The 115,343-nt window shown below is 70.5% G+C and carries 99 protein-coding genes (2 of these 99 cut by a window edge); 49 read left to right on the top strand and 50 right to left on the bottom strand.

Going from position 1 to position 115,343, the window contains the following annotated elements:
- On the top strand, positions 1-323 hold the 3' end of the coding sequence (locus tag H6726_21510; protein MCB9660237.1) for a hypothetical protein. 772 nt of this gene lie to the left of the window's left edge; 323 of the gene's 1,095 nt are visible here — the last part of the coding sequence; its start codon lies off the left edge, out of view; the stop codon is at positions 321-323.
- A gap of 68 nt (positions 324-391) precedes the next feature.
- On the opposite strand, the gene H6726_21505 is transcribed toward H6726_21510, so the two are convergent.
- Positions 392-2,188, bottom strand: coding sequence for a tryptophan 7-halogenase (locus tag H6726_21505; protein MCB9660236.1), 1,797 nt, complete (start codon positions 2,186-2,188; stop codon positions 392-394).
- 69 nt (positions 2,189-2,257) lie between these two features.
- Between H6726_21505 and H6726_21500 the strand changes: the two genes are divergently transcribed.
- From H6726_21500 to H6726_21470, 7 genes are all read left to right on the top strand, one after another.
- Entirely contained in the window at positions 2,258-4,117 is a 1,860-nt protein-coding gene (locus H6726_21500; GenBank protein ID MCB9660235.1) for a cation:proton antiporter, read from the top strand.
- A 118-nt stretch (positions 4,118-4,235) separates the two neighbouring features.
- Entirely contained in the window at positions 4,236-4,604 is a 369-nt protein-coding gene (locus H6726_21495) for a helix-turn-helix domain-containing protein (GenBank protein ID MCB9660234.1), read from the top strand.
- Positions 4,605-4,663: 59 nt separating this feature from the next.
- Entirely contained in the window at positions 4,664-5,695 is a 1,032-nt protein-coding gene (locus H6726_21490) for a HipA domain-containing protein (protein ID MCB9660233.1), read from the top strand.
- Positions 5,676-6,029: a hypothetical protein gene (locus H6726_21485; GenBank protein ID MCB9660232.1), complete on the top strand. Its 354-nt coding sequence runs from the start codon at positions 5,676-5,678 to the stop codon at positions 6,027-6,029. The genes H6726_21490 and H6726_21485 overlap by 20 nt, the downstream gene beginning before the upstream one ends.
- Positions 6,026-6,382: an IS66 family insertion sequence element accessory protein TnpB gene (tnpB, locus tag H6726_21480; GenBank protein ID MCB9660231.1), complete on the top strand. Its 357-nt coding sequence runs from the start codon at positions 6,026-6,028 to the stop codon at positions 6,380-6,382. Before H6726_21485 ends, tnpB begins: the two co-directional genes overlap by 4 nt.
- A gap of 82 nt (positions 6,383-6,464) precedes the next feature.
- Entirely contained in the window at positions 6,465-8,312 is a 1,848-nt protein-coding gene (locus H6726_21475; GenBank protein MCB9660230.1) for an IS66 family transposase, read from the top strand.
- Positions 8,313-8,384: 72 nt separating this feature from the next.
- Positions 8,385-8,681, top strand: a complete 297-nt coding sequence (locus tag H6726_21470; GenBank protein ID MCB9660229.1) for a hypothetical protein — start codon at positions 8,385-8,387, stop codon at positions 8,679-8,681.
- Between the two features lie 9 nt (positions 8,682-8,690).
- On the opposite strand, the gene H6726_21465 is transcribed toward H6726_21470, so the two are convergent.
- From H6726_21465 to H6726_21455, 3 genes are all read right to left on the bottom strand, one after another.
- Positions 8,691-9,104 carry a hypothetical protein gene (locus H6726_21465; GenBank protein MCB9660228.1) on the bottom strand — a complete coding sequence of 138 codons (414 nt, stop codon included), beginning with the start codon at positions 9,102-9,104 and terminating at the stop codon, positions 8,691-8,693.
- A gap of 203 nt (positions 9,105-9,307) precedes the next feature.
- Positions 9,308-9,877, bottom strand: coding sequence for a hypothetical protein (locus H6726_21460; protein MCB9660227.1), 570 nt, complete (start codon positions 9,875-9,877; stop codon positions 9,308-9,310).
- Positions 9,864-11,090 (bottom strand): ATP-binding protein, encoded by a 1,227-nt coding sequence (locus H6726_21455; protein ID MCB9660226.1) that lies wholly within the window; start codon positions 11,088-11,090, stop codon positions 9,864-9,866. Before H6726_21455 ends, H6726_21460 begins: the two co-directional genes overlap by 14 nt.
- Before the next feature lie 615 nt (positions 11,091-11,705).
- On the opposite strand from H6726_21455, the gene H6726_21450 reads away from it, so the two are divergent.
- From H6726_21450 to H6726_21430, 5 genes are all read left to right on the top strand, one after another.
- Complete coding sequence (locus H6726_21450) at positions 11,706-13,304, top strand: tryptophan 7-halogenase (GenBank protein ID MCB9660225.1); 1,599 nt, start codon at positions 11,706-11,708, stop codon at positions 13,302-13,304.
- Complete coding sequence (locus H6726_21445; protein MCB9660224.1) at positions 13,301-14,569, top strand: beta-ketoacyl-ACP synthase; 1,269 nt, start codon at positions 13,301-13,303, stop codon at positions 14,567-14,569. Before H6726_21450 ends, H6726_21445 begins: the two co-directional genes overlap by 4 nt.
- On the top strand, positions 14,566-15,534 hold the full coding sequence (locus H6726_21440; GenBank protein ID MCB9660223.1) for a 1-acyl-sn-glycerol-3-phosphate acyltransferase: 969 nt from the start codon (positions 14,566-14,568) through the stop codon (positions 15,532-15,534). The genes H6726_21445 and H6726_21440 overlap by 4 nt, the downstream gene beginning before the upstream one ends.
- A 16-nt stretch (positions 15,535-15,550) precedes the next feature.
- Complete coding sequence (locus H6726_21435; protein ID MCB9660222.1) at positions 15,551-16,465, top strand: hypothetical protein; 915 nt, start codon at positions 15,551-15,553, stop codon at positions 16,463-16,465.
- Positions 16,466-16,540: 75 nt separating this feature from the next.
- Entirely contained in the window at positions 16,541-17,416 is an 876-nt protein-coding gene (locus tag H6726_21430) for a hypothetical protein (protein ID MCB9660221.1), read from the top strand.
- A gap of 90 nt (positions 17,417-17,506) precedes the next feature.
- Here the strand turns inward: H6726_21430 and H6726_21425 are convergent, their stop codons facing one another.
- From H6726_21425 to H6726_21410, 4 genes are all read right to left on the bottom strand, one after another.
- On the bottom strand, positions 17,507-18,679 hold the full coding sequence (locus tag H6726_21425; GenBank protein MCB9660220.1) for a hypothetical protein: 1,173 nt from the start codon (positions 18,677-18,679) through the stop codon (positions 17,507-17,509).
- 44 nt (positions 18,680-18,723) lie between these two features.
- On the bottom strand, positions 18,724-19,389 hold the full coding sequence (locus H6726_21420; protein ID MCB9660219.1) for a hypothetical protein: 666 nt from the start codon (positions 19,387-19,389) through the stop codon (positions 18,724-18,726).
- An 8-nt stretch (positions 19,390-19,397) separates the two neighbouring features.
- Positions 19,398-20,132 (bottom strand): DUF4331 family protein, encoded by a 735-nt coding sequence (locus H6726_21415; GenBank protein ID MCB9660218.1) that lies wholly within the window; start codon positions 20,130-20,132, stop codon positions 19,398-19,400.
- A 293-nt stretch (positions 20,133-20,425) separates the two neighbouring features.
- Positions 20,426-20,782 carry a hypothetical protein gene (locus H6726_21410; protein ID MCB9660217.1) on the bottom strand — a complete coding sequence of 119 codons (357 nt, stop codon included), beginning with the start codon at positions 20,780-20,782 and terminating at the stop codon, positions 20,426-20,428.
- Between the two features lie 109 nt (positions 20,783-20,891).
- Between H6726_21410 and H6726_21405 the strand changes: the two genes are divergently transcribed.
- The gene (locus tag H6726_21405) at positions 20,892-21,587 is read left to right on the top strand and encodes a DUF3261 domain-containing protein (protein MCB9660216.1); all 696 of its coding nucleotides are present in this window, start codon (positions 20,892-20,894) and stop codon (positions 21,585-21,587) included.
- Between the two features lie 10 nt (positions 21,588-21,597).
- On the opposite strand, the gene H6726_21400 is transcribed toward H6726_21405, so the two are convergent.
- On the bottom strand, positions 21,598-22,107 hold the full coding sequence (locus H6726_21400; protein ID MCB9660215.1) for an endonuclease V: 510 nt from the start codon (positions 22,105-22,107) through the stop codon (positions 21,598-21,600).
- 345 nt (positions 22,108-22,452) lie between these two features.
- Here H6726_21400 and H6726_21395 point away from each other — a divergent pair, with 345 nt between their 5' ends.
- Positions 22,453-23,493: an NAD-dependent epimerase/dehydratase family protein gene (locus H6726_21395; GenBank protein ID MCB9660214.1), complete on the top strand. Its 1,041-nt coding sequence runs from the start codon at positions 22,453-22,455 to the stop codon at positions 23,491-23,493.
- A gap of 87 nt (positions 23,494-23,580) precedes the next feature.
- Here H6726_21395 and H6726_21390 read toward each other — a convergent pair whose 3' ends face one another.
- Positions 23,581-24,894 (bottom strand): HlyC/CorC family transporter, encoded by a 1,314-nt coding sequence (locus H6726_21390; GenBank protein ID MCB9660213.1) that lies wholly within the window; start codon positions 24,892-24,894, stop codon positions 23,581-23,583.
- Positions 24,895-24,990: 96 nt separating this feature from the next.
- Positions 24,991-26,037, bottom strand: coding sequence for a biotin synthase BioB (gene bioB / locus H6726_21385; protein MCB9660212.1), 1,047 nt, complete (start codon positions 26,035-26,037; stop codon positions 24,991-24,993).
- A gap of 2,781 nt (positions 26,038-28,818) precedes the next feature.
- On the opposite strand from bioB, the gene H6726_21380 reads away from it, so the two are divergent.
- Entirely contained in the window at positions 28,819-29,832 is a 1,014-nt protein-coding gene (locus H6726_21380; GenBank protein MCB9660211.1) for a hypothetical protein, read from the top strand.
- On the opposite strand, the gene H6726_21375 is transcribed toward H6726_21380, so the two are convergent.
- The 3 genes from H6726_21375 to H6726_21365 all read right to left on the bottom strand — a co-directional run bounded on the left by H6726_21375 (position 29,801) and on the right by H6726_21365 (position 32,941).
- Positions 29,801-30,637, bottom strand: a complete 837-nt coding sequence (locus H6726_21375) for a PaaX family transcriptional regulator (GenBank protein MCB9660210.1) — start codon at positions 30,635-30,637, stop codon at positions 29,801-29,803. The genes H6726_21380 and H6726_21375 overlap by 32 nt on opposite strands.
- Entirely contained in the window at positions 30,634-32,400 is a 1,767-nt protein-coding gene (locus H6726_21370) for an acyl-CoA dehydrogenase family protein (GenBank protein MCB9660209.1), read from the bottom strand. The genes H6726_21375 and H6726_21370 overlap by 4 nt, the downstream gene beginning before the upstream one ends.
- Before the next feature lie 88 nt (positions 32,401-32,488).
- Positions 32,489-32,941, bottom strand: a complete 453-nt coding sequence (locus H6726_21365; protein MCB9660208.1) for a DUF2062 domain-containing protein — start codon at positions 32,939-32,941, stop codon at positions 32,489-32,491.
- Between the two features lie 79 nt (positions 32,942-33,020).
- Here H6726_21365 and H6726_21360 point away from each other — a divergent pair, with 79 nt between their 5' ends.
- Positions 33,021-34,544, top strand: a complete 1,524-nt coding sequence (locus tag H6726_21360) for a hypothetical protein (GenBank protein MCB9660207.1) — start codon at positions 33,021-33,023, stop codon at positions 34,542-34,544.
- Positions 34,545-34,623: 79 nt separating this feature from the next.
- On the opposite strand, the gene H6726_21355 is transcribed toward H6726_21360, so the two are convergent.
- From H6726_21355 to H6726_21345, 3 genes are all read right to left on the bottom strand, one after another.
- Complete coding sequence (locus H6726_21355; GenBank protein ID MCB9660206.1) at positions 34,624-35,181, bottom strand: hypothetical protein; 558 nt, start codon at positions 35,179-35,181, stop codon at positions 34,624-34,626.
- A gap of 33 nt (positions 35,182-35,214) precedes the next feature.
- The gene (locus tag H6726_21350; GenBank protein MCB9660205.1) at positions 35,215-36,414 is read right to left on the bottom strand and encodes a pyridoxal phosphate-dependent aminotransferase; all 1,200 of its coding nucleotides are present in this window, start codon (positions 36,412-36,414) and stop codon (positions 35,215-35,217) included.
- Between the two features lie 961 nt (positions 36,415-37,375).
- Entirely contained in the window at positions 37,376-38,266 is an 891-nt protein-coding gene (locus tag H6726_21345) for a LysR family transcriptional regulator (GenBank protein MCB9660204.1), read from the bottom strand.
- A 90-nt stretch (positions 38,267-38,356) separates the two neighbouring features.
- Here H6726_21345 and H6726_21340 point away from each other — a divergent pair, with 90 nt between their 5' ends.
- The 4 genes from H6726_21340 (at position 38,357) to H6726_21325 (ending at position 42,996) form a co-directional block, all read left to right on the top strand.
- Positions 38,357-39,703, top strand: coding sequence for an FAD-binding oxidoreductase (locus H6726_21340; protein ID MCB9660203.1), 1,347 nt, complete (start codon positions 38,357-38,359; stop codon positions 39,701-39,703).
- Positions 39,700-40,536, top strand: a complete 837-nt coding sequence (locus H6726_21335; GenBank protein ID MCB9660202.1) for a hypothetical protein — start codon at positions 39,700-39,702, stop codon at positions 40,534-40,536. Before H6726_21340 ends, H6726_21335 begins: the two co-directional genes overlap by 4 nt.
- Positions 40,537-40,544: 8 nt before the next feature.
- Positions 40,545-41,786 carry a DUF1566 domain-containing protein gene (locus tag H6726_21330; protein ID MCB9660201.1) on the top strand — a complete coding sequence of 414 codons (1,242 nt, stop codon included), beginning with the start codon at positions 40,545-40,547 and terminating at the stop codon, positions 41,784-41,786.
- Between the two features lie 79 nt (positions 41,787-41,865).
- Positions 41,866-42,996, top strand: coding sequence for an NAD-dependent epimerase/dehydratase family protein (locus H6726_21325; GenBank protein ID MCB9660200.1), 1,131 nt, complete (start codon positions 41,866-41,868; stop codon positions 42,994-42,996).
- A 40-nt stretch (positions 42,997-43,036) separates the two neighbouring features.
- On the opposite strand, the gene H6726_21320 is transcribed toward H6726_21325, so the two are convergent.
- Positions 43,037-43,855 carry a hypothetical protein gene (locus tag H6726_21320; GenBank protein MCB9660199.1) on the bottom strand — a complete coding sequence of 273 codons (819 nt, stop codon included), beginning with the start codon at positions 43,853-43,855 and terminating at the stop codon, positions 43,037-43,039.
- Between the two features lie 107 nt (positions 43,856-43,962).
- The gene (locus tag H6726_21315; protein ID MCB9660198.1) at positions 43,963-44,742 is read right to left on the bottom strand and encodes a hypothetical protein; all 780 of its coding nucleotides are present in this window, start codon (positions 44,740-44,742) and stop codon (positions 43,963-43,965) included.
- Between the two features lie 239 nt (positions 44,743-44,981).
- Between H6726_21315 and H6726_21310 the strand changes: the two genes are divergently transcribed.
- Positions 44,982-46,127 carry a hypothetical protein gene (locus H6726_21310; GenBank protein ID MCB9660197.1) on the top strand — a complete coding sequence of 382 codons (1,146 nt, stop codon included), beginning with the start codon at positions 44,982-44,984 and terminating at the stop codon, positions 46,125-46,127.
- A gap of 25 nt (positions 46,128-46,152) precedes the next feature.
- Here the strand turns inward: H6726_21310 and H6726_21305 are convergent, their stop codons facing one another.
- Positions 46,153-46,518, bottom strand: coding sequence for a hypothetical protein (locus H6726_21305; protein ID MCB9660196.1), 366 nt, complete (start codon positions 46,516-46,518; stop codon positions 46,153-46,155).
- Between H6726_21305 and H6726_21300 the strand changes: the two genes are divergently transcribed.
- Both H6726_21300 and H6726_21295 read left to right on the top strand, forming a co-directional pair.
- On the top strand, positions 46,492-47,127 hold the full coding sequence (locus H6726_21300; protein ID MCB9660195.1) for a hypothetical protein: 636 nt from the start codon (positions 46,492-46,494) through the stop codon (positions 47,125-47,127). The genes H6726_21305 and H6726_21300 overlap by 27 nt on opposite strands.
- Positions 47,128-47,519: 392 nt before the next feature.
- On the top strand, positions 47,520-49,409 hold the full coding sequence (locus H6726_21295; protein ID MCB9660194.1) for an AgmX/PglI C-terminal domain-containing protein: 1,890 nt from the start codon (positions 47,520-47,522) through the stop codon (positions 49,407-49,409).
- A 213-nt stretch (positions 49,410-49,622) separates the two neighbouring features.
- Here the strand turns inward: H6726_21295 and H6726_21290 are convergent, their stop codons facing one another.
- The 8 genes from H6726_21290 to H6726_21255 form a co-directional block, all read right to left on the bottom strand.
- A complete protein-coding gene (locus tag H6726_21290) occupies positions 49,623-51,623 on the bottom strand; it encodes a hypothetical protein (protein ID MCB9660193.1) in 2,001 nt (666 codons plus the stop codon).
- Positions 51,624-51,711: 88 nt separating this feature from the next.
- Positions 51,712-52,083: a DUF4259 domain-containing protein gene (locus tag H6726_21285; GenBank protein ID MCB9660192.1), complete on the bottom strand. Its 372-nt coding sequence runs from the start codon at positions 52,081-52,083 to the stop codon at positions 51,712-51,714.
- Positions 52,084-52,154: 71 nt separating this feature from the next.
- Positions 52,155-52,832, bottom strand: a complete 678-nt coding sequence (locus H6726_21280; GenBank protein MCB9660191.1) for an SCO family protein — start codon at positions 52,830-52,832, stop codon at positions 52,155-52,157.
- A 17-nt stretch (positions 52,833-52,849) separates the two neighbouring features.
- Complete coding sequence (gene cyoE, locus H6726_21275) at positions 52,850-53,731, bottom strand: protoheme IX farnesyltransferase (GenBank protein MCB9660190.1); 882 nt, start codon at positions 53,729-53,731, stop codon at positions 52,850-52,852.
- 168 nt (positions 53,732-53,899) lie between these two features.
- Entirely contained in the window at positions 53,900-54,454 is a 555-nt protein-coding gene (gene ssb, locus H6726_21270; GenBank protein MCB9660189.1) for a single-stranded DNA-binding protein, read from the bottom strand.
- A 174-nt stretch (positions 54,455-54,628) separates the two neighbouring features.
- A complete protein-coding gene (locus H6726_21265; protein MCB9660188.1) occupies positions 54,629-55,120 on the bottom strand; it encodes an SRPBCC family protein in 492 nt (163 codons plus the stop codon).
- Positions 55,117-55,626, bottom strand: a complete 510-nt coding sequence (locus H6726_21260) for a hypothetical protein (GenBank protein ID MCB9660187.1) — start codon at positions 55,624-55,626, stop codon at positions 55,117-55,119. Before H6726_21260 ends, H6726_21265 begins: the two co-directional genes overlap by 4 nt.
- Positions 55,626-56,669 (bottom strand): hypothetical protein, encoded by a 1,044-nt coding sequence (locus H6726_21255; protein MCB9660186.1) that lies wholly within the window; start codon positions 56,667-56,669, stop codon positions 55,626-55,628. Before H6726_21255 ends, H6726_21260 begins: the two co-directional genes overlap by 1 nt.
- Before the next feature lie 202 nt (positions 56,670-56,871).
- Here H6726_21255 and H6726_21250 point away from each other — a divergent pair, with 202 nt between their 5' ends.
- From H6726_21250 to H6726_21240, 3 genes are all read left to right on the top strand, one after another.
- On the top strand, positions 56,872-57,807 hold the full coding sequence (locus H6726_21250) for a hypothetical protein (protein MCB9660185.1): 936 nt from the start codon (positions 56,872-56,874) through the stop codon (positions 57,805-57,807).
- A gap of 176 nt (positions 57,808-57,983) precedes the next feature.
- Complete coding sequence (locus H6726_21245) at positions 57,984-59,771, top strand: lipoxygenase (GenBank protein MCB9660184.1); 1,788 nt, start codon at positions 57,984-57,986, stop codon at positions 59,769-59,771.
- Between the two features lie 20 nt (positions 59,772-59,791).
- A complete protein-coding gene (locus H6726_21240; GenBank protein MCB9660183.1) occupies positions 59,792-61,633 on the top strand; it encodes a hypothetical protein in 1,842 nt (613 codons plus the stop codon).
- A 31-nt stretch (positions 61,634-61,664) separates the two neighbouring features.
- Here H6726_21240 and H6726_21235 read toward each other — a convergent pair whose 3' ends face one another.
- Together H6726_21235 and H6726_21230 are read right to left on the bottom strand one after the other, a co-directional pair.
- Positions 61,665-67,124, bottom strand: coding sequence for an AAA family ATPase (locus H6726_21235; protein MCB9660182.1), 5,460 nt, complete (start codon positions 67,122-67,124; stop codon positions 61,665-61,667).
- A 155-nt stretch (positions 67,125-67,279) separates the two neighbouring features.
- Positions 67,280-68,530, bottom strand: coding sequence for an ammonium transporter (locus H6726_21230; GenBank protein MCB9660181.1), 1,251 nt, complete (start codon positions 68,528-68,530; stop codon positions 67,280-67,282).
- A gap of 142 nt (positions 68,531-68,672) precedes the next feature.
- Between H6726_21230 and H6726_21225 the strand changes: the two genes are divergently transcribed.
- Positions 68,673-68,966 carry a hypothetical protein gene (locus H6726_21225; GenBank protein MCB9660180.1) on the top strand — a complete coding sequence of 98 codons (294 nt, stop codon included), beginning with the start codon at positions 68,673-68,675 and terminating at the stop codon, positions 68,964-68,966.
- Positions 68,967-69,094: 128 nt separating this feature from the next.
- Here the strand turns inward: H6726_21225 and H6726_21220 are convergent, their stop codons facing one another.
- Entirely contained in the window at positions 69,095-70,279 is a 1,185-nt protein-coding gene (locus H6726_21220; protein MCB9660179.1) for a hypothetical protein, read from the bottom strand.
- 103 nt (positions 70,280-70,382) lie between these two features.
- Between H6726_21220 and H6726_21215 the strand changes: the two genes are divergently transcribed.
- From H6726_21215 to H6726_21205, 3 genes are read left to right on the top strand one after another with little or no spacing between them, the layout of a single operon-like run.
- Positions 70,383-70,958, top strand: a complete 576-nt coding sequence (locus tag H6726_21215; protein MCB9660178.1) for a Crp/Fnr family transcriptional regulator — start codon at positions 70,383-70,385, stop codon at positions 70,956-70,958.
- 45 nt (positions 70,959-71,003) lie between these two features.
- Positions 71,004-71,942 carry an alpha/beta fold hydrolase gene (locus H6726_21210; protein MCB9660177.1) on the top strand — a complete coding sequence of 313 codons (939 nt, stop codon included), beginning with the start codon at positions 71,004-71,006 and terminating at the stop codon, positions 71,940-71,942.
- On the top strand, positions 71,939-72,739 hold the full coding sequence (locus H6726_21205; GenBank protein MCB9660176.1) for a glutathione S-transferase: 801 nt from the start codon (positions 71,939-71,941) through the stop codon (positions 72,737-72,739). The genes H6726_21210 and H6726_21205 overlap by 4 nt, the downstream gene beginning before the upstream one ends.
- Here the strand turns inward: H6726_21205 and H6726_21200 are convergent.
- Positions 72,714-73,634 (bottom strand): hypothetical protein, encoded by a 921-nt coding sequence (locus H6726_21200; protein MCB9660175.1) that lies wholly within the window; start codon positions 73,632-73,634, stop codon positions 72,714-72,716. The genes H6726_21205 and H6726_21200 overlap by 26 nt on opposite strands.
- On the bottom strand, positions 73,631-76,111 hold the full coding sequence (locus H6726_21195) for a TonB-dependent receptor (protein MCB9660174.1): 2,481 nt from the start codon (positions 76,109-76,111) through the stop codon (positions 73,631-73,633). Before H6726_21195 ends, H6726_21200 begins: the two co-directional genes overlap by 4 nt.
- A 115-nt stretch (positions 76,112-76,226) precedes the next feature.
- Here H6726_21195 and H6726_21190 point away from each other — a divergent pair, with 115 nt between their 5' ends.
- From H6726_21190 to H6726_21165, 6 genes are all read left to right on the top strand, one after another.
- Complete coding sequence (locus H6726_21190) at positions 76,227-76,970, top strand: MotA/TolQ/ExbB proton channel family protein (protein ID MCB9660173.1); 744 nt, start codon at positions 76,227-76,229, stop codon at positions 76,968-76,970.
- Complete coding sequence (locus H6726_21185; GenBank protein MCB9660172.1) at positions 76,970-77,377, top strand: biopolymer transporter ExbD; 408 nt, start codon at positions 76,970-76,972, stop codon at positions 77,375-77,377. Before H6726_21190 ends, H6726_21185 begins: the two co-directional genes overlap by 1 nt.
- On the top strand, positions 77,374-78,222 hold the full coding sequence (locus H6726_21180) for an energy transducer TonB (GenBank protein ID MCB9660171.1): 849 nt from the start codon (positions 77,374-77,376) through the stop codon (positions 78,220-78,222). The genes H6726_21185 and H6726_21180 overlap by 4 nt, the downstream gene beginning before the upstream one ends.
- Before the next feature lie 83 nt (positions 78,223-78,305).
- Positions 78,306-78,905 (top strand): RNA polymerase sigma factor, encoded by a 600-nt coding sequence (locus tag H6726_21175; protein MCB9660170.1) that lies wholly within the window; start codon positions 78,306-78,308, stop codon positions 78,903-78,905.
- A complete protein-coding gene (locus tag H6726_21170; GenBank protein MCB9660169.1) occupies positions 78,902-79,966 on the top strand; it encodes a hypothetical protein in 1,065 nt (354 codons plus the stop codon). The genes H6726_21175 and H6726_21170 overlap by 4 nt, the downstream gene beginning before the upstream one ends.
- A gap of 45 nt (positions 79,967-80,011) precedes the next feature.
- Positions 80,012-81,505 carry a hypothetical protein gene (locus tag H6726_21165; GenBank protein ID MCB9660168.1) on the top strand — a complete coding sequence of 498 codons (1,494 nt, stop codon included), beginning with the start codon at positions 80,012-80,014 and terminating at the stop codon, positions 81,503-81,505.
- A 21-nt stretch (positions 81,506-81,526) separates the two neighbouring features.
- Here H6726_21165 and H6726_21160 read toward each other — a convergent pair whose 3' ends face one another.
- The 3 genes from H6726_21160 to H6726_21150 form a co-directional block, all read right to left on the bottom strand.
- Positions 81,527-82,156, bottom strand: a complete 630-nt coding sequence (locus tag H6726_21160) for a hemerythrin domain-containing protein (protein ID MCB9660167.1) — start codon at positions 82,154-82,156, stop codon at positions 81,527-81,529.
- A 147-nt stretch (positions 82,157-82,303) separates the two neighbouring features.
- Positions 82,304-83,665 carry a GAF domain-containing protein gene (locus H6726_21155; GenBank protein ID MCB9660166.1) on the bottom strand — a complete coding sequence of 454 codons (1,362 nt, stop codon included), beginning with the start codon at positions 83,663-83,665 and terminating at the stop codon, positions 82,304-82,306.
- Positions 83,662-84,132, bottom strand: a complete 471-nt coding sequence (locus H6726_21150; protein MCB9660165.1) for a pyridoxamine 5'-phosphate oxidase family protein — start codon at positions 84,130-84,132, stop codon at positions 83,662-83,664. The genes H6726_21155 and H6726_21150 overlap by 4 nt, the downstream gene beginning before the upstream one ends.
- A gap of 80 nt (positions 84,133-84,212) precedes the next feature.
- On the opposite strand from H6726_21150, the gene maiA reads away from it, so the two are divergent.
- Both maiA and H6726_21140 read left to right on the top strand, forming a co-directional pair.
- On the top strand, positions 84,213-84,851 hold the full coding sequence (gene maiA, locus H6726_21145; GenBank protein MCB9660164.1) for a maleylacetoacetate isomerase: 639 nt from the start codon (positions 84,213-84,215) through the stop codon (positions 84,849-84,851).
- Positions 84,852-84,895: 44 nt separating this feature from the next.
- Positions 84,896-86,689 (top strand): long-chain-acyl-CoA synthetase, encoded by a 1,794-nt coding sequence (locus H6726_21140; protein ID MCB9660163.1) that lies wholly within the window; start codon positions 84,896-84,898, stop codon positions 86,687-86,689.
- A 92-nt stretch (positions 86,690-86,781) separates the two neighbouring features.
- Here the strand turns inward: H6726_21140 and H6726_21135 are convergent, their stop codons facing one another.
- Positions 86,782-87,477 carry an SDR family NAD(P)-dependent oxidoreductase gene (locus H6726_21135; GenBank protein ID MCB9660162.1) on the bottom strand — a complete coding sequence of 232 codons (696 nt, stop codon included), beginning with the start codon at positions 87,475-87,477 and terminating at the stop codon, positions 86,782-86,784.
- A gap of 32 nt (positions 87,478-87,509) precedes the next feature.
- The gene (locus H6726_21130; protein MCB9660161.1) at positions 87,510-88,448 is read right to left on the bottom strand and encodes a hypothetical protein; all 939 of its coding nucleotides are present in this window, start codon (positions 88,446-88,448) and stop codon (positions 87,510-87,512) included.
- A gap of 96 nt (positions 88,449-88,544) precedes the next feature.
- Here H6726_21130 and H6726_21125 point away from each other — a divergent pair, with 96 nt between their 5' ends.
- A complete protein-coding gene (locus H6726_21125) occupies positions 88,545-89,522 on the top strand; it encodes a hypothetical protein (GenBank protein MCB9660160.1) in 978 nt (325 codons plus the stop codon).
- A 47-nt stretch (positions 89,523-89,569) separates the two neighbouring features.
- Here the strand turns inward: H6726_21125 and H6726_21120 are convergent, their stop codons facing one another.
- Positions 89,570-90,460, bottom strand: coding sequence for an SUMF1/EgtB/PvdO family nonheme iron enzyme (locus H6726_21120; protein MCB9660159.1), 891 nt, complete (start codon positions 90,458-90,460; stop codon positions 89,570-89,572).
- A gap of 181 nt (positions 90,461-90,641) precedes the next feature.
- Between H6726_21120 and H6726_21115 the strand changes: the two genes are divergently transcribed.
- On the top strand, positions 90,642-91,256 hold the full coding sequence (locus H6726_21115) for a hypothetical protein (protein ID MCB9660158.1): 615 nt from the start codon (positions 90,642-90,644) through the stop codon (positions 91,254-91,256).
- On the opposite strand, the gene H6726_21110 is transcribed toward H6726_21115, so the two are convergent.
- Positions 91,223-91,873 carry an NAD(P)H-dependent oxidoreductase gene (locus H6726_21110; GenBank protein ID MCB9660157.1) on the bottom strand — a complete coding sequence of 217 codons (651 nt, stop codon included), beginning with the start codon at positions 91,871-91,873 and terminating at the stop codon, positions 91,223-91,225. The two genes, H6726_21115 and H6726_21110, sit on opposite strands and share 34 nt — an antisense overlap.
- Before the next feature lie 135 nt (positions 91,874-92,008).
- Here H6726_21110 and H6726_21105 point away from each other — a divergent pair, with 135 nt between their 5' ends.
- Entirely contained in the window at positions 92,009-92,365 is a 357-nt protein-coding gene (locus H6726_21105; protein ID MCB9660156.1) for a hypothetical protein, read from the top strand.
- Complete coding sequence (locus tag H6726_21100; protein MCB9660155.1) at positions 92,362-93,168, top strand: hypothetical protein; 807 nt, start codon at positions 92,362-92,364, stop codon at positions 93,166-93,168. Before H6726_21105 ends, H6726_21100 begins: the two co-directional genes overlap by 4 nt.
- Positions 93,169-93,229: 61 nt before the next feature.
- Here H6726_21100 and H6726_21095 read toward each other — a convergent pair whose 3' ends face one another.
- Entirely contained in the window at positions 93,230-94,363 is a 1,134-nt protein-coding gene (locus H6726_21095) for a hypothetical protein (GenBank protein MCB9660154.1), read from the bottom strand.
- A gap of 108 nt (positions 94,364-94,471) precedes the next feature.
- On the opposite strand from H6726_21095, the gene H6726_21090 reads away from it, so the two are divergent.
- Positions 94,472-95,614: a hypothetical protein gene (locus H6726_21090; GenBank protein MCB9660153.1), complete on the top strand. Its 1,143-nt coding sequence runs from the start codon at positions 94,472-94,474 to the stop codon at positions 95,612-95,614.
- Between the two features lie 13 nt (positions 95,615-95,627).
- On the opposite strand, the gene H6726_21085 is transcribed toward H6726_21090, so the two are convergent.
- The 3 genes from H6726_21085 to H6726_21075 all read right to left on the bottom strand — a co-directional run bounded on the left by H6726_21085 (position 95,628) and on the right by H6726_21075 (position 100,686).
- The gene (locus H6726_21085; GenBank protein ID MCB9660152.1) at positions 95,628-97,313 is read right to left on the bottom strand and encodes a hypothetical protein; all 1,686 of its coding nucleotides are present in this window, start codon (positions 97,311-97,313) and stop codon (positions 95,628-95,630) included.
- A 399-nt stretch (positions 97,314-97,712) separates the two neighbouring features.
- Entirely contained in the window at positions 97,713-99,014 is a 1,302-nt protein-coding gene (locus H6726_21080) for a hypothetical protein (GenBank protein MCB9660151.1), read from the bottom strand.
- Between the two features lie 55 nt (positions 99,015-99,069).
- Complete coding sequence (locus tag H6726_21075) at positions 99,070-100,686, bottom strand: FHA domain-containing protein (GenBank protein ID MCB9660150.1); 1,617 nt, start codon at positions 100,684-100,686, stop codon at positions 99,070-99,072.
- A gap of 100 nt (positions 100,687-100,786) precedes the next feature.
- Between H6726_21075 and H6726_21070 the strand changes: the two genes are divergently transcribed.
- Positions 100,787-102,382 carry a right-handed parallel beta-helix repeat-containing protein gene (locus H6726_21070; GenBank protein MCB9660149.1) on the top strand — a complete coding sequence of 532 codons (1,596 nt, stop codon included), beginning with the start codon at positions 100,787-100,789 and terminating at the stop codon, positions 102,380-102,382.
- A 54-nt stretch (positions 102,383-102,436) separates the two neighbouring features.
- Here H6726_21070 and H6726_21065 read toward each other — a convergent pair whose 3' ends face one another.
- From H6726_21065 to H6726_21055, 3 genes are all read right to left on the bottom strand, one after another.
- The gene (locus tag H6726_21065) at positions 102,437-103,261 is read right to left on the bottom strand and encodes a hypothetical protein (GenBank protein MCB9660148.1); all 825 of its coding nucleotides are present in this window, start codon (positions 103,259-103,261) and stop codon (positions 102,437-102,439) included.
- Positions 103,262-103,425: 164 nt separating this feature from the next.
- Positions 103,426-105,999, bottom strand: coding sequence for a hypothetical protein (locus tag H6726_21060; GenBank protein MCB9660147.1), 2,574 nt, complete (start codon positions 105,997-105,999; stop codon positions 103,426-103,428).
- Positions 106,000-106,110: 111 nt separating this feature from the next.
- Complete coding sequence (locus tag H6726_21055) at positions 106,111-107,649, bottom strand: HTTM domain-containing protein (GenBank protein MCB9660146.1); 1,539 nt, start codon at positions 107,647-107,649, stop codon at positions 106,111-106,113.
- 177 nt (positions 107,650-107,826) lie between these two features.
- On the opposite strand from H6726_21055, the gene H6726_21050 reads away from it, so the two are divergent.
- The 3 genes from H6726_21050 (at position 107,827) to H6726_21040 (ending at position 110,999) form a co-directional block, all read left to right on the top strand.
- Positions 107,827-108,600 (top strand): sterol desaturase family protein, encoded by a 774-nt coding sequence (locus tag H6726_21050; protein ID MCB9660145.1) that lies wholly within the window; start codon positions 107,827-107,829, stop codon positions 108,598-108,600.
- 172 nt (positions 108,601-108,772) lie between these two features.
- The gene (locus tag H6726_21045; protein ID MCB9660144.1) at positions 108,773-109,927 is read left to right on the top strand and encodes a hypothetical protein; all 1,155 of its coding nucleotides are present in this window, start codon (positions 108,773-108,775) and stop codon (positions 109,925-109,927) included.
- A gap of 130 nt (positions 109,928-110,057) precedes the next feature.
- Complete coding sequence (locus H6726_21040; protein MCB9660143.1) at positions 110,058-110,999, top strand: LysR family transcriptional regulator; 942 nt, start codon at positions 110,058-110,060, stop codon at positions 110,997-110,999.
- Positions 111,000-111,005: 6 nt separating this feature from the next.
- On the opposite strand, the gene H6726_21035 is transcribed toward H6726_21040, so the two are convergent.
- Together H6726_21035 and H6726_21030 are read right to left on the bottom strand one after the other, a co-directional pair.
- The gene (locus H6726_21035) at positions 111,006-111,908 is read right to left on the bottom strand and encodes a hypothetical protein (protein MCB9660142.1); all 903 of its coding nucleotides are present in this window, start codon (positions 111,906-111,908) and stop codon (positions 111,006-111,008) included.
- Between the two features lie 99 nt (positions 111,909-112,007).
- Positions 112,008-113,255, bottom strand: coding sequence for a beta-lactamase family protein (locus H6726_21030; protein MCB9660141.1), 1,248 nt, complete (start codon positions 113,253-113,255; stop codon positions 112,008-112,010).
- A gap of 125 nt (positions 113,256-113,380) precedes the next feature.
- Between H6726_21030 and H6726_21025 the strand changes: the two genes are divergently transcribed.
- Positions 113,381-115,183: a peptidylprolyl isomerase gene (locus H6726_21025; protein MCB9660140.1), complete on the top strand. Its 1,803-nt coding sequence runs from the start codon at positions 113,381-113,383 to the stop codon at positions 115,181-115,183.
- Positions 115,184-115,228: 45 nt separating this feature from the next.
- Here H6726_21025 and H6726_21020 read toward each other — a convergent pair whose 3' ends face one another.
- A protein-coding gene (locus H6726_21020; protein ID MCB9660139.1) for a TlpA family protein disulfide reductase crosses the window boundary here: on the bottom strand, positions 115,229-115,343 show its 3' portion. It continues 434 nt past the right edge of the window; 115 of the gene's 549 nt are visible here — the last part of the coding sequence; the start codon falls outside the window, past its right edge; it ends in the stop codon at positions 115,229-115,231.

Here is a 115,343-nt window from a genome sequence, read left to right as displayed (position 1 = left end):
CCTTCCGCCAGCGCCTCGGCCGACTCGATCTCGCCATCCCCTACAACACGGGGACCGCATCCACGCACATCGCCGTGTCCATGTCGAACGTCGTCATCGAAGGCACGCTGCGGTCGGACGGCGTCGACTTCGTGGTGGGCGGCGTGCTGTCGCGGGAGGCGCTCGAGTCGAGCGTGTCGCAGCTGCTCGCGTTGCGCGGCGGTGACGTCGCCTTCGAAGACGTGAGCCCGATCCTCGAGGGCCTGTACGACGTACAGCTCGACGAGGAGTGTTCGGCGTTGTCCGTGGGCTTCACTGGGTCGGGCACGCGCTACGACCTGTGACAGCGTGTGGAAGCGCGAGGAAGATCGGAGCCCGCACTCGCGCTCGACCAAAAGCTTGCGCTCACCCCTCAGCTCGCGCTGCGCAGCTCCGACGCGCCCGGGAACGCGACCGAGTACAGCTCCTCCAGCGTCGCTTCCCCCGCCTCGCGGCCCAGCGCGCGCTCGAGGTCGCGGCCGATCTGCGGCATGGCAGCATTCCGCTCCCGACGCGGCAGCGAGTCCGCCTGCGCCCGAGCCAACGTGAGCTCCAGCCCGTGCTCCAGGTCGGGCCCGCTGCCCACGCGCTCGCCGAACTCACGCGCCTTGTCGGGCCCCAGCGAGCGCAGCGCGTGCGCGATGAGCTCGCCCACCAGGTCGCGGCCCATGGTGAGGTTGCTCTCCATGCGGGCCAGGCTCTCCTCGCGGGTGTGCGCGTGCTGCAGCTCGAGGTGCAGGTCCACCAGCACGGAGGGGTACATGGGCAGGGGGATGTGCGCGGGCCCGTTGCTGTGCTCGGTGGGCATCAGCGCGGCCCAGGTCTCGAGCACGTGCTGCGCGCGCCGGTTCAGTGCGGCCCAGTGCCCGCGCATGGCGTGGAAGCGCTTGTGCTCGGCGAGCGGCGCCTGGTGCGCCTTGTCGAAGTAGTAGGGGCAGTGGAACGACCAGTAGATGGCGAAGTCCCACCACAGCTTCGCGCCGAAGATGCGGGAGTGCGGGAAGACCAGGCTGTTGCCGGACAGGGTGCGGTCCATGTCCTTGGCCCAGTGCAGGTAGAAGGCCTGCAGCTCCTCCACCAGCTCGGCCGTCAGCGTGCCGGCGCGCTGCTCGGCCAGCATGCGCGTGGTGAGCGTGTTGCCGAGGCCAATGAAGTCGTTGCCCATGCTGTACAGCGGGTCGATGAAGAGGCTGGCCTCGCCGACGCTGCTCCACCCCTCGAGCGAGAAGCTCTCGCGTGAGCGGTAGGGGTAGTCGCTGTACATGCGGAAGTCCTCGAACTCGCGGTCGGCCACGGCTCTGGCCACGGCGGGCTCGAAGCGCTCGAGCCACGCGCGCATGCGCGGCTCCTTGTTGTAGTCGGTCAGCTCGTGGTGCAGCGCGTCGGTCACCACGCCCACGCTGGTGTAGCCGGTGGCGAGCGGGATGAGCCACACCCAGTAGCCCTTGCCCATGAGGTGGCTGGTGGACAGCCAGCGGTTGTCGTCCACGTCGCGCGCGTGCCAGGCCTCTTCGCTCTTGGGCACCAGGTCGCCGGGCCCCAGCCGGCCCTTCACGCGGAACCAGGCCGAGCTGGCGTGCTTGTCCGCGGGGATGCGCGCATCGCGCAGCTTCTGGATGCGGCGCCCGCGCCCGCTGGCGTCGGTCACCCAGTGGCAGCTGAACTCGGCCGGGGTGCCGTCCGCACGCTTGAAGGCCACGCGGTTGAGCTCGCCCGGCGGCGTGAGCGTGATGTCGCCCACCACGGCGCCCTCGATGAGCGTGGCGCCGGCGTCTTCCACCATGGCGCGCAGGTCGTTCTCGAAGCGCCCGCGGTCGATCTGGTAGCTGTGCAGCACCGGGAACTCGGTGGGCCCGATCTCGGTGCGCGTGTGGAGCGGCTCGCGCCCGCTGCCGCCGAAGAAGCGCAGCCCGTTCTTGAACAGGTGGTTCTTCTCCAGGTAGTCGGCCAGGCCGAGCACCTGCGCGTAGTAGTGCGAGCCCAGCTCCACGGCGCTCTCGCCCACCTTGTGGCAGGCCAGGGGCAGCGGGCGCGCTTGGCGCTCCAGCACGGCCACGGAGGCGTCCGGCAGGGCGGCGCGCACTTGCAGCGCCAGGGCGAGGCCAGCGAGGCCTCCACCGCAGATGACGAGGTCGAAGTCGGCTTGGGAGGGGCGCGCGGAGGCGTTCATAACGGGACTACACGTTAGGCTGCCCGTGGGGACGCTGCAACGAGTCCCGTGGGCTATGCTGCGCGGCTCGTGTCCTTCTTCGAATTCCACCAGTCCGCGCCCCTGACCGTCGCGTTCGCCCTCGCCGCCGGGATGCTGGGGCAGACCGTGGCCCACCACCTGCGCCTGCCGGGCATCGTGGCGCTCCTGGTGCTGGGGGTGGCCTTCGGGCCCGACGGAGCCAACTTGGTGCAGCCCGCCCTGCTGGGCGATGGCCTGGCGTCCCTGGTGGGCTTCGCGGTCGCCGTGATCCTGTTCGAGGGGGGCATGAGCCTCGACCTGCGGCGCCTCAAGCGCTCTGGGCGGGCGATTCGGCGCCTGGTCACGGTGGGCGCGCTGGTCAGCATGGTGCTGGGCATGATCTTGGTGGCCGTCGTGCTGGGCTGGGGCTGGCAGCGCTCGCTGCTGTTCGGGACGCTGGTGATCGTGACGGGGCCGACCGTAGTCACGCCCCTGTTGCGACGCCTGAAGGTCAAGAAGCCCGTCTCCACGGTGCTCGAGGCCGAGGGCGTGCTGATCGACGCGGTGGGCGCCATCACCGCGGCCGTCGCGCTCGAGGTGGTGCTCTCGCCGTCGGACCAGGGGGTGCTGCTGGCGGGCCCGGTCATCGTGGGGCGGCTCTTCTTCGGGGTGGCCGTGGGCATGCTGGGCGGCGCCCTCATCGCGCTGCTGCTGCGCTTCCGCGGGCTGGTGCCTGAGGGGCTCGAGACGGTCATGACGCTGAGCCTCGCCGTGCTGGTGTTCGAGGCGTCCAACGCCGTGGTGCACGAGAGCGGCATCGCCGCGGTGACCGTGGCCGGGCTGGTGGTGGGCAACTCACGCACGCACGTGGCGCGCGAGCTGCGCGAGTTCAAAGAGCAGCTGACGGCGCTCTTCATCGGGATGCTGTTCGTGCTCTTGGTGGCCGACGTGCGCCTGGCCGACATCTTCGCGCTGGGCACGGGCGGCGTGCTGGTAGCCGTGGGCACCATCGCCGTGGTCCGCCCCGTGAGCGTGGCGCTCAGCACCATGGGCACCGACCTCACCGCCCGCGAGCGCGCGTTCGTGGCCTGGCTCGGGCCGCGCGGCATCGTCGCGGCCGCGGTGGCGTCGCTCTTCGCCTACGCGCTGGACGCGGCCGAGATCCCGGGCGGGCGCGAGCTGTCGTCGCTGGTGTTCCTCGTCATCGCGGTGACCGTGGGTTGGGCGGCGCTCACCGGGGGCCTCGCCGCGCACGTGCTGGGCCTGCGCCGCAAGAGCGGCGACGGCTGGGTCGTCGTGGGCGGCAGCACGCTGGCGCGCGAGCTATGCAAGCTGCTGGCCCGTGAGGGGGGCGAGGTCATGGCGCTGGACAACGACCCCAACAACATCCGCGCGCTCGAGGCCGACAACGTGCGCTCCATGCAGGGCAACGCGCTGGAGGAGAACACGCACCTGCGCGCGCAGCTGAGCACGCGTACGGGGGCCATCGCGGTCACGGCCAACGAGGAGGTCAACTACCTCTTCGGCGAGAAGACCCGCCTGCACTACCGCGACATCCGCTTCGCCATCGGGCTCAGCAAGTGGGAGCACGGCGTGTCGCCCGAGATGATCGACGACTTCGGCGGCGAGGTGCTCTTCGCGGGCGCAGTGGACGTGCCGCTGTGGAGCGGCCGGCTGGACGCCAAGAGCTGCTCCGTCGCGTGGTACCGCTTCACGGGCAACCGCAAGAGCCCGCCGCTGGGCACGGGCGGCGAGTCCAACCCGCCCTACGTCCCGCTCGTGCTGGTGCACCGCAAGACCGTCGAGCCCATCACCAGCCGCTCCCGCTTCCGCCGCGGCACCACCATCGCCATCCTGGTGGACGGCGCGCGCGCCGAGGCCGCCGACGTGGAGCTGGCCAAGCGCGGGTGGACGCCTGTGGAAGGCTGACGTCCTCTGAGGAACCGGAACCTGGCGTCCGGGTTCATCCACCCCCTCGCGTCGTGCACGCAATAAAGGAAAATACTGTTTCCACAAACGAGCGATTTCGGATACGTTACTTCCTGTTATGGGAAGACAGAGTCCAACCCCACACCCCATGGTCGCTCGCTTGATGCGCGAACTCGGCGAGAACATCCGGTTGGCCCGGCTCCGACGCGGGTTCTCGATGGCGTTGGTGGCGGAGCGGGCCGGCATGTCGCGCCCGACCCTACGCGCGGTGGAGAACGGTGAGCCGGGGGTCTCGCTTGGGTCCTACGCCAACGTGCTCCACAGCCTTGGACTCCACGAGGACCTTGCGCTCATTGCGAGAGACGACGAGCTCGGTCGCAAGCTGCAGGACGCCGGCCTGCCCACGCGACGCCGCGCTCGGAAGCGCGTCGCCGCCTCGGAGGTCGACGTGGGCGGGGGCCCAACGAAGGGCAGTGACGGCGGATGAGCGAGCAACGGTCGATCGAGGTGGTCGCTGACTGGGTGGGGCTCGACGGGCCGACGTGCATGGGACTGCTGACCGCTACGCCGGCGCGCGGCAAGGAGGTGTTCGCGTTCTCGTACGACGAGGACTGGTTGAAGAGTGCCCCGAGGCAGCAGCTGGATCCCTCGTTGGCCCTCTATGGCGGTCCGCAATACCCGGCCAAGAGCCGGAGCAGCTTCGGGCTCTTCTTGGACTCGTCGCCCGAGCGTTGGGGACGCCTCCTGATGCGGCGACGGGAAGCCCAGCTGGCGCGCGCCGAAGCACGAGAGGAGCGCCGCCTCGTCGAGTCTGACTACCTCCTCGGCGTGCACGACGGGCACCGCATGGGCGCCCTGCGGTTCTGCGTCGACGGAAGGTTCATGGACGACAACGATGAGCTTGCGTCCCCTCCCTGGACCTCGCTGCGAGAGTTGGAGCACGCGAGCCTTCAGCTCGAGCGAGAGGGAGTCGAAGCGGACCCCGACTACGGTCACTGGCTCAGGATGCTGATTGCGCCTGGTGGATCTCTCGGAGGAGCCCGTCCCAAGGCGAGTGTCCGCGATGAACGTGGGCAACTGTGGATCGCCAAGTTCCCGAGTCGGAGGGACGACGTGGACATCGGCGCATGGGAAATGACGACGCGCCGGCTGGCCGAGCTCGCGGGTGTGAGCGTGCCCGAGGCGCAGGTGCGCCGCTTCGGAACGCAGCGAGAGCCCTCACGAGGGCACCACACCTTTCTCAGCCGGCGGTTCGACCGCGGCCCTGGGGGACAGCGGCTGCACTTTGCTTCCGCGATGACGTTGACAGACCACGTCGACGGACAAGGTGCGGACGAGGGCGCGAGCTACCTCGAGCTCGTGGACCTGATGGCGAGGCTCGGCGCCCAGCCAGCTGTCGACCTCGCTCAGCTCTTCCGCCGCATCGTGTTCTCCATCTGTGTTTCCAACACGGACGATCACCTGAGGAACCATGGCTTCATGCTGAGCCCCACTGGGTGGGTAACCGCTGCATGGACCCGCTCTTCACGAGATGCGGAGCGAGCCCCACGCTCGGGGGATGAAGAGACTTCAGGGTGAGTGGCCCGATCACGTGCGTGCGTGGCGAGCGAGCGGGGAGACGGCGCGGACGTACTGCGAGGCGCGCGGCCTGAATGTGACCCGGCTCTGGTCGTGGTCGGCGCGGATGCAGGACGAGAAGAAGGCGGCGCGAAAGATCGCGAAGTCAGGCGCGGAGATTCGGATGGCTCTGGTGCGTCCGACGCGGCCGACGGTGACGGCCACGTCCGTGACGCGCGGCACCGGGGTGCGGCTGTCGGTTGGGGCGGTGCGCGTGGAGGTGGAGCGCGGGTTTGACGAGGAGACGCTGTCGCGCGTGCTCGCGGTGCTCGAGCGCCCGGAGGTGGTGCGATGATCCCGGCCGATATCGAGGTGTTCGTCGCGCTCGACCCGGTGAGCCTGCACAAGAGCTTCGACACCCTTGCAGGCGAGGTGCAGGAACGCGTCGGCCGCTCGCCGCGCACCGGTGGACTCTTCATCTTCTTCAACCGTCGGCGCACCGCCCTCAAGGCGATTTTCGCGGACGGCACGGGCCTTTGCATCTTCTACAAGCGCCTCGACCGTGGACGCTTCCAGCTCCCCGAGCCCATCGACGAAGGACGCGTGGTGGAGCTGAGCGAGGACCAGCTGGACGTGCTGCTAGACGGCATAGAGCTGCCTCCTCCGCGCGCGCGTGCGAAGCGCAACACCACTCCGTCGGTGCATTGATCCGATAGCGTGCGCGTGCGTGAAGAATCTCGGATCTGGCTATGGACAAGCGGGATCCTAGATCCTATGAGTCGACCCAGCGATGGCGACGAAGGCAGACCTCGAGTCGTTGACCGGAGAGCGCGGCGAGCTCGTGGACAAGCTCGTGGCCGCGCTCGCGGAGCGCAACGCCGAACTCGCCGCACGCGACGCTGAGCTTGCCGCACGCGACGCGGCACTTGCTGCGCGCGAGGCCAAGCTCGATGCCGCAGCGGCGCAGATTGCCAAGCAGGCGGCGCAGTACGAGGCGCTGCGCGAGGCGTACATGCAGCTGCAGCTGGAGCTGAAGCTACTCAAGCGCAAGATCTTCATCGCGTCCGCAGAGCGTGCAGACACCACGCAGCTGCAGCTCGAGTTCGAGACGCTGACGCAGAAGTTGGACGCGCTCGCGGGTGCCATGGGCAACCCGTCCGAGAGCGACGATGACCCGAGCGATGAGAGCGGTGACAGCAACGACCCGGAGGCGAAGAAGAAGCGCCGGTCGAAGTCCACCGGGCGTCGTCGGGTAGAGGAGATGGGGCTGCGCAAGGAGACCGTGTCGCTGACGGATCCACACATGGAGAAGCTCGTTGACGACGGGCTAGCCCGTCGCCTGCCGGAGCCAGAGGCCAGCCACAAGCTCGGACGCAAGCCCGCCGAGTACATCCACGTCGAGATCCTCCGTACGACCTACGCCACGCTCCCTGACGAGAACGGGCGCACCGAGTTGTTCACGGCGGACATGCCGCCCGAGCTGCTGCCGCGCTGCCTCGCGGCGCCGTCGGTGCTGGCGGAGGTCATCACCGACAAGTTCAGCAAAGGCCTCCCGCTCTACCGTCAGGAGCAGGAGCTGCTCTTCGAGAGCGTCTCGCTCGACCGGGGCACGATGAGCCGCTGGCTCGACCAACTCGGCTCGCGCTTCAACGAGACCATCGTCGCCGCCATGGAGCGGGACGCGTTGATGAGCGCGTTCTGCATCGCCACCGACGCCACGGGCTTCGCGGTGCAACCGGGCAAGCTCGACGACGGCCCACGGCGGCCCTGTCGCAAGGGCCACTACTTCGTGCGCATCGCGGACCGCGACCACATCCTGTTCAACTTCACGGAGCGCCAGCGCAGCGAAGACGTCGTCACGCTGTTCAAAGGCTACGGCGGTCACATCCAGGCCGACGCGTGTAGCGTGTACAACGCGCTCTTTCGCCCGGCGGATCCCGACGCGCCCGACGACGAGTTGCCCACCGAGGTGGGGTGTTGGTCGCATGCGCGGAGAAAGTTCTTCGAAGCCGCGTTCGCAAAGCTGGCGATAGGGCGCGAGGGGCTTGTGTACCTGCACAAGATCTTCGAGGTCGAGCGGCGTTGCCGTGCCGGCAAGCCTCCCCCGTCCACAGTCAAGGCGCGGCGCCTGCAGCACCTCGCGCCCTTGATCGACGAGTTCGTCGACTTCGCGAAGCAGCACTACGAGCGCGAGAAGAAGCGCCGCGGCCCCGCCCGCGCTGCGCTGGGGTACGTCGTCCGTCAGGAGGGTCCTCTCCGTGCAGTGCTCGCTGACGGACGGCTGCGCATCGACAACAACTGGAGCGAACGCGAGCTGCGGAAGGTGGTCCGCATCCGCGACGCAGCCCTGTTCGCCGGGAGCACCAAGCACGCCGAGAACGCCGGGGCGCACCTCACGCTCATCGCCTCCGCCAAGCTCCACCACCTGAACCCCCGCGAGTACATCCGTGACCTGATCCGCGTCCTCCCCTGCTGGCCCGAGGACCGCTACCTCGAGCTCGCGCCGCTCTTCTGGAACCAGACGCGCGCCCGACTGGATCCCGCCGAGCTCGCGGCCGAGGTCGGATGGATCACCGTGCCCGACCCGATTCCGCTGCGCCGCCCGGGCGAAGAGTCGCCCGCGGAGGACCGCGCCTGAGCGCGTCGAGCTGGTCGCCGGAAGCATGAGCCCAGTGTGAGGCGGTCCTCCACGCTCGACGAGAGCGGGTTTATGCAGCGGTTACCTGGGTGGGTTCTCTCGCCGGCGTATGACATCAACCCGAACCCGCACGGAGCAGGCCTCGCGCTGAACATCTCCGAGACGGACAACGCGCTGGACCTCGACTTGGCCCTGTCGGTCGCGAACGTGTTTCGCATCCAGCAGCGGCAAGCGCAGCAAGTGGTGCGCGAGGTGGTCGCGGCCGTTCGAACCTGGCGGAGCGCCGCCGGCGAGGCCGGACTCAGCCCGACGGCGCAGGACGGAATGCAGCGAGCGTTCCGCGTCGCCGACACGTGGCGGGACCGGTAACGGCTCGCGTCACGCTTGCGGCGACGACGGGAACAGCTTGTTCTGCTTGTGCACGTAGCGCTTGGGCTTCCAGAACGCGAGCCACATCACCCGCGTGACGCCGTCGTCCTGCCACGCGTCGCCCACGCGCTCCTGCACCGTCCAGGTGGTCGGCGTTCCGCCGCGGTACGTGATCTGCAGCCGGTACTCGGGCCCCAGACCCTTCGTGACAGCACGCAGCGCCTCGTCCGGGGACGCGAACAGCTCGTGCCAGCCGTCGAACCACACCATGTACTCGCCGTCCACGCACGAAATGCCAACCTCGAACCCGTCCGGACTGACCGGGTCCACGATGATCCCCGCGTCGGTGCGCCGCCAGCTGGCACCGGGCACGGTGCAGAGCGTTTCCTCGAGGCGGTCCAACATGGGCGCGAGCCGGAGCATCGCGGGAGCATGACACACGATGTGGGCGTGGCACGGGCGCTGGTGCGGGCTCTCAGAGGCAGGGGTCCACAGGGTCGCTCGTGAGGGCGCGCCCCGCGAACACCAGGAGGCGCGCGAGGCCGGCCTCCTCCGCCCTGGGAACCGACCTCAAAGTTCTAACGGAGCCACGCGAGGCTCAGACTGCATGCGCTTCGCCACCGGGATCAGCCGGCGCGACGGCGCCGAACTGCGTCAGCGATGAGCGGCGCCACATCCGCCAGCCCGTCGAGCGTGAGCTTTCCTTCTTCGTACATCTTCAGCCATCCGCGACGCTGACGAATGACACGCTCATCGTGTCCCAAGTGCAGTCGCACCAGCATGTGTTCAGCACGCGCGCGAAGCTCCTCGGGTACCTTGTCGGTCAGTACGAGTTGCAGCGACGGAAGGATGACTTCGAACCAACCATCCATCACCTGGAAGGGGTCAAGTAGCTCCTCGGATCGAAGGTTCTGTTTGGATGCGTTGAGCCAATCTGCCGCGAGGCGATAGTTCGACCAGTCGTACGCCCTCGTGCGGTCCTCCGAACAGCTCACGAAATGGTCCACAGTACCTTTCGGCAAGTACATCGCCGAGTACGCACAGAGATCCTTGAATGCCTCTTGCAGCGCTGGCGCGAACTCACTCCAGTAGTCTGGAGGGCGACCCTGTGGATGCCCCTCCAGCCATCGCCGCCCGCGCACACCGACACGCTCTTCGAACCCCTCCGGAGGAGGTGTCGGCTCAAACCGAATCATGGACGTCTTCAGACTTGAGCTGGACCACCCACCGCGGCCAGAAGGGGTCGTGTCCGGCCAGGACTCGGAGCAACTCGGAGTGGATGGCGTCTTTCGTCGCGAGGTTGGCAGGCAGCTGGGAGAACTCGCTCCGCATGTAGGCCTCGGCCGCTTCGATGGCCCGCTCGGCTTCGATGGACCGCCCCTGTCGCAGGCCGAAACTCTCCGACACGAGCCAATTCGCGACGTCCCCTTGTTTGCTCCAAACCTGCTCGCGCAACGCCACGCCGCGGTCGACGAGTTCCAGCGTGAAGAGCTTGTCGCGAGCCGAGTCGAAATACGGCTCGACCGACGCAAGCACAAGTGGGGAGTGAGTGGTGATGAGGCACTGGGCGTCGGGCAAGCCCGCGCCGACAAGACCGCTGACGATCTCGCGCTGCCAGCGCGGATGCAGGTGAGCCTCGACTTCATCGACGAGGAGCACCATGGACTGGGCCGGTTGAACCTTCCTGAGTTCCGCCGCGATGCGGTGCTCGCGCAGCGTCCACACGAGGATGTACGCAAGGCCGAGAATTCGGCGGATGCCAGCGGCGGCATGAATGACCGGCACCTCACCGCCAGGGCCCGCGAGCATGGGATAATCGCGCGCTTCGTCCACGAACACGCGCTTCACACGACGCTGCAGTGAAAGCCCCTCCCCGCGACCGAGCTTCGTGACCAGCGCCGCCAGGACGTCGAAGTCCGGCTCGGTGGAGTCGAGGGCCCAAACCGCGACGTCTCGGACGAGACCTTCACACACTCGGCTGGTCACCTGATTGCGAACGATGCTGAGACCGTCCCAGATCTCGTTCTCACGGAACTGGAACACGTTCGATGTGTCCCACGCCTTCGCGCCAAAGGGGAGTCGGAAGTCCTCACCACTTCGAAGCGGGTCGTAGACAGAAACGCCCCCATCGACGCGCAGGTAGACCACCAGGTCCGAACGTCCCCACGAGCCGCTCGGGCCGGTCCAGCGCGCGTCCGCGAAATCGTAGGAGCACGCGGCCGAACTCGACGTCGTTCCAGCACCCTCGCTCCACACGATGGAGGCGCCCGCCTGCGTGGGGACGAGCCCGCGTCCAGACCACGTCGCGGGCCACGTACCCGTCAGAGCGAACCAGGCGGCATCGAGGAGCAACGACTTCCCGAGCCCGTTGTCTCCCGTGATCAGGTTCAACCGGGACGCGAGCTCCATGTGCATGTAAGGCGCGGGGCCAACGTTTGATGTGTGAAGGGACGCGAGCATCGACGTGGTTTTCGCTTCGATTCCTACCACAGTCCAACACACGTGCGGCAACGGACGTATCGCCTCGCGTGAGGGGGCCCCGCGCCGGAAACCACCCGAACCACCGGCTGCACGACCTCCTGAAAAGGCCGTCCATCGCGGGCCACCCGACTCCACGTGCCCACCCGCCGAACCCGCCGGCCCCACCACCACCTCCAGCGCCATCCAAGTCCATCGGGTTCAACCCACCGAGCCCCACCCGCCCCCACCTCCCAGCGCCAAGACCGTCCATCGGGTTCAACCCACCGAGCCCTGCGCGCCCCGACCACACGCGACCGCCGGGCGGGGCGAGCCCCAGCAAGGGGGTTGGGGGGACCGAGAAAGCAAACGAAGTGCAGCTTTCTCCGGGGGCCCCGCAGGGAGCGCCTGCGCGACCGGCCCCTTGCTGGGGCTCGCCCCGCCCCGCCACGCCCGCGCCACCGTCTCGCCCGCAAACAGCCCGGAGGACAGGCCCCACCCAATGGACGGTCGCCACGGCGCACGCTAAGACTCCCCTCGTCCCCTACTCCTCAGGAGAGAACGCTCATGCCCAAGGTCGACGTCGCCATCCTCGGTGGTGGCCTGGCTGGTAATTTGCTCGCTCTGCAGCTGCGCAAGCACACCCCCTCTGTCTCGGTCGCCGTGTTCGAGAAGAACATCGAGCGGGGCTACAAGGTGGGGGAGTCCACGGTCGAGGTAGCCACCCACTATCTCATCCGGCGCATGGGTTTGTCTACCTACACCTACAAGGAGCACCTGCCCAAGAACGGCCTGCGCTTCTTCTTCGACACGCCCGAGCGGGACTCACAGCTCACGGACATGAGCGAGATCGGCGTGGACGCGCTCCCGCCCTACCCCAGCTTCCAGCTGGACCGCGCCCGGCTCGAGCGCGACCTGATCGAGATGAACCGCGCCGCCGGCGTGGACATGCACCTGCCCGCCGAGGTCAGCGACCTGCAGCTCTCGAGCGACGGCGGGCTGCACCGCTTCCAGGTGAAGGAAGACCGCGCCGGTGTCCCCGAGTCGAGCACGTGGGAGGCGCGCTGGGTGGTCGACACCACCGGTCGGCCGGGCCTCGTGGCCAAGGCGCGCGACCTGCGCATCCCCGAGCCCAGTCACCACATCGCGGCCAGCTGGGCGCGCATGACGGGCGTGCTCGACATGGACGCCATCCACGCGCCCGAGTGGCAGCGCCGCGCGCGCTGGACCAGCCGCATGCTGTCCACCACGCACTTCATGTACGAGGGCTACTGGATCTGGTTCATCCCATTGCGGGAGGGCATCACCTCGGTCGGCATCGTCACCGACAAGAGCCAGTGGGACCGCGGCATGGCGCGCGAGGAGGGCTTCCGCGCCTTTATCAACAAGCACGCGGCCCCGGGCGCCATGATCGCGGACGCGAAGATGATCGACATCGGCGCGTACAACCAGCTCGCGTTCCGCACCAAGCGCTTCTTCTCCGGTGAGGAGCGCTGGGCCTGCGTGGGCGACTCGGCGGCCTTCACCGACCCGTTCTACAGCCCCGGCAGCGACTTCATCGCCATCGAGAACGACTTCGTCGCGGACCTCATCACGCGCGACCACGCGGGCGAGAGCGGCGAGGCCGTCAGCACGCGCGCGGACCTCTACGACGCGTTCATCAAGTACCGCTTCGAGACGACCATGGCCATCTACGACGGTCTCTACGAGACCTTCGGCAGCTACGAGCTGTTCCGCGCCAAGATCTTCTTCGACACGGCGCTCTACTACAACCTCATCTTCGACGCGTACACCTGCGACCTGCACCTGGACGAGAAGTGGCTGCGCGGGGAGCTGCGCCGCAAGGAGTGGGGCCTGCAGACCATGCAGAACTTCCGCGCCCTGTTCCGCCGCTGCGCCCAGGAGCTGCGTGAGCGCGGGCAGTACCACGCCGGCAACCAGGGCAAGTACTCGCTCGACGGGCGCAGCACCTTCGGCGTGCTCGAGCCGGTGGGCTACCCGCGCAAGCGCCGCCAGGTCAACGCGCGCAGTGAAGAGGTGTTCGGGCGCACGCAGAAGATGCTGCGCGAGATCTTCGCGGAGGACACCGCGTTCTTGGACGAGGTGCTGAAGGGCGAGCGCGACATGTTCGACGCGTGGACCCAGCTCGGGACGGACGAAGAATGAGCGCACGCGCGGACGCACAGCGGGTGGTGGTGACGGGCATGGGCGTCACCTCGCCCATCGGGCACTCGGTGGACGAGTCGGTGGCGTCGCTGCGCGCGCTGCGCGGCGGCATCCGTTTCATGCCCGAGTGGGACAAGGTCACCGACATGCTGGGCCGCCTCGGCGCCACGGTGGAAGGGCTCGACTTCGAGGCGCTGTACTCGCGCAAGAAGCGCCGCACCATGGGCCGCGTCGCCATGCTGGCGGTGCACGCCGCCGAACAGGCCGTTTCGCAGGCAGGCCTCGGCCCTGACGTGCTGCGCACCCCGCGCGTGGGCGTGGCCTTCGGCAGCACCAGCGGGTCGGGCGCGGAGACCGAGGCGTTCAGCATGCCGCTGGTCACCAACAACAACATGAAGGGGCTCGAGTCCAACTCGTACTTCCGCCTCATGACGCACACCTGCGCGGTGAATGTGGGGCACGCCTTCCGCGTCCAGGGCCGCGTGGAGTCCACCTGCAGCGCGTGCACCAGCAGCTCCCAGGCCATCGGCCGGGGCTACGAGCTCATCCGCGCCGGCGTCCAGGACGTCATGATCTGCGGCGGCGCCGAGGAGATGCACTACATGAGCGCGGTCACCTTCGACCTGCTCATGGCCACCAGCCACAAGTACAACGACCGCCCCGAGCTCTCGCCGCGCCCGTTCGACAAGGCGCGCGATGGCCTGGTCATCGGCGAAGGCGGCGGCGCGCTGGTGCTCGAGTCGCTGGCGAGCGCCAAGGCGCGCGGCGCGCACGTGCTGGCCGAGGTGCTGGGCTACGCGAGCAACTGCGACGGCGCGCACCTCACGGCCCCCGACAAGCGCGGCATGCAGCGCGTGATGGAGCTCGCGCTGGCCGACGCGGGCGTGGACCCGGCCGACGTGGACTACGTCTGTGCGCATGGCACGGGCACCGACATCGGCGACGTGGCGGAGAGCCAGGCCACCTTCGAGGTGTTCCAGCGGGCCGTGCCTTTCGCGTCGCTCAAGGGCTACGTGGGGCACACGCTGGGCGCGTGCGGCGCCATCGAGGCGGCCTGGTGCTTGGCGATGATGCGCGACGGCTTCATGGCGGCGAACCGCAACCTCACGGAGCTGGACCCAGCCTGCGCGCAGGGCCTCGACTACGTGACCGAGGTGCGCGAGCAGCGCCCGCGCATCGTGATGACCAACAACTTCGCGTTCGGCGGCATCAACACGTCCATCCTGCTGGGGCCCGCGCCCGGAGGCGACGCGAGCCAGGCATGAGCGAGAGCGTGGGAGACGCGCTCGCGACCCCCAGCGGCGAGACCTCGCTCGGACCCGTTCGGCGAGAGCCCGGGCCTCAGGACCTCGTGGAGCGCGACGACGGTCCGCGCACGGACTCGCGCCTCTCGCAGGGGCTGCGCACTCTGGCAACCTTCGCGTCGTTTGCGATGTTCTTCACGGGCAGCGTGCTGCTCGGGCTGCTGTTCGTCCCCCTCTTCCTGCCCTTCGCGCTCTTCAACCTGAAGCGCTACCGCGCGCTGTGCACGCGCTTCGTGGGACGCGGGCTGGGGACGTTCCTGTACTGGATGAAGGTGGTGCGCCTGATCACGTACGAGATGCCGGTGCCCCCCGAAGGGCTGGAGGGTCGCCCCTATGTTGTGGTGGCGAACCACCCGACCCTCATCGACGTACCCTTCCTGCTGCACTCGTTCCCGCGCCTCACCAGCATCGTGAAGTGGAACTGGTACAACTTCGGTCCGTTCGCGCTGGTGCTGCGCTCGCTGAACTACATCCCAGCGGACGGAGCGCCCACGAAGGGCGCCGCCGAGGACAGCGACACCCCCGCGCTGGACCGCATGGTGGCGCACGTCGAGGCGGGGCACCCGCTGGTGTGCTTCCCCGAGGGCTCGCGCTCGCTGCGCACGGGGCTCCGTCGGTTTCGTCGCGGGCCCTTCGAGACCGCCGTGCGCGCGAAGGTGCCCATCGTGTCCGTGTTCATCGACGTGAACCGCCCGATGCTCGATCGCAGCCATCACTTCTGGCAGGTACCGGAGGGCACCACGCACTTCCGCTTCGAGGTGCGCGAGGTGATCGAGACCGACCCCACGCGTGGTGGCGAGCGCGACGCCGAGGCCATCCGCAAGCGTGTGCGCGACGATCTCGCCGCTTGCTACGCCGGCTGCCTCGAGCGTCGTGCCGCGCTCCGCGCGCTGGAGACGAAGGGTATCGCGACGAACGCCACTTAGGCTATCGTCGAAGGCGATGCAGCACACGCCACCTCCCCGCCCCTCCCTCGTCACCGTCGGGGCGCTCGCCTTGGCGTTCGCCTGGCTGCCGGCCAGGGCTGCAGAAGCGCAGAGCGTCAACCTCTGCGTGGAGGACATGAGCGACGAGGAGATCGAGCGGCACACGGCGCGCATCGTCGGGGAGCTGCGCTCACATCGCACGCGAGCGCGCGTTTGGCGCTTCGGCTGGCTGACGGCCTACACGGGCATCGCCGTGGTCGCGCTGGGGGTGCTGGCCCCCAACATCGGTCCCAGCTCGGACAACCGCGACGACCGGGCCCGCTGGCTGGGCTACATCGGGGCTGGCGTCGGGGCATCGGTGGCGGCCGCGCGCCTCGCGTTCTACCCGATGCCCGACGTGTGGGGGGTACGACGCATCGAGCGCATGCCGACGTCCACGCGCCGCGAGCGCATTGCCCAGACGCAGTATGCGGAGTCGGTGCTGACCTCGGCGGGCGCCTGGCAAGGCCTGATGACGGGGTCCACCTCCTATGTACTCGCGCTCGGGTGGGGCATCGGCTGGGGCACCTCGCTCTCGCGCCGCTACAGCAACCCCACCACGGCCGCGCTGGCGTTCTTCGGCAGCCCCATCCTGGGCATTGCCACCGCGCTGACGGCGCCCAACTGGGCGGCCCTCTCCGCGACGCGCATTCGTGGCGGCATCTGCGGCCACGCCTACGTGCAGGACCCGGAGCCCGACCCACTGGGAGACGAGGGCTACGACGACGACGCTAGCGCGGGTGAAGAGGATCTCGATGACGCACCGAGCGAGGCAGACGACCTCGAGGCGAGCGCGTACGATCCGCTCGACGGAGCCATCGCGACGCGCCGGAGCCCGAGCGTGATGGTGTACCCGACCCTCGGCGGCGCGGGCCTGTTGGTCTCGTTCTGAGCTCCGCCCTCGACCGGTGTGGGCACGGCCGCTCGCCTCTGATATGGTGAGCGCGGACCACGAAGGAGGTGGCTGGTGAAGTCGATCGGAGCTTGGTGGATGGTAGGCGTGCTCGCGCTATCCGGGTGCTACGAGCATCGGACCCTAGGGTTCGTCGCCCCGGGACGAGACGGCGGCGCGCCACCGCCGCCGGACGGCGGACCGTTCGACGACCTCGACTTCGGGCTGGGGCCGGACGTCGAGTTCGGCGCCTGCGGAGATCGCACGACGGTCCACCGCTTCGACGACCTGCGGATCCCCACACAGGAGGAGGCGACCGCGGGCGACCCGGTCGGCCACGACCTCGACGGGACGAGCATCGCGTGTGGCGTCCCCGACTACGCGCGCGGTGTGGACAACGCCTTCATCGACTTTGCCGCGGCGGTCCCTCAGGTCTCCCCCGACAACCCCATTGACCTTCAGATGGCGCTCGGACGCGCGGTCCAGTGCGAGCCTGGGCGCGCGGATTGCGCGACGCTACCGCTGGACCTGCAGCTGAACCGGGCTACCACGTCGGGCTGCGCTCAGATCGTGTTCACGGACGGCATGGGCAACCAAGTGTCCAGCGTGGGAAACGGCAGCGTCTTGGCCACGGGCGCCCTACGGGTGGAGCTCGATTCGCTGCAGCTCACCATTCCCTACCCGACGGTCAACGGTCACGTCGACATTCCGCTCCGTCTGCGCGACGTGATCGTGACGGCCACCGTCGGCGACGCGGGCCTCGAGAACATCATCGTCGGAGGGAGCCTGCAGAAGGGTGAGTTCGAGGCGACGGTGCGCGCCATCCTCCCGCTCCTGAACACCGACGTCGCGTTCGAAGACGTCGCGGCCATCCTGCAGGCGTTGTATGACGTCGAGGTTGGGGGCGGATGCACGGGGCTGTCAGTTGGTCTGCGCGGACGCGCTCGCTGAGCCGACACTCCGCCCTGGCCCAGACGAGGCCCCACGACTCTTGAACCGCGCGTTGGCATCGACGCCTCTCGGTGCGGTGACCCCACGACGTCACGGGCAGCGACGCGAGAGCTCGGCTGCGCGCTCCTCCAGCACCACGTGCTGGCCGCGCCACCGCGCAGACTGCGCGACCAACGCGCAGGCCGTGTCGAGCGCGTCGGCTTCGAGCGCCGCGCCGATGGCCACGACGTACGCACGCGGCACGGGCCGCAGCGCGACGTTCTCGAGCGCGAGCGCCAGCGCACGCTGTGGGTCACCGCCGACGCCGGCGAAGAACTCGGCGCCGTGGTCGAGGAACGCCTCGCGATGGCGCGCCAGCAGCTCGTCGTAGCGCTCCGTCCCACGCTGACGCAGATCGGCAGCGCGGTCTGGGTCGCTGTCTTCGAGGCGCTGCGCGAGACGCCCGGCGGGCTCCGGGTCGCCCGCCACGTACGCGATCCCTTCGAGGCGCGGGATGGCCGCCGCGCTGTCCTCGAGCTCCGAGAGGTGAACGTTGGCGACGACGTACTGCGGCAGCCGCGCGACGGCGTCCCGATAGAGGACCCGCGCGATGTCGGGCCGACCCGCCGCTTCGCCCCACATCACGCCGCGCGTGAAGGAAACCCACGCCAACGCGAAGGGCGAGACATCCCGGTAGCGCTCGAGCGCGCGCAGGTAGGTGGCGTCCGCCTCGTCGTAGTGGCCCCCCGCCGCCTGCACAGTGCCGAGGACGGTCAGCCGCGCGTAGGTATCGCTCTCTGCGACCAACGCCTCCGCACGCGGGAGGAGCAGCGCGGGCGCGGTCCCTGTGGCGACGCCGATGACGATGCGCGCCCGCTCCACCTCGCCAGCCTCTGCGCCGTGCCGTTCGGCCAGGTCGATCAGCTCACTCGCCTCGACGAAGCGGTGGACGGCGCTCAGGTAGCCCGCGCGCTGCATGATCACGCTCGGCGTGGTCTCCGAATGCGCGTAGGCGCGCGCGGTGAGCTCGTCCACCTCGCGGAAGTCGTCGTAGCTACCCAGGTACGCAGCGCGCGCGAGCAGCTGGTCGGCCAACGCCGCGCTCAGCGTCGTGTCGTCCGGGGTGAGAGCCAGCCGGGCGCGCAGGCTGTCGATGGCAGCGTGCAGGTTGTTCACCGCGACGTCCGGGTTGGTGGTTCGACGGGTGTCGAGCTGCACCACCGGGGCCTCACGTCCGGGTCCCCCGGCGTGCTGACACCCCGCGAGCCCACACAGGAACACCATCGACAGCGTACGAAGACGCGCCCGACCAGCTCTCGGACCCATGGCTAGGGCGCCGCCAGGAAGGGGAAGGTGGTGACGCTGTGCGTCGCGCTGTCGGCCGCGATGGCGTCGTTGAAGTCGCCGAGCGACCCGTTGATCAGGACCGAGTAGCTGCGGTCGATCACGTCGTGGTTCGGGGTGCGGCCACCACAGCCGCCCTCGCCCACCACGCCCAGCACCTCGGCTTCGTAGCCCAGGTACTCGGGGCACGTCCCGCTGCCGCTGTCGATGACCAGGCGATCGTCGGCGAGGACACCCGCGAGGAAGTCGTAGGCGCTCGCCACACCGTTGCTGGCGTCGTAGCCCAGCTGGTTGCCGCACACCGTGTCCGCGCCGTCGTAGATGGCGATCATGTCCGCGATGCCGGCGGCGTACATGGCGCCCCACGTGCTGGGGTTGTCGTTAGCGTTATAGTCGTCCTTGAGGTCGCTGCGGGGCGTCCCATTGGGCATGAAGGTGCCCACCGTGGCGGTGGAGATGGCGGGGCGCCCCATGCGGTCGATCTGGTCGCCCAGCGTCGGCGGGTTCTCGCGACCGCGGGGCGCGTTGGCCTGTCCCTGGTCGGCGGTCATGCCCATGTCGTCGGGGTTGTCGTTGCCATCGCTGCAGGCGAGGAGGGTTGCGGCGCAGAGGGCCGCGGCGAACAGGGGTGCTGTGTGTTGCGTGTTCATGATGCGCCTCAGTTCGCCATGTGGGTGCTGCCCCAAGCGGCCAGGACGGGTCCGCCAGAGGTCACGAGGGACTTGTCGACCTGCACGACCAACGCGAGCACGTTCGCGCTGCCGAAGTCGTCGGTCGCCGCGCTGTCGTCGGCGTCGGTGGTCAGCTGAGCGACGAGCAGGCCGCTGGTGCCGGAGTCGACGGTGGGGCAATTCCCTTCGTCGGTCGGGAGCCCCGCGCCGCGCACGGTGTCGACCACCCGCAGGTAGCCGTCGAGGTTGAAGAAGAAGGGGTCATTGCGCAGCCCCGCATAGACGCGCAGGTCGCCGCTGCTGCTGACCAGACCCGCGGGGTTGCTCGGATCGCCCTGCACGTAGTCGGCGACGGTGCCGTTGTCGGCGAGGACCCAGCACTCGATGGCGTCGGTGTCATGGAACTGGCAGACCACGCGCGTGTCGTCCTCGGTGGTCGCGCCGAAGTCTGCGCGGCTGCCCACGTGGAACACGTACTGCGTCGCGTCCCCGAAGGCCGTCGTCGCCCCCGCGAAGGGGTTGACCGTCATGATGAGGTTGAGGTCCGCCGCATCTGCGCTCATCCACGCGTAGAGGTCGGCGATGTCGGCGAGTGGCTCCGCGGTGGCTGCCGGAGAGTCCGTGTGGTCGGCGCCATGCGCGAGGTTGGGGCCAGCGAGCGCGAGTCCGAGCAACGCGCCTCCCCCCAGCACACGTGCGATCCAAGGGCTATCGTGTTTCATGCGTACCTCTCTCGTCCCGCCATGCGGGCACGCCGAGAGCACCGCGCTCTCGGCAACGTCCCCCAGCGCCTCGCGCCCCACCTGGCGCGGCTGTTCAGCGGCTGGCCCAAGCGGTACGAAGCTCGGGCGCGGACGGATCAGAAAAAGTTCGGAGACTCACACACGCGAGCAGAGGCCACCCTAAGTTGAGCGCCGAGACGCCCGCGTTCGGCGAGGTCGCGCGACGCAACGGGGCCTGGTCGAGGGAGCGAGGTCGCGAGACGCGACGGTTGCTCGAAGCGGACCGCGACGCGTCAGGTGGACGCCGCGAACACGAGGGTCCCGCGCGTGCACTCGAGCTCGCCCTTGTGCAGGACGAAGGTGACCTTGTCCCCGGCGCGCTTGAGCGTGAGCGCGAGCGTGTCGTCCGGGCGCAGGGCCTGCATGAACTTCAGCCGCTTGACGGACAGCAGCGCGCCCAGGTCGGGCCATGCGCGGCGCGTCTGACGCTCGGCCAGCGGGCCCAGCTGCGCCACGCCGGGGACGATGGGGTCACCCGGGAAGTGCCCGTCGAAATAGCGCAGCGCCGCGGGCACACCCACGCTCACCCGCACCTCGGTCGCCGGCGCGGACCAGTTCAGGTCTCCGAACACGAACTCGCTGTCGAACATCGGGCGCCATGCTGATCTGCGCCGCACGGCGCGGCAAGCGGAGTCTCCGTGCGGGCGCGGCGAGCGGAGTCTCAGTGCAGGCGACACGCGCGACTGCTAGGTCTTCGGCATGACGGTCGCCCCGCACGCACGCCCCACCCTCGTCGCCCACGCGGGCCTCGCGTGTTTGTCCCTCGTGGTCGCCGCGTCCGTGCTCACGGGCTGCGGGCCGCGCACCGTGGCCACGGCCACGCCCGAACAGCTCGCCAACGCGTACCCTACGGTGCTGGCCGCGCCATCCGCGCTGGGCCCCGACTTCATGATGGAGCAAGAGGTCACCATGACCCATGCCCAGGGGGCCCACACCTTCCGCGCCATCCTGCAGAAGCGAGGCGACGAGCTGCTGCTGCTGGGCCTGGCGCCGCACGGAGGTCGCGCCTTTGTGCTCACGCAGCGCGGGGAGCACGACATCACCTTCGAGAGCTTCATGCCGGAGGAGCTGCCCTTCCCTCCGCGCTACATCCTGCACGACATCCACCGCACCTGGTTCCAGGGCGCGGGTAGCGCCGCCCCAGACGCCGACGGTTGGCGCGAGGTCGAGCGCGACGGTGAGCGCGTGCGTGAGCACGTGGGCCCAGAGGGGATCACGGAGCGCACGTTCGAGCGCCTGGACGGCACCCCCGCGGGCGCGATCACCGTGCGCTTCGCGACCCCGCTCGGCGCCGGCGCCCCGAACACCGCGCGCCCCCCCGACGAGACCACGTTCGAGAACGGCTGGTTCGGCTACACGGGCACGGTGCGCACGCTCAGCTGGGAAGCGCTCTAGACTAGAGCGCTCACCGCTGACGACACGCCTGGTCCACCCAGCGGAGCAGCGTCGGCACCCGGTGCGGCCCGTGCATGTCCGCTACCAGCCGACGCGCCTCGGCAGGGTCCATGCCCACAGCCGTGACGAACAGCGGCTTCTGGCTCTCGCCGCGCAGCAGGGGGAGCGCCACGTCGTTGTCGGCGAACGCGTTCTTGGCGACGCCGATGACGGGGACGCGGCGCTGCATGGCCTCGTACAGGTAGTGCCCCATCCCGGGGCGCTCGCGCGCGAGCCAGACGTAGCCGTCCACCACCAGCGCGTCGAGGGCGTCCACCCCGAAGGGCAGCTTGTCCAGGACGGCCAGCAGCGCGGGCAGCTCCCGCTCGTAGAACGCGCCCGGCACGTACCCTGCAGCCTCCTGGGGGTCGAGCCGCGCGCACAGCTCGGCCGTGGGCTTCGCGCTGTCCCAGCGCGCAAAGAGCACGCACGCCGCGCACGTGCGGGTGGGGCTGTAGTCGACGTCGAGGCAGGCGAACACGGCTCATCCTACGCGAGCACCGCGCGCACAGGTGAGCTCCGTCGCTCGAGCCGAGCCGAGCCGAGCCGAGCCGAGCCGAGCCGAGCCGAGCCGCGCCCCTCGCGCCCCTCGCGCCCGAAGGCGGTTCGCACGCGTCCCTCCCGGTCCCGTCGCGCACGACGAGCCGCGTCACCAAGGGAGAGGGGAGCTCCGGGCACGGGTGTTGGGGGGGCCCTATTGCAAGCGCCTTGGCGCGCCGCAATGGGGGAGGCACCGCAGGGAGCGCCTGCGCGACCGGGCCCGTGCCCGGAGCTCCCCTCTCCCGCCCCCTTGGCGTTTCGGGCGTCGCCGTGTATGCCCACGGCGATGCCCAGCAGCCCAGCACCTTCCCCTGTCCTCGTCATCGGCGGCGCCGGCTACCTCGGCCGCAACCTCGCGCTCGCCCTGCTGAAGCGCGGCGACACGGTGCGCGTGTTCGACCGACACGTGCCGAAGGACGAGCTCGCCACGCACCCGGGCGTCCAGTGCATCACGGGGGACCTGCGTAACCCCTACGACGTGTCGCGCGCGGTCGAGGGCTGCCAGACGGTGTTCCACGCGGCGTCCATGATCTGCGCGCTCACCCTCGCCCCGCGTGCGCTGCGGGAGCAGGTGGAAGCGGTCAACGTCAAGGGCACGCGGCACGTCCTGGACGCGTGCCTGGCGCACGGGGTCACGCGGCTGGTCTACACCAGCAGCATCAACGTGGTGCCCGTGCCCACGGACGGCGGCGACGAGACGCGCCGCTACCACCTCAGCCCGCTGGCCGACCTCTACTCGCGCACCAAGGCGCAGGCCGAGCGCATGGTGCTGGCCTCCGACACCGAGGGGGGCCTACGCACGTGCGCGCTGCGCCCAGGCGGCATCTACGGCCCTGGCGAGGAGCACCACTTCCCACGCTTCATCAAGGAGCTCAAGGCCGGCAAGATGATCGTCGGGCTGGGCGACGGAAAGACGCGCGCCGACAACGTCTACATCGACGACCTGGTGAGCGCGCACATCCACGCCGCGGACCGGCTGGGCCCGGACACGCGCATCGGGGGGCAGGCCTACTTCATCACCGACGGCGAGCCGCAGCACTACTTCCAGTTCTTCCGCCCCGCGGTCGAGGGCCTCGGCCACAAGATGCCGCGTGTGAACCTGCCGGGGCCCGTGCTGATCGGCCTCGCCTGGGTGTCCGAAGTGGTCCACTACGCGGGTGGCCCCTGGCCCTTCACGACCGTCATGGAGGCGGGCAAACTGGTGAAGGAGAACTGGGTACACATCGACCGCGCGCGACGCGACCTCGAGTGGTCCCCGGAGGTCAGCCACGCCGAGGGCATGCGCCGCTCCATGCCCTACATCCAGGCGCTGTACGACGCGTCCTGAGAGGCCCGCGACGCACGCGGCCAGGCGCCACGATGCGCCTTTCCGGCGGCAGGCTCTGGCAGCAGGCGCCCGGCACGCGTCCGGCGCTCAGTGCGCGGGAGGGTCGCTCTTCGGGTGCTCGCTCTTGGACCGCGCCGACGCCGCCTCCGCCGCCAGCTCGTCTTCTTCGTCGGGCTCCACCACCGCCGAGCTGGTCACGCTCACCCGCGTCACGCGCCGCTTGTCCATCGCCAGGACGCGCACCGTGCCGCCCGGGAACGGCACCTCGTCGCCGATCCCCGGCAGGCGCTTGAGCTCGCCGAACACGTAGCCCCCGAGGGTGTCGTACAGGTCCACCGGCAGCTCCACGTCGAAGCGCTGGGCCACGTCCGAGAGCGCCGCCGAGCCGGCCACCAGCACCTCGTTGGGCCCCACGCGCTCGAAGGGCACCGGGTCCACCTCGTGCTCGTCGTGGATCTCGCCGACGATCTCCTCGACCAAGTCCTCGAGCGTCACCAGCCCCGAGGTGCCCCCGTACTCGTCCAGCACGAAGGCCATCTTGATGCGCCGCTTGCGCATCTCGCTGATGAGGTCGTCCACGGGCGTCGTCTCGGGCACGAACAGCGGGTCACGCATGATGGCGCTCAGGTCGCTGCCGCCGCTGCGCGTGGCGCGCCACAGATCACGCGCCAGCAGCACGCCGACGATGTTGTCGATGCCCTCGCCGTAGACGGGCATGCGCAGGAAGCCGGTGTCCAGCATGCGCTGCTGAGCGTCCGCCAGGCTGGCGGTGACGGGGATGGACACCATCGCGGTGCGGGGCGTCATCACCTCGGACACGTGGGTGCCGCGCAGGCTCATGACGTTCGAGACCACGCGCCACTCGGTCTCCTCGATCTGCCCCTCACGCCGGCCCATCTCGGCCAGGATCGCGAGCTCGGCGCGGCTGATGGTGCTGCCGCCGTGACCCTTGGCGCCGATCAGCTTGTTCAGGAGCGAGAGTGGCGCGAGCACGAGCCACATGACCTTGATCATCACCTGGAGGATGCGCGCCGTGGCGGGCGCCAGGGCCTGCCAGTGGCGAGCGCCGAGGGTCTTGGGGATGATCTCCGACAGCACCAGGATGGCCAGCGTCAGCGCGGCCGAGAAGGCGGCCATCCACTCACTGCCCAGCACCTCGAGCGCCATCGCGCCGCTGACCGCCGCGCCGATCGTGTGCGCGATGGTGTTCAGCGTCAGGATCGCCGCGATGGGCTCGTCCAAGTTGCGGCGCAGCTTGGCGAGGATGGGGCCGCTGGGGTCGCCGTCCTTCTCGAGCAGCGCCACGTAGCCGTGCGTGACCGACAGCAGCACCGCCTCGAGCACCGAGCACAGTGAGGAGATCGCGAGGGACACCGCGATGACCATCAACAAGGTCGTCATGCGCTTCTCCGTAGGTACATCGCGCGCGAGCCTACCAACCCGACGCGCGCGTCACCACCTTCGCCGCACCGCCACGAGGGCGCACGGACTGCCTGCTCACGCAACGGGCTGCGCAGCCTGGGTCGCGGGGAGCTTCTCGCTGCTCGCCTCGGGGCGGCCCGCCTCGCGGTCGGCCGGCACCAGCGCGCGCATGCCCGCCTTCTTCAGCAGGGCCAGGTCTTCCTCGTGCGCGGGGTTGCCCGTGGTCAACAGCTGGTCGCCGTAGAAGATGCTGTTGGCGCCGGCCATGAAGGCCAGCATCTGCGCCTCGCGCCCCATCTCGCCGCGACCGGCCGAGAGGCGCACCATGGCCCCGGGCATCATGATGCGGGCCACCGCGCACACGCGCACGATGTCGAGCGGGTCCACGGGCGGCTGGTCCTCGAGGGGCGTGCCCTTGATGGCCACCAGCGCGTTGATGGGCACGCTCTCCGGGTGCGGCGTGAGCGTGGCCAGGGTGACCAGCATGCTGACGCGGTCGGACTCACCCTCGCCCAGGCCCAGGATGCCGCCGCTGCACACGTGGATGCCCGCGTCCGCCACGTGCTTGATGGTGTCCAGGCGGTCGTCGAACGTGCGCGTGGTGATGACCTTGTCGTAGTGCTCGCGCGAGGTGTCGATGTTGTGGTTGTACGCCGTGAGCCCGGCCTGCTTGAGCTGGTCCGCCTGCTCCCGGTCCAGCATGCCGGCGGTCACGCACGCCTCCATGCCCAGCGCGCGCACGCCGCGCACCATCTCGAGCACCTGCTCGAACTGGCGGCTGTCCTTCTTGGGGCTGCGCCAGGCGGCGCCCATGCAGAAGCGTGAGGCGCCCAGCTCCTTGGCCTGCCGCGCCTTCTCCAGCACCGTGTCCACGCTCAGCAGCGCCTCGGACTCGAGCTTGGTCTTGTGGCGCGCGCTCTGCGAGCAGTAGCCGCAGTCCTCGGGGCACGAGCCCGTCTTGATGGACAGCAACGTCGACAGCTGCACGGCGTCGGGCGGCTGGTGCCGGCGGTGGACGGCCTGGGCACGGAACACCAGGTCCGTCAGGGGCAAGTCGAAGAGGGCCTGCGCCTCGGCCTGAGTCCAGTCGTGGCGGATGTCGGGGGTGCTCTGCTCGTCCATCGTCGAATACCTCGTGAGGGGTAGCAGGATGTACGCTTCGGGGAGGAGCGCAAACCGGCGGAGGCGGGGCGCGGTGTCACGGTTCCCGATGTCCCGGTGTCCCGATCCCCGTGTCCCGGTGTCCCCGGTCCCGGTTCCCGATCCCCGTGTCCCGTGTCCCGGTTCCCGAACCCCGTGTCCCGGTGTCCCCGGTTCCCGAACCCCGTGTCCCGTGTCCCGGTGTCCCCGGTCCCCGTGTCCCGGTCCCCGTGTCCCGTTTCCCGATTCCCGTTCCCCGTTTCCCGTGGCCCGGGTGGCTCGCCTGAGCGCTCTTTGGGTTGGTGGCGTCTTGGCTCGGGGTGAGGTTTGGGACGCTTTGGGGCGGGCCGCGCGGAGAGGTCGGGGTAGCACGGTGCTCGCCCGGTGGGCTCGGCCTCGCGCGCCTCGGGCTCGGGAACCCGGAAACGGGGATCGGGAACTGCGAAACGGGATCGGGAACCGGGACTCGGGGATCGGGAACCGGGGCTCGGGGACACCGGGACCAGGGACGTGCGACTCGGGGACACCGGAACTCGGGAGTCCGAGCCCTGGATTCCTCGCCTTCAATCACGCGCAGGCGCGCCCCCGCCGCCCCACGTCGCGCTCAGCCGAGCCTTCTCCGCGCCCAAGCGGACCTCGCGAGTCCCCCGCACCGCCGCGCCCGTCGAGCCCCGAGACGTGACCGAGGGAGGGGGGAGCTCCGCGCCCGGGTGTCGGTCGGTGGCCCGGATCACTCCGGGCTCCGTCCGACGTGCAGGACTACTGCATCCGGCTCTTCAGCGGCGTGGATTCGCTGGGCGACCAAGCGCTGAGTGCACGATGCGGGGCGGTGGCAGGGGGTGGTGCTTTAGGAGCGCCGCGAAGCGCTCCCAGGTCATCTCCCTTCTGCCGCCACGCCGGTCGAGCCATCGGCGCCATGCTCGCGTGACCTCAAAAGTAGGTCGCGAGCGCTCGGCTGTTGTTCGTGATCCCGTAGGCGTAGCCCGCGCAGCTTCGAAGCGAGGGTGACGCGTTGCCGTCGACCGGTTCGCGGTGTCGACACCATTCCCAGATCGCGCGGATTGCCCTCCGCATCCGAGTCGCCATCGTCTTCGCTTCACGAGCGGTACTTTTCGCGACTTCCCCAGTAGTGGTGAAGCCGAGAAACGAAGTCTCGGTCGTTCCCGCGCCACGCCCGTCGGGCCGCCGAAGCGGACCAGGCGCGTCTTGTCGGATGAAGCCGCAGGCCGTACTCCGAATCGCTTCGGGAGCACGGCGGCACCGCCTCGCGTCGAGCTCATGCTCGCAAACGACGAAGTCATCCGCGAAGCGAATGAGCTCGGGCGCCCGCGGAGCGCGGTTGCACCTCCCGACGAACCACGTGTCGAGACGTTGTGCAGGAACACGTTCGCGAGCAGGTGATCCTCCTGCGGCGTGCCAGAGTCCGTGCGGCTGTGCTGCCCGTCCTCCATCACGCCGGCGTTCAGCCACTTGGAGCACGCGACGGACAGTCCGTCGTCACCGTTGGTCGAGATGTCGCGCAGATGACCGGGTCGATCGAGTCGAAGAACGACTGATGTCACCTCGATCCACCACGCCGACATCGCGCTCTGCCACGGACCGCAGGCATCGGTGAGCGCCCGGCAAGCCGTAGGCAGTCAGAGTCCTCCTGCACGGCCTCCAGCAGCATCTTGACCGCCGTCTGAAGCACCGCTTCGAACGTCGGATGCCAGTGGCCGCTCTTCCTCCATCCTTCGGGATGTAGGTCCGTCACCGGTGGCGCCCGGTAGGCTCCCGACGAGGCGGTCGGCAGACTCTGGAGTTCGCCTCCGTCCTGCGCGTAGTCGCCGTCTGAACGCAACAGCCCGTCTTTGCGGGTCCGTTGGTGCGCCTCTTCAGCCATTCCAGATCGATGGCGGGTGATCGACCGGAGTGCTGACCCCGGTGTGTCCTCGCCATTCCGCTATTCGATCGGTCTCGTGAGATGTCCCTGAGTTCAGTGTCTCAGCCATCTTCCTTCTTCGATTCCGCCTGGCCGCCTTCTCCACCAGCTCCTCCGGGCTTTCGTTGCTGGCTTCTCCGGTACTACGGGCGACCCGACTTCTCGGAATCCGCCTCGCCGTTTGCCTGCTCGGCGGTACCGCGGCGCGCACTGTTCGCTCCTCGGACACTGCAGCGCGCGGACTGTCCGAGCCTGGTTTGGTCTCCGGTCCCCGTGACCGGTGATTGCCGAGAGACCTGGGATCTCCAGGTTCCTGGGGCCTTGCGTGCGTGCCCGCTCTTCGACCCCGATGCCGCCTCCACTCGGCTGGCACTCCGAGCGGCGGTGTTGCCTTCCGCTGGACCCACAACGTCGGCCGGCACCACTAAGCAATATTTCGAGGCTCTGTCACACAGCCCACACGCTCGCTGTCTACGCTTCGCAGCGCCGGTTGCCCGACCACCACGCAAGACTCGCTTCCGGCTGGCTGCCCGCCTTGCCGGGCGGGACTCTCACCCGCTGGGCTCCATTGGAGTTTCGATGTGTTGGTGATCCGTCAGCTCATCTTCTTCTCCTCCAGGCTTGGCCTGGCGCACGGGCCCCATTGCAAGCGCCTTGGCGCGCCGCAATGGGGGAGGCACCGCAGGGAGCGCCTGCGCGACCGAGCCCGGGCGCGGAGCTCCCCCCTCCCGCGCGCAACCCCCTCGCAACCCACCACCGCATGGAGCCAGCCGGACTCCCGAGTTCCGCGCTCCACCGCGGGTGTGGACAGCCCGGGCGCAACGACGTAGCGTCACCGCCTCGTGCGTGACGACCCGAGCCAGGAGCCCCAGAACGCTGCAACGAGCGCCACGCCGGGGCCCATCATCCGCGTGCCGGTGTTTGTCGGACTCACGCTCGTGGGCGTGCTGTTCGACCTCCTGCTGGGGCGCGCCGCGCTGCTGACCCTGGGAGACAGCATCCCGCAGGAGACGCGCTCGCTATGGCTGCGCATGTCCACCTTTGGCTTCAACCTGGCCACGCTCAGTGCGTCCGTGGCGCTGATGGTGATGGTCTCGCGCATCGCGCGGAGGGGTGATGCCGTGCCCCTGGTGGGCCGGCTCTCCCTGGCCATCTTCGGCGGCGTCTTCCTGGCCACCCTGACGCTGGCGCTGACCGAGGAGCCCAGCGTCCAGCTACAGCGACAGCTCATGCTTGGGCGCGCCGGGGGCTACATGCTCATGTCGCTGCTCGCGGTGGTCGGCCTCCGCGCGCGGCACCGCGGCATGCAGCTCGGTCTCACGCTGTGGGCCGCCATGGTCTTCTCGTCCCTGGCGGTCCTGGTGCTCGAGATAGGTCAGGCCCCTCGGCTGGCGGGTCAGATCAAGGTCGCCAACGAGGCCCTGTGGCTGCTCATCCCCGTCGCCTTCGGTCCCGCCTTCGGCGCCTTCGACGCCCGGGGCCGCTACCGCACGCTGGCGTTCGGCCTGGTGGTGATGGTCGCGCTCGCCGTGTGGCGTTGGGTGCTGGACGAAGACTTCACGCCGGTGTTCTTCGGCGTGTTCCAGCTGGACGCGCTGCGGCACGCAGTGGCCCTCTACGTGCCCATCCTGGGCATCGTCGCGGGCGTCAGCCTGTCCGCGGCGACGAGCCGTGACGCGGGGCAGCGCGTGGGCGGGGTCGCGCTGCTGTTGTTGATCGGCGCGGGCCATCTGCCGCGCTCGGTCGGCATGATGGTGGTTCAGGCGCTGTCGCTTGCGCTCACCGTCTGGCACGCGCTCGGCCGGCGCGCGTTCGGGCGCACGGTCAGTGGGTCCGCGGGCGAAGTTCCCCTTTGACGGTGGGCACGGGCATCCTCGCGTGCCCCTCGCCGAACGCCTCCCAGATGGCCTTGCCAGCCTGGTCGAAGGTCTTCACGGTGGCCACGAACCGCGCCCGCGCCGCCGTATCCACCAGCGGCTCGGGCAGCCAGGGGTCGAACACCACCTGGCGGATGGCGGCGCCGCCCAGCAGGTAGCACTCCCGCGCCGCCACCTCGGGCTCGAGCTCCGCGCCGCGCGCAAGCCACGTGGTGAGCCGCTCGTGCTCGGCGTGGTACGCCGCCGTCAGCGCAGGCCCGTCCCACAGCGCCGTGATGCGCGCCTCACGCACATCGTCGAAGCCGCCCGCGTCGAACACCGCGGCGTCGGGCTCGAGCCCCACGGCCACGAGGCGCTGACGCAGCGCAGCGGCCCCGCCCGCGAGGTTGTCGGGGCGCACGAACAGGCCCCGCTCCAGCTCGCGCAACCCGTAGAGCGCGAGGGCACGCTCACGTCGCTGCACCACCCGCCGGTCGCCGCGTGGCAGGGGCCCCGTGTGCACCATCACGTAGCGCCCCTCCCACGGGCGCACGCGCTCCTCGGCACGACGCCACTCGGACACCGCCGCGTTCAGCCGCGCGCCCGCGTGGCCGATGACGTATGCGCCGCGACCGCTGGCCTCGATCAGCCCCTCCGCCGACAGGCGCGCGAGGGTCACGCGCACGTTGTTCTCGGTGATGCCGAACAGGGCACACGCCGCGATGGCGTAGCGCACGGCGAGCGGCGCCCCGTCCTTGGCGAGGAGCAGGCCCAGCACCACGCGCCGCGCCGTAGGAGTGCTCACGGGCGCGCCGGCGCCCCGCTCGGCGCATGGCTGGTCAGGACCGACGCGTCACCCGCCGCGGCCACGGCCGACGCAAAGCGCGAGACGTCCGCGCTCACGGCGGGATCGGCGCGCTCGAGGATGGTCTGCACGTCGGTGCCCACGGGCAGCGCGCCGTACTGATGGTGTCCGCCCGCGAGCCGCGAGCTGCAGAACGCCTCGCTCACCGCGCTGGGCGCGTGCTGCACCAGGAGGGCCCCTTGGAACGCGAGGGCCAGCTGGTCCACCACGTGCCGCGACGCGAACTCCACGCTCCGCATGTCCGTGAAGTCGAGCGCGCCCAGCTGCTGCTCGAGCCCCGCGACGAACGCATCCAGGCGCGCGTTGCCGCCCTGGGCCAGCTTCACCTCGGCGAGGAAGCTACGCATCACCTCGGGGTTCTTCATGACCGCGCGCAGCACGTCCAGGCACTGCACGTTGCCGCTGCCCTCCCAGATGGGGTTGATGACCGACTCACGGAACAGGCGCGGGTACACGGAGTTTTCCATGACGCCGCTGCCGCCGATGCACTCCATGATCTCGTAGGTGTGCTGCGGCGTGCGCTTGCACACCCAGTACTTGCCCACGGCCGTGGCCACGCGCAGCAGGTGGCCTTCGTGGGCGTCGTGCTCGCGCGTGTCGAGGGCGCGCGCCATGCGCATCGAGAACGCAATGGCCGCCTCGTACTCGAGCGCCAGGTCCGAAAGCACGTTCTGCATGAGCGGCTGGTCGCGCAGCCGGGCCCCGAAGGCGCTGCGCTCGCCGCAGTGGTGCAGCGCGTTGGCCAATCCAGCGCGCATGAGCGCCGCGCTCCCCACCATGCAGTCGAAGCGCGTGAGCCCCACCATCTCGATGATGGTCGGCACGCCGCGGCCTTCCTGGCCGATGAGCCAGCCCTGCGCGCCGCGCAGCTCCACCTCGCTCGACGCGTTCGAGCGGTTGGCCATCTTGTCCTTCAGGCGGATGACGTTCAGCGCGTTCTTGCGCCCGTCCGGGAGCCAGCGTGGCACCAGGAAGCACGCGAGCCCCGGCTCGGTCTGCGCCAGGACCAGGAACGCGTCGCACATGGGCGCGGACAGGAACCACTTGTGCCCCGTGAGCTCGTACAGCTGGCCAGGCCCCGGCTGACCCACCGGCGTGGCGCGCGTGCTGTTGGCGCGCACGTCCGAGCCGCCCTGCTTCTCGGTCATGCCCATGCCCACCGTGATGGCGCTCTTCTCCGCCATGGGGACGTTGCGGGGGTCGTAGCCGCGCGCGAGGATCTTGCCCTCCAGCTGGGCCGCCAGCTCGGGCTGCATGCGGATGCTGGGGATGGACGCGAAGGTCATGGTGACCGGGCAGCCGTGCCCCGCCTCGACCTGCCCCTGCAGCGCGGAGTGCGCCGCGCGGACCACGTGCGCGCCCGACCTCGGGTCCGTCCAGGGCGCCGAGTGCAGACCGTGCTCGAGCGAGGTGCGCATCAGCTGGTGGTAGGCGTCGTGATAGCGCACCAGATCCACGCGCCGCCCGAAGCGGTCGTGGGTGTCCAGCTCGGGCGTGTACTTGTTGGCCAGGTGACCCAGCTCGAGGTGCTCCGCCCGGCCCGTGAGCGCGCCGAAGTCCGCGACCTTCTCGAGGCCCCACGCGCCGCCCTCACGCGCGACCGCCTCGACCAGGGGCGTGTCCGTGAGGAACAAGTTGGTGTCGCTCAGCTCGCTGCTGACGTTCGTGACCGCGTGGGTCTCTCCGAGGTTGGGCTCGCGCATGAGCGAACATTACACAACACCAACATGTTCAGCAAATCCGTAATGACAGAGACCAGGGTGCCGACGTCCATCGAGCCGTCCGCCTCATCTAGCCCTCTCCAGCCGTCTGATTTCGCTGATAACGCTGCACAAGCCACCGCAGCAGAGGGTAGCTGACGGCGCTCACCGCGAGGCCGAGCAAGGGCCCTCCCAGCGCGAACGCGGGCAGCAGCTCCTTCAACACGGACCACCACTGTGCGGCGTCGAAGGCGCGCGCCTCCTCCCACCCGGGCGCGTGGAGTCCCAGCAGGGAGGCCCCGATCCACAGCTCCGTGAAGTAGAACACGGCGATGGTCACGGGGTTGACCACGGCCGTCCCCAGGTAGGTCGCTGCGGGGTTCGCGTCGAGCATGGGCGCGAGCGCCAAGGCCAGCAGCATGCCCGCGAAGGGGACCGGGAGCAGCGACAGGCCCAGCCCCAGGGTGAAGCCCAGCGCGATGCCGTGCGGCGTCCCGTTCAAACGCAGCAGCCGGGACACGCCCCGACGTAGGGGTCCGAACACGCGGCGAAGTGTACCACTTCGACACAGATCCGCCGTGGCCGCATTGACGCGCTGGGGGTCAATTTGGCACTCTATGACAATGCTTCGCTCGGTTGGTTGGTTGCCCGTGGTGGGCGTGGTCGTGGTCTGTCTCGGGCTCGCGCCCACGACGAGCTCCGCGCAGATGTGCGCCCCAGACGACATCCGCTGTCAGAACGTGCCGGTCACCTGGCGCGGCGAGGCGCGGTTGTTCGACGACATCGGCTTCGACACGGGGTTCATCCCACGCAATTCGCCGGTCAGCATCCGCGCCGCCTTCGGGCTCCTCAGTCGCAGCGCCGCCAACATGACGGGCATGCTGCGCGCAGACTGGCCCTCCGCCCTCACCGTGCATCTGACCGGTGACCAGGGCATGGGGAACCTCAGCATCGACTTCGGCTTGGTGTTCGAGGTGCAGCTGAAGCTGGACATCGACGTGGGCATCGCGAGCATCAACCGAACCTTCGACATCCCAGTGGGCTTGCCGACTGACCTGGCGTTCCGCGGCTCGAAGGCCTTCGCTCCGCTGCTCCTCCCCGGCCAGGCGGGGCGGCCGGTGTCGCTGGTGACCAACACCTCCCGCATCCGCGTCGCCAACTTCTCCGTCCCCGTCATCGCGGGTCTCTCGGTGGGCGGTGGACTGGACATCCGCGGAACGATGACCACGCGCTACCAGACCGACAACATGCTGGTGGACGGTGTCACCGTGCTGGCCGAGAGCCAGGGCACGCTGGTCGGACCCGTCAACGCCGCCGCCGGCTTCGGTGCGTTCCAAGACATCCCCACGCGCCCCGTCGGTAGCTTCGAGTACGCCGTGGGCATCGAGCTCATCCCCGTCATCACGGTGGAGTTCTTCACCTTCCAGATCGCCAGCATCGACATCAGCAGCTTCGCCCTGCAGGCATTCGAGTCGGATGGCCCTGCCGTGTTCACGACCGTCCCAGCACACGTGCCGCTGCCCGACGTGCGCTTCACCTCGACGCGCTTCGACTTTCCCGAGACCGTGCTGGGTGGCACCAGCGTGCTGCGCGCCACCGTGCGCAACTTCGGCGAGGCCACGCTGTACGTGGACATGACGACGCTGCCCGAGCCGTTCACCTCGGAGTTCGATCAGCTCGTGATCGAGCCCGGCGGGTTCGCGCGCACGGCCATCACCTTCGCTCCCACCGTGCCTGGCCCGGTCATGGCGCTGGCCGAGGTGGAGACCAACGACCCCGACGCGCCAACGGTCACGCTGGACCTGCGGGCCACGGTGCCCTTCCCGCCCATGCCCGACCTGGGCGTGGCGATGGACGCGGACGTGCAGCCGGACGGGGCCGTCGTCAGCCCTGACGGGGCCGTCGTCAGCCCCGACGGGTCCGTGATGGTCGACGGGGCCGTGGTCATCCCCGACGGCGCAGTCGTGCTGCCGGACGGGGCCATCATGATGCCGGACGGCGCCGTGTTCGTGCCGAACGATGGCACGCTCTCCGGCGGCGCGTGCGGCTGCCGCGTGCCTGCCAGCCACTCGGGCTCGGGCGGTGTCCCGCTCGGAGTCGCGTGCCTGTTGGTGTTCGGCCTCTTGGTGCGCCGCCGCCGGCGCTGAGAGTTGCACCACCGCGCGTCGGCTGACGCGGCGTCGTGGTCTCTCGACGTCGTCGCGTCGGCATACGTGGGTGCCACGCCTACCGGCGCCACGCGCACTGATAGAACGCGCCGTCGTCCGCGCGGCGGCCGTGCACGCGCGCCTCTTTGCGACCCGCGCAGCGCAGCGTGGTCTCCACCCCCGCGCCCAAGCCAGCGATCTGCAGGTTGGAGATGCTGGGCCAGCCCGACAGCGTGACCTCGCAGCGCCCGGGCGCGGGGAAGACGCTCGACAGCGTGCCCGTGTCGTAGACCTTCGCGTAGAAGGTCTGCGTGCGCTCGATGAGCGCGGCGTCCGTGGTGACGCGCATGAGCACGCGGTACAGCGTGTGGAGCATCTCCTCCTGCACGCGACGCGTCAGCTCCATCACGAGCTCTTCGGGCACGCGGCCAGAGCGCTGCGCGAGGCGCTCCATCACGGCGTCGATGTGCGCGACGGGCACCCACGAGACCGCGGTGCTGTCCATGTACGAGGCGCGCTCTTCGCTCGAGAGCTCCGCCAGCACGGCTTCGAACACGACAGGTCCCACGATGTCACGCGCGACGCGGCGCGACACCGTCAGGTTGGACCCCGCGACCATGGGCACACCCCCGGACATGCGGACAGTGATACCACGGACCGCGGTCCGACTTCACCTGAGCTGCGAGACGGCCTCGGCGATGCGGCGCACGCCCTCGCGGATCTGCTCCGGGCTGGCGGCGTAGCTCATGCGCAGGTAGCCCGGCGCGCCGAACGCGGTGCCGGGCACCACCGCCACCTTGGCCACCTCGAGCAGGTAGGTGGCCAGCGCGACGTCGTCCGTGATGAGCGTGTCGCCCGCGCGCTTGCCGATGAGGTCGTGCACGCCCGGGAAGGCGTAGAACGCGCCCTCGGGCATCCGGCAGGTGAAGCCGGGGATGGCGGCCAGCGCGGACACGATGATGCCGCGGCGCTCCTCGAAGGCGCGGCGCATCGTCTCCATGGGCTCCCACGGGCCCGTCAGCGCGGCGAGCGCGGCCCACTGCGCCACGGTGGTGGGGTTGGTGGTGGCCTGGCCCTGGATGGTGTCGCAGGCCTTGCACACGTGCGCGGGGGCGAGCATCCAGCCGATGCGGAAGCCCGTCATCGCGAAGGTCTTGCTCACTCCGTCGACGATGATGATGCGCTCTTTCAGCTCGGGCGCGACTGTGAGGATGGACTCCTGCTGGAAGCCCTCGTACACGAGCTGCGCGTAGATCTCGTCCACGATGACCCAGTAGTCCCCCTCGGCCACGACGTCGGCGAGCGCGCGCAGCTGCTCGGCGCTGTAAGCCGCGCCGGTGGGGTTGCTGGGCGAGCACAGCACCAGCGCCTTGGTCTTGGGCGTGACCGCCGCACGCAGCTGCGCGGGTGTGAGGCGGAAGCCGTCGTCGGCGCTGGTCTCGACGATGACGGGGGTGGCCCCGCCGAGCTTCGCGTGCTCCGGGTAGCTCACCCAGTAAGGCGTCGGCACGATGACCTCGTCGCCCGGGTCGTAGAGCGAGAGCGCGAGGTTGAAGAGCGTGTGCTTGGCGCCGACCGACACCACCACCTCGGCGGGCGTGTGCGTGACGCCTCGGCGGGCCTGGGACGCGGCGCAGATGGCCTCGCGGAGCTGCACGATGCCGCGCGCCGCCGTGTAGCGCGTGGCCCCGGCATCGATGGCACGCTTGGCCGCCTCGAGGATGTGGGCCGGCGTGTCGAAGTCGGGCTCGCCGACGCTGAAGGAGAGCACGTCGACCCCGGCGGCCTTGAGCTCGTTGGCGCGCGCGGTGATGGCCACGGTGGCTGAGGGCTCGATGACGTTCAGGCGGGACGCGAGGGAGACGCTCATGGGCGTGGTCCTAGCGCACGCGGGGGGGGGCGTCACTGTGGCTTCCTCCTGGTGCTGGGGGCGAGGTGGTTGCGTGGTCGAGAGCGGCGGAGGGGCGCCCTGGTCACGGGCTCGGTCGCGCTGGCGCTCCCTGTGGTGCCTCCCCATTGAATCCACACCGTGACGGGCGCCCTCCGCGCAGTGGTCTGGCTCGGCGCGGCCTGTTCTGATACGAGGTGGAACGGGACAGTTGTGCCGTCCTGGCGCGGAGGTGGTTCGGCGGATGTGGCCGAGAACGATGCGAGCAGGGCGTGGTTCGTGGTGGGGCGCTGTGCTCGGCGCGTGCCCGATGGGGACGAGCAGACAGGCCGGAGGGGCGGCGGGCGGCAAGACATGGGGATGAACCCGATGGCGGCGCGGGGGCGATGCTGGCGTCGATGGGGACCGAGCGCGCGGAGTTCGCGGAGTCACGGTCAGGCGTAGGAGGAGGCTGACGTAACGGTGGCGCAAATGCGCACTGGTGACGGTGCCGCAGAACCGTGAGGGCCCGGTGCGATCGTGTTCAGGCGTGCCCGCGCCAGGCATCGACAGGACGACGAACAACGCTCGACGGCATCAGCGGGCTGCCGTTCGCGCGACGCAGGCGACCCGGGGTTGACGAAAGCTGTTGGACGCCACGCGAGGCTACTACGTCCAGACGGCGACGCCCTCCGCGGTGGGTTCATCGGCCAACACAACCGCCTCTGCTGCGTGGTCGGGCTCGTGGGGCGCGGGGAGGATGCTCGGGACGCGGGGCGCGTGATGGGGTGGGGCCGGATGGGGTTCGGGCTGGAGCGCGGAGAATGCGTGGGGCGGCGGATGGACGAGTGGGGCGCGATGGGTTCGGACTGGAGCGCGGGGGATGGGCGGGACTGCAGAGTGTGTGAGGCGCGGGAGGAACGGTGAAGTGCGGGCGCGGGACCGGGCGTCACGCGGGCCCTCGTCAGGGGAGCGCGTCGAGGAAGGCCCGCGCGAGCTCGATGACGGCGCCCACGCGTGAGTTCTGAGCGAGGACGTCGGGCAGCACGACGACCATGGTGCGCGCGCGGCTCACCTGGTCGTCGAAGAGGGGGACGAGCTTGCTCGTGATGTCCGCTCCTTCGTCGGGCAGGCCGACATAGGGGGCGAACGCGATCCCCACTCCGTCGGCCGCGAGCCGCCGCAGGAGGTGCAGGTCTGCCGTGCGCAGGGTGGGCGCGATGCGCAGCGCGCCGCCATCACGCAACGGGAGGACACCGCTGTCGACACCAGGCTGCTCCCACACCATGACGCCCTGCGCGAGAACCGCGTCGAGCGACTCGAGCGGACCGCAGCGCTCGAGGTAGCTGCGCGCAGCGAAGAGCCGCTCTTCGACCGCCAGCACCCGGTAGGAGGTCCACGGGCCCTCGCTCGGCGGAGCACCGAAGCCCACTGCGACGTCGACGTCGTGCAGGAGCCTCGCGATGGGGTCCTCGTCGAAGCGGAGCTGCACCGCGAGGCGCGGGAAGCGGGCGCGGACGATGAACAGGAGGCGGACGATGAGCGGTCCCGGGAGACCGACGGGCAGGCCGACGCGCAGCGTCCCCGCGGGCTCCTGGCCCAGCTCGCGGACGGAGGTCAGCAGGACGCTCGCCTCCTCCAGGATGCGCCGCCCCTGTTCGGCGAGCACCCGCCCCGCCTCGGTGGGTGTCGCCCCCTGCCCCGTGCGGACGAGCAGCGGCACGCCGGCAGCCGCTTCGAGCTCGTCCACGCGGCGCCGCAGCGTGGCCCTGGCCGTGCGGCGCGCGTTGGCGGCCGACACGAACGACCCTGTCTCGACGACGGCGAGGAACGCACGGAGGGCATCCAGATCCATACGCGGGGATGATGGCACGGAAGCGACCAGCGGGTGGTCGTCGGCAGGTCTGCCCGCGCTCTCGGGGCGCGACTACGTTCGATGGCGACCATGCTCTTCCCAACGCCTACCGACCCACGCCGCGGGGCGACCTTTCGTCGCGGGGAACCCGGCTACGACGCGGCGCGCCGCGCGCTCGCGTGGAACCAGCGCCTCCCGGCGCGCTTCCCGGCGGTGATCGTACAAGCGAACGACGTGCACGACGTGGTGCGTGCCGTCCGTCTGGCGCACGACGAAGCGCTGCGGGTCACCGTGCGCTCGGGAGGCCACAGCTGGGCCGCGAACCATGTGCGCGATGGCGGGCTCGTGATCGACGTCTCGCGTCTCCGTGACCTACGCGTCGATGTGGGAGGTCGGATGGCGGTGGCGGGTCCAGGCTGCGCGGGCCACGCGCTGGACGCGGCGCTGCGACCGCACCGGCTCTTCTTCCCCGCGGGTCACTGCCGCGGCGTGTGCATCGGCGGATACCTGCTGCAAGGCGGGTTCGGCTGGCACGGGCGAACGCTCGGCCTGGCCTGTGAGAGCGTCACCGGACTGGACGTGGTCACCGCGGACGGCTCACTGGTGCACGCCAGCGAGGGCGAGAACGCCGACCTGTACTGGGCCGCGCGGGGTGCCGGCCCCGGCTTCTTCGGCGTGGTGGTGCGCTTCCACCTACGGCTGCACGCACGCCCGCGGGTCATCGGCGCGGCCTACCGCAGCTACCCCGCGGACGCGCTGCCCGAGGTCTTCCGCTTCCTGTACGACGTCGGGCCCCACGTGTCCCCGAAGGTGGAGCTCCAGGCCATGATGTCGCGCCGCGTGCGCGGCGTACGCGGAGCGGGAATCGAGATCATGGCGCCGGTGTTCGCAGACTCGCTCCGCGACGCACGCGCCGCGCTCGCGTTCCTCGACGATGCACCGCGCTGCCGGGAGGGCCTGCGCTCACCCTTCGTGCCGATGCCGCTGGCGTGGATGTACGGCGAGGTGATGCGCCATTATCCGTCGGGACACCGCTACGCCGTCGACAACATGTGGATGTCCGCCGAGGTCGACGCCGTGCTCCCCCACCTGCAGGCGGTGGTCGAGACGCTGCCGCCCGCGCCGTCGCACGCGCTCTGGCTGAACTGGGCCCCCCGGAAGCGCACGACGGACATGGCGTTCTCCCTCGAGGACGCACACTACCTCGCGCTGTACGGGGTCTGGAAGAACGCATGGGACGACGCGCGCTACGCGTCCTGGGCCGAGGACCACATGCGCGCCATGGCACCGCTCGCCACGGGGATCCAGCTCGCAGACGAGAACCTCGGACACCGCCCTGCGCCGTTCGTGGCGCAGGCTCATCTCGACCGCCTCGACACCATCCGGGCGGCGCGTGACCCCCAGCAGCTCTTTCACCCGTGGATGGGACGCCCATGATCCCCGCCCGACCTCAGGCGGGCCGCTCCCTCGGCTTCGACGCACGCGAGCGCGCCCAGAGCCGCTACGCCAGGTTCATGCGTCCGATGCGCGCGGGCCTCCCCGCCTCTGCACTCAGCGCCGTGGCGCGAGGACCTGTCGCGCCACCGCGGCTGCCGGGCTTGGACGAAGCCACACAGCTCTGTGCGGACGGCGCGCACGAGCTCGAGCACGGCTACACGCGGCTGGGAGACGGCGAGGCGCGCGTGGCCCTCGCGACGCCCATGCCGGGATGCACCGCCGCGATGGTCGACTGGTGGTTCGGTTGGCACGCGGAAGATCCGGTGCGCTACAAGCTGTGGCACCCCGGCGCGCACGTGCACGCGTGCTGGGTCGAAGATGCGGCCTCCACAGTGCGAGGGAGAGCCCGGTACGTGGGGCGGACCTCCCTCGTCGACGAGTACCTGGGGTCCAGCCTGGGCCGCTTCGCCATCCGCTTCGTCGCGCCGGCGAGCCTCGGCCTGTCCGAGGTGGCGCTCGCCGAAGAGAGCGGGGCGACGGCCGTCTGCGCCCGCGTGGGCCTCGTGGACCTCCCGCTGGACGTGGGCTACTTGGTGCACCACGTGCGCCCCGCGGGCGACGGCGTAGAGATGCGCTCACGGTTCTGGCTGGGAGGCCCGCACGCGGCCGTGCGGGGCGCGGGTCGGCTGGGTGAGGTGGTGGGCCGCGCGGCGAGTCGCTGGGCGCGTCCCACCGAGCGCGACGCGCTCGACCTGCTGGTGCACTGCGCCGAGGAGATGGCGCACCTCGCGACCCTCTTGCCCGACATCCACGCTGCCTACGGAGGAGAATGATGGCTTCGATGAGACGTGCGTTCGTGATCGCTTGGCTGTGCCTGGCTCCCGGCTGCGATGGACCGCTCGACCCCGACCAGGGAACGATGGATGGAGGCGTCCGTCACGACGCATCCATGGGCGCCGACGTCGGTACCGACGCGTCCATGGACGCCGACGTCGGCGGCGACGCGTCCGTGGACGCCAACGCGCCCGATGCGTCGGAGGACGCCGGTGCGCTCGACGCTTCGGGGGACGGCGGTTCGTACGACGGTGGACCGGACGACGCATCGAGCGACGCGGGGCCGAGCGACCTCGGGGTAGGGGACGGCGCGCTCGCGGACATGGGCGCCGACGTGTGCGCCGCCCCGAGCCGATGCGCCGGCACGGACGCGACCTCGGGCGTGTCCTACGCCTACGGCTGCGAGGCGCTCACGTTCCCGGCCTACCGCTGCGAGGGCCTGGACGTCGAGTGGCCCGTCAACGACGCCTCGCGCTTCGACGTGGCGCGCTACCAGGTGGACGTCGGAGCGGACACGATCGACGGGAGCGAAGACGACGTGGTGTTCGACACGCTGACGGGGCTCGAGTGGCAGCGCGCGCCGTCGCCCACGAACCAGTCCTGGTCCGACGGGGCCACGTCGTGCGCGGATCTCGCCATCGCCGGGGACGGGTGGCGCCTCCCCGAGCAGGTCGAGCTGGAGTCCCTGGTGGACGTCCGCACGCCACCCCCGGCGATCGACACGAGCGCGTTTCCCGGCACCCCAGCCGCCCGCTTCTGGTCCGCGTCGCCGTTCGTCGGGGCGGCGGGTGAGATCTGGTTTACGAACTTCACGAACGGCTTCACCGACACCGCGACGGCCGCGACGACGATGCGGGTGCGCTGCGTTCGACGCGCCACCGCACCGTCCCGGCCTGCCTCGCTCGCGTCACGCTTCGTGACCACCGACACGACGGCCACCGACGGCATCACCGGGCTCGAGTGGGCCCGCGCGACTGCCTCGCCTCGCAGCTGGGCGGCGGCGGTGGACCACTGCACGTCGCTCGGCGGGCGGCGCCTGCCGACGCGCGCCGAGCTGCTGTCGCTCGTCACGCGCACCGCCACCGGGCCGGCCATCGACCAAGACGCGTTCCCCACGACGGCGCTCGACTGGTTCTGGACCGCGTCCAGCAGCGTGGACGACACGCGCGCGCACATCGTCAACTTCGGCTCCGGGCTCACGAGCCAGTCGCTGAAGACGGAGCTCGTACGGGTCCGATGCGTCCATTGAAGGACGCGGCGTCCGAACACGACGCGCCACGAGAGCCGCCGAGCGGCGCCAGACGAGCGCGTGTGCAACACCCCCGGACATGAGCGACGCGCAGGCGCCCACAGGCGGGCAGACGGACGGTGACCTCGGCGTGTGCCTGGTCACGGGTGGGGCGGGCTTCCTCGCCGGGCACATCGCGCGGGCGCTGCTCGAGCAGGGGCACACCGTGCGTAGCCTCGACCTGCGCCAGCCCACCATCCGGCACGCGCGCTTCTCGCACCAGCGCGGCGACCTGCGCGTGCCCGCCGACGTGCGGCGCGCGTGCGACGGCGTGGACACGGTCTTCCACACGGCGGCCGTCGTGGACTTCGTGGGCGTGGCGCGGAGGGCGCGACGCGCGCGCAGCTTCGACCTGAACGTGGTGGGCACGCAGCACGTCATCGACGCGTGCCTGGACGCGGGCGTCGCGCGCCTGGTGTACACGAGCAGCAACAACGTGGTGCTGGGCACGCCCGTTACGCACGCCGACAGCCGCACGCCCTACCCCACGCGCTACGCGGACCTCTACTCCACCACCAAGGCGCAGGCCGAGCGGCTGGTGCTCGCCGCGAACGGGCGCGCGCACCGCCAGTCGCGGAGCTCCACCACGGCCGAGCGCGTGGGCGCGGGCGTGCTCTCGACGTGCGCGCTCCGCCCCGGCGGGATCTACGGGGTCGGCGACCCCTTCTACCTCCCGCAGGTCATCGAGAAGTGCGCGCGCGGCCTCCTCCTGGCCGACATCGGTGACGGCCGCGCCATGGCGGACAACACCTTCGTGGGCAACCTCGTGCACGGCGAGCTCCTCGCCGCGCGGCACCTGAGCCCCGAGTCACCCGTGGCGGGGCGCGCCTACTACATCACCGACGGAGAGCCCACCAACCCCCTCGAGTTCTTCCGGCCCATCATCGAGGGCCTCGGCTACCGCGTACCGACGCGCCGCCTGCCCTATCGCCCCATGTACGCGCTGGGCTACGCCTGGGAGCTGCTGCACCGCCTGCACCTCGCCCCGGAGCCCCAGGTCACGCGCTTGCACTGCATGAAGGCCGCCGTGTCGCACAGCGGCAGCCTGGACGAGGCGCGGCGCGACTTCGGCTACGAGCCCGTGCACGCCTGGCGCGACGAGCTCGCCGCGTGCGTCCCCTACTGTCGTGAGGTGCTGGAGGAGATGCGCGCCGGTCGCTGGCCCCGCTAGCTCGAGGGCGGCCACGCCGCAGCGGTCGCATTCCACCACGTCAGGGCGGCATCGTGAACGTCATGGTCAGACCATCCGCGAACGTGACCTCGCCAGCGACCACCATGTCATGTACGGCGGCGCCGTTCGGGCCCGGCCACGCCGAGAGGGTGACGTGACCCTCTTCGGCGCAGGTGACCGCGGCGTACCGGGTGGCAACACAGCTGAGCGGCATCCAGTCCGACAAGGGAAACAGGCAAGCGCGCGCCAGGCTCACGTCGGGCATGATCTCCACGTACAGGCGCTGACCGGCGTATTCGCTCGTCTGCAAGACCCCAACGCTCAGGGTGTCCTGGGCTTGCGCGGACGCGCTGTAGCGGTAGTCGCGCCGCACGGTCTGCCCATCCGCTTCGCCGCAGAGAAAGTCGTCGTGCACCTCCTGCCCGTCGCGCGTGCAACGCACGCTCAGGTCTCCCGTGAGGCCTGGATCCACGTCGACGGCCAGCACCAGCGCCCGCTCGCGCGTCCACGGCGCAGCACCATTCTCATGGAAGAACGTCGGCGCCGAGAGCATGAAAGGCTCGGGGAAGGCGGGGCCCGCGCCGTCATCGCAGCAGATCTGTCCGTCCGCACACGACCACGCCACGTACCCCTCGGCCACTGTCCCGCCGGTGAACCAACGGCACGAGCCAGAAGTCTCCGGGCAGGCGAAGCGGGGCGTCCCCTCACCGCCACAGTCGGCGAAGAACGCTCCCACGTAGCAGTCGTCGAGCGCGATGCCGGCTGGCGGAGCGACCTCGTGCGTCGACGCGCAGCCCTGCACCGCGGCCGCCACGAACGCGACGATCAACCCGGCCCAGCCCAGCGCATTCATTCTCATCTTCCGTGCTCCACAAGTACTCGAGTCGACACGTCTCATGGCTACGAAGGGGCTTGGCGCAGGATAGGTGCCAGCGCTCACCTGCATTCCGACGCGCACATCCACGCTCAGAGCGGCGCGGTGAACGTGATGGTCAGCCCGTCGGCAAAGGTCACCTCCCCAGCCACGACGACTCCATCCAACGCGGCGCGGTTCCGAGCCGGCAACGTCGAGACACGGATGGTTCCTTCCTCGGCGCACGGGCCGCTAGGATACGCGGCAGGGTCGCAGCTCAACGGGACGCCATCCGAGTTGGAGAGCAAGCAGGCCCGCGCCAAGCGCCTGTCCGGCATGACCTCGAGCTGCAAGCGCCTGCTGACGAAGCCGTCGCCCTGCAGGACGCCGACGCTCAGCGTGTCGTGCATCTCAGCGTACACCATGTAGCGCTGCTGGAACTGCGTCTCGCCCGTGCCTGGCTCGCGGCACGGATACACGTCGTCCACCACCTGACCGTCACGCTCGCAGCTCACGCTCAGGTCGCCGGCGAGCGTGGGGTCCACGTCGACGCTCAACACCAGCCCGCGCTCACGGTTCCACGGCTCGGCCCCGACCGAGTTGAAGAACGACGCCGCCCAGAGGCCGAAGGAGTCAGGGAACGCCAGACCCGCGCCGTCATCGCAGCAGATCTGCCCGTCCGCGCAGGACCACGGCACGTACCCCTCGGCCACCACGCCGCCCGTGAACCAGCGACACGCACTCGGCGCCGGCCCGACCTGACACCCAAAGCGCGGCGTGCCCTCGCCGCCGCAATCGGCGAAGTAGGCCCCCACGTAGCAGCCGTCGAGTGCGCCGCCCACCGGCGCAGCGGGCGCCTCGTGTGCAGACGTGCAGCCCGCCAGTTCCGCCAACAGGCCGAGGGTCGCGAGAAGCCGCAGCCACCGCGCTCTCTTCGTCGAGTTCAGCTTCATTTTCCGCTCCGGTCTACACGTTGGCTCAAGGTGGCACATCGATTCATGGCGGGACAGGTGGGAGCAAATTGCGCGCCACGACACGCGAGACGATCGCCAACGCCGGCCAACGCCTCCGAGCCACGCCCCTTCCAATTGCACGTTGGAGTCACACCCGCCCGCAGGCACACTCCCGCCGAATGTATCGCGACCATCTCGAGCTAGCCCTCGCAGCGTTCCTCGACTACCCCGACGCGAGCGACGCGGCGATCGAGGACACCCTGCTCGACCTCGGCGTCGCACCATGGCTGGCTGTGCGATTGGCACTCTTCACGGTCCCGGCCTTTGCTCACGTCGCTCGCCCCGACATCCCCTTCGACTTGACGTTCTCGCAGTGGGAGCGCGGGTGGTTCCGGAAGCGGCTCCGGCATCTCCCCCTCATGGACGAGCCCGTGTTCGTGCATGCGGTGGCGCGGGCGAGAGCGGCATCCACAGAGGACCTGAGTTCCATGGCGATGGGATCGATGGCGTTGCAGAGGGCCGAGGAGGCCATCCGAACCGCCGCGGAGCGAAACGAGGCCCCGCCGTCCAGCGCTCCGATCGGCATCGAGCTCGCGCGACCCCTACCCACACCACAGGAGCTACCCCGCGATCGGGACATGCGTGACAGGCTCGCGGCGCTGCTACGAGCCCACGGAGCGAACGTCGACGAGCGGGAGCCCACGTGGCTGGTCGAGGGCCGTGGGTTCGACGTGCGCGTCTTCCCGAGGTTCGGCCAGCACGGCCTCACAGGACAAGTCGACTTCGTCTTCGAAGACGATCGCCTCGCCGCAGGGCGCATCGTCGAGTCCTTCGGCCTGGTGAACCCGACGTGGGTCGAGGCGCGCAGCGTGGCGCTGGACCGCTTCTGCTCGGTGTGCCTCCACGTCATCCTCGAGGGCATCTTCGGAATCGCTTGTCAGAGCGGCCACGTCGACTGGGAGACGTGGGGCCCGTTTCGCTTCTGCTCGGGCCTGATAGTCATGTGGGGCGAGCCCTTTGGACGCGACGAGATCCTCGACTTTCCCTCGATGGAGCCCTTGTTCGAGGAGGTCGTCGCCAAGCTTCCGCCGAGCGAGATCCACGCGCTCCGCGTGTGCGCTTGTGACTCGGACGGTCGCCGCACCGTGGATGAGATGTTGCTCGACGGGGAGCCCTGGCCGGAGGGCGAGGCCATCGCGAAGACGTTCGTGTGGCCCCAGGCGACACAGGGCTTCCGTATCTGGCGTTGGTTCGCGCTGGCGATCCCGGATGGTCTCGGTGGGGGCGAGATGCGGCGCGTTCGATGCAGCACACAGGCGAGCTAGCGCGACGCACGTGAGCACAGCGGGGTCAGCCCATGAACACCCTGCCGACGTGGGCGCTCTTGTCGCTCGTGAAGATCTCGGTGCCCACGTCGGAGCGTACGGCGATCATGTCGCCTGCTTCGAGCATCTCCACGTAGCGCTCGAGAAATGCACCAAACGAAGGCGACGCGAGCTCGAGGTCCACTTCTGGCAGCGTGAGGAGCTGCCCCTCGACGCCGCCCGGGCACGGGATGAAGTCGATCACCACGCGGTCGTAGTCCCAATACCGGCTGCCCATGATCGGAAAGCGGCCCGCGTGGCTGAAGAGCAGGCGGATGGCGTCGTCCGCCTCGAGGTCGTCGAAGCCGGGCAGGCCGAGCGGCTGATGCTCGCCGCGAACGGTCGCGCGCACCGCAACTCACGGCGGACGACGGCGACCGAGCGCCGAGGGGCAGGCGTGCTCTCCACCTGCGCGCTGCGACCGGGCGGCATCTACGGCGTGGGCGACCCGTTCTACCTGCCGCAGGTCATCGAGAAGTGCGCGCGCGGCCTCCTCCTGGCCGACATCGGTGACGGCCGCGCCATGGCGGACAACACCTTCGTGGGCAACCTCGTGCACGGCGAGCTCCTCGCCGCGCGGCACCTGAGCCCCGAGTCACCCGTGGCGGGGCGCGCCTACTACATCACCGACGGAGAGCCCACCAACCCCCTCGAGTTCTTCCGGCCCATCATCGAAGGCCTCGGCTATCGCGTACCGACGCGCCGCCTGCCCTACCGCCCCATGTACGCGCTGAGCTACGCCTGGGAGCTGCTGCACCGCCTGCACCTCGCCCCGGAGCCCCAGGTGACGCGCTTGCACTGCATGAAGGCCGCCGTGTCGCACAGCGGCAGCCTGGACGAGGCGCGCCGCGACTTCGGCTACGAGCCCGTGCATGCCTGGCGCGACGAGCTCGCCGCGTGCGTCCCGTACTGCCGCGAGGTGCTGGAGCAGATGCGCGCCGGGCGCTGGCCCCATCCGTAGTCGCCGGGCGCGCGCTCGCCGGTGGGCAAGCGACGGGAGACCCCGGGAGCGGCGCCAGCGAACATGAACGAACGCTGCACGCGGATGCGCCTCGCGTGTAGGCGTGCGTAGGGGTCACGCACCATGGGCGCGCCGCCCACGTCACCCGAACGTCACTTGACACAATTGGGGGGCCGTCGGACACGGTGCATGTGCAAGAAGGAGCAGCCCAACGCGCGCACGAGCCCGCCGCACATCGCTCACCGTCGACGACGTCCCGCATGCGTCGCACGCGAACGCTGACCGGCTCCCGACTCCGACGAGCCCGACGGTGGCCGCACCACGCTGCGCCCGAGCCACGCGGCGAACGTGGGCGCGGCGCGGCCCTCGGGCGCGCTTCCTGCTGGCTGCTCATGTGTCTCACGGGGTGTGCTCCTGTCGCGCTGCGTGTCGCCAACACGGACCGCATCCACCTGACGACCGACAACACCGGCCCCGAAGCCTACGCCTTGCTGCAGCACATGGAGGCCGATCGGCAGGCCATGGTGCAGGTGTTCTTCCCGTGTGCTGCGTCCACCGAGACGGCGCCCGTGGACGTCCTCGCGCTGGTGGAGGAGCGGTCGGTGCGGCGCGCCGTTCCCCCCGCCTTGGATGGTGCGGGCGGCGTGCTGGTGTCGCACTCGCAGCGCGTGGTCGCGCGACCGCCAACCCTGGCGTTTGCGTGGCAGCGGACCACCGCGTACACGCGCGCCCTCTTTCGCCACGAGCTGTCGCATCGACTGAGCGCGCGCTGTACCCCGCAGGCCCCCGCGTGGCTCGAAGAAGGCCTCGCGGAGGTGCTGTCGACGGCGGTGGTCTCCGGGGGGACCCTGCGCGTCGGAGTCCCTCCGTACGTGTTCCACGGCAACGGACGCCGCGTGCGCGTGGGCGACATCGTTCCGTACCACGTCCCGCCCTCACGCCTGCTGGACCTCGACGCGCTGCTCGCGCTCACCTCGGAGACCATCTGGGTCCCTGGCAACACGGACCAGACGGCCGCGCACTACGCGAGTGCGTGGGCGCTCGTCGCGCTGCTCGTCACGGGTCCCCCAGAGCTGCGGCGCGCCTTCTCCGCCTACCGCACCGCGCTCCATGTTGGCACGAGCGAGCGCGAAGCGTTTAGTACACACCTCGAACCACACGGGCTGGCGGAACGCTACGGAGCGTTCGTGAGTCACGATGCGCGCCAGACGGTCTCGTTCACCCTCGAACGAGCAGACGAGGCTGAAGCGCCCGAGGAGCGGGCCTTGTCCGCACGCGAGGTCGACCTCTTCTGGGTACGGCACGTGGCGTGGCACACCGAAACGGGACGCGCCGACGCGCTGAGTTCGCTCGACGCACTGGTTCGGCGGGAACCGGCGGCGCGACACAGCGCCGAAGTGGCGGCCCTGCGAGCGGCCATCCTCGTAGAAGCCGGTGACCTGTACGGGGCCGCCCAGGCGCTCCGGTGGGTGGACGACCCGGAAGCGGTCGCGTTCGAGCGCGTCGCGCTGAGCGTGGCCACGGAGTACACGAGCCCCCCGCTGCCGGGCGAGGCGCCGCGCGCCAGCCTCGAGCCAGTCGCGCGAGAGACGCTCGAGCGGATCACGCCTCGCGCGTCGACTTCGTTCGAGCACGAGGTGCTCGCGCGAGGCTGGTTGAGCTTGGATGAGGTCGAGCGCGCGCTGGGCGAAGCCCACGCGGCCGTCGCTTTGGACGGCACGTGCGGTCCGTGCTGGGTCACGCTCGGGCTTGCGCAAATCCAGAACCAAGACGCGGTCCATGGCGTGCGCTCGCTCCGGCGCGGCGCGGCGCTGCTGGGCCAGGCACACGGGGCCGCGTCGTGGGTGCAGCGCGCCGGACTCTTCGCGTACGGCGCAGCGCGCCGGCGGATGTGCGAGGCGCTGCCGCCGGGCGACGAAACCCACTTCGACGACTCCGAACAGGCGGCAGTCACCGGGGAGCCCGAACCAGACGCTGGCGTCGACACCCCAGACGCACTGACGGCCGACATGATCCGGACCGTCGTTCGGAGCCACATCGACGAGGTCGTCGCTTGCTACGAGAATGACTTGGAGTTCTTCCCACGCACCGAAGGACAGGTGGTGGTGAGTTTCCTGATCCGCGCCGACGGCACCGTGGAGCGCACGGGCATCACGGAGAACGACGTCAGCGAGGCGGTCGGCTGCTGCGTCCGACGCCGGATCGCGGAGTGGACGTTTCCGCCACCAGGGCGTGGCATCGTGCGGGTCACCTACCCCTTCAGGCTCTCCTACTCGGAATGAGGTCCGACGACATCTCCCGACCAGCGCCGCACGCTGTGGGCGACGTGAAGCGCTGCTGGATGGGCCGGCAGCGCGGCGAGACGGCGCCAGCCCATGAACACCCGACCGACGTGCGCGCTCTGGTCGCTCGTGAGGACCTCGGTGCCCACGCCGGAGCGCGCGGCCATCAGCGCGCGTACGTCGAGCATCTCGACATAGCGCCCATCGGTCGCCTCAACGCGCCACACCCGTGGCAGGCACGTCGATGTCGATGACCGTCCGCACCGAGCACGAGCCGTTGCCCACGTCGACGTAGACGCGATCGCGACCGACGAAGTCACGCCGGGGAACGTATACGAGACCCCCAGCGTCCACGCTCGCTTCACCGCCGCGTGGTCGCTCCAGGATTCGCATCGAGAGGCCGTCGCCGTCTGGCAGCACGACGTGCGCCGGTCGATCCGCGCTCGCACGCACGCCGAGCGAGCCCGGATCGATGGGGTCGACCGGGCCAGGCCAGCAGCCGGTGTAGATGTAGCGCTTCCAGATCTCCGCGTAGACGTTGAAGTGGGCACACGTGTCGAAGTCGATCCGAACTGTCGCGCTCTCCGACTCGGAGGCGTCCGAAGCGGCGAGGTGGTACCGGAACGAGTCGCTGCACGCGAAGATGGAGACGCCTTCCCGCTGGTACTGGAACGCGCCGTCCTCTTCGAGGGTGACGAGCGTGCCCATCGTCGGGGGTGCGTCGATCGAGATCTTCGTTTCGTGGCACACGAGGTCGTCGTTCGCGAGGATCCCGTGCGGATCGATGTTCGCAGAGAGCGCGGGGGGCGGGTTGTCGAGTGGGCCCGCCAGGAGCGGTCCGCTCCCCGACATCACGTACACGTCGTCGTTGGCGATCTGGGGGCCCACGAGGAAGGCGGTCACGAGACCTCCCCCGGAGCTCGCGGCGAGCAGGCGCGTCCCGTCGAACGCGAGCCACGCGCCGGGAAGCGACTGCTGCAGGCTCGTGCTCGTCACGTCCTCGAGGACGACCGCGCTCCCCGTGAAGCGGTACACCGCGAATTGGTCGAAGAACGCCTGACCGACGACGACCCGCGCGCCATCTCCCACCATCGACGTCGGCCAGATGATGCCCGACGCCGGGAGGTCCGAGTCGTACGTGTACACGTTGCCGTTCCTCTGCCACAGCTGCAGAGGCGGCACCGCGAGCCCGAAGAGATCCCCTACCGTCCCGATCACGGCGTGGTCCGTGCCGACGAGCGCGACCCGAATTGCGAAGTCCGTTGGAACGAGGGGCGTGCCCACGCCGTCCGGCAACCAATCATGCGTGATGGGGTCGCGGCGGTAGAAGTGCACGAGCGATGTCGCGACGCTCCCGAGCTGCGGCTGCGTGATCGCTGCGCGGTCTCCCGTCACGACGACTTGTTGGCCGAACGCCGGACTGCTCGCGCCCTGAGAAAGGACCGCGTCTTCCGACTCGATGACGGTCTTCGTGCCTTGCGCGACGAGGTGGAGCACACTCGCGAACCCACTCGCGTTCGCCGTCGTCGTGCTAGGCGGAAGCCCGCTCTGGGTCCCGATGAGATCGCCGACGAACGACTCGGCGACGATGACGTCGCCGCCGTCCATCGCGACCGTGACCGAAGGAAGAAGGTGGTCGTTCGACGGGGTGACTTCGAAGGGCCCCGAGTCGATGACGATCTCGTCGGTGCGCGTCCACGCGCCCAACCATCTCGTGAAAACCTCTACGCGGGACCGGAACGTCTTGTCGCTCACATGTCGTTCGACGAACGCTACCACCGCACGGTCGCCATCGATCGCGACCGACGGCACGCCACTCGCTCCATTGTCGACGACCACAGCCTGCGAAACCGCGAGGTCGAGGATTGCCTCGCGCGACCACGTCCCACCCGCGTCGCGCCGATAAATCGCGACGGGGCTCGACCCGGCCGTCGCGCCGGAGCCGGCGATGATCGCCGCTTCACCGGAGACGTCCATCTTCGTCCCGAATTCGTGCGCCCCGGGGAACGGATGGCTCGCCGGTTCGACGGACTCGCTCGTGCATGTAGCCACGAGCGCCGATTCCCGTGCGCCCCCGATCGGCGTGCCGTCGTGCGCGCACGCGTCGAGCACCGAGGCGAACGCAGCCGTTGCGATCACGACGCCGCGCGTGAGGCGCGACGAGCTGGGGCCCCGCACCTTCGTGCTGCCCAACGAGTCTCTCTTTCTGTCCATGGAACGATCCTTCCCGTCGCATGACGCGAACCGGGCACGGTCGTCCCGAGGCGGGGGAATCCATCAGAGGAACGTCGTCCGGCGACGCTCAACCGCTCTCGCGCTGCGCCGCCCGGCGAAGCTTGGCGAACGTCGCCAGCAGGACCTTGCGGCGCGCGCGGCGGAACTCGTCGGTCGGCTCGAGGCCGTCGATGCTGTCCTCCCACGCCGTCATGTACGTGGCTTTCCAGCGGTCGACGGTCGGCACATCCGGGAGCACCACGCCGACGTAGTGCTGCTTCGCGAGCAAGGTGAGCAGCTCCAGGTTCGCGGGTACGGCGCAGCCCCAGAACTCGTCGGCCTCGAGCTCTTCGGGGTCGGCCATGGCCTCCTCGACCTCGCGCACGAGACGGCCCGTGAGCGTCGATAGATGGTCGGCGCTCGTGTCGTTGTCGAAGTTGCCAGCGCCCCAGGTACCCATCTGCGCGAGACTACGCGCAGGGCAGCCCCGGTCAATCCCGGCAAGAGCAACCCCCACGAGGATGGCCGCGCTCAGCGCAGCAGGGCCAGCGCGTCCGCTTCGAGGTTGGCCAGGCCCTCGGCGTCGGTGCTGTAGTAGCCGCGCACGTGACGCTCGCCATCCACGAGCACGAAGTGACTGGCGTGCATGATGTCGTAGCCGCCAGCGCTCTGCTCCTCGCGCTCGCCCATGCGCACGCGGAAGCCGCGCATGAGCAGGTCCACCGTGGCCTGGTGGTCGCCCAGCGTGAGGAAGCGCCACGTACGGAGGTCGGCGTCGTGGCGCGCGGCGTAGGCGGCCAGCACGGGCGGCGTGTCCTGAGCCGGGTCCACGCTGATGGAGACGTAGCGCAGCCCGGGAGCCTGTGGGGCCATGCGGCGCTGGAAGTTGCTCATCTGCGCCGTGAGCATGGGGCACACGCTGGGGCAGTCGGTGAAGACGAAGTTGGCGACCCACACCTGCCCATCCAGCTGCGCCAGAGAGAAGGCCCGGCCCGCCTGGTCCTGTGCCTGGAAGTCGGGCACCGCGTGCAGCGTGGGCGGCGGCGGCCGCTCGGGCTCGCAGCCCGAGAGACCAGCCGAGAGCCCCACGGCGGCCGCGAAGCTCGCGAGCGCGAAGAAGCCGCGAGCTGCGGAGCGCGACGCGAACGGACGTGTCGCCCGAGCCGATCCCGCCGCGAGGGTCGCCGAGTGCCTGGGAGCGCTGCACATGGCCGCGGGCACGCCGCTCAGGCGGCGTCGAGCATGAGCGCGGTGAACAGCACCGTCAGGTAGATGAGCGACGTGACGAAGAGCTGCTTGGCCCACTTGACGCCCGCCGACTCGCGCAGGCCCATGAACGCGACGGCGAGGAACATGACGCCCATGACCAGCGCAGTGATGGCATAGCCGAGCCCCGCGACGCGCAGCGGCACGAGCAGCAGGCTGGTGATGAAGAGCACGCCCGTCCACAGCAGCGCCTGCAGCTTGGAGGTGCGCAGACCCCTCACGCTGGGAAGCACCTTCAGACCAGCCCGCTCGTACTCTTCCTGGCGGAAGATGGAGATGGCGATGAAGTGGGGCACCTGCCACAGGAACAGGATGCTGAACAGCACCACGCCCGGCGCCTCGAGCCCGTTGGTGACGGCCGTCCAGCCCATGAGCGGGGGCAGCGCGCCCGGCACCGCCCCCACCAGCAGCGCAGTCGGCGTGTACTGCTTCATGGGCGTGTAGATGGCGACGTAGCTGACCAGCGCGATGGCGCCGAGCGCCCCAGTGAGCGGGTTGATGGCCAGCGTGAGCACGGGCACCGACACCAGCCCAAGCACCAGACCGAACACCAGGGCGAGGCGCGGCTGCATGCGCCCGTCGGGCAGAGGCCGGCGCGCGGTGCGCTGCATGAGGCGGTCGCTGTCGCGCTCGAGGTAGCAGTTGAGGGCGTTGGCCCCGGCCACCACCATGCAGGTGGTGAGTAGCATGACCGCCGCGCGCAGCGGCTCCACGTCGCCGGGGGCCAGGCGCATGCCGCCAGCCGCCGTGATGGCAACCATGAGCGTGATGCGCGGCTTGGCGAGCTCCATCAGGTCGCGGAGCGTGGCGCTGAACGAGGGCTGTAGGGCAGCGGTCTGCATGGTCGAGGTCCGGTCGCGGGGGCGCCCGCGTGGGGGGTGTCACGTGGCGGTCGTCTCGGAAGCCAGCACGAGGCGGCCGCGAGGCGGCGTGAGCTGGGGGAATGTGGCGGCAAGTCGCGGCGAGGTCAAGCCACGGTGGCCCGCCTCGCAGCGCAGCAGCCCTCTCGCTCAGAACGGGATGTCGTCGTCGCCGAAGTCGTCCGACGGGAACCCGCCGCCACCGCCGCCACCGCCACCGCCACCATAGCTGCCACCGTCGTCGTCGTAGCCGCCGCCACCGCCACCGCCGTAGCCACCACCGCCGCCACCATAGCCGCCACCACCACCACCACCACCGCCGCCACCGTAGCCGCGCCCACCGCCGCCACCGACGTCACCGCCGCCATCGCGCCGGCCACCGAGGAGGATGATGTTCTGGGCGTTGATCTCCGTGGAGGTGCGCTTCTGACCCTGCTTGTCCTCCCACTGGGAGTACTGGATGCGGCCCTCGACGCAGATCTGCCGACCCTTCGAGAGGATGTTGGCCAGCGCCTCGGCCCGCCGGCCCCACAGCTTGACCGTGTGCCAGTCGGTGCGCTCCTGGCGCTCGCCGTTGCGGTTGGCGAAGGACTCGGTGGTGGCCACGCGCAGCGTCAGGACGGCGCCGCCGCCCTGGGTGTGCCGCAGCTCGGGGTCCTGTCCGAGGTTGCCGATGAGAGTGACGCGATTGAGGCCTTCTGCCATGGTGCTTTCCTGTTCCGCCCGGGCCAGGCCCGAGGTCCGTGTCGATGGGGTGCGGAGGTTGTCGTGCGCCGTGGCGCCCCGTTGCGTGGAGACACGCTGCTGGGCGAACCCTAGCCACACCCTGAGACATCGATCAATCCGGCACCCGAATTTCGGACCGTTTCGGGTCCGCGCTCAGCCGCGGCGCTCGACGTGCTTGGCGAAGCGTCCGAGCATCCACGCGTTGCTTTTGCGCATCAGGATGTCGACGAAGCCGGGATTGCGGCGCCCGTTGGCCGGGGTCATCGCCATGGTCCAGGCGATCTCGGTCCGCCCATCGCCGAGGTCCCGTAGGTTGTAGTCTTCGGCGAACGCGTCCGCGGGCATGCTGGTGCGCACGAAGTAGAACGCCATGCGCCGGTTGGGCTCCCAGCCGATGAATTCTTCCTCGGCCACCATGTTGCCCACCAGGTCGACGGTGCGCGTGGTCCCGAGCCCAAAGGGCTTCGGCGAGGTCCACGTGACCTTCTTGATGGCGGGGGCCCACTTGGGCCAGGCCGCGGCGTCTTCCAGCGCGGCGAACACCTGCGCGGGCGTGGCGCGCGCAGTGACCTTGACCGTGATGGACGTGGGTGCGGAGGAGAGGTAGTCGAGGCCGACCACCGTGCAGTCGTGCAGAGGCTTCATGTGCCGCCGTCTAGCATGGACGAGCCTGCGTCGTGAACCTGCGACAGCGGTGTGGAGTCGACGTGCGGGGCCACGCATGTCCCTGCCGAACACGTGGTGCTCCCAGCGCATGGCACACCGACGCAGGCTTGGTCCAGCGACACGGAGACGCGTCGGATCTGGCCTTCGGTCATGTCGAAGGACAGGGTGCGCGACACAACCAGCACACCGCGCGAGAGGCCGTCGAGATCCACCTCGTAACCCTCGAGAGCGCCATCACCGTGGGTGATCGCCAGCGTACGTGGCGGCAGCGGCTGGCCGAAGCCGAGGACGGCAGAGGCGATGCGCGTGTCGCCCGACGGGCTGCGGATGGTGGCGCGGATCTCGTCGATGGTGGCAGGCGCGGAGATGTCCGTGTCCACCTCGAGCAGCACCTGCGTCAGGGTGGTGGAGCTGGAGCAGCCGAAGCCGACGACTGACGCCAAGGCGGCGAACAGCGCGAGGGTGAGCCGAGAGAGCGTGTGCATCAGAACTCGATCCGACCAGGAGAGAAGTTGCCGAGGGCGCCGCGGTTGGGCGTGCTCTCGTGAGTGGCGGCGACCGCCGCGCCGACGCCGATCGCCAGGGCGGCGACCGACCCGACGACGAGCCACAGGCGCCAGTCGCGACGCAGCGGGACGTCCTCGCGTGGAGCGTGCTCGGCGGCCTCTTGCGCGCGCCGGTGCTCCTCGAGGTCCAGCGCACGCTGACGCTCCAGCTCGGCCCGACGCACTTCGAAGGGGTTCTCGCCATCTGGCACGCGGCCGGCAGCGCGGTCCGCCTCCCACTGAGCGTGCTGGCGCTGTAGCTCGGCGAGCTCCGCGTCGGCAGCGGCCCGCGCGGCGGCGGCTTCGGCGCGCGCCGCCGCTTCGGCCTGCGCGGCTGCGGCGGCCTGCTCCGCGTTGCGAGCGATCAAGGCTTGGTCGGCGGTGACCACGACGCTCTGCCGAGCGCGTCGGGCGATGTAGACCTCCGACGCGGAGATCTCGGCCCCCGCCTGATCGGTGGCGGTGACGCGGTGGGTGCCCTGGCTGACACGCAGCGCCTGCCCCACGCGTGAGGCGTCCAGCGGGCGCCCGTCCAGCAGGATGCTGCTGTTGGCGGGCAGCCCCCCATCGGTGAGGGTCAAGCGACCGCCGTTGCGGTCCATCCGCGTGCGCAGGTCGCGCGCGCGGCTGCGTAGGTCGCGGTCGGTCTCCCCATCCGCCAGCATGCGCTCGATGAGCTCGTCCGCCTCATCGAACTGGTTCAGTTCGACGAGCGCGTGGGCCAGGTTGAACAGCACGGGCGGGCTGGAGACGACGGCGAGCACCTCGTGAAACACCGCGGCTGCCGCCTGCCACTCGGAGGCGTCCGAGAGCGCGAGCCCCTCCGCGAAGAGCTGCCGCGCCGCCTCGATCTGCTCCTCGGTCGGCTCGGACGCTGGCTGCGCGCGGGCAACGGGCACACTCACCAGCAGGCCGAGCGCGGTCAGGAGCGAGGCGATGAGAAGACCGCTAGAGGTGTGAAATGTCAGGGGTACCGTACGCACGACTGGGGACTCCATGTCTGGCTGCGGGGTTCAGCCTAGAGAACTCTCGCACATTTCGTCAGTAGGGTGACTTTTCAGCCGCCGTGAGCCTACAATGTGCAACCTAGGTAGCCCATGTGGTCACTGGGCCGCAAGCCTCACTATAAACTTTCAGGGTCGCAGCGTTGGCCCTGGTGATCTATCCCGAAACCCGAGGACACCAGTGAGCCGCGACTCCGACGAGCGGATCAGTTTGAGCGATGTGGACGTGCTGGACGAGGAATCGGTCAAGCCCGTCAGCACCCCCTCCTCGACTCCTCCGCCTCCCCCACAGGAGGCCCTCCAGCACGTGGTGGTGCCACGCCTGGCGCCCCTGAGTGGGGGCCCGAAGGCGCCGGCCCCACCGGCACCCCCGCCTGCGCTGGGCCCCCCGCCCGCCCCCAAAGAGACCCCGTCCCTGGCCCCGCCGCAGATCCCGGACGAGCCGAGCGACCCCGAGATCGAAGTGTCGGGCGCGTCCAAGGCGCGCTCCACCGGTACCCCCTCGAGCGAGGACGATGGAGACGACCGGGATGTCGTCGACATCCGCTGGGTGCTCGCGGCCGCCGTCCTGCTCGCGGTCGGGATAGGGATCTGGACGTTGGCGCACCGGGGCGAGCCGCGCGCAGAGCCGACGGTCGACCCGGAGCGGGTACCGCTCGTCCTGACCGGCCTGCCCGGCGACGCCGAGGTGGAGCTGGACGGGCGACCCGTGAGCCACGCGGACCTCACGGTGCGCGCGGGCGTCCGTCATGCGGTCGAGGTCCAGGTGCCGGGCCGGGGCTCGTGGCGCCAGGTGTTCATCACGCGGGGCCCGCTCGAGCTGGTCGTCCAGCTCGACCCGAGGACATCTGCCGCGCCCCTCACCGACACGCGCGCGCCCGAGCCGGCGTCCGAGCCCCCGACCGAGCCAGAGCCCGAGTCCCCTGCGGCGGCCGAGGCCACACCCGAACCCGAACCCGAACCCGAGCCGGAACCCGAACCCGAGCCGACACCACGGGCCGCCACCGAGCCCCGCAGCGGGTCGACCATGCGCTCCACGGCCAGCAGCACGTCTTCGTCGTCGTCGTCGTCCGGACGTCGCAGCAGTCACACCCTGGTGCGTAATCCGGGCTTCTGAGAGGCGCGCCGCGATGCTCCCGCCCGCCCTCGACTCGTCGGGGCATCTCGCGCGGCAACACATGGGTGAAATCACCTATGACGCTTGTTTCAGGGGCTGACAGGCGCTGGCTCTCGTCCGTCGCGGGCCAAAAACTTCACCCATTGCTGGCACCGCTGCGGTAGGCTGACGACGTCATGGGCCCAAGCCTTCCCCAGTCCGACCGCGACGCGCGAGAACGAAGTGATGGCCTCGCCTTCAAGCGCGAACTCTACCACTACGACTACGCGTACCCGCCTGGCATCGCGGTCGCGCGCTCGCTGCCACCTGGGGAGGAGTTCACGGCGTGCTTCGCGGCGCACATCGTCGCGATCCAGATGAAGACGTTCGAGAACGGGCTTGCGTCGGACGGCGTGCGCGAGGACTCCGAGGCGAACCGACGGCTGAGCTTCTTGGCCACCGCCGCGCGCGCCCTGCTGAGCCCCGCCGATCTCGGCGCGGTGATGGGGTCCCAGCTGAGCACGAACGCGCGCATGATGCGGGACGACCGACCGGCGACGGTCATCGGGTACAACGAGCTCTACGCGACCATCGAGCGTCCCTCCATCGCCAGTCAGTATCAAGACGACTTCGCGTTCGCTTGGCAGCGCGTCGCGGGCGCCAACCCGATGGTGCTGCGCGCGCTCTCGTCTCTGCCCGAGCACTATCGGTTCACCGCGACGCAGTTCGCGACCGCCGCGCGGCACCACTACGGGACCTCGTACGATGGGCCCTCGTTCGACCAAGCGCTCGCGGGGGGGAGGCTCTTCGTCGCCGACTACTGCCTCCTGGCCGATGTCCCGAACGGGTCGTGGTTGGGCGTGCCGCAGTACCTCTTCGCGCCCATCGCGCTGTTCTGCTGGTTCCCACCGCTCGGGCGCCACCCGGCGCGCCTGATGCCCATCGCCATCCAAGAGCGCCAGGCGGGAGACTCGCCTGTCACGGATCCGTCGAAGCCCGCCGAGTGGATCCTCGCCAAGACGGCGGTGCAGGTGGCTGATCTCGCGTGGCACGAGGCACGCGCCCACCTAGGGCTGACGCATCTGGTCATGGAGGCCGTCACGCTCGCGACCGAGAGGCAGCTGTCGGTACGGCACCCGCTGTTCGCGCTGCTCACGCCGCACTGCCGCTTCACACTGGCCATCAACGACTTCGCGAAGCACCACCTGATCGTCCCGGGCGGGCAGGTGGAGCAGTACATCTCACCCACCATCGACGGCTTCCTCGGCGTGGTCGCGAAGACCTTGAAGGGGTTCAGCTGGAAGGAGCTGGCGCTCGAGGCCGACCTCGAGGCGCGCGGCGTACGTGACACGCTGCGACTGCCTCTCTACCCCTACCGCGACGATGCCCTCGGCATCTGGGACGCCATCGAGCGCTTCGTGGGCGAGTACGTGGCGCTCTACTACCGCGACGCCGACGCCGTGCGGGGCGACACCGAGTTGGCCGCGTGGGCGCGCGAGCTCGCGGCCGAAGACGGCGCGCGGCTGCCGTCCATCACGCCGCCCGAGACGCGCGAGGAGCTGGTCGACCTGCTCACCTTCTTCATCTTCACCGCCAGCGCCCAACACTCGGCGCTCAACTACACGCAGTGGCCGTTCATGGGCTACGTCCCCTCGATGCCGGCGGCGGCGTATCGAGACCTCCCTCCCGACGCACGGTCGCGGCGCGTCGTCGACTTCGACCGAGAGTACCTCGAGATGTTGCCGACGTACTCGCAGGCTGCAGGGCAGATCAACCTGCTCTACCTGCTGTCGGGCATTCGCTACAACCACCTCGGTGACTACCCCGTCTGCCACTTCCACGACCTGCGTGTGGTGCCCGTGCTGCGCCGCTTCAAGGAGCGGCTCGCGAAGGTCGAGACCGACAGCCAGGGACGCGACCGCAGCCGCCCCATCTCCTACCCGTACCTCTTCCCTTCCAACGTCGCCCAGAGCATCCATATCTGAGCGCCCACATGGAGCCGTCCGTGGTGCTACCCACTCTCCCCGACGACGATCCCGCACCCGCGCGGCGCTTGGCAGCGCTCGCTGCAGCGCGTGAGACGTACCGCTTCGACTACTCGTTCGAGAACTTGCCGTTTGCGGCAGAGGTCCCCGTCCAGGACCAGTTCTCGCTGGAGGTGCTGGCCAAGGTGACGGAGCTCAAGCTCCAGTCGGGCCTGAATCAAGCGCTGGCGGAGCTGCGCATGCGCGCGACGGACGGGGCGTCGGCCGTGACCACCTACGGTCTCGACACCTTCCGCGCTCTGGTCCCCGAGTCGGCGCGCGGCGCCGTCTACGATGTCGCCGAACGCGTGTGTCCTTCCGTCGTGCAGCTCACGCGGGAGCTGACGCACGAGCTGACGGCCCCCTCTGACCTGCCGGACAGCAAGCGCTGGCCGCTCACGCTCGAGGACTACCATCGGCTCTTCGTGACGACCGCCGAGCCCGCGGTGGCGAAGGTGTGGGCGGAGGACTGGTTCTTCGCCTACCAGCGCCTGGCGGGCTGTAACCCCGTGGTCATTCGGCGCGCCTCGCTGGCCGACCTGGGCGAGCGCTTCCCCGTGGACGACGCGTTCCTGGACCGCGCGCTGCGCTGGTTCGGCGCGCCTCCAACGACGCTGCAGAAGCTCGCGGACGACGGCCAGCTGTTCTTGACCGACTACAGCATCCTCGAGGGCGTGCCCGCGGGGACGTGGGACAGCGGGCGGCGCCGCAAGTACCTCTGGGCACCGCTCGGGCTCTTCGCCTGGTTGCCGGCGCACGGCTCGCGCGAGGCGGGGCTGATGCCCATCGCGGTGCAATGCTACCAACAGCACGACCCGGTCGAAGCACCCGTCTTCGGACCGTTCGACGGCGTGAAGTGGCAGATGGCCAAGATGGTGCTGCAGGTGGCGGACACGCACGACCACGGCATCGTCAGGCACCTGGGGCTGTGCCACATCATCATGGAGTCGGTCACGCTGTGCCTGTTCCGCAACCTGGCGCCAGCGCACCCGCTGCGCGTGCTGCTCGAGCCACACGTCGCGTACACGTTGGCGACCAACGAGATCACGCAGGACTCCACCATCAACCCGGGGGGCGTGACCGTCACGCTGCAGTCGAACAACTTCACCGGCACGTTCATCGTGCTGCATCGCGCGCTCGACGCCTTCGACTGGGACAGCGAGTCGCCCGACAAGCGCTATCAGAAGCTGGGCCTGGCCGACACGCGCGCGCTGCCGGTGCACCCGTTCCGCGACGACGAGCTCTCCTGCTGGGCCGCGATCCTCGAGTTTGCGCAGGCCTATGTGGACCACTACTACGCGAGTGACGAGGCCGTGCGGACGGACCGCGAGCTGCAGGCCTTCGTGGCCGAGCTGGGGGCGGAGGACGGCGGTCGCGTGCGCGGCGTGCCCGAGGTGCACACCCGTCAACAGGCGGGCCGGTTCGTCGCGAACGTCATCGAACGCGCGACGACCTACCACAATGCCATCAACTACTCGGTGTTCCCCTACATGGGCTTCGTCGCGGGGATGCCGCTGGCGGCCTACGCGGTGGCCCCGACGGCGCGCCCCGCCACCCACGCCGAGTTCCTCGACATGCTCCCGCCGCTGCACAAGGCGCTCGGACAGATGGGCGACTACTGGACCATCAGCGGCCTGTTGGTAAACCGGCTCGGCTACTACGGCGCGAACTACTTCGCGGACCCGTTCGCGCGTGATCTCGCGGAGCGCTTCCGAGAGCAGCTGGCCGCGATCGACCGAGAGATCGCCGAGCGCAACACGCAGCGCCCGTTCCCGTACGACCAGGTCACGCCGTCACGCACGGCACAGAGCATCACGGTCTGACGCTCCTGCTCTGCGCCATCGCAGAGACCTCTCAGGCCGTCGCGCTCCTGCGCTCGGCGAGGCTACTGGCGGCGGCCGACGGGATGGCCGTCATGCGGGCGAGGAACTGACCGTCCGCGGGATGCGCCACGACCTTGGCGTAGACCCGCACGTCCCCGTGGGGCGTGGGCACGTCGATACACACGTCACGGAGCACGTCCGGACGCGCCTGCGCTGTGATGAGCGCGTCCACCGGCGAGAGCGCCAGGACGCGGCCCTCGCGTGGCTCTCCAGCGTCCACGTCAGTCACCACGGCGTACCCCACCCTGAACGGGTCCACGTCCACCAGCGCGTGCTCGACGCGCGCAATGCTCTTGTCGAAAGGCGCGCCGATGGCGAACACGTCGTAGACGGTGAGGGGAGCAGCGGCCCCCTTGGGCTGGAACGTCGTTCCCTCGTGGAGCTCGAGGGGAGCGCTGACCGCCTCCCGTGTCTCGTTCGAGATGAGCACCTGACCCCCTGTGGTGAGGCTCTCGATGCGCGCCGCCAGGTTCACGACCGTACCGACGACGCCGTACTTGGCGCGCTTGTCGCTGCCGAGGTTGCCCACGACCGCTTCGCCGGTGTGGATACCGATGCCGACCTGTAGCTGAGGCAGCCCCAGCGCCGCGTTGCGCGCGTTGACCGTCCCCATGGCCGTCTGCATGGCGATGGCGCAGGCCACGGCGCGGTCCGCGTCGTCCGGCCGCGCGACGGGGGCGCCGAACAGCACCAGCAGACCGTCACCGAGGACCTCGTCGATGGTGCCGCCGTGCTCGACGATGACCTCGGTCATGGCCTCGAGGAAGTGGTTGATGAGGCGCAGGACGTCCTGCGGCGGAAGGGCGCTGGCTGCCGTGGAGAAGCCACGCAGGTCGGCCATGACGACGCACACGCGCCGCAGCTCGCCGCCGAGCTCGAGCCCGCCGGGCTCGTCCAAGATGGAGTCCACCACGTCGTCGCTGACGTACCGACCGAAGGTCTTGCGGATGAACTCGTTGCGCAGCTCGAGCTGACGCGTGCGCTCGGCCACCTTGAGCTCGAGGTTGTCGTAGAGCTGCGCGTTCTCGATGGAGACCGCCGCCTGCGCGGTGAGCAGCTGCAGCATCTCGATGCGGTCGCTGGTGAAGGCGCCGCGTGCGAGGTTGTTCTCGAGGTAGAGCAGCCCGCGCAGGGTGCCCTGGTACTCGATGGGCGCGCACAGGATCGAACGGGGCTGACGCGCGCGGACGTAGGCGTCCTGCTGGAAGTCGCCACGCCTGGCCGCGTCCTCCAGCACCACCGAGCGCCCCGACTTCAGGACCCAGCGGGCGATGCCGAGCGAGAGCGCCATGGACGCCTCGAGAGGCTCCCCCTGACCGTGGCTGACTTCGGGCTCACCGTCCGCGAAGTCCAGCCTCGCGACGACCTGCGGTTCGTCGCCGCGGAGAAGGACCAGGACGGCGCGCTCGGCACCCGCGTTCTCGACCACCACGCGCAGCAGTCGCTCCAGCAGTCGAGAGAGGACGATCTCCTCGGAGATCGCGCGCGACGCGCGAGTGGCCGTCTCGAGGTCGAGGACAGCGCCGTGCTCGTTGGTGCTGGTGACGCTCTTGGTGGCGCCCCGCTCGGCGTAGGGCCCGTGACCCGCGAAGGGATACGTCTCGACCAAGGCGCGCACTTTCTCGAGCGCGCCCCAGCGCTCGTACGCGGCGCGCGCGGCGCGCAGGTACGTGTGCGCGAGGATGGTGTTGCCCTGCTCGAGCTGTAGGCGACCCGCCAGCTCGAGCGCCAGCGCCTCGAGGTCCGTGTGGCCTTGGTCACGCGCGCCGCGCGAGGCGCGGTCGAAGGCCTCGAGCGCATCGCCGGTCGCACCCCGAACGCGGGCCAGCTCACCCGCGATCATGTCGACACGCGGCATGATCGTAGCCGGGCCTGCGTCGGCGAGCTTGGCGAGCTTGCGCTGGAGTAGCATCACGCGAGCGCGGCTCTTGGCCCGCGCCAGCGGGGTCATGGTCGGCTCCGCTGCGGCGCGCGTCATGCACTCGTAGAAATAGGCATCCGGCACGAAGAAGGTGGCCGCGGCGCCCGCCTCCAGCGGCGCCGACTCCTGCGCGGCCGCGAGCGCCACGTCGATCTCGCCGAAGAAGTAGGCGAGGCGCATGCGCGTGGTCAGGTAGCAGTAGAGGTTGGTGGTGTCGCTGGCGTCGCGGTGCTGCGCCACCGACACGCGCTCGTCGTAGGCTTCGCCGCGCAGCTCGTAGGGCTCTGCGCCAGCCGGCGTGGCGCGCAGGTTGAGGGCTGCCTGGCGGACGATGCCGAGCGTCAGTCCGCTGGTGTTCTGCTGCATCTCGGCCAGCGCGGCGGCGGCCTTGGCCATGTACTCCGTGACGTCCTGGAGGTCACGGCCGGTGGCGCCCAGCAGCGCACCGCGCATGAAGCCCGAAAAGGCTGCGTACTCGAAGTCGCCGTTGGCGTACGCGTGCTCGTGCGTCGCAGACAGCGCCTCGGCCGAGCGGATCCAGGGCTCCTTCCACAGACGGATGTGGGTGTTGTACAGGTGCCGCGCGCGCGTCGCGTGCCGCGTGCCATCGAAGCGGTCGGCGATGGCGATGGCGACCTGGCCGTAGCGGTAGGCCCCTTCGAAGTCGGACAGCGTGCAGAGCACGAGCCCGTACAAGGAGAACGCCGTGGCCGACTCCGCCCCGACGCCCTTCTCGAGCGCGAGTCGCACGACCGTGAACGCGGCGATGGGCAGCAGGTTGGGCGACGCGTAGTAGGCGGGCCCGATGAGCGACATGAGCAGGCGCGAGGCCACCTGGTCGTGACGCGAGCTGGACGCGGGGAGAGCCGAGAGAGCCTCGACGCTCTTGCCACGCAGCGCGAGCTTGGTGCGCACCAGCTGCGCGATGACGGCGCCCTGCGAAGGCTTGACGTCCAGCGGCACCCCCAGCTTGCCGAGGGCGTCGAGGCAAGCCTGCATGGCACCCACGAGATCGTTCTGTGCGTTCTTGGCGTCGACCCGGATCTCGTACGCGCGTACCTCGTCGAACACGTCCCGGGCGCCGCGCAGCAGCGTGTCGAGCTCCCGCTCCATCGTCGCGTAATCGCCGGTGAGGAACGCGGCCTCGGCCGCCTCGAGGTGCAGGTCGGCGGTGAGCCTGTAGTCGGTCGCGAAACCGTCCTTGGGTTGCCGCGCGAGGCCCGCCTGAGCGAACGCCAGCGCGACGTGATAGGCGCTCGCCGCCCGAGCTTGACGCGCAGCTCTCAAGTTGAGCTCGGCGAGGGGCCTGCGCTCGCTGGCGGGCAACGCGTCGCCCGGGACGTGGTTGAGGTGTGTCACGGCGTCGAAGAGCAGTGTTTCCTCGCCGTCGCGGTACGCCGCGACCAGCGTGCGGCCCAGCTGTAGGTGCACGGCTTCGCGTTCGTCCTTGGCCAATCGCTCGTAGGCCGCCTGCTGGACCCGGTCGTGGGAGAAGCGCCCCGCTGCGGCCTCGCCGGACTCCACGTAGACGAGACCCAACGCGCGCGCCGCGTCCAACGCCTCGAGCGCGCGCTCCTCCAGCAGCTCGCCCGTGGCCACCCCGTCCCCACTCTCGTCCAGCAACGCCCCGAGTTGATCGAGTCGAAAGTGGTTGCCGATGACCGACGCGACAGCCAGCGCGCGCTGTGCGGACCCCTCGAGCGTGCCAACCTTCTCGCTCATGAACTCGACGACGTTGTCCGTGAAGGCCTCCGCGCGCAGACCGTCGAGGTCGGCGGCCCAAGCCCCTGCGTCGTAGTCGAAGCGCACCAGGCCCCGCGCGTACAGCCCTTGCAGGAACTGGTTGAGGAAGAAGGGGTTGCCCGCGGTCTTCTCGTAGCAGATGTCCGCGACCGCCGCCGCGCCCACGGCCCCACCGAGGGCGTCGTTCACCAACGCCCCCGTGTCCTCGCGCGTGAGGGGGCCAATGTGCAGCTCACTCAGGCGCCCAGCCTCACGCACGCGCTCGATCACGGCGCGCAACGGGTGCGCCGCCCCGACCTCGTTCTCGCGGTACGCCCCGACGATCAGCAGCTGCCGCGCCTGTGGGTCCGTCACGAAGCGCCCGATCGCGTGCAGCGACGGAAGATCGGCCCACTGCAGGTCGTCCAGGAAGATGACGAACGGCCGCCCCGGGTCGGGCAGGGCGCGCACGAACCGCCCCAGCACCACGTTCAGGCGGTTCTCGGCCTCGGCCGCTGGCAGCTCCGCGACGGGCGGCTGGTCGCCGAGCAGGAGGCGGAGGTCGGGGATGACGTCGACGAGCACCTGCGCGTTGGGGGACACGGCGTCGAGGATGCGGTCGCGACACACCGTGCTCACTTCGGCCGACTGGGCGAGGAGCTGACCGACCAGCTGCTCGAACGCGGCGATGAGCGATGCGTACGGCACGCCACGCTTGAACTGGTCGAACTTGCCCGCGACGTACGTGCCCTGTTGCGCGACGTTCTCGGCTTCGGCGTGCTCGACGAGGGCGGTCTTGCCGATGCCCGAGTAGCCGGACACGAGGCACAGGCTGGCTCCCTCTTGCGCAGCGTCGCGGAAGCGCTCGCGTAGCCACGTCAGCTCGCGCTCGCGCCCGTAGAGCTTGTCCGGAGCCTCCAAGCGGTTGGGTGCCGCGGCCACTGTGAGGGGGAAGCTGTCGCAGCGCCCCGTCTTGTCGAGGCTGTCGCGGATGCGCCGCAGGTCCGTTGCGAGGCCGAAGGCGCTCTGGTAGCGGTCCTCGCCGTTCTTCGCGAGCAGGCACTGCAACACGTCGGACAGCGCGGGCGGCACGGAGGGATCCAGCTCGTGCGCCGGCCGCGGGGCCACCGCCAGGTGGGCGTGCACCAGCTCGAGGATGTCGTCCGAGTCGAAGGGCGGGCGGCCCAACAGCGCGTCGTAGAGCGAACAGCCGAGGGCGTACAGATCCGTGCGCCAGTCGATGCGCCGGTGCGTCCGACCGGTCTGCTCCGGCGCCATGTAGGCGAGCGTGCCCTCGAGTTCGCCCGGGTCGCGCGCGGCGCGGTCGTGGGAGGCGCGCACCGAGATGCCGAAGTCCACGAGCTTCACGGCGCCCGTGTCGACGTTCCAGACGATGTTGCTGGGGCTGACGTCCTTGTGGATGATGCCGGCCGCGTGGACGCTGGCGAGCGCGTCCGCCACGCCAATGGCGACCTCCAGGAACGTATCGACGTTCAGCCGGCGGCCACGGCAGGCGCTGGCTAGCGACACGCCGCCGAAGTCCTCGAGGAGCAGGCCCAGCCAGCCGTCCTGCTCCACCAGCCCGTAGGTCTTGACGACCCCGGGGACGTCCAGCGACTCGAGCAAGCGATGCTCTTGGCGCAAGCCACGGACGACACGACGGGAGGGAAAGGCGTCGCGGATGGTCTTCACGACGGCGCGCCGACCGTCCGGCAGCACGAGCCCGCTGTAGACGGTGGTACGCCCGGCGTCGTAGATCTTGTCGAGCTCGGCGAAGTCGAGGTGCATGGGGTCGACCCGTGGGTCTCTTGGCCGCGGAGGCGTCTCTAGGTGGTAACCCCCAGAATGCTCGCGTGGGTCGCCCCAGGTCAACGCAATTCCGGGGCGCTGGCGCGTGTTGCACCCCGGTATCACTGCGGTTTCAAGCCCTCGACAGGGACGGGCTACTCCTCCGTGGCCATCGCCCCCGCGCCGCCGAAGAGGTAGCCCTTCTCGCCGTGGAGCGCGGTGTCGAGGCCCTCGAACTCCTGCTCGTCTTCGACGCGCAGGCCCATCGTCTTCTCGATGACCTTGAGGACCACGAAGGTCACGACGCCGGAGTAGATGGCGGCGACGACCACGCCGAGGACGTTCTCGATGAAGAGGTGGGTCTCCCCCTCGAGGAGGCCCTTGGCGTCGCCACTGGGCGTGAGGGCCGCCACGGCGAAGACACCCGTCAGCACGGCGCCCAGGAAGCCGCCCACGCCGTGGACCCCGAACGCGTCGAGGGCGTCATCGTACCCGAAGCGGTTCTTGAGCAGCACCGCCCCGTAGCAGACGGGACCCGCGACGAGGCCCATGATGAGCGCACTCTGAGGCGTGACGAAGCCTGCCGCGGGGGTGATGACGACGAGGCCCGCGACGAGACCCGAGGCTGCACCCAGGGCCGTGGCCTTGCCGTGCTTGACGCGCTCGGCGAGCACCCAGGAGCAGGCCGCAGCGCCCGCAGCGATGTGCGTGTTGACGAGGGCGAGCGCCGCCGAGGCACCCGAGGACAGCGCGCTCCCGGCGTTGAACCCGAACCAACCGAACCACAGGAGCCCGGCGCCCGTGAGCGTCATGGTCAGGTTGTGAGGTGGCGAGGGGCGCTTGCGCTTGCCCACCACGATGGCGGCCACGAGGGCGCCGGCGCCGGAGCTGAGGTGGACGACCGTCCCCCCCGCGAAGTCGAGCGCGCCACGCGCACCGAGCCAGCCATCTGGTCCCCACACCCAGTGGCAGAGGGGGTCGTAGACCAGCGTCGCCCAGATCACGATGAACACGAGGTACGAGCGGAACTTCATGCGCTCCGCGATGGCTCCCGAGATGAGGGCGGGCGTGATGATGGCGAACATCATCTGGAACGCCATGAAGAGGATGTGCGGGATGGTCGTCCCGTCGCGCACCGCGTCGTGAGCCACGCCGTGCAGCAGCACGTAGTCGAGGCCTCCGAGCCATCCGCCGCCCACGTCGGGCGCGAAGGCCAGCGAGTAGCCGATGACCACCCACTGGACCGTCATGACGCCCAGCGCGATGAAGCTGTGCATGAAGGTCGAGAGCACGTTGCGGCTGTTGACCATGCCGCCGTAGAAGAGCGCCAGACCCGGCGTCATCAGCAGCACCAGCGCGCACGAAACCAGCACCCAGGCGGTGTCCGCCCCGTTGATCGCATCCATCCGAATTTCTCCTATCCACTCTGCGCACAGGAGGGCGCGAGCGTTCAGCGTTCCGAGGGGGAGGTTGGACGGCTTGTGTTTCGGGCTGATTTCGGCCGCGTTGCTTTTCGGACAAAGCGATGGGGCGTGCTATACGCGGGCGGTGATCCCCGGCACCGCACAGGTTGGCTACAAGTGGATGGGCCTCGGGCTCGCGCTGCACATCGCGGCGTACCTTGGGCGCGAGATCCTCGTGGTGCAGTACGGGGTGGGCGCCGCCGGGGGCCTGATGATGGCCTGGGGCTGCTCCGTGTACCTCGAGGGCAAGGGCTACCCCAAGCCGCTGGGGCTGCCGGCGTTCGTGCTGTCCATCGTGTGGATCGGCATCTGCTTCTTCGTGCCCGACCGAGAGCAGCCCGACCTGCCCCCCGCGCAGCTCCCACCGCGGACGGACTGAGCCCGTCCCGGTGAGGTGTGAGCGGAAGGACGGCCTCGCCCATGACCGCCGCGGTACGGAGGCCGTTCACCTCCGACTCGTACTGGTCGATGCACCTACAGGTGGGCTCGTTGCGCCGGGGTCGGGGGTCAGCCGTGCTCGGCGAGGAAGTAGAGCGTCAGCCCGAACACCGCGACCATGGCTGCGCTCTCCGACCAGCTGACGCGCCCGTCGTCCTTGACTGCCTTCCACAAGATGAGCAGCGGCGGGAACAAGAGCAGCACCACGGAGGTGGTCTCGAGGTCGATGGGCAAGACCGCGCCGTTGGGGAGGGCCGCGATCACCCCAACCTGCGAGAACGCGGCGAGCATGATGAGCGCGACGGGCATGACCAGGACCGCGTTCTGTGTGATGGCGCCCGACACGTTCGCGAGCGCGAGGTCGTACATGCCGCGCATGTGGGCCGAGGCGATCATGATGTAGCCGCCCGCGCAGGCGAAGATGGAGAGAACCAACGCACCCACCATCTCGGAGTACCCCGCTTCCGCGAGACGCAACACCAAGATGTCGGCAAAGTCGCCCACCGCGTGGCCCCCGATGACGGAGGTGCCGAGACCGAGGGCCCCAAACGCAACGATACGCCCCATTGGGACCGGCGCTTCGTCCGCCTCTTCGGCCTCTTCGACGCTGCTCACCCACTCACCCCGATCAGGGGTGGTCCCGAAACGCTTGATCAGCTCCACGGTGCCCACCGCCTGCACCAGCAGCAGCAGCGCGCCGATGATGTACAGGTCCGACGGGCCGAGCCCCTCGCCGCCGTGGCTGCCCGCGCCGAAGCTGCGGAGCAACACCATGATGAGCCCGGTCGCGAAGTAGATCCCGGCCGCTCCTGCGAACTGATCGGTCGAGAGCTTCACCAGCGGCTCCGGGAGACGGGCCTGTCCCGACGCGTCACGCGGCAACAGCGCGCTGTACAGCCCAAACGCCATGGCACCGACGTGGAGCGTCATGGCGACGACGATGAACCCCAGCCGCGGCTTCGCGGCCAACACGAAGCCCAGCATGATCAGCTCGGGGATGTTGCCCGCCATGCCGGCCATGCTGCCAGCCACGAAGGGGTTCCACCGCATGCGGGCGGCGATGCCTTCGACGCACAGGATCATCGCCTCGCACGAACCGAAGACGACCATCAGACCGCCTATGGCGAGCAGCGCCGGGTGCAGCAATCCGACCTCGACGTTCGCCGCGACCAGCCCGTGGGAGAGCGTGAGCAGCCCGAGCCCGAGCCCGAGGATCTTCACCCATGTCGTTCCACCGCCGCCACCGCCAGCCATCTCACGCTCCGTTCGTGTTGTGCGAGTCGGCGGAGCATAGCGCCCTCTCGGGGGCCGCGTCCCCCTTCGTCGTCGGGGCCAGGTTCGCTACGCTGCGAGCACCATGACCGACGTGTCGTCCCTGGTGGCTCCGCACCTGGTGTTCTCGGACGAGGAGCGCGCGCTGCTTTCGCCATACCTCACGCCCGTGCGCTACGCGGCGGGCGAGACCATCTTTCCCGAGGGGCAGGTGTGCCGAGAGCTGGTGGTGCTCGGCGCTGGGCTGGTGCGCGCCTACTACCTGCACGAGGCGCGTGAGGTGAACCTGCGATTCTTGTGTCCCCCGTCAGTGGTCGTGGCGCTGAGCAGCCTGGTGCTGGGCGCGCCCGCCGAGGAGACGGTGGAGGCGGTGACCCCCGTGGAGGGCGCCCGAGCGCGCGTGGTCGATTTCGAGCGCGACCACCCCGGTGCGCTGGCCGAGCGCATGCGGCGCGTGCTCGCCGAGCGGCACTACCTGTCGATGGAGCGGCGCCTGCGGATGCTCCAGTGGAAGACGGCGGCAGAGCGCTACGAGTTCTTCGTGGCCCACATGGAGCCCGAGATCGTGCGCGGGATGCCGGGCTATCACGTCGCGTCGTACCTGGGTGTGGCCCCAGAGTCGCTGAGCCGCGTGCGCGCCGCGCGAGCCGGCCGTTCTTGACGGATGTCAATGTCGTGGCGGGCGGCTCGCCGCTAGGGTGAGCGCATGGACGCTGCGACACCCGAGGCCACGCGCCCCTTCTCCTTCGACACGCTCGGCGGGCGCCAGGACGAGACGCTCCACCTGGCGGCCTCCCCCGAGGCTCCGCTGGTGCTCGTCCTGCCAGCCCTCGGACTGCGGGCCGCGTACTACGCGCCGTTGGTGAGCGCCCTCGTGCGTGAGGGACTGCACGCCGCTGCGATCGACGTGCCTGGACACGGCGCGAGCCCCGTTCGAGCGGCGCGCGGCGTCGACTGGGGCTACCCCGAGGTGGCGGCCCACGCGGCGGCGGCGCGCGCGGCGGCCTGCGCGTGGGTGCCGGGCGCGCCCGTGTTCTGGCTGGGGCACTCCATCGGCGGCCAGGTGGCGCTGCTGGACTCGGGGCTGCATCCCGGCGTACACGGCGTGGCCCTGGTGGCATCCGGGACGCCCTTCTGGCGTGCCTGGGAGGGTGCCGCAGCGTTGCGCATTCGCGTGTTGACGACGGTCAGCACGGCGCTCGCGGCGGCCCTCGGCTACTTCCCGGGCGAGCGCGTCGGCTTTGGAGGGCGCGAGGCGCGGGGCCTGATCAGGCAGTGGGCACAGCTGGCGCGCACTGGGAGCTACATGTTCGAGGGCTTCGACGGGGAGGCGGTGATGGGCGCCGGGCGGGCGCCCGTGCTGGCCCTGCGTATCGTCGGCGACGACCTGGCGCCCGAGGCCGCCGTGGAGCACGCGCTGACCAAGCTGCGCGAGCGACGCGTGGTGCGGGAGGTCTGGGAGGGGCTGCCTTCGAAGAACGTCCACAACCGCTGGCCGCGCACCCCCGAGCACGCTGCGGCGCGCGTGGGCGCGTTCGTTCGCTCCGTGCTGACGGGCGAGCTGGATGTGGCACCCACCCTCCACGCCGCCGAACCCGTGGGGACGCGGGCGCTGGCTGTCGCCGCGCATGGAGACCTCCGATGAGCCAGCTGACCCTCGTCGGGCTGAGCTACTCGCCGTGGACGGAGCGTGCGCGTTGGGCCCTCGCGCACCACGGCATCGCATACCGCTACCGCGAGCACGTCCCCATGGTCGGGGAGCCCGCGCTGCGGTTGCGGGCGCGGGCGCCGCGCGGAGAGCGCGTGTCCGTCCCGCTGCTGGTCCACCCGGGCGGCGTCGTGCGGGACTCGGTGGAGATCATGCGCTTCGCGGATGCGCATGGCGGTGGACCTTCCCTGGGGGCCTCCGCGCCAGACACCGAGCGCTGGGCGAGCCGTGTCGAGGTCGGCCTCGCCGCGACGAGAGCGCGCGTCACGGCAGCGATCCTGGCGGACCCCGAGGCCCTGCGCGAGAGCGTCCTGCCGCTCGCACCCGGGCCGCTCGCGCATCTGATGAAGCCGGCTGGGGCGCTGGGTGCACGCTTCGTGGCGCGAAAGTACGGCGCGGACCTGGGCGACGGCGCACGCCACGAGGCGACGCTGCGAGCCGTCCTGACCGACCTGCGTGGCGCGCTCTCTGGTCGCGAGCACCTCCGCGGAGACGCGTTCAGCGCCTGCGACATCCTGGCTGCGACGCTGCTCCAAGGGGTCGCGCCCGTCTCGCATCCTCGCGTACGCCTGCTGCCCGCCCAGCGAGCGGCTTGGACACACGTGGGGCTGGCCGACGAGTTCGCGGACCTGGTGGGCTGGCGGGACCGCCTGTACGCGGCGTCCGACGCCGCGGCGCGCGTGCGGATTGCACCGGCCGAGGGGTCCGTCAGCGCACCACGAGCTCCCGCGTGAGGAACGCCGTGCCCCCTCGATCGTCGCGTACCACGACGTAGAACGTGACCACGTCGCCGGGGACGGTGTCGGCAGCCACCCAGCTCGTCTCGGGCTCGTCGCCGGTCCGCACCTCGTCGCGAAAGCGGCCGTGCGTGGCGTAGTACTGCACGATCACCTGCTCGTGGAACGGCGCACCCAGCTCGTCTTCACCCGTCTCGGGCGGGGTCACGGCGACCTCGATGGTGTAACGCAGCGCGGCGGGGCAGTCTTCGTAGGTCGCACCATCGCACGCCGCGGCCTCTTCCACGGTGAGCTCGGGCCAGCTCCGCCCCGCCCAGCTAAGCGAGGTGATCGCGGGGTTCGCGTTGCGGTCCTCGGCGCGCACGCGGATGCGCTTGAACCCCACCTGCAGCTCGTCGAGCTCGAGCCGACGCCCGTCGCTCGCAGCGCACGCCACGGGGACACCATGCGTGTCCCCGTCGACGAAGCTCCCGGGGCACACCGCCACCAGGATGCCCACGTAGACGGCGTCGCGCGCGCTGCTCGGAACGGACGCCAGCAAGTCGGCGGGGATGGTCACGTGGTGGACGTCGAGGTCCGTGCCGAGCACCCAGGACTCCTCGTCCAACGCTTCCATGCACGCCTGCGCGGTGGAACCGCTCGGGTGCGTGCAGGTCGCCCAGCCCCACGCGCGGGGTGCGCCCTCGGGGTCGTACAGGAGCGCCTCGAGCAGCACGTCTTCCCCCGGGTGGGCGATGGGCTCGCTGGCGCGCACCGCCAGCAAACGCAGGGAGCCGAGGTGCGAACCGGGCTCGAAGTCGCCCGCGCATGCAGCGAGGGAGAGGAACGAGGGCAGCCCCGCGGATAGGAGAAGGGCAGCGCTCAGCGCACGCCACGCGGCACGGTGGTTCACAGCTCACCTCGCAGACCGATGACCGGCAGGAACGGCAACCCAGCCATGGGCGCCGACTGCGTGTAGTCGAAGTTGTAGTGGATGCCTTCCGGGTTGGATCGGTTGTAGACATTGCGGATGTCGAGGTAGGCCGTCAGCCGCATGGCCTCGAAGGTCCAGGTCTTGTCGACCCGCAGGTCGAGCTGATGGAACGACGCGAGCCGCCCCGAGAACGCAGCCTGGTCCGTGACCGGCTCGTAGGCGCCGGCGTCGAGGTCGACCACGCCGCCCACGTACGGGGTGTGTGGGGCGCCCGTGACGAAGCGAAAGCGCCCGCCCAGCGACCAGCCGCGCCCGAGGTCCACGCTCCCCACCGCGCTGACGATGTGCGTCTGGTCCCACTCCATCGTCTCGTACGGACCGTGGCTCCCGTCGCGCCGCTCGCTGCGCGACAACGTGTACGCGAGCCAGCCGAAGAAGGGTCCTCCCCCGGGGCGGTAGCGCAGCATCAGCTCGCCGCCATAGGCGCGCCCCTCGCCCGCGTTGTCGAAGCGCACGCCGATCACGCTGTCCGTGTCCGCGCCGCGGGCGACGGGCAGGTCGTCGAAGCGCTTCCAGAACCCCTCGAGCGAGACGTCGAAGTGCGAGGTGAGCTGCTGCTCGACGCCCAGGCTGAGGTGCGTGGACGCGCTGCTGCGCACCGTGAACGCACGGTCGAGCAAGCTCTCAACCGGCTGCGGAGGTTGATGATAGAGGCCGGCGGCGGCCTTGAGCGTGGTGCGTCGCGGGGCGCTCACGACGTCCCAGCGCAGAGCAAAGCGCGGGTCCACCGTGACGCGGCCGTTGTCCTGCGCGTAGTCCACGCGCACCCCGGGCATCAGGCGCAGCCCGGGCGTGGGGGTGAGCTCCAGCTGTGCGTAAGCACCTGGTCGGAAGGTGCGGGGCTGCGCCTCGACGACCCGGGCCGGTCGCCCGAAGTTGGGGCCCGGGGTCTCGTTGGCCGTCGGATAAGGCGCGAGGCGCAGGGAGACGTCGTAGCTGGCCCACAGGACGTCGAGCCCACCGACGACCGTGGCGGCGCGCCCGAGCGAGGCGCGCACCTCCGAGCGCCCCTGCAGCGTGTACGTGTCCGCGAGCGCGTAGTTGTCGCCCACCCGCAGGCTGAGCGCCTCGGTCCCGAAGGTGATCGCCTGCGTCCAGCGCAGCCCCTCACGCAGACGCGAGTCGACGCGCAGCTGGAGACGCGTGAAGGCCGTGCGACCCGAGAGCGCACCGCCGAACTCGGGGTCCTGCGCGTCGGGGGCGTCGACGATCAGCGCGATGCGGTCGTCCGCGCCGATGAACATGAGCCGCACCGTGGTGCGCGCGTTGACGTCGTGCTCGAGGATCGCCTGCCAGTCCCAGTAGACGGGCGCGGTGCGCACACGCGTCCCGCTCCCCTCGAACACCCGCCCGAGCCACGCGTCCACCCACGATCGTCGTCCGGCGAGCATGAAGCGGGTGCGCTCGCCCAGCGCGCCTTCCACGACGAAGCGCGCGTCGAGCGCGTCCACCTGCACGATGCCTGCAAACCCCTCACGCCGCGGCGAGCGCAGGTCGAGCGAGACGACGCCGCCCATCCCACGACCGTATTCGCTCCCGAAGTTGCCAGGGCGGAACTCGAGGCGCTCGAGGAGCTCCGAGGGGACCACGGACGAGATGCCGCCGAAGTGGTAGGCGAGCGGGATCAACGCACCGTCCACGAACACCTGGGTGTCTTGGGGAGCCGACCCGCGTACCACGAGGAGCCCTTCGAAGCCCGGGGGGCGCGCCACGCCGGGCATGGTCTCGATCGCGCGCAGGGCGTCGCCGTTCGTACCTGGGATGCGTCGGACCTCGACCCCCTCGATGGCGTGACGGGTCGCCTCACGAGGAGGGGCCTCGCCGCGGACCTCGACCTCGATGTCGGCCACCTCGAGGTCGTCGGGCACCGAGGTCGCCCGCGCGGCTGACGCCGTCGCGGAGGTCTGCGGCGCGCCGGGTGCGGTGGTGGAGGCAGGGTCGGTCGTGGTCGATGGGCCCGTCGACGCGGATTCGCCTGGCGACCGGGCGGGTTCGCCAGCCTCGGGAGACGGTGGGAGGGCGGGCAGCAGCGAGAATCGGAACGCGATCACCGCGGGGATGGGCACGCCATCTTGGGTCGCGGGCTCGAAGCGCAGCCGCGCCGCCGCGGCCAGCACCGACGCGTCCACTTCCGCGACGCCGGAACCTTCGAGTACGCGCGCGTCGGCGACGGCGCCTTCGGTGTCGAGCTGCAGCTCGAGCAGCACGCTCGGCACCGTCAGCGTCGTGCGCTGCTCGTCCGTGATCTCGGGGTCGACGGCCTCGAGTAGGCGCGGAGGGACGAGCACTGGCGCGGGGCTGTCGGCGGACGCGATGGGCGCGACGAGCAGCGCGGCGAGGCTCACGGCGCTCACCAGCAAGCGCCGCGTGGGCGAATCTTTCGTGGGGTCGTTCATCGAATGAGTCGTGCCCACACCAAGACGTTGCGTTCATTGATTTTCACGAGCGCGACCGTCTGCGGTCCGAGTGATTTTGTTTGAACGGCAGTGTCGTGAGCGGGCATGAGCTGACATGGACGTCGTCAACGAGACCAAGTCGCTCCTGCTGGCCATGGGCGCATCGCCGATCATGTGGTTCATGATCTTCCTCTCTCTCGCGAGCATCACGGTGATGGTGGAGCGCGCGTGGTTCTTCCACTCCATCACGGAGGACATCGAGCTCATCGCGCGACGTCTGAGCGCGTTGCTGGACGCGCGCGACTACGAGGGCGCGCGCGCGCTGATGCGCTCGTCCTCTTCCGCCGAGGCAGCTGTCGTGCTGGCCGGGCTGCTCGACGCCGGGCGCGGCGTGCGTGCCGCGCGTGAGGCGATGGCGGGCGCCGAGGCGCTGCAGCGAAAGCGCCTCGAGCGGCGCCTGGGCTACCTGGGCACCCTCGGGAGCAACGCTCCTTTCGTGGGCCTCTTCGGGACCGTGGTCGGGGTCGTGATGGCCTTCGAAGAGCTGGGCGTCGGGGACGGGTCGACAGCCAATGCGGCCGTCATGGCGAGCATCGCCGAGGCGCTCGTCGCGACCGCCATCGGGCTCGCGGTGGCCATCCCGGCCATCGCCGCCTACAACGGCTTCCAGCGGCGCATCAAGGGCATCGCCTACGACACCGACGCGCTCGCGCACGTGCTGCTCGCGCACCTCGAGGGCGAAGCCGGCGCGAGCGAGGTGCCCCGCGACGCACTACCGCAGCGCGCCCCACGGGCACGAGACACGCCCGATACGGAAGAGCTCGGCCGGGTCCGTGCTTCGCTCGTGGAGGTGTCGTGATGGCTGCCGGAAAGCTCACGGGAGACGATGGCATCCACGAGATCAACGTGACGCCGCTCGTGGACGTCACCCTCGTGCTGCTGGTCATCTTCATGGTCACGGCGAAGATGATGTCCCCACCCGCGCTGCCGCTCGACCTGCCGCAGGCAGCGACCGGGGACGAGACGCAGACCGTGCTGGTGGTGGGCATCGACGCGTCAGGACGCGTGACAGCAGACGGCGCGCTCCTGGCCGACGACGACGCACTGCGCGCCTTGGCGACGGAGCGGCTGGCACAGGAACCCGAGCTGCGGACGGTGCTCCAGGCGTCGGCGAGCGCCAGCCATGGGGACGTGGTGCACGTGCTCGACGCGCTGCGGGGCGTCGGCGTGGTGCGCGTCGGCTTCGCGGTGGACCCCGCGCCGTGACCATGCGCAGCTACGACGCGGCGCTGCGCTTCGGCGCGCGTGGTGAGGGCTTGGGGGCCTTCGGCGCGGGGCTCCTGGCCGGGGCGCTGCATCTGGGTCTCGGTCTACTGTCGCTCGCGATTCCGGAGACCCCCCCCGCGCAAGCTCAGCCACGAGCCGCGCTGGACGTCGAGCTGATGCGGGTGAGACCAACACGGCCTCCAGCGCCGGTGCCCACGCCCGCCCTACCCGAGCCTCCCCCGGAAGCGGAGAGCCAGCCGCCGCCTCCCGCCGTGCGTGCCCCTGCTCGCGCCAGGACCGCCCCGCCGTCCACGGCGCCCCAAGCGGAGGCCCCGCCAGCGGCGCGCGCGGGGTCGCTGCTCACGGCCGCCCCCGACGCTCCGACACAGGCCGCTCCGGTCCGCTTCGTGACCGACGCGAGCGGGGCCAGCTACGGCCACGGTGTCGTCGCGCGGGGCGGCACGGCCGACCACGGTGCGCAAGGCGCCCGGGCGGGAGGAACCGACGCAGCCGCGGCGCCCGCCGCCTCCCCCGCCCCTGGTGGGGACGGCATCACACCAGCCTCGCAGCTCAGCCGACCGCCCCGCCTCGACGACCCCGACGCCTGTCGAGGACACTTCCCCGCTAGCAGCACGAGCGACCAGGGCGTCGTGGTCGTGCTGGTGGTGGTGCGCCCAGACGGTGGGGTCGGCCGCGTAGGCGTCCTCCGTGAGACCCCCGAGGGCGAGGGCTTCGGGGCCGGGGCGCGCCGCTGCCTCGCCGGACGTCGGTTCACCCCGGGGCTCGACGCGGCCGGCACGCCCACGACCGCCGCCGCGCGCGTGACGCTGCGCTTCAGCCGGTGAGGCCGCCCCGCATGCTATGCCTCTCCCACTCGTCACTTTCTTTGAACGTTCTGGTTCGGACCGGGCACGCATCGGGTGGCCCCATGACCAGCAGAGACAGCGCCTGCGTGACCACCACCGCCCCCCTTCGACCTGTCGATGGCCTCGTCGTGCGCCTCCAGCAGGCCGAGCCCGCAGCCATCGGCGAGGCCTACGACATGCACGGGCCGAGCGTGCTGGCCTTCGCGCGGCGACTCGTGGGAGACGCGGACGCGGCCCAGGACCTGGTGCAGGACACGTTCATGACCCTGCCCAAGGTGGTCGGCCGGTTCGAGGGTCGCAGCTCGCTGCGCTCCTTCCTGATCTCCATCGCGGTCAACCACGCGCGGCACCACGTGCGCGCCGCCAGTCGAAGGCGTGCGGCGATGGAGCGCTACGCCCGCGAGCCCCGTGGCGGGAGCGTCTCGCCGGAAGACGACGCGCTGCGCGCCGACCTGGCGGACGCGCTGACGTGCGCGCTCGACAAGCTGTCGCTCGACCAGCGCGTGGCCTTCGTGTTGTGCGAGGTGGAGGAGCGCAGCGCGAAGGAGGCAGGTGAGATCGCGGGCGCTCCCGAAGCCACGATGCGCACCCGGGTCTTCCACGCGAAGAAGAAGCTGCGTGAGGCGCTGGCGCGGAGCGCGCGCGAAGGGGGGCTGCGATGAGCGCCGACGAAGACGATCTGCTCGCGCAGGCAACGCGCGCGTTGCGTGACGCAGGGCCGCCCCCGCTCGACGAGCTGCGCCACACGCGGCGGCGCATCATGGAGGCCGCAGGCCGCCAAGAGCGCGCGCCGCGGCGCTTCACGTGGGTGGTCTTTCAGCTGGCCGCGTTCCTCCTGGCCGCGACGGCCCTGGCCGCGACGACGGGACGGCTCGCGCCGATGGTGGACGCCGTGCGAGGGCTGTTCATGGGCGTGGCGCCGCACAGGGACGATGCAGGGACGCCAGTGGGCGGCCGCGCGGATGGGAGGCGAGGGGTCGGGCCCACCCACGCCGGCGCCCCCAACCCCCTTGGCGCGGTAGCCGAGGGCGGCGGCGACGGAGGCGACGACGGAGCGGCCCTGGCGCCGTCCCCCGTCGCGCCGACCGGACAGCTCCAGACCCTGACGCTCGCCACGGACGCGACACCGACGACGCCGAGCGAACCGCAGCCGGACGCGCCAGGGTCGCGGCAACCAGCCAGCGGCCTGGGGGCGACTCCCCGTACTGGAGCCGTGTCCAGCCGAGCGCGGTCCACTGTGTCCGCCGTGCAGGGAGTCGAGGAGATCGTGTCGGGGTCCAACGAGCGGAGCGGCCCGAACCAGCCCACCCCCTCACCCGACGTGCGCGAGGGGGACGCCACAGCCTCGTCGGGCCTCGCGGCTGCAACGAGCGCAGGGGGCGCGGACGCGACCCCGACCACGCCACGGGGCACCGCGCCTGCACCGGAGAGCTCGGACGCTGTGGAGGACCCCGATCTCGCGCTGTATCGGGCAGCCCACCGCGCGCACTTCGTCACACGTGACCCGCGCGCTGCGTTGGCGGCCTGGGACCGCTACCTGGCGGAGCACCCGCAGGGCACCTTCGCGCTCGAGGCGCGCTACAACCGCGCGCTCTGTTTGGTGCGCCTGGGTCGGAGCGACGCCGCAGAGCGGGCGCTGCTCCCCTTCGCTTCGGGCAGCGTGGGTGGCGGGTACCGTCGCGCCGAGGCGCAGCAACTGCTCGACGCCCTCCGGGCGCGCTGAACGATGCGGGCAGCTCACCGCCAGGCCTGGACGGCCAGGGCCCTCATGGCGCTATCGGCGCTGTCGGCGCTGGCTGCCCTGGCCGGCGTCCCCTCCGTCAGCGCCCAAGCGGGGGCGGACACATCCGCACCCGACCTGACCCCCGTGTACGTCGCGCCCGACGTGCCGCTCGACCGAGAGGCGCTGCGCGCACAGCTCGCCAACGCCTCGACGCTACGCTGGACGGTGGTGGACGCGCCGCCCTTGACCGGGCAGCGCGCCGTGCTGGTCGTGCGCGAAGGCGAGCGCGCGCACGTGCGCTACGTGGGCCACACGGCGGCCGAGCTTCAGCGGACCATCCCGCTCTCCCCCGACGCGCGCCTCGCGGGGGAGGCCGTCGCGCTGGTCATCATCAACCTCGTGGAAGACCAGACGAGCGAGCTGCTCTCCGCGTTGACGCCGCAGCCAACGCGAGACACCGAATCCGCAGCCGACACCTCGGGGTCGTCCCCTGTCGCCGCAGCCAACACGACCCATCCAGGGCCGCCGCCATCGGACGCGAGCCCGCCGTCGACCGGCTCGGGCGACAACGAAGACGAAGACCAAGGCGAGGACGAGCTCGCTGCGCTGCCGATGACTGGGGAGGATGACCGTGTGTCACCGGGTCCAGTCGCCGCCGACCCGGGCGCACCGCCACCGCCCCACCCCTGCACCGAGCGAGCGCGTGGGTCCCGCGTCGGCGTCGACCTCCTGCCCGGAGTGGGCAGCTCCTCCATGCGCGCGGGTCGCGACGCGGTGCGTGGTTTCTCACTCAACCTCGCGGGGGGGCTCGCGCGCGGTCTCCACGGCTTCGAGCTTGGCGGTGGCTTCAACGTGCTCACGGGCTTCGCCTGTGGCCTCCAGGTCGCTGGCGGGCTCAACGTCGTCCTCGGACCCGTGCGCGGCGTCCAGCTGGCGCCGGTCAACATCGCCACAGGGCGCGTCGAAGGGGCGCAGCTCGGCGTCGTGAACGTCGCAGGCGAGGTGCGGGGTCTGCAGCTGGGGCTCGTGAACATCTCGAAGGACGCAGCCGCCCCCATCGGACTCGTGAGCGTGGTCCGGAACGGACGCACCTCCATCGACGCGTGGGGAAGCGAGTCGGGGATGCTGGTGGTGAACCTCACGCACGGTGGGCGCCTGGTGCACAACCTCTACGGGGTCGGAGCCCGCGTCGGTCCGCGCGGACCGCGCCTGTTGGTGTTCACCGGGCTCGGCGTGCGGCTCGTGTCCACCCGTCACGCGCAGCTCGACCTCGACGCGCTGCTGGGTTGGATGCTGCGCGGCAGCCAGAACCGGCAGAGCATGCTGGTCACCGTCCGGCTGCCGGTGGAGGTCCGTCTGCCTGGTCGCGTCGGGCTGTTCATCGCGCCCAGCTACCAGTGGCTGCACACGGAGGACGCCGGAGAGCACCCCCAGGCGCCCCCCGCGCTCGTGACTACGCTGCGCGACGGAGGTGGCAAGCGCGTGCTGGGGTGGCCAGGCCTGCACCTCGGCGTGCGCTTGCACCTCGGCCCCCCATGACGCTGGGACCGTGGGTCGAGACTACGCCGCCGCGCGCGACTCCCGCGCCGCCTGCGCGAGCAGCTCCGCGTGCGCGACGGCCTCCGGGGGCGCCGCCTGTCGCATGGCCGCAAGGAACGCCACGCGCTCGGGCTCGCTCACGCCGTGCATCATCCACTCCATGTAGACCGCGTTCTCCTCGGGCGCGCAGCTGGCCACGATGGCACCCTCGACCGCGAGGAGGTCCTCGTCGCTCACGTGCTCCCAGAGCAGCTCCATCACCTCGGTCTCCTCCTCCGCCATGTGACCCAGCTGGGTGGCGACGTAGCGCGTCAGCGCAAGATAGAACGCGTGCCCCGCGTCGGCCCGCTCGCGCATGACCTCGGCGCGACGCAGCAGCTCGTGCTCCTGCTGATCGAGCACACGGTGCGTGGCGAAGATGCGGCGAGCCAGGGCAGGCGCGAAGCGCTCCACCAGCGGCTCGATGTGCGCGTCTTCGTGGTGAGCGTGGGCGCCCATCAGCGCGAGCGACGCGTGCAGACGCGCGAGGTACGGGTTGGTCGCGTCACGGTCGTCGACGTCGAGCTCGGCGGCCAGGCGCAGCAGCTCGCCCAGCTCACGGCGGATGCCCTTGTGGATGATCTTGTAGAAGTTGTAGCGATGCGCGGTCATGAACGTCTCCGGGGTGCGTGGCTGGGAAGCACCAGCACCGATGAGATAGCGCCGCGAACCGCGCGCGGTTGCTAAGTGTTCGCTACCGGTTTGCTAAGAAGTTCTTAACGGTCCGAGAGGCGCGTGGGTGCCCCCCGAGAGCGCCCCTCAGCGCGTCTCGAGGACGACCTCGCAGTCACGCTCCAGCACGAAGCGACCGCGCTTGACGGACACGAGGCGCACGTCGGGGCAGCGCTCTTCGAGCCGCTTGCGCAACAAGATGAGGCGGCTCTCGAGGTTGTCGCGCAGCGCCGGCAGGCCCAGGCTCGCGTCCATCCGCAGCTCGCGGTTGGTGAACTCGCAGCGCCCGTCGGCGTGCTCGCTGAGGAGCTTCCACAAGATGCGCGCCGGCACGTTGCGGATGAGGTACTCGCCGTCCACGAAGACGCTCTCGTCGGCCGAGAACCAGGTGAAGCGCCGCGTGCGCGCTGGGAGCGGGTGGGACTCGGGGCACGGCGCGTCGGCTTCGTCTTCGTCGTCTCGGTCCGAGAGCACCGCGATGGCCGACGCGGCCTGGTTCGCGAGCAAGGTCAGGTAGGCCTGATGCCACTCCTCGAACGCCAGCGGGTCGCGGCTCTCGAGCGCCAGGACACCCACCAAGCGGTCGTCCGCGACGAGCGGCAGGGCCAGCTGCGCCTGCGCGTCGTGCAGCTCGGGGAGCGGGATGTCTCCCTCCAGCGGAGCCCCGCCTTCCCGCGCGGCGACGTGGACGGCGCGCGCGTAGCGTCGCACCGCGTGCATGCCACTCAACGCGAGCGGCATCCGCGAGGCCGCCACCGCACCGATGAGCCCTTCGCCGACCTGCACCTCCGCGCCCGCGCCGCTGCGCTCGTAGCCCTTGCTGTCGATGGCCGTGAGGCGCCCTCGCGCCTCGTCGTGCAAGAGGAGCACGGCGTGGGGTGCCGCGAGCAGCGACGTGACGCTCTCGAGCAGCGCCCCGAAGAGCTCGTCCAGCGTGCGGGCCCGACACATGCGAGCGCTCAGCTGCTGTAGGCCGCGCAGCTCCGCGCGACGCATCTCGGTGTCGCGCGGCACGTTCGGCGACGCGCGTTGCGGTTCTGCCCCCGCGGGCGACAAGGCGCCCGTGACCTCCGCGATGGAGCACACCTCGTAGACGTCTGCGCTGAGCAGCTTGAAGATGCCCTGCATGCCCGTCACGCGCGCGATGGCGTCGATGCGCGAAGACATCTCGTCGAACAGCGGCCCGCTCGTCTCGGCCCGCTGGAAGCGCAGCGCGAGCACGTAGGGCTGGAGCGTGACCGGGTGCCAGAGGCGCACGCTGGCGTACGGGTTCTGGTCGACGTTGCGGCGCGTCTTGTTGAAGAACTGGCACGAGAGGGCGACGTGCTGCTCGTCCAGGTAGTGCACCTGGCTCAGCAGGGTCACGTTGGGCACGCCGTCCGCGTCACACGTGGCGATGCTCGCAGGCGTGACGCCTTGAAAACATGGGGCGAGGTCCGAGAGCTTCACGCGTCCCCCGTCGACTGGACAGCCTTGCCCGCCCCCGGGCCCGGAGTCTGCTCGTACACCTCGTCGTACGCGAACTCGATCGCGCGACACGGCGAGAACACGAGCCGCTCGATGACCTCGGGCGCGACGCCGATCACGGCGTACTCGGCCATCAGGCGCCCCACGAAGGCCCGCACCTCTTCGGCCTCCTCCGCGGTCTCGGCGCGCACGGCGGTGACCCTCCCCTTCAGTTGGTAGCCACGATGTGTGGTGGGCTGGTCGAACAGCACCGCGATGGCTCCGTTGTCGAGGACGTTGGCGACCGCCTGCGCGCACTCGTGCTCTGGGACGTACACCACGGCCCGCCCCTCCGAGAGCAGCTTGACGGCAGAGCCCGAGACCCCGTGCGGCACCCGCTGGGCGTCCCGGGTACCGACGAAGACGCCGAGCCCGAGCTCGAGGAACGCTGCAATGTCGACCTTGTCCACGTCGGGTACCGCTGAATGAGCGAGGGGTACCACGAACACCGTGTGCGCTCACCCCGGAACGGGCTGCTATCGTGCGCGCCATGCGCCTCTACGCCTTCTACCGGAGCAGCGCGAGCTATCGCGTGCGCCTAGCCCTTGCCCACAAGCAGCTGCCTTACACGGTGGTCCCGGTCGCCCTCGGCACTGGGGCACAGCGCGAAGCGGAGCACCGCGCGCGCAACCCCATGGGCCAGGTGCCCGTCCTCGAGCTCGGCGCCGACCAGGGCCACGCGCAGCTGGCGCAGTCGGTCGCCATCATGGAGTACCTGGAGGAGGTCCATCCCGAGCCTGCGCTGCTGCCAAGCACGCCCCTCGAGCGCGCCCGCGTCCGCGAGCTGGTGGAGCTGGTGAACTCGGGCATCCAGCCGCTCCAGAACCTGTCGGTGCTGCAGCACGTCACCAGCCTGGGCGCGGACTTCGGAGACTGGGCCCGGCACTTCGTGGGGCGGGGCCTCGTCGCACTCGAAGAGCGCTCGCGTGCCACGCGTGGGGCCTTTCTGTTCGGGGACACGCCCACCCTCGCCGACGTGTGCTTGGTGCCGCAGATGTACAACGCGCGTGTGCTGGGCGTGTCGCTGGACGCCCTCGGGGCCCTGGTGGACATCGACGCCCGCGCGCAGGCGCTGGCCGGTTGGGCCGCCGCGCACCCGGACGCCCAGCCCGACAGCCCGCCGAGCTGAGCGGCAGATTGAACCGCCATTCATTTCAGCGCACACTCCCCGACATGGCACTACTGGACACCGAGATCCTCCGCAGCAACGCCCGCATGGTGAGCACCATCGGCTACGGCATCTGGCTGGCCGGATACAAGCTGCGCGACAAGCAGAACCTCAGCCCGGCGGTGCTGCTGGAGCGGCACGCGGCGCGGCAGCCCAACCACCCGGCGCTCTTGTTCGAGGGCCGCAAGCTCACGTACCAGGAGCTCAACGCGCGGGCCAACCAGTACGCGCACGCCCTCGAGCGGCTCGGTGTCCAGAAGGGGCAGGTCGTCGCGCTGCTGATGGACAACCGCATCGAGTACCTGGTGGCCTGCATGGGCGCGAACAAGATCGGCGTGGTCAGCGCGCTGATCAACACGCACGTGGTGGGCACGCAGCTGGCCCATGCGCTGAAGATCTGCGAGCCCTCCTACATCCTGCTGGGCGCAGAGCACACGGAGAGCGTGCGCGACCTGGGCGACGCGCTGCCCGTGCCCGCCGAGCGCGTGCTCATGATGCGTGACGGCGACCTGCGCGCCGAGCTACCCGGCAGCGTGGACTTCGACGCCATCATCGACGCAGCGCCCGCGCACAACCCCGAGCAGAGCACCAAGCAGAGCATCCACGACCCGTTCGTCTACATCTACACCTCGGGCACCACCGGGCTGCCCAAGGCCGCGATGATGAAGAACCAGCGCGTCATGAAGGCCATGTTCGTGTTCGCGGGGCCGGTGGCGCACATCACGCCCAGCGACGTGGTCTACACCTCGGGCCTGCCCTTCTATCACTCGAGCGGCTTCATCCTGGGCTACGGCATGGCCCTCGTCGGCGGCGCCACCTGCTCGCTGCGCCGCAAGTTCTCCGCCAGCCAGCACTTCGACGACTGCGAGCGCGACGGGGCCACGGTGTTCGCCTACATCGGCGAGCTGTGCCGCTACCTGATGAGCAGCGACGTGCGCCCGTCCGAGAAGCGCCACAAGCTGCGCATGGTGGTGGGCGCTGGGCTGCGTCCCGACATCTGGGGCCCGTTCGTCGAGCGCTTCAACATCCCGACGGTGCGTGAGTTCTACGGCGCCACGGAGGGCAACGTGGGCATCGTCAACTTCGACGGGAAGCCCGGCATGCTGGGGCGGCTCATGCCCGGTCAGGTGGTGGCCAAGGCCGAGGAGGGCACGGCCGACGTCTCGCGCGACGCGCAGACGAACCTGTGCACCAAGGCCAAGCCCGGCGAGGACGGCATCCTGCTCGGTCAGATCAACAAGGTGAACAGCTTCGACGGCTACGTGGACAAGCAGAAGAACGCCGGCAAGGTGCTGGAGAACCCGTTCGGCGACGGCAAGAACTACTTCAACACGGGCGACCTCGTGCGCCTGCACGACCACAGCTACGTGTCGTTCCAGGATCGACTGGGAGACACGTACCGCTGGAAGGGCGAAAACGTCGCCACCAGCGAGGTGGCGCTGGTGCTCACGGACGCGGCGTGCATCCGCGAAGCCAACGTGTACGGCGTGGAGGTGCCCGGCTGCGACGGGCGCGCGGGCATGGCGGCCGTGGTGACCAACGGCGAGCTGGACGTGCCTGCCCTGTCCGCGCACGTCGAGAAGAGCCTGCCGGCCTACTCGCGGCCGCTCTTCATCCGCGTGCAGCGTGAGCTGCAGCTCACCGCCAGCTTCAAGTACGTGAAGACCGAGCTCAAGGCCGAGGGCTTCGACCCGAGCGCCGTGGGGGACGACCCGCTCTACTTCTGGAACGGCCGCAGCTACGAGCCGCTCACGAGCGCCCTGCACGAGCAGATCGTGTCCGGCGCGCTGCGCATCTGAGCGACCCGACGGCAGAGACGCGACCCATCGTGCATGCTGTCGTGGTCTCGCGGCGCCCCCGGGCCGTTCCAAGGGTGCCGCCGACGATGGCTTCAGGTGCGGCCGTACACCGGCACCAGCGCGCCGCGTGTGCTGCGGTTGCTGGGCGACGCCAGGAACGCGATGGTCGCGGCCACGTCGTCCGTGGTGGGCCACGCGCCGTGGTCGGCGTCCGGCATGGAGGCCACATTGGCAGGCGTGTTCATGGTGGAGGGCACCACGGCGTTGACCCAGATGCCGCGCTCACGCACCTCCTCGGCCAGGGAGAGCGTGAGGCCTGCCACGGCGGCCTTGGTCAGGCTGTACGCGACGAGTCCGCCGGTCGGCACCAGCGCGGGCTTGGCGGCCACGTTCACGATGCGCCCTTCCCCACTCATGCAGCGCACGGCCTCGCGACAGCTCAGGAAGCACGTGGTGAGGTTGAGGTCCACCAGCTTCTGATAATCCGCGACGCTCGTGTCCTCGATGGGCGCCATGGAGAAGCCGCCCGCGAGGTGGATGGACGCGTAGAGCGGCCCTTCGACGCTGCCAAAGAACGCCGCGCAGCTGGCCTCGTCGCGCAGGTCGACGCCCTCCACCGCGTGCACCTGCTTGACGTACGGGAAGCCCTCGAGCTCGCGCGGGAACATGACCGGGATGTGCACCTGCGCGCCGCGCGTGAGGAGCGCCCCCACGACGGAGCGCCCGAGCGCCCCCGTTCCACCGGTGACGACGACGTGCTGACCTTCGAACTCGGATGTGTGGCTCACCGCGCAACCATACCCGGCGGCGCGCGGCGCGCCTACTGCTCCGCGACGTGGGCCAGCGGGGTCATGATCTCCACCAGCCGCCGCACCGTCTCGTCCACCATGTAGGCGTTCACCTCGGGGAACGCGGGCGCAACCGTGAGGCAGCCGCCGCTGTTCGCGCCCCACTCCATGCAGAAGAACCCACCGATGGAGGTGGTGCCGCAGCGTGTTCCGTCGTCCTGCCCGTAGATGATGAAGGTGGGGCTGTACTGGTGGGTGAACTGTGCGCGGTGCGGCCCGCGCGGGAACGTAACGGGCTCCGGGAGCAGGTCGCTGGCCCGCAGCGTCATCTCGCCGCTCCACAAGATGTCGCCCGTGTCGGTGGCCACGAGCGCCACGTCGAGCAGCGCCTCGAGGGGCTGGATGCGCAGCGGCTCACAGCGCGCCGGCCCCGGGAAGTACACGATCGGCCGGTCGGTGTAGCCGAGCCGCGACGAGCGCACGAGCAGCGCCAGCGACGCGTCGATGCGCGGCCCCACCTCCATGGCCAGCTGCAACAGCGTCACGGCGCCTTGCTCGCGCGCGAGCGCATCGAAGCGCGCCGACACGGCCTCGTCCGAGAGCGCCGACGTGAGGGTGTCCTCGGCGATGGGCTGCAACCCCGCGTCCAGCAGGTGCCGCTCGAACGCCGACGCCACGGTCGCGTACTCGGGGATGACGGCGCGCCCGCTGTCGACGGCCTCGGCGTAGCCCTCGTCGATCTTGTCGGCTTGATCGGCGAGCGTGGGGGCGACCACCTGCAGGTAGGCCGGGGTGACCACGAAGACCCGCCCGTTGCCGATGGCGAAGGGGGAGTTCGTGACGCGCGGCGCCGCCGAGGGCGTGGGATACCCCACGGCCGTGACGGTGGTCATGGGGGTGCAGCCGGAAGTTCCGGCGAGGGTCATGGCGAGGATGCAGACGGATGCGACGGCGACGCGGCGGTGGCTCATGCACCTGATCTACCATCCACACGCCAAGTTCGTCTCCCGTCATGGGCCCGCATTGGGCCTGGATCCGCGCTTGGCTGCGCCCGTACTCTCACGCACATGCAGCCCGCGCCGTGGCTCGGCTTCCTCACTCTCGTGGTCGCGTCCGCCCTCGCGCCCGCCTGCTCGTCGGCGGCGGGGAGCGCACCGAGCTCCCATCCACCTCCCTCTGGCGCGGAACCCCCGCTTCGAGGGGCTTACGAGGTGACGGCGATGTCGCGGGGGACGGGAGGACTCGCCTCGGCGTTCGCCCTCCAGCAGACGCACCAGGCAGACGGGTCGCGGCTCGTATTCGACTTCCGCGACGACTCCGTGGAGGTGACATTGTGGCTCATGGAGGCGGTGGAGCTGGCCCAACCAGCGTCGGCCGCAGCGCTCGTCATGGTATCCACATGCGTCGTGTCCAGCGCGGACCCGTGGAGCGACCAGGGCTTTGCCCTGCGCGGCGGCTCGCAGACTGCCGGGGCCTCAGCGTTCGTGGTCAGCCAGGGGTTGGGAGAGTCGGGGGGCGCCCTGCCCGACGCGCGCCGCGCAGGCCCCGCGTGCACCCTATCCCTCGAGCCGGACACGTTCGTGATCGTCGCGCGCGGCCCCGCAGGCGCTGACGGGCGCCCGCGTACGATCACGCTACATCACGGGGCGCGACAGGAGTCGATCATCGAGCTGGAGGCAGCGACCCACTCGCCCCTGCTCGACACCCGCGCGCTCGCTGAAGCCACGACCCCGCCCCCGGGCCGAGGCTCGAGCCCCACCGACGTGGGTGCGCGTTCAACGGCGCCGACGGTGCTGCACATCACGGTGGCGGCGGATGAGACGCTCCAATTGCGCCTCCTTGGGGACGGCGCGGACGCCTTGGTGTCTGCCGTGAGCCTCGTCGAACTCGCCGAGCGTGCCCGGGCGGCGCGCGCACGAGATCCCAGGACGCACGCGGTGCTGGTGGTGGACCCAACCGTTCCCTATGGCGCCGTGGATGCAGTGGTGGACGCGCTGCGCGTGGGAGGCGTCACTCGGTTCAGCCTCTCGAGGCCAGCGCCCTAAGCGCGAGTTCGCCATGCGAGCGCCCGATGGAAGACGCGCGCGACGCGCTACGAGGCCGGCGGCGCGGTGCGCACTACGCGGAACCCGTGGCAGTCGCGGCCCCACGAGCCGGCATCGCGCACGAAGTAGTTCGGGCGGAGGTCACGGAGGTCCGAGCGAAAGCACGTCCCCGCGGCGAGGAACCACCGCTGCTGCGTCAAGTGGCGACGAAAGCGATGCACCTCGTCGAACGGAGGGACCTCGACGTCGAGCCACTCTTCGACGTTCCCTAGCGTGTCGTAGATGCCGTGCTCGTTGGGCAGCCTGGTCGCGACGACCGTGACGCGGCGCGGGGTGGGCCCGGCTGCGTTCGCGTAGCGGTGCGCGCGCCGACGGCTCTGGTGGAGCGCCGAGACGCCGCCGTATGCGTCCCACTCGGCGCGGTTCGGAAGACGATAGCCCGAGCAAGAAGGTCCCACCGATTCGACCGTGGCGCAGTAGAGACCCGTCTCGTGGCTGTAGGCTCGACCGGGCGCGCTTCGCTGGTACGGCGGCGCCTCCGAACAATCGGAAAGCTGGTAGCACGCCGACAGCCCTTCGCGCTGGCTCAGCGCGTTGGCGAACGCCGCGGCGTCGTACCATGACACCATCCGCACCGGGCAGTCGTCGCAGTCGGACCCGTAGGGCTCGGTGCCCATGACGTCGCGCCACTGGCCACGCGTGACCTCCGTGACGCCAACGAGCAGGTCGTGGGCGTCGCCCCCGCCCGACGATGGAACGCTGACCGAGACGAAGCTGGGTCGTGACGCATCGACGCTCGGTACGATGGGTCGTAGGCACCCACAGGTCGCGAGCGCGACGAGCGCAGCGAACGCGTGAAGGGAGGCCGCAGCGAGCGTCTGAGGACGGTCGCTGCGCTGGATGGAGGGGCGCGTTGGGGGAGCTCCTGAGTCCGACATCTCCTCGTGATGCCAAGCTCCCGACGCGGCTGTCAACGTTGAGCGCGATCACCGGACCATGGTCGGGTCTCGCGCACCGACACGCGGTCCTCACGCGTGCTCGCGCGCCGACCGCGCGTCGGTTCGCGATCGCGCTGCAAGAGGTGGCCAGGGGCGCTCCCGCTGTGCGAAGGTAGCGACGATGAACGCCCCGCTCGACGCCGCCCCGGATCTCCTCCGCACCCCCGCCCGCCGCCCCCCGGTGCGCATCACGACACCGCACGCCCTGCGCGTGCTGATGTGCCTGACCTTCGCCCTCGGTCTGCCGCTCAGCGGGTGCGCGGGGTCGAGCGGGAGCACTGGGGACACGAGCGAGCAAGCGAGCGAAGACGACGACGACTGGGGCGACGAGGTGCCCGAGAACACCGGCACGGAGTACCACGGCAGCGCCATCGAGGCCCTCGGCATCACCGGGCCGGACACCCCGTGGGCCGACATGAACGAGGAGGAGCGCGAGTTCTACATGATCGGCAAGGTGCTCCCGATCATGCACGAGCTGTTCGCGCGCCACGACCCGCAGGAGTATCAGGGCTTCAGCTGCGAGACCTGCCACGGCACGAACATGCGCGAGGTGCACTTCGAGATGCCCGTGGCCACCATCTTCCGGCTGCCCGAGCCCGGCAGCTCGGGCTGGGCCGCGATGGAGGCCACTCAGGGCGACGCCGTGCGCTTCATGCGCGACGAGGTCACGCCCACCATGGGCACGCTGCTCGGCATGGAGGACTACACCTGCTTCCACTGCCACACGCGCCGCTGAGCGCCTCGCGCGTGGAGTGCCGCGGCGTCACGCGCACCGTCGCGGGACGCACGGCGTAGCGCGGCCTCGCGCGCGGCTTCGTCCAGCTCACGCACCTTGTAGACCGTGCGTGACGCGACGGGCGCGAAGCCGACGAAGTCGAGCGTGGCGCTGATGAACGAGCGGTGCACCGCCCGCCCGTGCTTCAGCCGGTACCACCAAGACGGGCTGTCCATGGTGGTGATGAGCCTCGCGGAGCGGCCCGCGAAGAGCCCCGTCGGCAGCGACGCGCCGGGCTCGAAACGGAAGGCCACGCCGGGCAAGAACGTGCGGTCGACGAAGCCCTTCACGAGCGCGGGAGGCGCGGCCCACCACGTGGGAAACGCGAAGACCACATGCCCTGCGCGGAGAATGGCCTCGTGCACGCGCACGAGGTCGGGCTCGAGTGGCTGCTCGCCATGGAAGCCGTGATGCAGCACAGGGTCGAAGCGCAGCTCGGCCAGGCGCACGGTCTCGACGACGGAGCCAGCGGCGCGCGCCCCTTCGGCGTAGGCACGGGCGAGACCGCCCACGAAGCTCTGGCCGTCGGGGTGGCCCTCGATGACGAGGATGGAGGAGCGAGTGGTGGTGAGTGACATGCCCCTCGATGTAGCGACGGGCGGTCTGGCCGAGAACGCCGATCCGCGGCTAGGGGGCATGCACAGATGCATGACCTGGCGCCATGACATGACACGCGACGCATGACTGACTTCCAACCGAAAGGATTGTGTAGGATGACCGTCATGAAGTGGACGCGGCGCAAACTCCTGATCGCCTCGGCGGGTGCAGCCACCCTCGTGATCCCCGGCTGCCGTGACCGGCCCCCCGACAACCCACCTCCGGGCAACCTGATGCCGCCCGAGCCGCAGCCCGAGGACCCGCCGCCGACGCCGGGCAATCTCATGCCGCCGCCCGAGGAGCCGGAGCAAGAGCCCGTGCCGCCGGCGGATCCACCGCCGCCTCCCGGCAACCTCATGCCGCCCCCGGAGCGCCCGCGCGAGCCACCGCGACCGCCACCGCAGCCACCGCCCCCGGGCAACCTCATGCCACCGCCGCCGCCCCCGCAGGGCACGCCCACTCCCAACCCATGACGCTCGAGGTCTTCGAGCTGGAGATGCTCGGCGGAGGCTGGGAGCGGCGCTACCGCGCGCTGCGCCCGGAGGTCGAGGCCATGCCGTGGGGCACCCTCGACCCCAGCGAGCACCCCCCCGAGCTCGTGCTGGCGGCGCGCAAGAGCTGGACCGGCGCCGCGTTCCAAGAGCATCGCACGGGCGCCGCGTGCGCGGAGACGCTGCGCTGCTTGATCGAGGCCCGCGCGCCGCTCGACCTGATCGCCGTCGCCAGTCGCTTCCCGCTGGACGAGATGGTGCACGTGGAGCTGTGCGCGCGCATGGCCATGGAGCTGGGCGGCGGCACCGAGATCCTGCACGACCCGGACGCGATGATCATGCGCGCCAACCGCGACGTCTCGCCGCTGCTGCGCGCGGCCGAGCTGGTGGTGTTCAACTTCTGCGTGGGGGAGGCGCTCTCCATCCCGCTCATCCGGGGCACCTGGCACGCGTCGGTGCACCCGCTGCCGCGCGCCATCCTGGGGCGCATCGTGAAGGACGAGGCGGCGCATGGCGTGTTCGGCTTCACCTTCCTGGACTGGGCCGAGCCGCTGTTGTCCGCAGAGGACAAGGCACACCTCGCGCGCGTGGCGCGGCAGGGCATCGAGGGCATCCACACGCTGTGGGACGACATCGCGCGGCGCCCCGCGGGCCCGGACAGCAGCGTGCACGCGCTGGGGTGGATGCGCACGGACGCGTACCTCGCGCTAGCCGAGCGCTCGCTCGAGACGCAGGTGGTGCAGCCGCTGCGCGCGCGTGGGGTGATGGTGTCGGGGGCTCGATAGCGCGCGACGACGCCGACGGATGGTCGTCGCCGCGGGCGAGGCGTCCACCGCGCCAGCGACGTCAGCGAGCTCGAGCCTTCGCGAAGCGCGCCTCGGCCTGCTTCAGCCAGCTCTGCGCGAGCTCGAGGTTGGGGCTCCCTGGGCCGTAGGCCGGGTGCGTGCTGTCGCGAGCCTGTGCCACGGCCAGGCGCCGCTCGACGAGCGCACCGTCGTAGTCGCCGCGTGCCTCGTGGAGCTCCGCGCGCAGGTTGTGCTCCGGCACGTCGAGTCCTCGCTTGGCCGCGACGTGCTCGATGCGCGCGATGACCGCCTCGGCGTCCTCGTGGCGCTCCAGCTGCACCAGGTCGCGAAACACGCCCACCAGCAGCGCGCTGCGCTCCACCAACGCGTCGGCCGTGCGGCGCTTCGCCAGCCTGTCGTCCACCTCGAGGTGCAGGGTCACCGACAGCGCGAGCTCCCCCGCCCGCTTGGCCGCCGCCGCGAGCGCGAAGGTGGGCTGCAGCAGCAGCGGCGAATCCGCACCCAGCAAGCCCTCGACCTGCTTCAGGCGTTCGCGACGGTGGCGCAGCGCATCCGCCGCGGCGAGGCCGTACTCGGGGTCGAGCTGGTTCAGCGTCTCCGCCTCGGGGTCTCCCTGGGTGCGCAGCGCCCCGACGAGCAGCCGCAGCGCACGCAGGGTGTGCCGCGCGGGCAAGGGCGCTTCCGCGCGTCGCGCCTCGAACAGCGCGCGGGCCTCGTCCACCACGGGCTCCGAGCGCTGGAGCACGAGCCGCACCGCACGCTCGGGGTGCGCCTGGGACGCTGCGAACAGCGCCGCACGCTGCACCGGGCCCGGCTTGGCCGCGTAGGCCAGCCCCGCCTTCACCTGCGGGTCACTTCCGTGCGCCTTGCGCGCCTTGCCCGTCATGTTCGCCATGAGCAGGCCGAAGGCCCAACGCGCGCGGTCATCGTCCGTCGCGTCGGGCTGGGCTGCGGCTTCCCCCATGACCTTGGCCTCGCGCACGAGCGACGGCAGGTCGTCGTCGATGGCGCTCTCCTCGGCGAGGATCGCCCGCTGCCGCAGCAGCGGGGTGAGCGCGGTGGGGTCGCTCTTGGCGCGCTTCTTCAGGGTGCGCAGCTCCACGTTCAGCAGCTCCGCGGCCACGGCCAGCTCTCCCAGCGCGAGCACGGCACCTACATCACCGGGAATGGTCATGGGGCGAGTATGCCGCCGCTGCCCGTACGACGGACACCGGTCGACACGGACGCGGGATACAGGCACAGGTCGAGCTGGCGCCCGCGGACGTCGTGCTACGCTCCCGCGATGCGACTCGTGGCATTCGGAGCGGTCATCTTGGCTCTCGCGTGCAACCGGGGCGGCTCTTCTGCGAGCCCCACCACGCCCGCCATGGTGCTGGACTCAGCCGATACGGCGTTGACTGGGTGCCGCGCGCCGGGCGCCGAACGGCTGGCAACGCTGGCGCTCGGCGAGCAAGCCACCACCCAAGGCGACCACCTCGACAACGCGTTGTCCATCGAGCTGGCAGCACTCACTCCAGACCTCGCGGCACGCGACTTGCGGGTAGCTGTCGCCACCCCCGCTCAGCTGGACGACGACTCCACCGCCGAGTTGCTCGTGTTCACGGAGCCAAGCATGACGGAGGGCGCGTACGAAGCGCGCACGTTCGGCCTCCACTTCTACGATTGCACGGCGGACGGCCTCCTCCCGCTCGCGCCGCCGGACGACCGCTTCGCCGATGCCGTGTCCATCGAGGTGCTGTCGGGGGAGCTCGTCAGACCGACCGTGGGAGGACCCACGCACACGTCGATTCGCCTACGCATCACCCAGCCCACGATGGAGTACCTCGTCGTCGAGTACCTCATCGGCCGGCCTTCCGCGGGCCTCACCGTACAGCGGCCACGAGGGGGGGCGTTGGGTGTCCTCGAACGTTGGGAGATCGGGGGGCAGGTGCTCGTCCCAGGGTCGAGCGTCGACTACGCGCGGACGGATGTCCTGGCCGCCTCCGGCTGGTACCCGCACGGACCGACGAGCGCCGTCTACTTGGCCCTGCGCGCGTCCAGCGGTCCAGACGCGCTGCCTGCCACGTCGGCCTTTGGCGCGCTGGTCACAGGGCTCGACGGGACCGGCGCGAATGGCCGCGATCCGTTCGAGCCCGCATGGGCACTCCTCGGGACGGGCCCGCGGCCGACCTGGTGCGACGCGCCCGCGACGCAGGTGCGCTGTGCGGTACTGGAAGACGACGCGTACGAGTTGGGGTTCGGGTGGATCGCAGGCACGTGGCCAGACAGCGATGCAGCACGCGCCGCGACGGTGGCGGCGGATGTGCCCCTCGCCGACGGGACGTGGCTGTACCTAGGCGCCGTGGAGGAAGGCGACTCACCGCCTCCGAGCCCTACCGGAGAGCGCGACGTCATCACCTCGATCCCTCTCTCGGTGGTTCGCTAGACTCGAGCGCGGCTCAACGAAGCGGCGCGACGGTACGCACCAGGCCGTAGGCGCTGGGGACGACGAGGTGGTCGTCCACGTCGAAGAACGGAGGCGCTTGGTTCACGCGGAGCTCTTCATCCTCGACGTGCGGTGTTCCAACGTGGACCCACCGACCGCCACGATGGAGGTAGACGGATTCCTCTTGGTTCCCCGAGAGCAACGCGACGACGCCGCCTCGGCTGTTGACGGCGACGACGTCTGCCCGGAAGGTCTCGTCGTCGACCATCAGTCGGCCGTTTGCACCGCGGTCGTGGGAGCGGGCAGGGCCCGCAGTCGGACCCGAAAAGCACGCCGAGTCGCTGAGGTACAACCCCACCGCGTTGCCGAAGAGCGCACCATCTGGGGTCAGCACCTCGGCAGCGAACTCGTAAGGCTGCTCGTGCGGTGTTCCGTCAGCGTACGCGATGGTGGTGCGCGGGAGCGCCTCCCAGGTCTCGAACTCGTCCGTGGTGGCATAGAGGTTGACGGCGCACTGCCCCTCACCCTCGTCTTGTCCGAGCCACCCATCGTCGAACTCGAAGACGTGGGTCAGCACCGGCGCGGCGCGCGGTTCCGTCCACGAGCTCCCGGCATCGTCGCTGAAGCGGACTTGCCCGACGCCATTCTCGCGATAGAGGTGCGCGACGCGACCATCGCTCAGCCCGTGGAGGGTACCGAGCGACGTGGCGTTCGAGAGCCACTCCCACGCCTCGATGTCAGGGGTGTAGCGCAGGAGCTGACCGGACGCGAGAGCGAGGATCCGCCCGTCCGGCAGCGCGACGTGGTCCTCGGCATTGCGGGCCCCGACCCCGTCGTCTGGGACGTACGGAGCGAACGACTCCATCCGACCGTCGGCGCGGACCGCCACGTACGTGTAGTCCCCCAAGGTCGCGTAGACCGTCCCGGCGCGATAGCGCACCGCCTCGATACCAGACGCTTGCTGCGGAGCGAGGCGTGCGAGCAGCGCGGGCTCGATCGGAGACTCCCACGTGCGACCGTCATCGTCGGAGACCAAAGACCCCCGCGTCAGCACCCCATTGACCTCCTGATGTGTCCACGGCGCTTGGCCGGCGTCGTCGCGCCGATCGAACGAGGCGCCGCCATCGAACGAGATCTCGGTGGACACGACGATGGTGCCGCCGCGTGAGACCCACACGGGGTTGTCCGACCAGCTGATGGTCGCCCCTGCAGGGTACAGCGGGAAGAACTCCCACTCCGCATCAGAAGCCGGGACGCCGCGAACCATCCCATAGCGCGCGACGACGTAGACATCGCCGTCCGCGCCGTGATGCAACGACGGAAGGTAGGAGCGATCCGCGACGGGCATGACGGGAAGGGACACGGTCGCCCAAGAAGCCCCGGACCCTCCGTCGACCGGTATCGTGTGCAACACCGGACGGACGCCGGGCCCACCAGGGACCGATGCATCCACGGTCTCCTCGAGCATCGTCACCAGCGTGGGCCCGACCACGAGCCACGGCGTGCCCGCCGGAACGGCGTGCATGACGCGAGCCCCCGTCACGAGGTCGAGGTACTGCAGCCCACCTCCGGCTACGGCGAAGACGCCAGACGTATCGTCCGACCACTGCCAGGCTACCGGGAGCTCGGGCATCGCACGCCAGGTGCGCTGCCCGTCGACGGAGTAGTACGGTCCGGCGATGGTCGATTCGCCTCGCACTTCCAGAACCCGGACCCGGAGTCCGGCCAGTGCGCTCGGCGCCGCCACCTCCATGGGAAGGACGTCGCCTTCCTGAGCCAGCCCACCAGATCCGCCGCAGCCCGCGAGTGCGCAAACGACAACGCACGGTAGCCACTGGCGCAAGCCGGCCCGCGGCAGCCCGGTCAGCGTCGTGTTCACAAGCCGTTCCATCGTGTCGGGGTGACCTGTCACGCGATCGTCCTTCTTGGTTCGGGGCGCGGAAGCTGGAGCAAGTGCCGGGTGACAATCAGACGACATGGAGGTCCCTCGAGGGCTCGCGCAGAGTGGCGCAGGGGCACCCGCCAGAATACGACAGCACGAGCATTATTCCCCCTCCCTGTATCGCGCCGCGCTAGCCAAGACAAGGGCGTGGTGCCATCAGAACCGGCCCCCACCGCGTAGCGTTCCTGAGCGAACCGGGCCTCCGCCTGCACCCGGAGCCGCGGACGTCGACGCGGACGGCGCGGCCCCTGTGGCTCCGGCGGACCCCACGGTCGCGGTCACCGTCTGACCATTGACGGTCATGGTGAGCCGCCACCCGTCGCCTGCGCGAGTCGCCCGCCAGTCACCGAAACGCAGGTTCCCGATGGTCTGCTCACGCGTCCGGCCGGGGCACGCCAGCACCAGCTGCGCGCGCTCGGGCCGCGCGGTGCCGCGCATGCTCGCGCCGCGTGCGCTGCCATGCAGGGCCACCACGACGTCCACCTCCAGGTGGCAGCCTGCGGCGCTGTCGTCACCCACGGTGCGCGTCGTGGGTGTGTCGCGTACAGCACCGCCCGAGGCCACCACGGCCGCGCCCGCGCCGACGCCGGCGGCCAGCTGCTCGAATGACTCACGAAACTCGGCGAGTCCCTCGCCTTCCATGCGAAGCTGAAAGCGCGCCTCGCCGCTGACGGGCGTAGCCCCGTCGTCTTCCTCGCCCAAGCGCAAACTGACGTCGTTGGTGACGACGCGTGTCCCCGCGGGGAAGTCCGACATGGGCAAGTTCAGCTCACCACCGAGCCTGCCCTGGGCGCAGGCTCGGCCGATCGCCGCTTGCATGCCCCGCTGCGCGTCGAGGTCCGCGGACCCCGCGATGGCGCCCCGCAGCCGCTGCTGCACCTGCGCACACAAGAACGCCTGCCGCGCTGCCGCGTCGTCCTCGCCGGCCAGCTGGGGGTTGTCGCGCAGCGTGTCCTCGAGGGCGATGGCCGCGAGGTACTCGCCAACCTCGCTGGGGAGCGGGCGTCGCTCGCGCAGCGCGTCAGTTGCGTCGCGGACTCGCTCGACCAGCGGCCACAGGTCCGCCTCGCGCTCGGTCGACACCGCGACCGCGGCTTCGAACAGCTCGACCACGCCATACGTCTCCGGGGCCAGCCCCAGGACGGCGGACCGCACGCCCGCCTCGCGGAAGCTCTCGTAGGTCGACTCGACATCACGCTGCAGCGCCGCGGGGTTGGTCCGCGCGCGCACCAGGCGCAGCTGATCGAGCGCCAGCTCCGCGCGGGCGCGCGCCTCGATGTCCCGCTCCCGCTCGGCGCGCTCACGTGCAGCGCGCACGAGGGCTTCGCTCTCGTCCAGGACACGTCGCATCTCCTGCACCGCGCTGCGTCGCGACTCGATGTCGGAAGCCGAACGGACGCTCAGCCCGAGCGTGGTGACGGCCACGCTGGCCAAGAACAGAGCTAGCGCTGCGGGCATGGCGTCTCCTTCGTCTTCCTCAGGTCGGCGTGTCGCACGCGCGCCTGGTACGGGCTCATGGTCGCACCCCCCAGGCGGCGTTGCGCAACACCCCCGACAGACCGAGCTCCGTCGTGTCACAGCGCAACGACAGGTCGATCTGCAGCGCGTCACCACGCGCGGCCAGCTGCAGACCTGGCCCACTGCACGCGATGGGGGCCTCCTCACCCTCGGGCGACACACGAAACACACGCAGGTCTGCAGCGCCGAACGGACCTCTCCCGCGCCGACCGAGCTCGACCACGTGCTCCACCCCGTCCTCCGTCGTGCCCTGACCGCGCGGCGAGACACGCAGACGCGGCATGCGTTCGCTCGAGAGCGCCATCACGGCGCCGTGAGGACTCTCGCCGTCGCGCGGTCGCAGCGCGCCCACATACAGCTGCGGGACGTGGGGTGGCGGGTCGAACGCCTCTCTGGGGTCCACGTGGAGGGCGGCGAGCCGCTCGCCTACGATGACCATCGTCCCGCCGCGCGCCAGGCGAAAGACGTGGGCCACGGCGTCGTCGTTCCAGCCCGGCAAGACGATGGCGGAGGTCACGAAGAACGCGGGGCCCGCCGCGAGCACCACGCACTCGGGGCGCGGGTCGGCGCCCACCTGCCACGGCGTGATGGGCGCGTCTTGCACCTGGGTCGCGACGGGGCTGCGCGTACCTCCGCGGAAGTGGTCGCCTTCGAACAGCAGGGTGTCGCCCCGCTGCGGGTACACCCACGCCTCCTCCTTGGCGGCAGCGGGGTCACTCCCGGGCGGCGGCAGGCGCAGCGAGAAGACCGGCGGGGCGCCCAGCCGAGTCACGACCGCACCTTGGTCGCCGCCCGGCGCGTCGGCGCGCACGCATGGGCGGCCGAGCGGGGTGAACGCACGCTCGAGGGGGAGCCGGGACGTCGCGCGCGCCTCACCCGGCGCACCCGTCGCCTCACCGTTCGGCGCGAGCGGGTCTTCTCCCGACACATCCGCGCCCGAGGGGCCGGGCGTGTCGAGGGGAGCGCCCAGCCCGGCGTCCGATGCGCCCGTCCCGCCGAGGTTCGCGGCCCACCACGCGAGGAGCTCGCCGCGCTTCTCGAACGCCACCGCCGCGAGGGCGAGCAGCGACAGCGCCACGACCACCCAGAGGATGAGGCGCCCACCAGCATCCGGCGCGGCAGCCTCTGGAGCTCTCGGCCGCGGAGGCGATACCTGCTCACCGCCCGCCGCGGAGACGTGCGCGGCCGGTTGTGCGTGAGGCGGCGCGGCGGAGGCGGCAGCCTCTCCTTGCGGTTCAAGGGGTATTGCTAGCGCCGTTGGCGCGAGCGCGCGCGCGTCCACCGCGTTCATCTGCAGCGTGGCCGCCTGGTGCGGAGCTTCGTCCGCAAAGCGGAGCGTCACCGCGCCGAGCGAGAACGTGGCCCCGGGGAACAGGCGCAGCTGCTCGACGCGGTGACCGTGGACCATCAGCGACGCAGCCTGCGACGCGGGCTGCACGACCCAGCCCTGCGCGTCGCGCCACAGCCGCACGTGCAACCGCGACACGGTCGGGTGGGCGAGAACCAGCTGGCAGCCCGGATCGCGACCGACGGTCAGCGCGTCTCCCACGAGGGGGACCGTGCGCACGGCGAGTCCGGTGCCGTCGTCAGCGAGAATTTCCAGGTAGGCCACCGCGGGCAGCATAGCGTCCGAACGCCTCCGCAGGGACCCCTTGCCCGCGCTCCGTATTCAGGCCTCACACCACGCGCGACCATCGGATACCGTGTGCCTCATGGGCACCTCCTTCCGCAGCTGGGTCGGGTTCGTCATGGTGTGCGCGCTGTCGAGCGCTGGCGTCGCACACGCGGAGGAGTACGTGGTGGGGAGCGGCAGCTACCCGACCCTCGCGAGCGTGCCGTGGAGCTCGCTCGCGGCCGGGGACATCGTCACCATCCCGCACCGCGCCGAGCCCTACCGCGAGACGTTCGCGGTGAGCACGTCGGGCACGGCCCAGGCGCCCATCCGCATCCGTGGCACACGCGGCCCGGGCGACGCGCGTCCCGTCATCGACGGAGAGAACGCCGTACAAGGCGCTGGCACGCACGTGCGCGCGCTGCTGAGCCTGCGCAACGGAGCGCAGCACGTCGTCGTCGAGGGCCTCGAGTTCCGCAACGCCCACATCGACTACACGCACGACGGGCTCTTCCCGAGCCACAACGCGTCCGGCATCTACGTCGAGGACGCGGCGCACGTGGTCATCCGCGACTGCGACCTGCACGGCAACGGCAACGGGCTGTTCTCGGCGCCCGGCACGGTGGACCTGCGCGTGGAGCAGAACCACCTGTGGGGCAACGGCAACGTGGGGCGCGCGCTGGAGCACAACAGCTACACCGAGACCGACGGCATCGTGTTCGAGGGCAACCGCTACGGGCCGCTGTGCGCGGGCTGCCTCGGCAACAACCTGAAGGACCGCTCGGCGGGCACGGTCATCCGCTACAACTTCATCGAGGGTGGGAACCGGGCGCTCGACCTCGTGCACGCGCAGACGGACGACGCGGACTTCACCATGCGCGTCGCGACGACACCCACGTACGTCTACGGCAACGTCTTCATCAAGATCGACGACACCTCGCAGTCGCAGGTCGTGCACTTCGGCGGCGACGACGACAGCTTCGCCAGCAGCTACCGCCGCGTGCTGCGCTACTACAACAACACGGTCTACTCCACGCGCGCGGTGCGCACGACCTTCTTCCACTTCGACGCGCCGGCGCCCGACGTGGACGTACGCAACTCCGTATTCGTCACGCCCGGCTCGTCCGAGATCTACCTGCTCGACAGCAGCACCAGCACGGGCGCGAGCGTGGCCCTCGTGAACTGCTACCTGCCGACAACGTGGGACGTGAGCGTCGCCGCCGCGCTGGACGCCACGGTCAGCACCACGGACGTCACCACGGGAACGAGCCCCGGCTTCGTGAACGGGCCCGCGTTCGACTTCCACCTGCTGCCCACCGCGGCGGTGCGCAACGGCGGCACGGCGCTGCTGGGCGGGGTCCCTGCCGTGCTCCTCGAGTACGTAGAACACCAGAGCACGCAGGCCCGCCCCGACAACGGCCCCCTCGACCTCGGCGCGTTCGAGGTGTGTGAGGGGACATGCGACCCGGTCGTGGCCCCGGACGGCGGGGTCACCCCGCTCGAAGACGGCGGCGTCACACCCCCGCGCGACGCTGGCCGCGGGGAGGATGGTGGCACGGGGTCGGGCGGCGGCGGTGGCTGCAGCTGCCGCGTCGAGGGGCGCAGCTCGTCACCGTGGGCTGCCCTGCTGGTCCTGGGGTTGGTCGGAGGACGCGCTCGGCTGCGCCGCCGTCGCGGGCGCGCACCCACACCGTAGCCAACGACCCGGAGAGCGCTGCGTCGTCGACCGAATGCGGAACGGCGAGGGGCGTCAGTTCGCGAGCGCACTACGGACGGTCACCCGTCCGCGGTCTCGGATGAACACCAACCCAAAGACGCCGATGAGCAGACCGGTCGCGCCCACGGCGTAGCCAGCGGTGACGCCCGCGTCGAGGAAGTCGTAGCCGCTGCCGATGAGCACCCCCATCGTCACGAAGCCGCCGATGGCCAGCAGCGCGCCGACACCCGCCATGATGCCCCGCGCGCGCCGGCGGCTCTCGATGCCGAGGTGGAGCTCCGCGCCCGGCGTGATCATGACTGGCCCACGCACGCCGTAGTCACGTCCACGAGCGTTCGTGACGACCAACTGATGCGACCCCTGGGGGAGGCTTCCGACGCAAGGCGCCGTGCAGATGGTACGGAAGGAATACATGGCCAACGAGTACGCACCAGCCGACCCATAAGCCGTCCCGATCAGAAGCTTGAGGGTCAGGCCCTCCCCGTCGTCGACGATGCGTATCGGGAGGTCGCCATTCGACGCGGGCGTGGTCGCGGGCGTTGATAGCGTCGCCGGCGCGGCGGTCGTGCCTGGTGGCGGCGGAGGCGGCGGGCTGCCCATGGTCGCCCCACCCATCGTCGTCGCGGGGGCCTGGTCGCTGGGGCCGGCATAACGGACCTGCGCCGCGTCGAAGCGGCGCGTCTCCCCGCTTGCGGTGCGGATGATGACGTGGCTCTGCGGGCTGACCTCGAGGATGGTGCCTCGGACGAGCGTCCCGTCGTAGAGGACCACCGTGTCGGAGGTCTCCTGAGCGCTCGCGTGACCGAGCGAAGACAGCAGCGACATGATCGCCACGAACCCGATGAGTAGCTTGTTCAAGACCCGTTCCTTGTGGTCGGCAGACGCGGGGACGCGGACCCGGCGGGGGCCCTCCCAGGCGGAGTCCTAGCACGAAGGCCGTGACGTGGGCAGGGAACGATCGCTCGAGCCGAAAGCGGGCTCGACGCCCCCTTGGACCCACCGCGCCATGCGGCCCGGTCGCGTCAACGCACCCACGCGTTGCGCGTGAGCCGCGGCCACACCCCGTCGTCCCACAGACGGCGCGACAGGATGGACGCGCGCTCGTAGTCGTCGGTGCGCACCAGCGGGATCCCGAGGAAGTCGGACAGGTCGTGGTCGAAGCACTCGAAGGCGTCTCCCAGCACGTCCTCGACGCTCTCGGGGTACACGGGGTGGCAAACGAGACGCCCGTCTTCGGAGAGCGCCACCAGCTGCCTACCGATGACCTCGCCGCCGGGTCCCCGCGCATACACGACGCGCTTGTTCGCATCCAGGACCACGCCGGCCGCGTCGTCTTCGCAAACACCCCCGAGCGCGAGGCAGGTGCCACCGAGCTCCCCGAGGCGCAGCGCGGAGAGGGGGTCACGCTCGAACGCGAAGCACACCATGCCGACGCCCGCGACGAGCACGCTCACGACGATGCCCTCACGCCACGCATCCGCGTCGATGGTCGGATGACGCGCGAACCACGCCTGGCTCGCGGGGTGCGCAAACACAGCGTCCTGCTCGCCGGACAACCAACGCGGGAGCATCTTTCGGAACGCGCGGCGGTTCGAGCTTCGGCGCGCGTAGGTCTCGAGCGCGAGGCGCAGCGCGGCGTGGTCTGTCTCGGCGCCCTCCGCGCGGTCGACGCGTTCGAGGGGCTCCGCGAGCAGCGCGTCGAGCGCTTCCTTGGCGAGGTCGAGCCGCAGCACGTCCCAGTCGGCCGCGACCCGCTCGGTGTGGCGCCGAAGCTGACCCGGGGTGAGCGCACGCCCTGCGGTGTGGTGGTCGCGCAGCGCGCGCGGCACGGGGTTTCTTCGGCGGCGCGCGAGGGCCTCGCAGAGCAGGGGGTCGATGGCCCCCGGGCGGGCAAAGAGCGCGTGCTCTGCCACCCCCACCAACAGGTCGTAGGCGCGCGCCCGCGGCAGCACGCCGAGTCTCGCTGCGGTCGCCAGCAACGCGGCGGGGTGGTTGGCCGTGAGCCACGCGCTGCTCTCCGGCCAGGCCTCGGCCAAGGACCACAGGCCAGCGCAGGCGAGCTGGAGCTTGCGCCCGCTCGGGACCACGGACGCCAGGCGGTCGAGACCCGCGCGCTCGAGCGTCACGGGGGCGCCCAGCGCCTCGCCGAGTACGTTGAGCACGCTCCAGACCGCTTCGTGGTGGCCCGCAGCCTGACGAATGATGGCCACGTCGAGGTCGGACAGCGCTGCGTCGCCGTCTTCGTCCCAGAGGCAGGTGCTGACGACGCGATGGACGTGTCGCCCTCGGACGCGCCGCTGACCCTCGAGGGTGTCTCGCAAGAGGGTCGTGATGTTGGTGCGACTGCGAGACCACACGCGTTCCGCGCGGTAGGACCAGGCGAAGGCCGCGAAGACGTCGAGCCAGGCCGCCCGCTCGGCGGCCTCGAGGTGCGTGGCGGCGGCCAGCTCTTCGAGAGCAATGCGGGCCTCGTCGAGCCCGAGGGCGTCATGCAGCCTGGCCATCACGCGGTGAGTCTCGGCAGCCTGCGCGCGAGCCCGCGCGTCGTCGGGGTCCCTCGGCGCTTCGTCTGGCCCGGCGACGAAGGCGGGGAGATGCGCGCGCACCCACGCCGAGGGGTCGTCACGCCGTGCCGCAATGTACGGAAAGCGCCCTCCCCACGATGTCGGTATCTGGCTGGCGAAGAGCTCGACCACGCCCGCAGCGTGTTCACACGACGCCCCGTGGCCCACGCCGGCGAAGAACGCCTGGAGCGCGTCCGCCAGGAGGCCCGTCCCGGAGGCGGCTGGTTCACGCGCCGCGCAAGCGGCGGCCACGCGCAGGATCCCCGCGGCCAGGCCGTCGTCGCGCAGCGCTCGCCCTGGTGCCCCAGCGAGCGCTTCCGCGTGCGCAGCGCGCGCTGTCTCGACGGGCAGCGACGCGCACGCCGTCCAGAGTTGGCGCAGAGTCTCGGCTGCCAAGGCGTGCGCTGCTCGCGCCAGGTCGACCTCCCCGACCACCTCCGCCCGTAGGAGCTGGTGATGCGCGCCGACGAGAGCGGTCAGCTCGGACCAAGGTGTGCCTCGCAGCGGACCGAGGCAGAGCAGGAAGCGCGACCCGAGGTCGAGCAGCGTCGCATCATCTGGTGCGCCCGGATGGTGCGCTTCGAGGTAAGGGTCGCGACCCGCGAGCCGGAGGGAGCGGGCCAACACGGTCCAGCTCCCCGAGAGCGGGCGCACGTCCAGCGTGACGCGCGCAGGCTTCGGTGGTTGGGACTTGGTCCCCCGAAACGCACGCGGATGCGCGGCGCTGGCCCTCGGCGCTGGCGCTCCGGACAATGCGCGGCGCGGTGGCTGAGCGCGTGGCGCGCGTGGTGAGACGAGGGTCGCGCGCATCACGTCCAGCAGCCGACGCTCGTCGGCAGCCGCCCCCACCTCGTAGCGGCTCAGCGCGGCGAAGGCTGCGTCCAGGTCATGGTCACCCGAGCCATCGAGGTACCACACCCGCCAGCACGTGACGTCGTTGTCGGGCTGAGCCACCAAGCAGAGCCGCGCGAGTCCAGCGGGCTCGCGCACCACGGCGAGCACGTTCCGGACGTCGACGAGGCTCTTCGGCATGCCGCAGCGTGGCATGCCGAAGGCGAGGGAGCCTCGTCTCGCGTGGCTCGCTACCGACCGCCGACTGGGTCGAGAGTCCCTTCGCCATGCCGCAGCGTAGCCCAGCCCCGGTCACCTTGGACCCTGTTCTCGATCGAATCGGCAGCAGGATCCCAACGGAGCGCATGGCAGCTCCAAGAGGAGCTCCTCGGACCATGCCGCTTCGCGAGGGGGCGCATCGGGGTCCACGGACACCCTCACCCGCGTGAAGCGCACGCGGCATGACCCGGCCCGCGCGAGCTCCACCCGCAACGGCTCCCGTTCGCTCACGTCGCGCCACCAGGCGCTGAGCCGCTCGGCGGAGAAGTCCCCGTAGGCCCCGGCGAGTCGCCAGTCGAGGGCCACGCCCCGCGGACCGGGGGCTTGATACAGCGCGGGTGACAGGCGCTGCGGTGGGCGCCCGGGTCGAAGCAGGTCGACGGCCAGCGCAGGCATGGTCTGGCCCGGGTCGTAGGCGAACGTCGGATAGCACGCGAACGGGTAGGCCTGCATCGCGCCGCGCGCGCCCGCGACGACCACGCCCAACAGGAGCAGCACGCCTCCCAGCGCAACCACGAGCGTACGTCGGCGCGCCCTGACAGAACACGCGGCGTCCGCCTCCCGGCCGAGGTCTCCCGATGCGTCGCGGACGGCCTCTCCCGTCGCGCCCGCGACGACCGCACCCGTCCGACCACGCCGCGCCGCGAGCCGCGCACGCCACTCGCTCCACGGGAGAAACCCCAGGTAGCACACGTAGAGCACGTGGAAGTCGATGCCCATCAGCAGGTGGGTCCCCACGTGAAACGCGAGCGCCGCGACCAAGGCCAGCACGTGCGTGCGACGCACCATGACCAGCACCACGAAGCTCAGCTCGAACCCCAGCGTGACCAACCCGAGCGCGTGCAGCAGCGCTGGGTACCGGTCGATCCGAAACGCTGGGAGCAACCCAGGGTCCTGGGCCCACTTCCACCACAGCTGGTGCCGCAGGTTGTCGCCCAGCGCCCACTCGACCCCCATGGCGTGCAGCTTGTGCACCACGGGGAACAAGTAGATGAGCCCCGCCAACAGCCACGCGACACGCAGCGCGAGACCGTGCGCGACACCGCTCGCCGGCCGCGGGAACCCGCGCCGCCGACCCCACCACGCGTCGATCGAGAGGGCGTCGCCACACGGGCTGAGGGCGAGCAGCGCCGCAAACCACAGCAGGTGGTGGTCGTGGAAGACCGCCCCGCCCAGCTGCGGCACGAGCAGCACATAGAAGGCCGACAGCGCCAGCAGAGCGCCGCTCAGCCGGCTGCACACCCCGAGCGTCGTCGTCACGCAGGCGACCCACAGCACCCCCTGCGCGGCCTGCACGAGCGCGGGCGTGATGGGCAGGTGAGGGACGAGCCACCCCACGCCCGCCGGGATGACGCGCGCGTCCTCGGGCAGCGCCGCCCACGTAGAGGCCACCCGGACGCTGCCGCTGCTGGCGATCACCAGCGCCACGGTCACGCGGAAGACCGCGAGGTCGAGCGCAGGACCCATCACGTACCGCCTCAGCCGTTCACGCCAGCCCACAAAGGCGCCAGGGCGTCGTGAGACCAGCGCACGCCGGAGGTCGCCGGGTCGCGCGTCGGAGTGAGGGGACATGCAGACTCCACCGTGGCGCACGCACACATCGTCATCCAGCCAGTCGAGAAGCGCGAGAGGCACGAGCGACCGAGTCGTGCTCGACGCCCGGCCTCGACCGCGAGCACCCGCGGCGAACGAGCGCACGATCCAACGCCGCTTGCCGCCACCGGATGTCTCAGGTCAGGCTCGGGGCGCATGGACGCCCTCTTGGCCATCTACCAGGACCCCGACTTCCTCCCGCTCGCGCTGGGCACGAACCTGGTCTCGATGGGCGCGTTCCTCGCGTTTTCGCTCCCGCTGACGTGGGTCGCCGCACGTGACCCGGCCGCGCTGCGTCGGTTCCGCATCCAGCGGCGTCCGCCGAAGACCGAGGGACTCCTCCGGCGCTCGCTCGTCGCGTTCATCGGCAACGACCTCGCGCTGCTGGCCGTCACGGTGCTGGCGTTCCCGGTCCTGCGCCATTCCGGTATCCACGGCGGGCCGCTCCCTTCGGTGCTCGAGGTCCTGCTCCAGCTGGTGTTCTTCATCTACCTGGACGACTTCCTGTACTACTGGGTCCACCGAGCCATGCACCACGGCTTCCTCTGGAAGCGCGTGCACGTGGTCCACCACCGCATCCACACGCCGTGGGCCATCACGGGCCACCTCATGCATCCGGTCGAGTTCGTCGTCACGGCCGGGCTGATGCTGATCGGCCCGCTGGCGCTGGGCTCGCACTACCTCACGCTCTACCTGTGGGTGGTGATTCGTCAGTGGGAGGCCGCCGAGGGGCACTGTGGGTACGATTTCCCGTTCAGCCCTACCCACCTGCTCCCGGGCTGTGACGGCGCGCTCCACCACGACTACCACCACGCCAAGGTGAAGGGAAACTACGCCGGGTTCCTCGCCTACCTCGACCGCCTCTTCGGTACGACGGTACGAGGCTACGAAGAGGCGCGCGCGCCCCGACCGCACCCTGAGGAGGCGTAGTCGCCGCGCCAGACACGTGCGCGTCTCGAGGACCCCCAGGCGGCCAGCGCAACCCTTGCGCCAGCGACCGATCACGGCAAGAACGACACCGTGCGGGCGGCCTTCGCATGGCGCATCACCCTCGAAAACAAGACACGGCCCCGGTGGCACGAGCGTTGCTGAAGCCGGGAGCATGACTCACGCGCGCTCCTTTCGCTCTCGGTCCACGGTGCTGCTCCTCGGGCTCTTCGTACCTCTCGGGGGAGGGTGCTCGTCGGGTCCCTCGACGCTCGCCATCGAAGACGTCCCTTCCGCGCTCGGCGACGCCATCTGCACGCAGCTCGTCGAGTGCGCACAAGCACGGTCTAGCGGCGGGATCTCCCAGCTGATGCTCAGCGAGTCGTTCGTCGAGCGCTGCCCACAGCTGATCGGGCTCGACCTCGGCAACCTGGACTACCTGATCGAGGCCGCCGACAGCGGACGCATCGACTACGACGCTGCAGCCGGTCGCCGCTGCATCGATGACATCGCGGCCAGCTGCGGCGTCGAGGTGAGCCCCGAGTTCTTCCCCAGCTGCCGCGAGGCGCTGGCGGGCACCGTCGCTGCGGGTGACGCCTGCACCTTCGACGAGGAGTGCGCCGCCGGGACCCGCTGCGACGCGACCCTGATGGGCAGCGTGTGCACCGGGACGTGCGTGGCGCTGTTGCCCGTGGGCTCGCCGTGCAACAGCGCGAGCGAGTGCGCCCCGCCCGAGGGCACGGGCCTCGCGCGCTGCAGCAGCAACGGTGGCCCGGAAGACGTGTGCATCGCCTTCGAGCTCTTGACCGGCGTGGGCGAGGGCGAGCCCTGCGGGTCGGTCGACGAGACGGGCCTTCAGCGCTCCTACGCGCTCTGCGCCGCGTCGTTCTTCTGCGACGATCCCGACGACGACGGCGAGGGCGCGTGCACCCGACCGCTGGCAGACGACGAGCCCTGCGGGCCGGGCCAGGCCTGCGCCCCCGGGAGCCTGTGCGTCGAGGACAGCAGCGCGAACCGGTTCTGCAGGCACATCACCGTGCGAACCCTCGTCGGCGACGCGTGCGACGACGAGACGGTCTTCTGCGACTATCCAGCGCGACTGGTGTGCGTGAGCGGGCAGTGCGCCGCGCTGCCAGCGGGGACCTGCGAGGAGATGTACCACTGCGAGGTGGACGAGTACTGCGACGACGTCACCGAGCTGTGCGAGTCCAGAAAGCCGGTGGGCGCCGTATGCGACGGCTCGGACGAGTGCCAGAGCGACCGCTGCCGCGACGACGGCACCATGACGAACACCCGCCGCTGCGAGGAGCAGCCCCCGCGCTGCGGCTGAGCACGGGAACGCAGACCCTGAGAACGACCCGTTGAAAGTGGTGGCGCCGCGTCCGTAGGGATCACCCCCGTGCGCGGCGCCAGCGACGAGACGAAGGGAGGGTTCTTCGACAGGCTGCTACCTTCCACGCATGCAAGACCTCGTCGACACGCTGCGCTGGGACGACCTGCGCTTCCTCCTCGCGGTGGTGCGCGCGGGAAGCTTCTCAGCCGCCGCGCAGGCGTTGACCGTCGAGCAGTCCACCGTCAGTCGGCGCATCGCGGCGTTGGAAGGCGTGCTGGGGACCGCGCTGTTCGAGCGCTCGCACACGGGCCTGCGCGCCACGGAGGCAACGGAGGCGCTGCTGCCCCACCTGGAGCGCGTAGAAGCGGAGCTGCGCGCCGTGCTGGACGCGGCGCGCCAGCACGAGCCCGAGGTACGCGGCCGGGTGCGGCTGGCTCTCACGGAGGCCCTGGCGGCCCACTACGTCATCCCCCGCCTCTTGCGCCCGCTGCGCGCCCAGCACCCGCGGCTCACGGTGGACCTGCTCACCAGCGACCTGGCCGCGGACCTGAGCCGTCGCGAGGCCGACCTGGCGCTGCGCTTCTTCCGACCACGCGGCGGAGACCTCATCGTCAAGCGCGTGGCGCGCCTCCCCACCACGTTCGTCGCGCACCAGAGCTACCCCAAGCTCGCGAGCAAGGTGCCCGCCGAGCACGACTTCATCGCGCTCGCCCTGCCGGGCATCGACACCCCCGAGGAGGCGTTCGCGCGGCGACACGCGCAGGTCGAGCCCAGCATGCGCACCAACGGCTACCTCGCGCAGGTCGAGGCGGTGCGCGCCGGGCTGGGCGTCGCGCTCCTCGCGCGCTCGGTGCTGCAGCTGGACCCCGAGCTGGTGGAATTGGATCTGGGGCTCCCGGCCGGACCCACGCTCGAGCTGTTCCTGGTGTGCCCGCGCGGCCTGCGGCAGGTGCCCCGCGTGGACGCCGTGTTCCGCGCGCTGGAGGAGCACCTGCCCCAGCTGGAGCGCGCGGCACGACCGGCCACCCCCACACCTCGGTCGCGTGAACGGGCGCGAAGCCCCCGCTGATCCCCCTCAGCTGCCCAGCCAAATCCCCGCGCCGACCGACAGCTCGCCGCCCACCGCCGGGTCGAGCAGCACCGTCACGTCCACGAACACAGGGCCCCAAAGCGCGCCTGCCCGCAGGTACCAGCCGAAGTTCGAGCGCTCCGGGTTCTCCCACTGCCGCTCCGGGAAGTACAGGAACTCCGTCTCCGCGAACCAGGTGGAGAACTTGGTCTCCACCATGCCGAAGCCGAGGCCGAGCGCACCGGCACGCTGGGTGACGGTGTCGCCGGGCCGCACACGCGTTCCGTCCATGATGTGCCCAGCCGCGTAGAAGTAACGCAGGCCGTTGACCCAGCCAGCGGGCTCCCACCAGGACGTCGTGCGCCGTTCGTAGTGGTCGTAGCAGTAGGCATAGCCGCAGCTGCTGCCGGTGTAGTGAGTGCTGGTGCTGGAGCGCGGACCGCCCGCGTCCCAGTAGTTCACGTTGCGGAAGTAGCCCACGCGTGCCTGGGCCGACCACGGGAAGGTGCGCAAGCCGGTGGGCGCGTACCCATCGAAGCGGGCATAGGTGTAGAGCCCCCCCCGCGGCCCGCCGATGTCCAGCCGCAGCGCGCCGTGGAAGCCCATGCTGAACGCGTCATCGTCGCGGGGGATGTGCGTCTGGCCCAGCGCGATGTAGCGCCAGCCGAGCTCGCCCCCCAGCGAGACCTTGAGCGGGGCGCGCTGCCGGCCCGCCCCGTCCGAGCGCGTATCGCGCGCTGGCTGCTGCGCGGCCCCCTGCCCCGAGTGCTGCACGACGATCCCGCTCTGGGCGGACACCTGGTCCGCCCCCGCCAGGCCCAAGAACGTGGACAGCGCGAACAAGCCCGCCAGCCGTCGCGCGGCGATGTGGGAAAGGCGAGAGGACGGTCGAGGGTGGTGGGGGGGCACGCAGGTCGCTCCTTTCATGCTGCAGCGGAATATTACGCCACGGAACCCCAGGTTCTTCCCTGCTGTCAACAAGCTCGGACGGCTAGCTGCGTTCCGCCCTCACCTTCCCCGTCCCGTGGCGCGCGCGTCCGCTGCGTACGCGGCGGCGGTGGCCAGGGCCACCGTGCGCAGGTCGATGGGGAGCGTCCCGAAGAACGAGTTCGCGACCACCCCCACGGACAGCTCTCGCTCGGGGTCGGCCCAGGCGCCGGACCCACCGAAGCCGAAGTGTCCGAACGCGGCCGGGCTGGCCACCCCCAGGTCGCGGCGCTTGCCGAGCACCGTCACCGGAAGCCCCAGGCTCACGGGGCGCATGTAGCCCAGCTTGAAGCGCAGGGGGAACGGGACCACCAGCCCCACCCCGCGCCCGTGGTCGCGCGTGGCCTCGGCGAGCGTGGCCTCGCTCAAGAAGCGCTCCCCCTCGAGCACGCCGCGCTGGGCCAAGGGCGCGAACAGGCGCGCCAGGCTGTGCGCCGTGTACATGCCGTTCACGGAGGGGATGGCCGCCTGGCGGAACTCGTCCGAGTTGAAGTCCACGTGCGCGAGACCCCGCGGCCAGCCCGCGGCGAGCGCCTCGGTGGGGCGGGTGCGCAGCCCGAGCGCCCCGAAGGCCACGTCCCCCACCTTGAACCCGGCCGACCACAGCCCGCGCGGCACGGGCGCCTTCACGAGGTCGGGCATGATGAGGTCCGCCGCGCGCCCCCGCTCGTGCGGAGGCAGCCCGATGTAGCAGCCGTCGAGAGCCAGGGGGCGCGTCAGCTTCTCTTCGAGGGCCTCGGCCAGCGTCAGGCCCGTGACCCGCTGGACCACCTCGCCCAGGACGTAGCCCATGGTCCACGCGTGGTACCCGAACGACGTGCCCGGTGCGTGCCGGGCGCGGGTGTGCTCGATGGCGCGGACCATCCCCTGCCAGTCCTCGAGGTCGCGGGCGCTGCGCGTCACGTCGTCCACGGCGTACAGCCCAGACGCGTGCGACAGCACGTGCCGGAGCGTGATGCCCCCCTTGCCACCGCCCGCGAACTCGGGCCAGTAGCGCGCGATGGGCGTGTCGTAGGCCAGCCGCCCCTCGTCCACCAGCACGTGCACCAGGGTCGCCACGACCGCTTTGGAGGTGCTCATCGCCACACAGAGGGTGTCCTCGGTGAACGGCTGGAGCTGCCGATTGCGGGTGCCCGCAGCGTAGTTCACCACGCACTCGCCGCGGTGGTAGACGGCCACCGCGAGGCCCCCAGGGCCGTGGGGGGGCAGGCCCACACGCTCCAGAGTCTCTCTCACAGCGGTGAAGTCGGGGTGCACGTAGCCTGGCATGGTCGCGCAGCGTCCCCTGAACCGCCGAGCCGGCGCAAGGCCTGAAACCCCGCGCGCTGGTTGCTTCGCGTGCACGGGTACCCTATCGTTGCGCGCCTCTTGCCGTCTGGACCCCCAGAGAGTTCATGCAGAACACGTTTTCCCAGCAGTTTCAGACCATTGTCCTCTTCACGCTGATCGGCGTGCTCGTGCTCGGCATGGCCGCCTCGTTCGGCCCGCAGATGGACGGCTGCGTTCAAGGGGGTCAGGCGCCCGCGATGCGCGTCTACGGCGAGGCGCAGAGCCAACGCGACGTGATGGCGGTCTACCGCCTCGCGGGCTTCGACCGCATGGGTGTCGAGCAGCAGCGCTCCATGGAGCTGCGCACGCACGTGGCGCAAGGCATCGTCGACCGGGCCCTGCTGGCCCGCGAGGCCCGCGAGCTGGGTTACGCCGCCGACGAAGACGACATCATGCGCGAGTTCGTGATGGCGGGCACGGTGCGCATCTCCCTCGGTCCCGACAGCCCCCCCGGCTTCCCCTACGGCTCCGGCGGCGTGGGCGGCGGACGCGAGCTGCGAATGGACCTGCGCGACGAGGACGGCACGTACGACCAACGCGCCATCGATCAGCGCCTGCGCTGGCTGGGTCTGACCCCGGGTGAGTTCGCCCTGTGGCAGGTGGAGGAGGCGCTCGCGCAGCGCATGCGCCTGACCGTGGTCGAGTCGGTCTCGGTCGGCCCCAGCGAGGTGTGGGCCGCCTACGAGCGTGAGCGCGAGCAGGCCAGCATCGCCTACGTGCGGTTCTCGCCGCGCTACTACCGCGACCAGCTGCAGATCGACGACGCCGCGCTGACGGCCTGGATGGCGGAGCACAGCGAGGAGATCGACCGCGACTACGCCGGTCAGCGCGCGCGCTTCACGGGGCTGGCCGAGCAGGTCCGCGCCCGGCACATCCTGATCAAGTACGAGGAGACGGACAGCGACGAGGTCAAGGCGGCCGCTCGCGCTCGTGCCACCGCGCTCCTGCGTCGCGCCCGTGCCGGTGAGGACTTCGCCGCCCTGGCCCGCGCCAACAGCGAAGACACGGGCACCGCCACCCTCGGCGGCGACCTGGGCTACAACGAGCGCGGCCGCATGGTGCCGCAGTTCGATGCCGCGCAGTTCGCGCTGGACGTGAACCAGATCTCGGACCTGGTGGAGACGCGCTTCGGGGTGCACATCATCCAGGTCACCGGCAAGCGCGAGGGCGACGTGCCCGAGGCCGAGGCCAAGCGCGAGATCGCCGAGGGTCTGTACCGCGAGCAGCGCGCCGGTGAGCTGGCCGCCGAGGCCGCCGCGCGCGCCCTCGCGGACCTGCGTGGTGGCGTGACCCCCGACCAGCTCGCCCGCACGCTGCAGGGCTTGCCGCTCGAGCCGCCGGTGGACGCCGAAGGCAACCCCGTCGAGGAAGAGACCCCCGACCTGGGCGGCCTGGCCCCCACGGTAGAGCGCGCCAACGGCTTCGGGCGCGCCGGCAACCCCATCCGCGGCCTGGACGGAGCCGCGCTGGTGCGCGCGGTGTTCGAGATGGAGGGGGACGAGACCATGCCCACCGAGCCACTGCGCCTGGGCAGCGAGTACGTCATCTTCCAGGTGACCGACCGCCAGACCGCGAATCGCGACGACTTCACGACGGAGGAACAGGGTCGCATTCGCCAGGGGCTGCGCGCCGCCAAGCAGCGTGAGGTGCTGGCGCAGCACATCGCGGCTCTGCGCGCCCAGGCCGAGCGCGACGACGCGGTGTTCATCAACCCCCAGATCCTGCTCTACGGCGACGAGCCCGAGGAGACGCCCGCGGAGGAGCGCGACGAAGACGACAGCGCGCGTGAGGCGAGTGACGAGGCAGCTCCGGCCCGCGACGAAGAGCCAGCCGCCGAGCCCAGCGAAGAAGCCGCTTCAGCGGAGTAGACCTCGTCGCGGTGGGCGTCGGTGCGTGGTCCGGTCAGCCGTGCCTCAGCGCAGCGCCGCCGCGATGGCCTGCTCCAGCTCGGCGTCGGATACGGCCCCCACGAACGCATGGGAGATCTGCCCGGCGTGGTTGATGACGAAGGTGCTGGGCAACGACCCG

It is taken from the genome of Sandaracinaceae bacterium (assembly GCA_020633055.1).
GTDB lineage: Bacteria > Myxococcota_A > Polyangia > Polyangiales > Houyiibacteriaceae > JADJJE01.
This window is presented reverse-complemented; position numbering and strand designations above follow the sequence as displayed.

Excerpts from the sequence above, each read along its gene's own strand:
- H6726_21505 (MCB9660236.1), bottom strand. The coding sequence starts at position 2,188 with ATGAACGCCTCCGCGCGCCCCTCCCAAGCCGACTTCGACCTCGTCATC.
- H6726_21415 (MCB9660218.1), bottom strand. The coding sequence starts at position 20,132 with ATGAAACACGATAGCCCTTGGATCGCACGTGTGCTGGGGGGAGGCGCG.
- H6726_21185 (MCB9660172.1), top strand. The coding sequence starts at position 76,970 with ATGGCTGCCGGAAAGCTCACGGGAGACGATGGCATCCACGAGATCAAC.
- H6726_21475 (MCB9660230.1), top strand. The coding sequence starts at position 6,465 with ATGGCGACGAAGGCAGACCTCGAGTCGTTGACCGGAGAGCGCGGCGAG.
- H6726_21195 (MCB9660174.1), bottom strand. The coding sequence starts at position 76,111 with ATGAACGACCCCACGAAAGATTCGCCCACGCGGCGCTTGCTGGTGAGC.
- H6726_21435 (MCB9660222.1), top strand. The coding sequence starts at position 15,551 with ATGCAGCACACGCCACCTCCCCGCCCCTCCCTCGTCACCGTCGGGGCG.
- H6726_21295 (MCB9660194.1), top strand. The coding sequence starts at position 47,520 with ATGTGTCTCACGGGGTGTGCTCCTGTCGCGCTGCGTGTCGCCAACACG.
- ssb (MCB9660189.1), bottom strand. The coding sequence starts at position 54,454 with ATGGCAGAAGGCCTCAATCGCGTCACTCTCATCGGCAACCTCGGACAG.
- H6726_21405 (MCB9660216.1), top strand. The coding sequence starts at position 20,892 with ATGACGGTCGCCCCGCACGCACGCCCCACCCTCGTCGCCCACGCGGGC.
- H6726_21490 (MCB9660233.1), top strand. The coding sequence starts at position 4,664 with ATGGGACTGCTGACCGCTACGCCGGCGCGCGGCAAGGAGGTGTTCGCG.
- H6726_21105 (MCB9660156.1), top strand. The coding sequence starts at position 92,009 with ATGACCGTCATGAAGTGGACGCGGCGCAAACTCCTGATCGCCTCGGCG.
- H6726_21190 (MCB9660173.1), top strand. The coding sequence starts at position 76,227 with ATGGACGTCGTCAACGAGACCAAGTCGCTCCTGCTGGCCATGGGCGCA.
- H6726_21410 (MCB9660217.1), bottom strand. The coding sequence starts at position 20,782 with ATGTTCGACAGCGAGTTCGTGTTCGGAGACCTGAACTGGTCCGCGCCG.
- H6726_21355 (MCB9660206.1), bottom strand. The coding sequence starts at position 35,181 with ATGTCCGGGGGTGTGCCCATGGTCGCGGGGTCCAACCTGACGGTGTCG.
- bioB (MCB9660212.1), bottom strand. The coding sequence starts at position 26,037 with ATGGACGAGCAGAGCACCCCCGACATCCGCCACGACTGGACTCAGGCC.
- H6726_21110 (MCB9660157.1), bottom strand. The coding sequence starts at position 91,873 with ATGTCACTCACCACCACTCGCTCCTCCATCCTCGTCATCGAGGGCCAC.
- H6726_21460 (MCB9660227.1), bottom strand. The coding sequence starts at position 9,877 with ATGATTCGGTTTGAGCCGACACCTCCTCCGGAGGGGTTCGAAGAGCGT.
- H6726_21265 (MCB9660188.1), bottom strand. The coding sequence starts at position 55,120 with ATGAAGCCTCTGCACGACTGCACGGTGGTCGGCCTCGACTACCTCTCC.
- H6726_21040 (MCB9660143.1), top strand. The coding sequence starts at position 110,058 with ATGCAAGACCTCGTCGACACGCTGCGCTGGGACGACCTGCGCTTCCTC.
- H6726_21320 (MCB9660199.1), bottom strand. The coding sequence starts at position 43,855 with ATGAGAATGAATGCGCTGGGCTGGGCCGGGTTGATCGTCGCGTTCGTG.
- H6726_21175 (MCB9660170.1), top strand. The coding sequence starts at position 78,306 with ATGACCAGCAGAGACAGCGCCTGCGTGACCACCACCGCCCCCCTTCGA.
- H6726_21060 (MCB9660147.1), bottom strand. The coding sequence starts at position 105,999 with ATGCCGAAGAGCCTCGTCGACGTCCGGAACGTGCTCGCCGTGGTGCGC.
- H6726_21130 (MCB9660161.1), bottom strand. The coding sequence starts at position 88,448 with ATGAGCCACCGCCGCGTCGCCGTCGCATCCGTCTGCATCCTCGCCATG.
- H6726_21045 (MCB9660144.1), top strand. The coding sequence starts at position 108,773 with ATGACTCACGCGCGCTCCTTTCGCTCTCGGTCCACGGTGCTGCTCCTC.
- H6726_21445 (MCB9660224.1), top strand. The coding sequence starts at position 13,301 with ATGAGCGCACGCGCGGACGCACAGCGGGTGGTGGTGACGGGCATGGGC.
- H6726_21420 (MCB9660219.1), bottom strand. The coding sequence starts at position 19,389 with ATGAACACGCAACACACAGCACCCCTGTTCGCCGCGGCCCTCTGCGCC.
- H6726_21215 (MCB9660178.1), top strand. The coding sequence starts at position 70,383 with ATGACCGACGTGTCGTCCCTGGTGGCTCCGCACCTGGTGTTCTCGGAC.
- H6726_21285 (MCB9660192.1), bottom strand. The coding sequence starts at position 52,083 with ATGGGTACCTGGGGCGCTGGCAACTTCGACAACGACACGAGCGCCGAC.
- H6726_21115 (MCB9660158.1), top strand. The coding sequence starts at position 90,642 with ATGAACGCCCCGCTCGACGCCGCCCCGGATCTCCTCCGCACCCCCGCC.
- H6726_21440 (MCB9660223.1), top strand. The coding sequence starts at position 14,566 with ATGAGCGAGAGCGTGGGAGACGCGCTCGCGACCCCCAGCGGCGAGACC.
- H6726_21165 (MCB9660168.1), top strand. The coding sequence starts at position 80,012 with ATGGCGCTATCGGCGCTGTCGGCGCTGGCTGCCCTGGCCGGCGTCCCC.
- H6726_21055 (MCB9660146.1), bottom strand. The coding sequence starts at position 107,649 with ATGTCCCCTCACTCCGACGCGCGACCCGGCGACCTCCGGCGTGCGCTG.
- H6726_21090 (MCB9660153.1), top strand. The coding sequence starts at position 94,472 with ATGCGACTCGTGGCATTCGGAGCGGTCATCTTGGCTCTCGCGTGCAAC.
- H6726_21330 (MCB9660201.1), top strand. The coding sequence starts at position 40,545 with ATGAGACGTGCGTTCGTGATCGCTTGGCTGTGCCTGGCTCCCGGCTGC.
- H6726_21450 (MCB9660225.1), top strand. The coding sequence starts at position 11,706 with ATGCCCAAGGTCGACGTCGCCATCCTCGGTGGTGGCCTGGCTGGTAAT.
- H6726_21080 (MCB9660151.1), bottom strand. The coding sequence starts at position 99,014 with ATGCCCGCAGCGCTAGCTCTGTTCTTGGCCAGCGTGGCCGTCACCACG.
- H6726_21495 (MCB9660234.1), top strand. The coding sequence starts at position 4,236 with ATGGGAAGACAGAGTCCAACCCCACACCCCATGGTCGCTCGCTTGATG.
- H6726_21205 (MCB9660176.1), top strand. The coding sequence starts at position 71,939 with ATGAGCCAGCTGACCCTCGTCGGGCTGAGCTACTCGCCGTGGACGGAG.
- H6726_21095 (MCB9660154.1), bottom strand. The coding sequence starts at position 94,363 with ATGACCATTCCCGGTGATGTAGGTGCCGTGCTCGCGCTGGGAGAGCTG.
- H6726_21395 (MCB9660214.1), top strand. The coding sequence starts at position 22,453 with ATGCCCAGCAGCCCAGCACCTTCCCCTGTCCTCGTCATCGGCGGCGCC.
- H6726_21120 (MCB9660159.1), bottom strand. The coding sequence starts at position 90,460 with ATGTCGGACTCAGGAGCTCCCCCAACGCGCCCCTCCATCCAGCGCAGC.
- H6726_21100 (MCB9660155.1), top strand. The coding sequence starts at position 92,362 with ATGACGCTCGAGGTCTTCGAGCTGGAGATGCTCGGCGGAGGCTGGGAG.
- H6726_21170 (MCB9660169.1), top strand. The coding sequence starts at position 78,902 with ATGAGCGCCGACGAAGACGATCTGCTCGCGCAGGCAACGCGCGCGTTG.
- H6726_21370 (MCB9660209.1), bottom strand. The coding sequence starts at position 32,400 with ATGCGCGAGCCCAACCTCGGAGAGACCCACGCGGTCACGAACGTCAGC.
- H6726_21050 (MCB9660145.1), top strand. The coding sequence starts at position 107,827 with ATGGACGCCCTCTTGGCCATCTACCAGGACCCCGACTTCCTCCCGCTC.
- H6726_21470 (MCB9660229.1), top strand. The coding sequence starts at position 8,385 with ATGCAGCGGTTACCTGGGTGGGTTCTCTCGCCGGCGTATGACATCAAC.
- H6726_21300 (MCB9660195.1), top strand. The coding sequence starts at position 46,492 with ATGCTCGCCGCGAACGGTCGCGCGCACCGCAACTCACGGCGGACGACG.
- H6726_21220 (MCB9660179.1), bottom strand. The coding sequence starts at position 70,279 with ATGGCTGGCGGTGGCGGCGGTGGAACGACATGGGTGAAGATCCTCGGG.
- H6726_21310 (MCB9660197.1), top strand. The coding sequence starts at position 44,982 with ATGTATCGCGACCATCTCGAGCTAGCCCTCGCAGCGTTCCTCGACTAC.
- H6726_21340 (MCB9660203.1), top strand. The coding sequence starts at position 38,357 with ATGCTCTTCCCAACGCCTACCGACCCACGCCGCGGGGCGACCTTTCGT.
- H6726_21390 (MCB9660213.1), bottom strand. The coding sequence starts at position 24,894 with ATGACGACCTTGTTGATGGTCATCGCGGTGTCCCTCGCGATCTCCTCA.
- H6726_21140 (MCB9660163.1), top strand. The coding sequence starts at position 84,896 with ATGGCACTACTGGACACCGAGATCCTCCGCAGCAACGCCCGCATGGTG.
- H6726_21425 (MCB9660220.1), bottom strand. The coding sequence starts at position 18,679 with ATGGTGTTCCTGTGTGGGCTCGCGGGGTGTCAGCACGCCGGGGGACCC.
- H6726_21350 (MCB9660205.1), bottom strand. The coding sequence starts at position 36,414 with ATGAGCGTCTCCCTCGCGTCCCGCCTGAACGTCATCGAGCCCTCAGCC.
- H6726_21025 (MCB9660140.1), top strand. The coding sequence starts at position 113,381 with ATGCAGAACACGTTTTCCCAGCAGTTTCAGACCATTGTCCTCTTCACG.
- H6726_21325 (MCB9660200.1), top strand. The coding sequence starts at position 41,866 with ATGAGCGACGCGCAGGCGCCCACAGGCGGGCAGACGGACGGTGACCTC.
- H6726_21245 (MCB9660184.1), top strand. The coding sequence starts at position 57,984 with ATGGGCCCAAGCCTTCCCCAGTCCGACCGCGACGCGCGAGAACGAAGT.
- H6726_21345 (MCB9660204.1), bottom strand. The coding sequence starts at position 38,266 with ATGGATCTGGATGCCCTCCGTGCGTTCCTCGCCGTCGTCGAGACAGGG.
- H6726_21125 (MCB9660160.1), top strand. The coding sequence starts at position 88,545 with ATGCAGCCCGCGCCGTGGCTCGGCTTCCTCACTCTCGTGGTCGCGTCC.
- H6726_21485 (MCB9660232.1), top strand. The coding sequence starts at position 5,676 with ATGAAGAGACTTCAGGGTGAGTGGCCCGATCACGTGCGTGCGTGGCGA.
- H6726_21290 (MCB9660193.1), bottom strand. The coding sequence starts at position 51,623 with ATGGACAGAAAGAGAGACTCGTTGGGCAGCACGAAGGTGCGGGGCCCC.
- H6726_21070 (MCB9660149.1), top strand. The coding sequence starts at position 100,787 with ATGGGCACCTCCTTCCGCAGCTGGGTCGGGTTCGTCATGGTGTGCGCG.
- H6726_21360 (MCB9660207.1), top strand. The coding sequence starts at position 33,021 with ATGCTTCGCTCGGTTGGTTGGTTGCCCGTGGTGGGCGTGGTCGTGGTC.
- maiA (MCB9660164.1), top strand. The coding sequence starts at position 84,213 with ATGCGCCTCTACGCCTTCTACCGGAGCAGCGCGAGCTATCGCGTGCGC.
- H6726_21235 (MCB9660182.1), bottom strand. The coding sequence starts at position 67,124 with ATGCACCTCGACTTCGCCGAGCTCGACAAGATCTACGACGCCGGGCGT.
- tnpB (MCB9660231.1), top strand. The coding sequence starts at position 6,026 with ATGATCCCGGCCGATATCGAGGTGTTCGTCGCGCTCGACCCGGTGAGC.
- H6726_21030 (MCB9660141.1), bottom strand. The coding sequence starts at position 113,255 with ATGCCAGGCTACGTGCACCCCGACTTCACCGCTGTGAGAGAGACTCTG.
- H6726_21455 (MCB9660226.1), bottom strand. The coding sequence starts at position 11,090 with ATGGAGCTCGCGTCCCGGTTGAACCTGATCACGGGAGACAACGGGCTC.
- H6726_21465 (MCB9660228.1), bottom strand. The coding sequence starts at position 9,104 with ATGCTCCGGCTCGCGCCCATGTTGGACCGCCTCGAGGAAACGCTCTGC.
- H6726_21160 (MCB9660167.1), bottom strand. The coding sequence starts at position 82,156 with ATGACCGCGCATCGCTACAACTTCTACAAGATCATCCACAAGGGCATC.
- H6726_21210 (MCB9660177.1), top strand. The coding sequence starts at position 71,004 with ATGGACGCTGCGACACCCGAGGCCACGCGCCCCTTCTCCTTCGACACG.
- H6726_21335 (MCB9660202.1), top strand. The coding sequence starts at position 39,700 with ATGATCCCCGCCCGACCTCAGGCGGGCCGCTCCCTCGGCTTCGACGCA.
- H6726_21260 (MCB9660187.1), bottom strand. The coding sequence starts at position 55,626 with ATGCACACGCTCTCTCGGCTCACCCTCGCGCTGTTCGCCGCCTTGGCG.
- cyoE (MCB9660190.1), bottom strand. The coding sequence starts at position 53,731 with ATGCAGACCGCTGCCCTACAGCCCTCGTTCAGCGCCACGCTCCGCGAC.
- H6726_21230 (MCB9660181.1), bottom strand. The coding sequence starts at position 68,530 with ATGGATGCGATCAACGGGGCGGACACCGCCTGGGTGCTGGTTTCGTGC.
- H6726_21280 (MCB9660191.1), bottom strand. The coding sequence starts at position 52,832 with ATGTGCAGCGCTCCCAGGCACTCGGCGACCCTCGCGGCGGGATCGGCT.